Annotated in this window: 82 protein-coding genes and 1 riboswitch; of the genes, 34 read left to right on the top strand and 48 right to left on the bottom strand. The window is 68.7% G+C overall.

Translation table 11 applies throughout. The features are described from left to right. From ACFWP5_RS11350 to ACFWP5_RS11225, 26 genes are all read right to left on the bottom strand, one after another. The coding region (locus tag ACFWP5_RS11350) for a hypothetical protein (protein WP_384153824.1) at positions 1-229 on the bottom strand (229 nt) is incomplete at its 3' end. 68 nt (positions 230-297) lie between these two features. Continuing rightward, positions 298-3,381, bottom strand: coding sequence for a TniQ family protein (locus tag ACFWP5_RS11345; protein WP_384153822.1), 3,084 nt, complete (start codon positions 3,379-3,381; stop codon positions 298-300). Further along, the gene (locus ACFWP5_RS11340) at positions 3,378-4,514 is read right to left on the bottom strand and encodes a TniB family NTP-binding protein (protein WP_384153820.1); all 1,137 of its coding nucleotides are present in this window, start codon (positions 4,512-4,514) and stop codon (positions 3,378-3,380) included. The genes ACFWP5_RS11345 and ACFWP5_RS11340 overlap by 4 nt, the downstream gene beginning before the upstream one ends. Beyond that, positions 4,511-7,579 carry a TnsA-like heteromeric transposase endonuclease subunit gene (locus ACFWP5_RS11335; RefSeq protein ID WP_384153818.1) on the bottom strand — a complete coding sequence of 1,023 codons (3,069 nt, stop codon included), beginning with the start codon at positions 7,577-7,579 and terminating at the stop codon, positions 4,511-4,513. The genes ACFWP5_RS11340 and ACFWP5_RS11335 overlap by 4 nt, the downstream gene beginning before the upstream one ends. Positions 7,580-7,910: 331 nt before the next feature. Then, positions 7,911-8,600 (bottom strand): 2'-5' RNA ligase family protein, encoded by a 690-nt coding sequence (locus ACFWP5_RS11330; protein WP_384153816.1) that lies wholly within the window; start codon positions 8,598-8,600, stop codon positions 7,911-7,913. Continuing rightward, the gene (locus ACFWP5_RS11325; protein WP_384153813.1) at positions 8,597-9,568 is read right to left on the bottom strand and encodes an endonuclease/exonuclease/phosphatase family protein; all 972 of its coding nucleotides are present in this window, start codon (positions 9,566-9,568) and stop codon (positions 8,597-8,599) included. The genes ACFWP5_RS11330 and ACFWP5_RS11325 overlap by 4 nt, the downstream gene beginning before the upstream one ends. A 45-nt stretch (positions 9,569-9,613) precedes the next feature. Then, the gene (locus ACFWP5_RS11320) at positions 9,614-10,171 is read right to left on the bottom strand and encodes an NUDIX domain-containing protein (protein WP_384153810.1); all 558 of its coding nucleotides are present in this window, start codon (positions 10,169-10,171) and stop codon (positions 9,614-9,616) included. A 532-nt stretch (positions 10,172-10,703) separates the two neighbouring features. Then, entirely contained in the window at positions 10,704-11,396 is a 693-nt protein-coding gene (locus ACFWP5_RS11315; RefSeq protein ID WP_384153807.1) for an SAM-dependent methyltransferase, read from the bottom strand. 146 nt (positions 11,397-11,542) lie between these two features. Continuing rightward, positions 11,543-13,834 carry a methyltransferase, FxLD system gene (gene fxlM, locus ACFWP5_RS11310; protein ID WP_384153804.1) on the bottom strand — a complete coding sequence of 764 codons (2,292 nt, stop codon included), beginning with the start codon at positions 13,832-13,834 and terminating at the stop codon, positions 11,543-11,545. A 38-nt stretch (positions 13,835-13,872) separates the two neighbouring features. Then, positions 13,873-15,723, bottom strand: coding sequence for an ATP-binding cassette domain-containing protein (locus tag ACFWP5_RS11305; protein WP_384153830.1), 1,851 nt, complete (start codon positions 15,721-15,723; stop codon positions 13,873-13,875). Positions 15,724-15,794: 71 nt separating this feature from the next. After that, positions 15,795-16,259: an NUDIX domain-containing protein gene (locus tag ACFWP5_RS11300; RefSeq protein ID WP_384153801.1), complete on the bottom strand. Its 465-nt coding sequence runs from the start codon at positions 16,257-16,259 to the stop codon at positions 15,795-15,797. After that, positions 16,256-17,146 carry an aminoglycoside phosphotransferase family protein gene (locus ACFWP5_RS11295; protein ID WP_384153798.1) on the bottom strand — a complete coding sequence of 297 codons (891 nt, stop codon included), beginning with the start codon at positions 17,144-17,146 and terminating at the stop codon, positions 16,256-16,258. The genes ACFWP5_RS11300 and ACFWP5_RS11295 overlap by 4 nt, the downstream gene beginning before the upstream one ends. 617 nt (positions 17,147-17,763) lie before the next feature. Next, a complete protein-coding gene (locus tag ACFWP5_RS11290; RefSeq protein ID WP_384153828.1) occupies positions 17,764-18,216 on the bottom strand; it encodes an NUDIX domain-containing protein in 453 nt (150 codons plus the stop codon). A gap of 235 nt (positions 18,217-18,451) precedes the next feature. Further along, positions 18,452-18,664 (bottom strand): JmjC domain-containing protein, encoded by a 213-nt coding sequence (locus tag ACFWP5_RS11285; RefSeq protein WP_384153795.1) that lies wholly within the window; start codon positions 18,662-18,664, stop codon positions 18,452-18,454. 204 nt (positions 18,665-18,868) lie between these two features. Further along, positions 18,869-21,211, bottom strand: a complete 2,343-nt coding sequence (locus ACFWP5_RS11280; RefSeq protein WP_384153792.1) for a Helicase associated domain protein — start codon at positions 21,209-21,211, stop codon at positions 18,869-18,871. Positions 21,212-21,447: 236 nt separating this feature from the next. Next, the gene (locus ACFWP5_RS11275) at positions 21,448-22,185 is read right to left on the bottom strand and encodes a hypothetical protein (protein ID WP_384153789.1); all 738 of its coding nucleotides are present in this window, start codon (positions 22,183-22,185) and stop codon (positions 21,448-21,450) included. A 152-nt stretch (positions 22,186-22,337) separates the two neighbouring features. Further along, on the bottom strand, positions 22,338-24,683 hold the full coding sequence (locus ACFWP5_RS11270; protein WP_384153786.1) for a Helicase associated domain protein: 2,346 nt from the start codon (positions 24,681-24,683) through the stop codon (positions 22,338-22,340). Between the two features lie 198 nt (positions 24,684-24,881). Then, positions 24,882-25,877, bottom strand: a complete 996-nt coding sequence (locus tag ACFWP5_RS11265; protein ID WP_384153783.1) for a GntR family transcriptional regulator — start codon at positions 25,875-25,877, stop codon at positions 24,882-24,884. Positions 25,878-26,075: 198 nt separating this feature from the next. Continuing rightward, positions 26,076-26,852, bottom strand: a complete 777-nt coding sequence (locus ACFWP5_RS11260) for an SAM-dependent methyltransferase (protein ID WP_384153780.1) — start codon at positions 26,850-26,852, stop codon at positions 26,076-26,078. A 209-nt stretch (positions 26,853-27,061) separates the two neighbouring features. Beyond that, positions 27,062-27,871: a zinc-dependent metalloprotease gene (locus ACFWP5_RS11255; protein WP_384153777.1), complete on the bottom strand. Its 810-nt coding sequence runs from the start codon at positions 27,869-27,871 to the stop codon at positions 27,062-27,064. Positions 27,872-27,899: 28 nt separating this feature from the next. Continuing rightward, on the bottom strand, positions 27,900-29,153 hold the full coding sequence (locus ACFWP5_RS11250) for a cytochrome P450 (RefSeq protein ID WP_384153774.1): 1,254 nt from the start codon (positions 29,151-29,153) through the stop codon (positions 27,900-27,902). A 3-nt stretch (positions 29,154-29,156) separates the two neighbouring features. Next, complete coding sequence (locus ACFWP5_RS11245; RefSeq protein ID WP_384153771.1) at positions 29,157-30,467, bottom strand: cytochrome P450; 1,311 nt, start codon at positions 30,465-30,467, stop codon at positions 29,157-29,159. Beyond that, the gene (locus ACFWP5_RS11240; RefSeq protein WP_384153768.1) at positions 30,464-31,060 is read right to left on the bottom strand and encodes an ATP/GTP-binding protein; all 597 of its coding nucleotides are present in this window, start codon (positions 31,058-31,060) and stop codon (positions 30,464-30,466) included. The genes ACFWP5_RS11245 and ACFWP5_RS11240 overlap by 4 nt, the downstream gene beginning before the upstream one ends. Next, a complete protein-coding gene (locus ACFWP5_RS11235; RefSeq protein ID WP_384153765.1) occupies positions 31,038-31,406 on the bottom strand; it encodes a DUF742 domain-containing protein in 369 nt (122 codons plus the stop codon). Before ACFWP5_RS11235 ends, ACFWP5_RS11240 begins: the two co-directional genes overlap by 23 nt. Continuing rightward, positions 31,403-31,825 (bottom strand): roadblock/LC7 domain-containing protein, encoded by a 423-nt coding sequence (locus ACFWP5_RS11230; RefSeq protein WP_384153762.1) that lies wholly within the window; start codon positions 31,823-31,825, stop codon positions 31,403-31,405. The genes ACFWP5_RS11235 and ACFWP5_RS11230 overlap by 4 nt, the downstream gene beginning before the upstream one ends. Next, positions 31,822-33,102: an ATP-binding protein gene (locus tag ACFWP5_RS11225; RefSeq protein ID WP_384153758.1), complete on the bottom strand. Its 1,281-nt coding sequence runs from the start codon at positions 33,100-33,102 to the stop codon at positions 31,822-31,824. The genes ACFWP5_RS11230 and ACFWP5_RS11225 overlap by 4 nt, the downstream gene beginning before the upstream one ends. A 1,078-nt stretch (positions 33,103-34,180) precedes the next feature. On the opposite strand from ACFWP5_RS11225, the gene ACFWP5_RS11220 reads away from it, so the two are divergent. The 3 genes from ACFWP5_RS11220 to cutA all read left to right on the top strand — a co-directional run bounded on the left by ACFWP5_RS11220 (position 34,181) and on the right by cutA (position 36,799). After that, on the top strand, positions 34,181-35,587 hold the full coding sequence (locus ACFWP5_RS11220) for a helix-turn-helix domain-containing protein (protein WP_384153755.1): 1,407 nt from the start codon (positions 34,181-34,183) through the stop codon (positions 35,585-35,587). After that, entirely contained in the window at positions 35,575-36,306 is a 732-nt protein-coding gene (locus ACFWP5_RS11215) for a 2'-5' RNA ligase family protein (protein WP_384153752.1), read from the top strand. Before ACFWP5_RS11220 ends, ACFWP5_RS11215 begins: the two co-directional genes overlap by 13 nt. Positions 36,307-36,472: 166 nt before the next feature. Next, positions 36,473-36,799 carry a divalent-cation tolerance protein CutA gene (gene cutA / locus ACFWP5_RS11210; RefSeq protein WP_384153749.1) on the top strand — a complete coding sequence of 109 codons (327 nt, stop codon included), beginning with the start codon at positions 36,473-36,475 and terminating at the stop codon, positions 36,797-36,799. A 67-nt stretch (positions 36,800-36,866) separates the two neighbouring features. On the opposite strand, the gene ACFWP5_RS11205 is transcribed toward cutA, so the two are convergent. The 3 genes from ACFWP5_RS11205 to ACFWP5_RS11195 form a co-directional block, all read right to left on the bottom strand. Continuing rightward, positions 36,867-38,108, bottom strand: a complete 1,242-nt coding sequence (locus tag ACFWP5_RS11205; RefSeq protein WP_384153746.1) for a helix-turn-helix transcriptional regulator — start codon at positions 38,106-38,108, stop codon at positions 36,867-36,869. A gap of 192 nt (positions 38,109-38,300) precedes the next feature. Next, positions 38,301-39,449, bottom strand: coding sequence for a helix-turn-helix domain-containing protein (locus ACFWP5_RS11200; protein ID WP_384153743.1), 1,149 nt, complete (start codon positions 39,447-39,449; stop codon positions 38,301-38,303). Positions 39,450-39,470: 21 nt separating this feature from the next. Beyond that, complete coding sequence (locus tag ACFWP5_RS11195; protein WP_384153740.1) at positions 39,471-39,890, bottom strand: NUDIX domain-containing protein; 420 nt, start codon at positions 39,888-39,890, stop codon at positions 39,471-39,473. A gap of 168 nt (positions 39,891-40,058) precedes the next feature. On the opposite strand from ACFWP5_RS11195, the gene ACFWP5_RS11190 reads away from it, so the two are divergent. The 20 genes from ACFWP5_RS11190 to ACFWP5_RS11095 all read left to right on the top strand — a co-directional run bounded on the left by ACFWP5_RS11190 (position 40,059) and on the right by ACFWP5_RS11095 (position 61,457). Beyond that, on the top strand, positions 40,059-40,859 hold the full coding sequence (locus ACFWP5_RS11190) for a TauD/TfdA family dioxygenase (RefSeq protein ID WP_384153737.1): 801 nt from the start codon (positions 40,059-40,061) through the stop codon (positions 40,857-40,859). Continuing rightward, positions 40,856-41,329 carry an ATP-binding protein gene (locus ACFWP5_RS11185; RefSeq protein WP_384153734.1) on the top strand — a complete coding sequence of 158 codons (474 nt, stop codon included), beginning with the start codon at positions 40,856-40,858 and terminating at the stop codon, positions 41,327-41,329. The genes ACFWP5_RS11190 and ACFWP5_RS11185 overlap by 4 nt, the downstream gene beginning before the upstream one ends. Positions 41,330-41,521: 192 nt before the next feature. Next, positions 41,522-42,727, top strand: a complete 1,206-nt coding sequence (fxlM, locus tag ACFWP5_RS11180; RefSeq protein WP_384153731.1) for a methyltransferase, FxLD system — start codon at positions 41,522-41,524, stop codon at positions 42,725-42,727. A 65-nt stretch (positions 42,728-42,792) separates the two neighbouring features. After that, positions 42,793-42,978, top strand: a complete 186-nt coding sequence (locus ACFWP5_RS11175; RefSeq protein WP_384153728.1) for an FxLD family lanthipeptide — start codon at positions 42,793-42,795, stop codon at positions 42,976-42,978. Positions 42,979-43,064: 86 nt separating this feature from the next. After that, complete coding sequence (locus ACFWP5_RS11170; protein ID WP_384153725.1) at positions 43,065-45,968, top strand: lantibiotic dehydratase; 2,904 nt, start codon at positions 43,065-43,067, stop codon at positions 45,966-45,968. Then, entirely contained in the window at positions 45,965-47,209 is a 1,245-nt protein-coding gene (locus ACFWP5_RS11165) for a lanthionine synthetase C family protein (RefSeq protein WP_384153722.1), read from the top strand. Before ACFWP5_RS11170 ends, ACFWP5_RS11165 begins: the two co-directional genes overlap by 4 nt. A gap of 21 nt (positions 47,210-47,230) precedes the next feature. Continuing rightward, positions 47,231-48,037 carry a thiopeptide-type bacteriocin biosynthesis protein gene (locus tag ACFWP5_RS11160; RefSeq protein WP_384153719.1) on the top strand — a complete coding sequence of 269 codons (807 nt, stop codon included), beginning with the start codon at positions 47,231-47,233 and terminating at the stop codon, positions 48,035-48,037. Positions 48,038-48,116: 79 nt separating this feature from the next. Next, positions 48,117-49,166, top strand: a complete 1,050-nt coding sequence (locus ACFWP5_RS11155; protein ID WP_384153716.1) for a hypothetical protein — start codon at positions 48,117-48,119, stop codon at positions 49,164-49,166. Between the two features lie 814 nt (positions 49,167-49,980). Next, the gene (locus tag ACFWP5_RS11150; RefSeq protein WP_384153713.1) at positions 49,981-50,163 is read left to right on the top strand and encodes a helix-turn-helix domain-containing protein; all 183 of its coding nucleotides are present in this window, start codon (positions 49,981-49,983) and stop codon (positions 50,161-50,163) included. Positions 50,164-50,200: 37 nt separating this feature from the next. Next, positions 50,201-51,346 carry a tyrosine-type recombinase/integrase gene (locus ACFWP5_RS11145; protein WP_384153710.1) on the top strand — a complete coding sequence of 382 codons (1,146 nt, stop codon included), beginning with the start codon at positions 50,201-50,203 and terminating at the stop codon, positions 51,344-51,346. A 56-nt stretch (positions 51,347-51,402) separates the two neighbouring features. Next, positions 51,403-52,218, top strand: a complete 816-nt coding sequence (locus ACFWP5_RS11140; RefSeq protein WP_384153707.1) for an SOS response-associated peptidase — start codon at positions 51,403-51,405, stop codon at positions 52,216-52,218. A gap of 13 nt (positions 52,219-52,231) precedes the next feature. Beyond that, positions 52,232-52,858 (top strand): alpha/beta family hydrolase, encoded by a 627-nt coding sequence (locus ACFWP5_RS11135; protein ID WP_384153704.1) that lies wholly within the window; start codon positions 52,232-52,234, stop codon positions 52,856-52,858. Positions 52,859-53,129: 271 nt separating this feature from the next. Further along, positions 53,130-53,822: an RNA polymerase sigma factor SigR gene (sigR, locus tag ACFWP5_RS11130; protein WP_384153701.1), complete on the top strand. Its 693-nt coding sequence runs from the start codon at positions 53,130-53,132 to the stop codon at positions 53,820-53,822. Further along, positions 53,819-54,121, top strand: coding sequence for a mycothiol system anti-sigma-R factor (rsrA, locus tag ACFWP5_RS11125; protein WP_365305148.1), 303 nt, complete (start codon positions 53,819-53,821; stop codon positions 54,119-54,121). Before sigR ends, rsrA begins: the two co-directional genes overlap by 4 nt. Positions 54,122-54,246: 125 nt before the next feature. Further along, positions 54,247-55,554 (top strand): HD-GYP domain-containing protein, encoded by a 1,308-nt coding sequence (locus ACFWP5_RS11120; RefSeq protein ID WP_384153698.1) that lies wholly within the window; start codon positions 54,247-54,249, stop codon positions 55,552-55,554. 6 nt (positions 55,555-55,560) lie between these two features. Next, positions 55,561-56,811 (top strand): HD-GYP domain-containing protein, encoded by a 1,251-nt coding sequence (locus ACFWP5_RS11115; protein WP_384153695.1) that lies wholly within the window; start codon positions 55,561-55,563, stop codon positions 56,809-56,811. Positions 56,812-56,915: 104 nt separating this feature from the next. Further along, complete coding sequence (locus ACFWP5_RS11110) at positions 56,916-57,896, top strand: hypothetical protein (RefSeq protein ID WP_019058305.1); 981 nt, start codon at positions 56,916-56,918, stop codon at positions 57,894-57,896. 148 nt (positions 57,897-58,044) lie between these two features. Then, positions 58,045-58,695 carry a peptide deformylase gene (gene def / locus ACFWP5_RS11105; protein WP_384153692.1) on the top strand — a complete coding sequence of 217 codons (651 nt, stop codon included), beginning with the start codon at positions 58,045-58,047 and terminating at the stop codon, positions 58,693-58,695. Positions 58,696-58,992: 297 nt separating this feature from the next. Beyond that, entirely contained in the window at positions 58,993-60,090 is a 1,098-nt protein-coding gene (gene cyc1, locus ACFWP5_RS11100; RefSeq protein ID WP_384153689.1) for an epi-isozizaene synthase, read from the top strand. Further along, positions 60,087-61,457, top strand: a complete 1,371-nt coding sequence (locus tag ACFWP5_RS11095; protein ID WP_384153686.1) for a cytochrome P450 — start codon at positions 60,087-60,089, stop codon at positions 61,455-61,457. The genes cyc1 and ACFWP5_RS11095 overlap by 4 nt, the downstream gene beginning before the upstream one ends. A gap of 17 nt (positions 61,458-61,474) precedes the next feature. On the opposite strand, the gene ACFWP5_RS11090 is transcribed toward ACFWP5_RS11095, so the two are convergent. After that, entirely contained in the window at positions 61,475-62,437 is a 963-nt protein-coding gene (locus tag ACFWP5_RS11090; RefSeq protein ID WP_384153683.1) for a GlxA family transcriptional regulator, read from the bottom strand. A gap of 87 nt (positions 62,438-62,524) precedes the next feature. On the opposite strand from ACFWP5_RS11090, the gene ACFWP5_RS11085 reads away from it, so the two are divergent. Continuing rightward, positions 62,525-62,689, top strand: a complete 165-nt coding sequence (locus ACFWP5_RS11085) for a hypothetical protein (RefSeq protein ID WP_384153680.1) — start codon at positions 62,525-62,527, stop codon at positions 62,687-62,689. On the opposite strand, the gene ACFWP5_RS11080 is transcribed toward ACFWP5_RS11085, so the two are convergent. From ACFWP5_RS11080 to ACFWP5_RS11035, 10 genes are all read right to left on the bottom strand, one after another. Next, a complete protein-coding gene (locus tag ACFWP5_RS11080) occupies positions 62,664-63,122 on the bottom strand; it encodes a hypothetical protein (RefSeq protein ID WP_384153677.1) in 459 nt (152 codons plus the stop codon). The two genes, ACFWP5_RS11085 and ACFWP5_RS11080, sit on opposite strands and share 26 nt — an antisense overlap. Before the next feature lie 140 nt (positions 63,123-63,262). Continuing rightward, positions 63,263-65,350: a putative Ig domain-containing protein gene (locus ACFWP5_RS11075; RefSeq protein ID WP_384153674.1), complete on the bottom strand. Its 2,088-nt coding sequence runs from the start codon at positions 65,348-65,350 to the stop codon at positions 63,263-63,265. A 321-nt stretch (positions 65,351-65,671) separates the two neighbouring features. Beyond that, positions 65,672-66,685 (bottom strand): ribonucleotide-diphosphate reductase subunit beta, encoded by a 1,014-nt coding sequence (locus tag ACFWP5_RS11070; protein ID WP_384153671.1) that lies wholly within the window; start codon positions 66,683-66,685, stop codon positions 65,672-65,674. Then, on the bottom strand, positions 66,686-69,115 hold the full coding sequence (locus ACFWP5_RS11065; protein WP_384153668.1) for a ribonucleoside-diphosphate reductase subunit alpha: 2,430 nt from the start codon (positions 69,113-69,115) through the stop codon (positions 66,686-66,688). Positions 69,116-69,239: 124 nt separating this feature from the next. Next, a riboswitch (cobalamin riboswitch) is annotated at positions 69,240-69,399 on the bottom strand. 17 nt (positions 69,400-69,416) lie between these two features. Further along, positions 69,417-69,923 (bottom strand): GNAT family N-acetyltransferase, encoded by a 507-nt coding sequence (locus ACFWP5_RS11060; protein WP_384153665.1) that lies wholly within the window; start codon positions 69,921-69,923, stop codon positions 69,417-69,419. 130 nt (positions 69,924-70,053) lie between these two features. Then, positions 70,054-71,655 carry a monocarboxylate uptake permease MctP gene (gene mctP, locus ACFWP5_RS11055; protein ID WP_384153662.1) on the bottom strand — a complete coding sequence of 534 codons (1,602 nt, stop codon included), beginning with the start codon at positions 71,653-71,655 and terminating at the stop codon, positions 70,054-70,056. Next, positions 71,652-71,927 carry a DUF3311 domain-containing protein gene (locus ACFWP5_RS11050; RefSeq protein ID WP_384153659.1) on the bottom strand — a complete coding sequence of 92 codons (276 nt, stop codon included), beginning with the start codon at positions 71,925-71,927 and terminating at the stop codon, positions 71,652-71,654. Before ACFWP5_RS11050 ends, mctP begins: the two co-directional genes overlap by 4 nt. Positions 71,928-72,066: 139 nt before the next feature. Continuing rightward, entirely contained in the window at positions 72,067-72,279 is a 213-nt protein-coding gene (locus tag ACFWP5_RS11045; RefSeq protein WP_384153656.1) for a YbdD/YjiX family protein, read from the bottom strand. Beyond that, on the bottom strand, positions 72,251-74,392 hold the full coding sequence (locus tag ACFWP5_RS11040; protein WP_384153653.1) for a carbon starvation CstA family protein: 2,142 nt from the start codon (positions 74,390-74,392) through the stop codon (positions 72,251-72,253). The genes ACFWP5_RS11045 and ACFWP5_RS11040 overlap by 29 nt, the downstream gene beginning before the upstream one ends. Positions 74,393-74,493: 101 nt before the next feature. Continuing rightward, positions 74,494-75,258, bottom strand: a complete 765-nt coding sequence (locus ACFWP5_RS11035; protein ID WP_033282079.1) for a GntR family transcriptional regulator — start codon at positions 75,256-75,258, stop codon at positions 74,494-74,496. Positions 75,259-75,567: 309 nt separating this feature from the next. Between ACFWP5_RS11035 and ACFWP5_RS11030 the strand changes: the two genes are divergently transcribed. The 4 genes from ACFWP5_RS11030 to ACFWP5_RS11015 all read left to right on the top strand — a co-directional run bounded on the left by ACFWP5_RS11030 (position 75,568) and on the right by ACFWP5_RS11015 (position 80,419). Then, positions 75,568-76,854: an extracellular solute-binding protein gene (locus ACFWP5_RS11030; RefSeq protein WP_384153649.1), complete on the top strand. Its 1,287-nt coding sequence runs from the start codon at positions 75,568-75,570 to the stop codon at positions 76,852-76,854. 125 nt (positions 76,855-76,979) lie between these two features. Next, positions 76,980-77,966 carry a carbohydrate ABC transporter permease gene (locus ACFWP5_RS11025; protein WP_384153647.1) on the top strand — a complete coding sequence of 329 codons (987 nt, stop codon included), beginning with the start codon at positions 76,980-76,982 and terminating at the stop codon, positions 77,964-77,966. Next, on the top strand, positions 77,963-78,826 hold the full coding sequence (locus ACFWP5_RS11020) for a carbohydrate ABC transporter permease (RefSeq protein ID WP_384153644.1): 864 nt from the start codon (positions 77,963-77,965) through the stop codon (positions 78,824-78,826). Before ACFWP5_RS11025 ends, ACFWP5_RS11020 begins: the two co-directional genes overlap by 4 nt. 9 nt (positions 78,827-78,835) lie before the next feature. Next, the gene (locus ACFWP5_RS11015; RefSeq protein WP_384153641.1) at positions 78,836-80,419 is read left to right on the top strand and encodes a glycoside hydrolase family 3 protein; all 1,584 of its coding nucleotides are present in this window, start codon (positions 78,836-78,838) and stop codon (positions 80,417-80,419) included. A gap of 108 nt (positions 80,420-80,527) precedes the next feature. Here ACFWP5_RS11015 and nagB read toward each other — a convergent pair whose 3' ends face one another. Further along, positions 80,528-81,313 carry a glucosamine-6-phosphate deaminase gene (nagB, locus tag ACFWP5_RS11010; RefSeq protein WP_384153638.1) on the bottom strand — a complete coding sequence of 262 codons (786 nt, stop codon included), beginning with the start codon at positions 81,311-81,313 and terminating at the stop codon, positions 80,528-80,530. Between the two features lie 215 nt (positions 81,314-81,528). On the opposite strand from nagB, the gene ACFWP5_RS11005 reads away from it, so the two are divergent. Together ACFWP5_RS11005 and ACFWP5_RS11000 are read left to right on the top strand one after the other, a co-directional pair. Continuing rightward, complete coding sequence (locus tag ACFWP5_RS11005; RefSeq protein ID WP_384153635.1) at positions 81,529-82,599, top strand: SIS domain-containing protein; 1,071 nt, start codon at positions 81,529-81,531, stop codon at positions 82,597-82,599. Positions 82,600-83,027: 428 nt separating this feature from the next. Further along, positions 83,028-84,494 carry a sensor histidine kinase gene (locus ACFWP5_RS11000; protein WP_384153826.1) on the top strand — a complete coding sequence of 489 codons (1,467 nt, stop codon included), beginning with the start codon at positions 83,028-83,030 and terminating at the stop codon, positions 84,492-84,494. Positions 84,495-84,727: 233 nt separating this feature from the next. Here ACFWP5_RS11000 and ACFWP5_RS10995 read toward each other — a convergent pair whose 3' ends face one another. Both ACFWP5_RS10995 and ACFWP5_RS10990 read right to left on the bottom strand, forming a co-directional pair. Beyond that, the gene (locus ACFWP5_RS10995) at positions 84,728-84,985 is read right to left on the bottom strand and encodes a WhiB family transcriptional regulator (protein ID WP_006142322.1); all 258 of its coding nucleotides are present in this window, start codon (positions 84,983-84,985) and stop codon (positions 84,728-84,730) included. A gap of 319 nt (positions 84,986-85,304) precedes the next feature. Next, positions 85,305-86,273 (bottom strand): diacylglycerol/lipid kinase family protein, encoded by a 969-nt coding sequence (locus tag ACFWP5_RS10990; RefSeq protein WP_384153631.1) that lies wholly within the window; start codon positions 86,271-86,273, stop codon positions 85,305-85,307. 116 nt (positions 86,274-86,389) lie between these two features. Here ACFWP5_RS10990 and ACFWP5_RS10985 point away from each other — a divergent pair, with 116 nt between their 5' ends. Further along, positions 86,390-86,848 carry a hypothetical protein gene (locus ACFWP5_RS10985; protein ID WP_384153628.1) on the top strand — a complete coding sequence of 153 codons (459 nt, stop codon included), beginning with the start codon at positions 86,390-86,392 and terminating at the stop codon, positions 86,846-86,848. Positions 86,849-86,862: 14 nt separating this feature from the next. On the opposite strand, the gene ACFWP5_RS10980 is transcribed toward ACFWP5_RS10985, so the two are convergent. The 3 genes from ACFWP5_RS10980 to ACFWP5_RS10970 form a co-directional block, all read right to left on the bottom strand. Next, complete coding sequence (locus tag ACFWP5_RS10980) at positions 86,863-87,975, bottom strand: RNA polymerase sigma factor SigF (protein ID WP_384153625.1); 1,113 nt, start codon at positions 87,973-87,975, stop codon at positions 86,863-86,865. Between the two features lie 17 nt (positions 87,976-87,992). Beyond that, entirely contained in the window at positions 87,993-88,406 is a 414-nt protein-coding gene (locus tag ACFWP5_RS10975; protein ID WP_019058277.1) for an anti-sigma regulatory factor, read from the bottom strand. 266 nt (positions 88,407-88,672) lie between these two features. Continuing rightward, the gene (locus ACFWP5_RS10970; RefSeq protein ID WP_384153622.1) at positions 88,673-88,933 is read right to left on the bottom strand and encodes a UBP-type zinc finger domain-containing protein; all 261 of its coding nucleotides are present in this window, start codon (positions 88,931-88,933) and stop codon (positions 88,673-88,675) included. A gap of 62 nt (positions 88,934-88,995) precedes the next feature. Between ACFWP5_RS10970 and ACFWP5_RS10965 the strand changes: the two genes are divergently transcribed. Continuing rightward, the gene (locus tag ACFWP5_RS10965) at positions 88,996-90,591 is read left to right on the top strand and encodes a Na+/H+ antiporter (RefSeq protein ID WP_384153619.1); all 1,596 of its coding nucleotides are present in this window, start codon (positions 88,996-88,998) and stop codon (positions 90,589-90,591) included. A 56-nt stretch (positions 90,592-90,647) separates the two neighbouring features. Here the strand turns inward: ACFWP5_RS10965 and ACFWP5_RS10960 are convergent, their stop codons facing one another. Beyond that, the gene (locus tag ACFWP5_RS10960; protein ID WP_384153616.1) at positions 90,648-91,553 is read right to left on the bottom strand and encodes a 1-aminocyclopropane-1-carboxylate deaminase/D-cysteine desulfhydrase; all 906 of its coding nucleotides are present in this window, start codon (positions 91,551-91,553) and stop codon (positions 90,648-90,650) included. A gap of 39 nt (positions 91,554-91,592) precedes the next feature. Continuing rightward, entirely contained in the window at positions 91,593-92,183 is a 591-nt protein-coding gene (locus tag ACFWP5_RS10955) for an N-acetylmuramoyl-L-alanine amidase (RefSeq protein WP_384153614.1), read from the bottom strand. Between the two features lie 289 nt (positions 92,184-92,472). On the opposite strand from ACFWP5_RS10955, the gene ACFWP5_RS10950 reads away from it, so the two are divergent. Further along, positions 92,473-93,879: a family 2B encapsulin nanocompartment shell protein gene (locus tag ACFWP5_RS10950; protein ID WP_384153611.1), complete on the top strand. Its 1,407-nt coding sequence runs from the start codon at positions 92,473-92,475 to the stop codon at positions 93,877-93,879. 113 nt (positions 93,880-93,992) lie between these two features. After that, entirely contained in the window at positions 93,993-95,087 is a 1,095-nt protein-coding gene (locus ACFWP5_RS10945; protein ID WP_384153608.1) for a family 2 encapsulin nanocompartment cargo protein polyprenyl transferase, read from the top strand. Positions 95,088-95,270 lie beyond the last annotated feature (183 nt).

The raw sequence follows: 95,270 nt of genomic DNA, 5'->3' as shown, positions 1-95,270 counted from the left end.
GCCCGCCGGCACCGACGGCGGGCTGGGCGGGGACGGGGTCGGCCACGGGCGGCAGCGCCGCGGGCACCGCCGGGGCGGTCTTGCCCAGGCGCGCACGTAGGTGCACGTTCTCGGCCTTGACCTGAGCGAGTTCCTCGCGGAGCTCCGCGTTCTCCTGCAGAGCCACATCAAGACGGATACGCAGTTCGTCAGGGTCATTGCAGACAGCCCAGTCCTCCACGCCTCTCATGATCCAGATTCCTCGCGGCCCGCGCAGGGAGATCGCCCAGATTTACCGCCGGTCACGCCCGCGGGGTATCACAGCTCCGCCGACCTGAGGGCCTTCGGTTTGTGGCGGGGTCCGTGGAGATCACCGAGCTGGTCGGTGTACGGCTGCGCGGCGGCCACGACCTTCTTGCCCAGGCCGGTGAGCTGCATCGCGTGTTTGACTCCGCCGCGGACCAGGAGCTGGCCGTCCAGGTCCCGTTCCAGCGTGCGGATCTGCAGGGTCACCGTGCCCGGATCGAGGTCCGCGTCGCGGGCGAACGCCGTCAGGGTGGGGTAGCGGACGGCTTCCAGGAAGCGGCGCAGTCGCCGCTGTCCGCCTTTGGCTCCTGCCGCCGGCCGCAGCAGAGCGGGCAGGCCAGCCAGCCTCGCTGCCGCGGCGGCGGTTGTCCGGGGCCTTCGCCGGTGATTCGTCCGCACGGGAGGCCGCGCCGCTTGAGCCGTAGTGGCGGGCAGTCCGAGTTGCCGGGCCAGGGGCAGGGCGGCGGCAAGGACCTGGTGTCCGAGGTCGGTGGGCTCCATCGGCCGGTTCTTCGTGGGCCGCACCAGTAGCGGGCCGCCGATCTCCTCCTCCAGACGCAGCAGATGCATGGTGACGCTGTGCGTGGGCAGGCCGCGTGCCGCGCACGCCTCGGAGAGGGTGCGGTATCCGGCGACCTGAAGGAACGTACGGAGCCGGCGCAGCTGGTAGTTGTTGCCGAGCACCGGGCGCAAGAGCGCAGGGATCGTCTCGACGTCGAGGTCGGGGCGGCTGAGGTGCCGGTTGTTCTGCCGGGGGATGTTGTGATGCTTGGCCCAGCGCGACACGGTGGCCGCCGTGACGCCCAGCTCTTTGCCGATGTCCTTGAAGGACCGGTTCTGCTCGACGTACTGCCCGTGAAGCCAGGCGCGGTCGAGCAGTTCCTTGGGGCCGCGGGTGCCGTCGGCCTGGCGGGGAAGGTTGGGGTGGCGGGGCAGGCCGTACTCGTCGACGAGCCGGGCCACCTGCTTGCGGTCGAGCCCGCGTTGCTCGGCGATCTCCAGGAAGGTCCCGTGCCGGTTGACGTAGAGCTTCTCGAGAACGTTCCGGGGCAGCTGCTTCCGGGCGATCTGCAGGGCGGTGGGAAGCCGCCTGCTCGATGATCCTTTGCGTGGCTGGCGTGGTTTTGGGCGGCCGGACCGTGGTTTGGGGGCACGTGGACCGGGCGCCGGGTGCTCGGTGAGGACGAAACGCAGCGTGCGCGGATCGGCGCCGAGATGTCGGGCGATGTGCTGCGGAGCTTGCCCGGCCCGGACCCGGTGGTGCAGGTCAGCGAGGTCAAGGCGTTCAGGATCGGCGCGTGGAAGGTCGAGGCCGTCCAGCAGTTCGGCGGGCGGCTCCCAGACCAGCGGTTCCTCGTCGATTCCCCGGCGGCCGAGGAACGCCCTTCCGGCCTGGTCGAGTTCGGCGAGGAGCTCCGGGGTCAGCAGATAAGGGAATCGGTTGCGGGCACTTCTGAAGGACACGGTCTGAGGCGGGAGTTGAGGCATGCGGCTGCCGGGCAGCCCGCTGACCCGCTCGAACAGCAGGCATCGGGCGACGGGATAGCGCCCGCCGTTCCCCGGCGATTGGACGGCCCGCTCGCACGCCCTCACCCACTCGTCCTGGGACAGCAGGTCTGTGTAGTCGAGGCGGCGGCGCCTCGTGTAGTCGATCGGGACGTCGCGGCTGTCGAGGTACTCGGCCAGGCGGATCAGTGCCGCCTGGATGTCGCGCCACTGCGGGGCCGCCCGCAGGGCCTGCAACGCTTGCGTGGCGATGGGCTGGTCGATCAGACCGCCCAGGTGCCGGGAGATCACGGGGGCGAGCTCGGCCCGGCTGTCCACCAGCATCAACGCGGCCGACAATGCGGTGCCCAGGTGTTTGCGCACCTGGGCGGGTGGATCAAGACGGGCCTCCCAGCGCGGCCACAGCACCGCGGGGGTCTTGGCCGCCCGGCGGGCCACCGTCTCCGCACTGGCCGACGGGCTGCCGGGCCGGGCGGCGGCCGAGCGGTAACGCAGTTGGTCCACCGAACGAAGGGTTGGCCCGACAGCGGCCACGTGCACGGTCTGCAGCCACGGGCTGGAGTACCGCGCCCAGACGCGGGACACCGTGGGGCTGATGAAGTTGCCGCGTTCCACCGCGGCGTCCAGCAGGAGCCGCATCGGCGGCGCCGCCCGCTCAACGTCGGCCTGCCCCAGGATGCTCCATGCCGCGGTGACGGTCGCGGCCGTGGCACCAGCACTGCCGGGGACTGCACGCCCCACGGCGTCGACGCCGGCTGACGTGGACGCGTAAGGCAGGAGATCAGCAGGCAGGAGCTGGGCGAGCCGGTCACCGGACACGACGAACAGCACGCGCCGGCCCAGGCCCTTCACGTCCGCCAGGACATCGAGGGCGGGCGGGGGTGCGTGCCGGTAGACGCCGAACGAGCCGACCCCGGTGGTGACGGTGTCGACGAGGTCCCGTTGTGCGCGCAGAGCCGGATGGTCAGCCTCGAAGCGGAGGGTCTTGGTCGAGTGCAGCGGATACCCGCAGCGAGGCCGAGGTCCGCTCTCCGGCCTGGGGCCGGGACGATCACACAAGCCCGGGGCGGGGATCTCGGTGTCGGGGTGCCGGCGGGGGCGCTGGGGTCCCGCGCACTGCGGGCAGGCGTCGGCCAGCAGCCGGCGGTGCGTCAGGCAGGCGTAGGACCAGCCGAACCTCCAGGACAGCTGCCACCGGCCGCCGCTCTCGGCGAGGCAGTCGGGGCAATACCGTGAGCCGCTTCCGGCACTGCGTCGCCAGTTGCGGGTGCGGTGCACTGCTTGCTTGTCGCGGTCGACGACCAGGGCCCGCTGGTCGTAGTTCTCCAGCGTCATCGCGCGAAGCGTTTCCGGGGCGAGGCCGGTCGTGACGCTCAAGCGGCCAGCTTCGAGCGGAGGCAGCAGGACGAGCCAGGGGGCACGAATGGGCAGCTGGTGCCCCGGCGGCCTGTGCTCCTCGATCAGGCCCACCTCGGTCAGCAGTTCCCCCATGGGCGTGCGTAGTCGCGCGGCGAGGGCCTCGAGCCAGGAATCGAGGGCCTCGCCGGGCACCGGGGCAAGCCGCAGCGGCAGCGACCGGACTCCTCTCACGCAGCCGTCTTCCCCGCCTTCGCTGCACGGGAGCGAGGCTTTGTCGTCATCCGCCCGCGGTCGAACTTCTTCGCGAGCGCCTTACGCGCCCGCTCCGCCGCCGCGTCCAGCTTGACCTGGTCGAGGAGTTCCTCATCCAGGAGCTCGGCGCCGGTGCGGGCGGCACGCTGACAGCCACGGTTGATCAGCGTCATCAGCGAGCCGATGTGCCCGGTGGTGCGGATGTAGAGGTAGTCGGACAGCTCGTCGGCGAGCATGCCGGGAAACTTCCGGCACAGCACGATCCGCTTCTCCAGGGCGAGCAGCATGCCGCGCCATTCACTGCGGTGCTTGTCGTTGGTGACGACGAACGGCGCCATGGTCAGCGGCGTGGTGCGGCGCGCGGTCTGGGCGAGGGTGATGTTGCCGCGGGAGTTGGCCTCGGAGTACAGGCCGCGGTTGCCCAGTTCGACACCGATGAAGATGATCGTGACGGGGAACTCGTTCGCGATGTACTTGAAGTGGTTGCTGACCTCGGTCCCGTTGCGGTCATGCCACTTGAGGAAGTGCAGATCGTCGATTACCAAGATGCGCGTCTCACATTCCAAGACGCAGTCCAGGGCGCGCTGAGCGAAGAGCGCGGCGGTGCCGCTCTTGCGGCCGGGGTGCGCGTAGTACTCCAGCAGTGACCGGTTGAACTCCTTCATGCCGATGTTGCTGGTCAGTCCGACCCGGCAGACCGGCCACCGCTCGTGTCCGGCGGCGGTGAGCGCCCCCTCCCGCTCGATCACCTGCCGGTGGTACTTCAACGCGAAGTCCAGCACCGCGGTGGTCTTGCCGAGTCCGGGGAAGGCGTCCACCGCCACGGCGCCCTTCGCTTTGTCGCCGTCCTGCTGATTGCTCGCGAGGATGTCCCACAAGTCCTCGTGCAGCGCCGTGAGTTGAGGTGTGCCGATCGGCCCCAGGTTGGCGTGCCAGATACTGCGGCCCTGCTCGTACTCCAGCAACGCCGCCTCGCTCAAAAGCGCCTTCTGCTTGAGTGTGAGCTGCTCCGGCGGCTGCCGCTTCGGCGCCTCGGCCAGGGCCCGCAGCCCCTCTTTACGCGAGAGCGTGAGGTTGTCCAGCGGCGGGGTCTCGGGGCGGGGCTGCATCATGCGTCCTCCAGAGCATCGGCGTAGAAGTCCCCGTCGTCCTCGGGACCGTCGAGTTCGTCTTCCTTGTCGTCATCACCGGGCAGCAGGCCCTCATACGGCTCGGCCTCCACCGCCTCCGGCTCCTCTGCGTCGTCCTCCTCGACGTCGGCGTTGGTGGCGAGGATCCGCGCGACGGACGGCAGCATGCGCACGTCGTCCTCGACGGTTCCCGGGAGGTCGAAGGCGGACTCCTCTCGGGCCTGGCGCAGCGCCAGACGGCGCTCGGTCATCGTCAGCCCGAGCCCCAGGTGCCAGCGGTCGAGCAGTTCGGCGACCGCGGTCTCGTCATCGGGGAACGGGTACTTCTCGCCCGCGATCTTCCGGGCGATCTCGATGGCCCCCTGGCTGATCGGGAACTTCTGCGCCGGGGCGTGCTCCCACTCCAGGGTGTGCCAGCGGCGGGTGTCCGGGCGGCGGAAGTAGATGTAGTTGACGTTGTCGGGGTCGACCTGCACGGGCCACAGCCCCTTGGCCTTCGGCCCGGTGTACGGGCTGGTCCCGCCCCGGTAGCCGTCCAGCCCGTCGCCGTTGTAGCGGCACTTGCGGATCTCGACGCCGTAGTGGTGGGTCGGCTTCCACTCGGTCTTGAGGAACTCGAAGCCGAGCGCCGGATCGCGGGGCACCTCGATGTAGCCGGCCCGGGCGATGCCGTGCTCGAACATCGCCGCAGGCGACAGCTTCAGCCCCGGTACGTGCACGTCGATGAGCCCCCTGTGCGGCCTGTGGTGATACGTGCAGGCCACCCATTCGCGGATGATCGCTTCCAACTCGTGGAGGAAGAAGAACGCCTGCTCCTCCGGCCGCTCACCCCGCGAGAACAGGTCCGGGCCCTTGTAGCCGGGCAGCGACTCCAGCAGCCCCTCGCGCACGGTCTTAAAAAATCTTTCAATCGGCCCTTTATCCCGGCCCGTTCGCAGACGGGCCGGCTGAATGGACAGGCCCAGACGCTGACAGACGGAGGTGATGTGCTCCGAGACGAAGGGTTTGCCGTGGTCGACGACGATCGTCTCCGGCACCAGAGCCGGAGAGGCGACACCGCCCTTCTTGGCTTCCTCCGGCTCCTCCTCGTCCGGGTCGAGTGCCTTCCGCTCGACGAACACCGTGCGGGGAATGCCGTGGTCAGGCCACACGGCGTGCGCTGGCCAGTCCTTGCCGGCGGGGCGGGGGCGGAAGGTCTGGAACATCACGGCCGCGACGTCGATGGACGACGTGGACACCGGGGTCACCCTGATCCCGCACACGCACCGGTCGTACCAGTCCATCGCGACCGTCAGTTCGGCCTGGACCCACTTCATCGTGATCGGGTCCATGGCGAAGACGTCCAGGCGCGTGGTGTCCATCAGCAGGTACTCGCCCGGCCGCGTGGGCCGCAGCTTCCCGTACGCGCCCGGCGGCCGGGTGGCGATGTCCCGGTTGCGCTTCGTACTCAGCCGGAAGGTCGGCAGCCGCCGCTCCAGCTCCTCGAGCCACCGGTATGCCGTCGCGCGACCGGGCAGCTTCACCTCTCCTTCGCCGTAGCGGGCCTCCAGGCGCGGGCCGACGGAGCGAATCACCTTCCCACGGGTCGGCTTCGAGTCCTTCCCGTGCTCGGCCATGATCTCCAGGGCCATCTCGACCCATCGCACGTCGGCCCGGCCCAGCCCTCCCATGTCGCCGCTCCCACGATCCGGGCCGCCGCGTACGAGCCCGGCTTCCCGGTCGGTGAGGAAGGCGCGCACCCACCGCTTGATGGTGCGTACGCTCACGCCCAACTCGGTGGCCTTCGCCTCGTACCGCTTCAGCTTGGGCACCGTAATCGCGTACTGCGGCCGGGGCTCGCCCGGCTCCGCGACTTCGTCGCTGCCCGAGCGGAAGCCGGTCAGGACCTCATTGATATGGGCGGCCCGCTCCCGGACCTCGGCAAGTTCCTCCTCGCTGAGCAGAGCGAACAGCACCGAGGCTGTCTCGCGGTCGTCGTCCGATTCCGGCCCCGGCCCGGTCGCGATGACCCGGGCCCGGCCCGAGGCGAGCACCTCGCGCAGCGACAGACGGAACCTGCGACCCGGCCCGTCACGGACCAGCACCTCGTTACCGGCCGCCGAGCCGAACATCTCCTCTACCACGACGACTTCGCCGTCGTACTTCAGCCTCGTGCCCACCCCGACACGTACAGCGGCTCCGGTCACATGTCCTCCTCCATGAGACCCCGACCTCGTGATCCGACAGATCTGCTCGATCTGCTCCGCGTCGAGTGCGGATTCGTCCTCGGGCTCCTCGATGGGGCGGGGCAGGTCGCGTCTGCCAGCGCCAGCCACCGTGGCCGGGCCCTGGCGCAGCATGTGGCGCTCGGACAGCGGCTCCGTCAGGTCCGTCACAAAGTGCTGGCACCACAACAGCCGCAGCACCGCGGCCCTCACCCGCCAGTCCGGGTGACGGGGGAAGGCATGAAACGCCTCGCCCAGCGTCGCCCCGTACAGATCTGTCGCCCGGATCTCCGCGAGCAGGTCCTCGTCGAAGAGCCAGTCGCGGCGATAGCCCGCGAGGAACCGCAGGTTCGCCAGTTCAGCTTCGGGCGGCTCGGACCACACCTGGAAATCCCAGCCGCGCGACAGAACGACCTCGCGGGCCCAGCCGAGCGCGAAGTTCACCTTCGGGCGGGTCAGCCGGTGCCGCGGTTTGACGTCCACAACCAGCGGAACGTCCTTCTCGCGCATCACCAGGAAGTCGGGCACGTGGCGGCGCCGACGGCCGTCGACGGTGGTGGACAGCAAGAACGGCTGGGCGAAGACGCCCGTCACGTCCTGGTCGAAGTCCGCGTAGAGCAGTCGTGTCAGCTCAAGCCGTGACTCGTAGACGACGTGGTCGCGCATGGTTGACGACCAGTACAGGCCGGAGTAGTGCTTCTGGCCCTCTCGCCAGCGGAACGTACGCCAAGGAATCGAGGGCTCGAAGACGTCGATGCCCGTCGTCGACCAGACCAGGTCCTCGTCGATCTTCCCGTCCGTACGGCGGAGACTCATCGAGACTTCGCCGATCACACGCGACATACCCCACCCCCGAGCAGCAAGAGCGGGGCGCGGAGCTCCCGGTCTCGACCAGCTGCGACATCTCCACGATCAAGCAGGAGGGGACGCTGCATAGAACGAGACCGGGAACAGCACTACGACGAGTGAAGGATCAGACAGGAGTGCGTCTCACCGCGTTGTCCCTTGGGTCGGACGAGGGCCATCGTCAATGAGAAAGGGTCACGCGAAATGCGAACCTACACCGCGGTGAGGTCGTAGAACTGTGTGTCTACTGGTTCGGGCCGGATGTAGAGATGGAGTGCTCCGGCTCCGGATGTCCAGTCCTGGCCTCGGAAGGTCGGCGTGAACGCTTTCATGATCCTTGTCCTGGTTCGGTGCGGCCCAGGTGAATCTCCTGCACGCGGTCGAAGGTGTAGGTGTTCGCAACGGGGTCCTGCCGTTCCAGGACCAGCCACAGGGAGGAGACGGTGGCCGCGACGCGGGCGCCGGGGCGAAGGGCACGGCCGAGTTCGGAGGCGAGGCGGTCCGAACGCGCCGCCAGATCGGGCGTGCTGGTGTCTTTGAGGCCGTAGCCTCCGGTCATGTGGCCCCAGAACCAGTCGGCGGGCCTGGGCAGGGCGAGTCCGGCTGATTCGAGCCCGGCCCGTACGCTCCGGTAGAGCTGGTGCAGTTCGTCCTCGGGCCACACATCGGCGAGGGCTGCGGACGCGGACGCGCGGGGCGGTCCGATCTCGATCCTGATCGGTGCCGCAGCGGCGAGTGCCTCCTGGACGGCCGGCGCGGCACGCAACAGGCACTCAGCGTCGATGCGCCGTCCGTCGCCGTCGTGGGGCTCGATCTTCTGGATCGTCATGTGTAGGTCGGGCTCGGCGACCGGCGTGATGAAATCCCGGTAGGGGGCCAACGTTTCACGGAAGCGGGCGAAGTAGGACAGCACGTGTGGTTGATCGTGCGGCAGCCACAGCACGTGCGGCGTGACCCGGTCCTCGTCCGGCGCGTTCGCACCGGCCCACAGCCGCTCCGGAGTCAGGAACTGCCTCACCGGCCACCCGCCTCAACTGCGATCAGAGCGGGATCGACGGTCGCCCAGATGATCCGGTGGTCGGATCCGGCCAGCGCCGCCGCGCTGTCCAGCACGCCGTACGCCGTCAGGGCGGGCGCGACCGGGCGGGATACGAGGATCAAGTCGATCCTGCGCTCGCCCCAGGGATCGGGATCGCCCTGTCCGTCCGCCCAATGACCGACCGTCGCCTGCCACGGAGCGCCCAGATGGGCAGCCGCGTCGACCATATAGCCGTTGCGCAGCAGCATTTCGGTCTGACGCCGGTCCGCGAGCTGCGTGCCGCCGATGGTGCCTTCCTGCACCTGGGATTCGAGATCGTCGTGGCCCTGGGTCGCGTACACCTCGGCGTCGTAGTAGTCCAACGTCCCGTATGGTCCTGGCACTTGGACGGCGGACAAGGCATTGAAATCACCGACCACGACGGCGGGCTTTACCCCTCCGGTGCGGCGCAGCAGGCCCTTGATCCGAAGCGCCTCCTGGAAACGCCAGTCCGGGCGGAAGGGATCACCCTGGTACACGACCAGGGTGAGGGGCTCGGGGGCGCCGATGTCGAAGGCCGCCGTGGTCAGTCCGTGCCAGAAATCCGGAACGCCCAGCGGCCGGTAGCTGTCCGGGACGTAGCAGGCTGTACCTGGCTTCCACAACGCGGCCGTGTACCAGGCTCGGTGGGGGTGGCCGTCGGCGGCCATCGCCATGCCGTGCGGATACCCGGCGGTGGGGGTGATTTTGGCGGTCAGTCCGCAGTCGTCGGCGAACGCTTTCACCGTATCGGCGGCTACGGCGTCCCACTGTTCACGCGGGGTGTTCGGGGCATCGACCACGATCTCCTGGACACCGAGAAGATCTGGGTCCAGCTCGCGCACGGCAGCGACGCGGTCGTTCCAGGCATCGGAGCCGAGGCCGTCGAGGCGGAGCTTGAAGGCGTTGTAGTTGCCTATCTTCAGCAACGCGAAGTTCCTTTCACAGACGGTGAGTTGACCTGGGCTGGCAGGTCAGGAAGCGGATGGCGGCGGTGTGATGGGGCGGCCGTCTTCCAGTACCACCGCGCCGTCGGTGTCGCGGGCGTGGAAGGCGGCCAGGGCGCGGCGGGCGTTCCCGGGCGCCATCAGGGCAGGGAGGTCGGCGGGGTCGACGAAGTCGACGCCTTCGATCTCGCCTTGGCGCGGGCGGATCGCGGCGATCTGTTCGCTGTCCCAGGTACCGCCGTCGAAGACGTAGATGATCTCGCCGGGGAAGCATGCGTCGGGGTCGAAGCCGGGTGTGGTGGACGGGACCCAGTCCACAGCCAGGGCCCGGCTGATCGGCAGGCGGACGCCGAGTTCCTCCAGGACCTCGCGAGCAGCGGCCGAGGCGGGGGCTTCCTCGGTGTCCACTCCGCCGCCGGGCAACAGCCGTGTCGTGCGGTAAGTGACGCGCTGGAGCAGGATGCGGTCGGCCGTGTCGGTGATGAGCACGGACACGCCGGTCCACAGGGTGGCCCGGGAGGCTCCGTACGCGGCGGCCGTCATCGCGGTGCCGGCTGAGTCGGCAGAGTCGCGGGGGGATTCCATCTGTTCTCCGATCGTGAGGGGCGGGGCCGGTTCCGGTGCCTTACTGCACCCCGATGGTCGTCAGACTCCGGGCAGCGGCGAAGGGAGTGAACTCGGCGGGCGTGTGACCGATGGGGAGGCTGGGGCGCCGTGCGGGGAGGCACCGGGCGCCGGGGGGTGAACAGCCCGTCGGGGAACCGGTCGAGTGGATACCGACGCCCGTCCCCGACGCTCTCGTTCTCCTGGTCGGTGGGTTCGCCATCCCACTCGGTGACGACTGCGGCCACCGTGAGTCGGACAACATCACCTACCGCGTCCACCAGGGTCCCGCGAAGGATCACGTCTTCCTCGCATGCCGTGCAGCCCGTCTGCTCCGCGAGTTCGCGGCCGACGGCTCGTTTCAGCGACTCGCCTGAGTCGATGTGCCGCCGGACGTTCGTGAGTGCCACGGTGCTGGAGGCCGAGGAGCAGGCCCTTTGGGCCGTGGAGGATGGCGCCGCCTTCCAAGGCCCCGTTCGGTTCTGGGGGCCGGCTCTGGTGCGAGGCCGACCTGTCACCGGGCACCTTGGCAGACTTGGAAGAGGGAGCAGGCGACAGGATTGTCTTCGTCAGGGGCGGAGAGGATGTCGATTTGGTCCACGACGAGGCCCTGCTCGACGAACAGGTTCTCCCACAGGGCCGGGACCAGCACCCACATGTCGACCCCGAGTTGGCCGCCGCCGGCCAGCGGCAGAATCTCGGGCCGTGGAGCGACGGCCGTCGAGGGGCCGAAACCGTCGGAGTTGGTGTGCAGGACAGAGAAGACCAGGCGCCCTCCGGGTGCCAGGGCTGTGGCGAGGGCGGGCAGCAGCCGTCGGGGGTCGATGTAGGCGAGGCCGTGGATGGAGTAGATGACGTCGTACGGCTTGGTCTGTTGGAGGTGTTCGACGGCGTCGGCGAGGATCAGGTTCAGGCGGGGCTGAGAGCCGTAGCGTGCGGTGGCGCGCTGGTGCTGCGTCGCGGACACGTCGACGGCGTCGACCAGGGCGCCGTGCTCGCGCGCGAGGTATGCGGCGTACTTGCCCAGGCCCGAGCCGAGGTCCAGTACCCGGTGGCCGGTGACATCACCGAGAACCTCGACACCGGGGCCGGTCGGCCAGAATCCCCAGGTGAGGCGGTCGACCTCGGGTACGGCGGTGGATCGTTCGAGGTGGCGCGTCCCGTACGCCGTCCAGGCCGTCACGTTGGCCAGTTCCTCGCAGTTCATCTGCACTCTCCGTTTCCGACGTGGTCGAGGTGGTGCTGTGGTTGCCGGCTGCCTGGGCCGTAGTGGGCGAGTCCTGGTTTGGCCGGCCGGGATGGAGAACGCGGGGCCGACTCCTGGGCCGTGGCTGGGTACGTGATCGGATCCGGTCAGGAACCCTCGTTGTTCCAGGTGAAGACGAGGCGGCTGTGCGGCTTGTCCAGCACGTGCCCGGTGGGCAGGTCCCGGTCGGCGGTGCCTGCGGGGAACACGGTCAGTTCGGGGTAGCCGTGGGGACGCACGTGCTGGTCCCATGAGCGCACCGCGGTGGCGAGTTGTTCGGCGAGCCGGGGACCATTGAGGCCGTAGGCGTGGGCGATGAATTCGGCCCGCCCCTGCTCGGAGGTAGCGGTGTCGGTGACCGGGACGTGGGTGAGGTAGGCCATGGAACCGTCGCCGAGCACGGCGGGTGCGTTGGCCCCACGGGGCACGGCAGCGATGGCGATGTCCCGGTCGCGGTCGAGTGCGAGGCGGCAGAAGCCGGGCACGGTGGTGGCGAGATAGAGCTGCAGAGTTTCGAAGGACTCCTGGGGCGCGACGGTCACGCCGGTGGGCACCTCGTGCCGTGGTCCGCGCAGCGCGTCCTCGATCCCGGACACGTCGGCCGGTTCGCCGTCCTCGAAGCGCAGTTGCAGCTCCCCGCCGCGCACATCGGCGACCGGGGTGGTGCGGGATGCGCTGCCGAGGTCCCGTACGAACCCGCAGAACGTGAAGCCGCGGGCATGCAGCACGTCGCCGTGCTTCTGGAAGGTGATGGCGCGGGTATAACCGTGGATCTCCAACGGCAATACCAAGTACCGGCCTTCGGCGAGCTGCTCGCGCCAGGCGGGGGCGATGTCCCAGCAGTTGTGAGTGATGACGCAGCCGTCGAACCCGGCGCCCGGCACGTGGCCGGGTGCGCCGAGACGTCCGTCGCCGAGCAGCACGTTGACCCGGCCGCTACCGGCCTCGGCGGTGAACCGGCGGGTGCGCGCGATGACGTACGGGTCGATGTCGACGCTCACCACCCGTCCGACCGGTCCGAGGACGTGGGCGAGGAGTTCGGCGTTGTAGCCGCCGGATCCCACCTCGCACACGGTCAGGCCGGGCTCCAGGTGGAGGCTTTCGATCATGTCGGCCTGGAGCCAGGCCGCGGACACCGAGCTGGTGGCCTGCCCTTCGTCGTCGCGGCGTGTGATGACGGCGAGGTCGTCGTCGTACGCCGTGGTCAACGGGCTCTCGGGCGTGAACCGGTGACGGGGCACTGCCCGCAGGGCCTGTCGGACCTCGTTCGAGGGCGCCCACCCGCCGGCGAAGACCTTCGCGGTCATGTCCTGCCTCAGTCGCACGGCCTGGGCCGGTTCGCCGTCCACGCGCGGGTGGATGATCGCGTGCGGGTAGGCGTGCACGGGGGCAAGGCCGGGGAGGACGCCGGGCCAGACGGCATCCAGCGCCTGCGCGGAGGGGGCGAAGATCTGGTCGAGGTGAGCCAGGGTGTGCAGGGGGTGCCACTCCCACCGTGTGAACTTGTCGGGCTCGCGGCAGGCGAGCGTGCCGGAATGGGCGGTGATGCGGACCACGGCGGTCAGGCGGGAGATGCCCTGGTTGTCGTCCCAGAGCATGCTCAGCACATGCCCGTCGGCTACTTCGGCGATCAGGCCGGTCTCCTCGGCCAGTTCACGCACCGCCGCCTGCTCGAACGGTTCGGATCCCTCCGTACGCCCGCCCGGCAGCTCCCACATGGTGCTGGTGGAACGGCCCAGCAGGACCCGGCCGTGGACGTCGGTCACCACCGCGCAGGCGCCCGTCACTGCGTGCGCGGCGGGCTTGTGTTTTTCCGCTACTGCGATCTGGTTGAGGCGCGGGCTGCGCAGGATCACCACGGCGAGCCCGTCCGTATCGAAGCGCTGGACCTGTTCCCATCCGGCACTCAGCAGACTGATCTCGTGCTCGTCCAGGGCGATGTCCCGCTTCTTGGCCGGGGTGTGCGCGGCGAGCGGGGTGATCACGACGATCGCGCCGTCCTCGCGCAGCCGGCGCCCGAGGTCGTGCATGATGCGGGTGCGGTCGCCCAGGAATGTGTACGCGAGCCGGAGGGTGATCAGGTCGTACGTGTTCTCCTCCAGAAGTGCGAGGTCGTCCCGCTCGACGTCGAGCCGCAGCCAGCGCACACCGGCCGGACTGGTGGCCCGCGCGTGGTCGAGGGCGCTGTCGGCCCAGTCCACGGCGTCGACCGTGTAGCCCGCCGATGCCAGGTGGACGGCCAACTCACCCAGACCGCAGCCGACGTCAAGGGCCCGGCCACCGTCGCCGGGGGCTGGTACGTGCTCGGCCAGCAGCGCCCGTTCCGTCTCCCCGAGGGAGCGGAAGCGCCGGTCTTGCGCGTAGTGGGTGTTCCACTCTTCCTGCTCTGCGTATCCCAACGGAGTCGCTCCTTCGCGCCGTTCGGTCGACGGGCGGGTCATCGGTCGGTGGACAGGGCGAGGAGTTCGGCGAACAGTCCGCCGCCGGAGGCGAGTTGGTCGTAGGTGCCGTGCTCGGCGATCCGGCCGCGCGTCATGACAATGATCTTGTCGGCGATCTGGGTGTTGACCAGCTGATGGGTGACCACGATCGTCATACGGCCGCCGGCGATCGACTTGATCTGTTCGAGGATGGCGTGTTCACCGCGGGCGTCCATCTGGCTGGTCGGCTCGTCCAGGATCAGCAGCTCCGGCTGCCGGTACAGGGCCCGCGCGCACGCCAGGCGCTGCCACTGCCCGCCCGACAGTTCCGTGCCGCCCCAGAACTCCCGCGCCAGCAGCGTGTCCAGGCCGTGCGTCAGTTCCTCGATGGCCTCCCGCAGGCCGACCGCCTCCAGCGCCTGCCACACCAAGTCGTCGTCGAACGTGCGGGGTTGGCCGAGGGTGACGTTGTCGCGGACGTTGAGCGGCCACTGCGCGAAGTTCTGCGGTACGAGTCCGGAGCGCTCCCACAGCCTGTCTGGGTCGAGGCTGGTGAGGTCGTGGCCGTTCCAGCTGACGGTGCCCTGGTCGGCGAGGAAGATCCCGGCGAGGAGACGGGTCAGGGTGGACTTTCCGGAGCCGTTCTCGCCGACCACGGCGAGGATCTCCCCGCGCCGCACCGTCAGCGACACCCCGGCCACCGCCGGCGTCTCTTTGCCGGGGTAGCGGTAGACGGCCTCGTCCAGGTGGATCTCCTCCACCGGCCCGACAAGGGCCAACTCGCCGCGTTTCGGGGCGCGTTCGGCGGCGAAGGCGAGGAAGGCTTCCATATCGGCCAGGTAGAGGGCGGTGTGGAACATGGCGGCGCCATTGATGACGAGCTGGCTGAGGGCGGCGAGGGTGGTCTGGACGGCGACGACCGCGGTGGCGGCGATCGCCGGTTCGATGCGTCCGGTGGCGGCCAGGTAGGCGAGCGCGGCCCAGGTGACGGTGAGGAAGACGCCGCCGATCGCGGAACTGGCCAGCACAACCCGCAGCATCGTCGGCGCCATGCCCAGGGTGCGCCGGTCGATGCGTTCGGAGATCGTACGGTGCCAGAACCCCAGGTAGGGGACCATGCCGTTGGCGCGGATCTCGTCGGTGAACTTCGGGCTGGTCACCCAACCCCGCATGTTCTGGCGGACGTTGCGGTCCCCTACATTGGCGTAGTGCGTCTCGTAGTTGATGCGCGCGTGCAGGATCGCGCCCGCGGCGGCGGGCACGACGGCGAGCAGGAGCAGCGGCAGCATCAGCGGGTTCAGCACCAGCAGTACCCCGCTCGCGGTGACCATGCGGGCCACGGCGGCGGCGAAGCGGGTGGCGTCCTGCACCATCACATGGCCACGAACCACGCCCATCTCCGCGGCCTCCTGACGGTCCGCGAAGCCGTCCTCGGCGCGTGCGGCGGCCTCCACCCGGCACACCGCCTCGACCAGCGCACTGTCGGCTTCCGTGGTCAGCCTTGGTGTGATCCGCCCGTCCGCGTACGAGGAGAGCGCGCTCGCGATCCGGCCCGCTGCCGCGGCGATGGCGATGCCCAGCAGTGCGGGCAGCGCCTGGTGCAGGCGCTCGGCCACCGGCCCGGCGGCCAGGATCGGCTGCATGGCGTGGCGGGTGTAGGTCAGCAGTAGGCCGGCAGCCACGGCGGTCAGTACCGTGCAGCCCGCCAGCAGCAGGACCGCGGACCGGTCGGTGGCCCACGCCATCCGCGCGGTCTGTCCCAGCACCCGCGGCAGCCGGGCGCACATCTGCCCGAACGACGCCTCGTCCAGCGGGTTCTTGGCGTACCGGCCCTCATAGCGGATCTCCGCCGGCGCCGGCGGCGGCACGACCGTCCGCGTGCCGCGGTCAGTTGGTCCGGCGTTGGGCGGGGTGTTCTGGGCGGGGACGAGGTCGCGGTTCACGAGCCACCTCCGCTCGCCGGGACGGTGATGGTGCCGAACCGGCGGCCGGCACAAAAATTCTCCAGGACCTGCCGGGTGTAGGGGTGGCAGTCGGAGGGCGGATCTCCGGGATCGATCCACAGGATCTGGTCGTGCTTGTGGGGCTCGGCGTTGTGCGGCTCTCCCTGCCAGCGGTGGGCAACGAACACGGCCCCGATCACCCGCATACCGTCCGCGTCGAGGTAGTGCACCAGCTGGCCGAACTCCAGGTCGTCGGCGGCGACATGGATCCCGGTCTCCTCGGCCAGCTCACGCAGGGCGCCCTCGTCGAGGAACTCGCCGGTCTCCAGCTTTCCGCCGACCACGGTGACCTGGTTCGCGCTGGTCTTCGACGTCGCGTTGTGCCGCACCGCGAGGATGCGCCCGTCGCCGCGCACCACCAGCACCATCACGTTCGCCGGACTCAGATACGGATCGCTCACGCTGCCTGCACCTCCAGCCGGGCCAGCGTCGCCCGCCCGCGCTCGACGATCTCGCGATCGCCATTGGGTACCCCCCAGGAGATGGCGCTCGCCGCATCCAGCGCGGACAGGCAGCGCAGTGCCCGCTCCTCCTCGCCGGTGAGCTCCCGGCCGTAGCCGGTCCAGAACGCCTCCCCCAGAACGGGATGCTCGGCCCAGGGGCCGCAGGCGAGGGGGATGACATCGGCGACCACGGCGTGCGGGCGGGCGCGCTCCAAGTCCACCGCCCCGACGCTGTGCCCGCGATCCGTGTCCAGCAGCCAGTTGCGTGCCTGGAAGTCTCCGTGGATGTATCCGGCGGGCAGCGCACCGATGTGTTCGAGCGCGGCGGCATGCCGCCGAACGGTCTGCCGTTCTGTCGGGCTGATCAGGTCACCGGCCCGTTCCAGGTGCCTGTCGGCGCCGCCAGCGGCACGGGCGATCTCGGCGACAGCGTCCCGGCGGTCCTGGAGGCAGAGATCGTTCTCTCCGCCGTGGAAGCGCCGCAGCCAGCTGCCGGCCTGCCGGTGCAGGGCGTGCTGCTCGGCGGGGGTGAGGGAGAGCGACTTCACCGGGCGGCCCGCGACCGGGGAGAGGAGCAGCGCCCGCTGATGCGGGTCGGTTCCCCGAAGCAGGGGGACGGTGCCCGACTGAAGACCGGGGGCGACTTCGCGCAGGGCGCGGGTCTCCCGGGCGAAGAACGCCGGGCTCGGGGACAGCTTCGCGAAGACCCGCCCGGTGTCGCAGGTCAGTTCCCACACGCGGGAGTTGGGGCGGTCGTGGGAGACATTGCGTTCGGACCGTACCGGGCCGACGATGCCCTGGGCCCATTCCCGCAGGGCGGGCGGGATCGGATGGCCGACGCTCATGCCCCCCACCTCGGTGTCGGACGTGACATATCCGCGAGGGGCGACACGGCAACACCGGCACCGACCGGCACACGGGAACGAACAGCCGTCCAGGCGGCCTCGGGCCGTCCAGGGACAGGATGAGCGAAAACGGGGGTGGGGCGCATGGTTCCTCCTGCGTTCGGCGCTGCGAGCGAACGAGCGTGTACAGGTGCGGGCACGGACGGTGGACACAGGCATTCATCGCCAACAGGGCGGCCGACAGGCCGGGTTGGGGATGACTGATGATGACCGGGACAACGAGCCGGCCGCTGGTTTCGAACACGCGTGTTTGAGTCGCGTCCCCGCCCCGCGGTTACGGGGCACGGGCGTCGCACATCCCTGAATTGAGCGGCGCACGGGGGTCCCGGTCGTGGCCGAATCGCCGAGGACCGGCACCCCCACGCCACGAAATGCGACGGTGCCATCGGGTCTGAGCGACCGCGACGCGAAGCCCGTCCCGTCCGTGGCAGCACAGACGGGCACAGGGGCGGACAGCTTGGGGATGGTGAGCAGTACGCGGTTAACCGGAGCGACTACACCTCTGGGAGACACGCTCCAGGGAGCGAGGCATGGGAGCGTGCCGGCCCTGGCTGGACTCATGGGCGGTGAGGGCCGATGCTCTGGATCGGTACACCGAGGTACAGCTCCGCCACCCCTCCGGTCTCGGCGGCCAGCAGGCTCTGTTCGATCCGCCGCAGCGCGTGGTCGACGGCGAGTTCTCCAATGGCCGTACGCTCGGCCCAGCGAGCTTCAGCGAAGACGCCGCCTTCGGCGATGGCCGGTTCGACGTTCTCGGGGAGCTGGACTTCGAACACCCAGTTGGTTCCCTCAACGTGTTTGCCCGGCCTCGCTGGGACGTGGTCGACCGCGAGCCATCGGCCGGGGGTCACACGCAGGCCCAGCCTCTCGTCGAGGGTGCGGCTGAGGGCTTGTCGCGGTAGTTCGTCCGGTCCGGCTGACCCTCTCGGCAGCCCCCATCGAGAGACTCTGATCTTGTCGAGGCGGTTGACCATCAGAAGCCGGTCGCCTCTCGTGATCACGGCGTGCACCCCCACCCGGCGGGGTGGCGGGTCTGTGAACCAGTTCTTCGTGGTGGCAGGCGACACGGTGTCTCCTTCGGATCTGCGGTTGTGTGCGGCATCTCTTGCGCCGGACGCGGCGGCGGCCGACGCATGAGAAGGTCTTCCGCCCGTCAGGCGGCGCCCTGGCGCAGGGGCCTGGGGTGCCCGCCGAGGGGGCGATCGGTGATGGCCAGCAGGACGTGGATCGAGTGCTGTGGTGTGGTCACGTCGTGGCGGACACCGCGGGGCAGGAGCAGTAGTTCACCGGGGCGGGTGGTGAGCTGGAGCCGGTATGCCGGGTCCGGGCCCCGAGGCGCCAGTTCTTCGCGCCGCGTACCTGCACGATCAGGCCGTCCCACTCGTCGTGGTGCGGGCCCGCCGTACGGTCTTGTGGGCGGGATTCGAACACGGAGCAGGAGACCCGGCGTCGGAGCATTCTGCTCAGGTGCAGGGTGGTGAGCGCGTGCCGGCCGTCGGACCGGGTGTGGAGGCTCTCCCCGACGCGGGTGCGAGGCCGGGAGGCGTATGCGCGTGCGAGGAAGCAGTCGGGCCAGCGCTACCGCAGCGGGTGGGGCCTGGTAAGTACGGGCGTCTCTCGCGCGTCCACTGCGCCTCCTATAGGCAGGGGACTTGGCTCTCCTCATGCTGTCTTCTCCGGGAACTCCATCCCGAGGGCCACGAGTTGCTGGTGCCGCTCCGGCCTGAGTTTCCCCTGCTGGTACATCTGGATGCAGGTGTACATCCAGGTCCGTGGGCGTAGACGGATCGGTTTCTCGATGATGTAAGTGCTCGGGATGTCCAGATGCCCGTGCCGGGACTTGAACTCGGTGACTGCTTTGAGGTTGAGGTCCCAGCGGTGTTGCAGCGCGTCCCAGACGAAACCGATGCGGTCCAGGACGTGGCGCTGCCCGGGCGTCAGACGTTCCGGGTGTAAGCGGAATCCGGCGACCTGCTGGCCGATGTTCCGGCCGCGCAGGGCGTATCTCTGAGGTATGTCGAGGTGGCCGTTCCAGATCATGAACTCGCGGCAATCCGCGACGAATTGGCTCCAGAGGTACTCAGCGCGGTCCCAGATGAACCCCTCCGCGTCGAGTGCCGCGATCTTGCCTTCGGGCACTTGGCCGTTTCTGTAGGACGTGCGCAGGGAGGCGCATATTTGGCCGAGTGTGTATTCGCGGTTCCCTCTCGTGACGGTGTAGCTCTTCGGGACGTCCAGGTTGCCGTGTTGCTTCTTGAACTCTCTCAACTCTTGGATCAGTTCCTGTAGTTTCTGGTCGGGAACCGACCACGTCATTCCGAGGGCCTCCCATTCCTCGATCTGGGAAGGCGAGAGCTTTCCCGTCTGGTGCAGTTTGCGCAAGTATGTGATCCAGCGGCCCAGGCCCAGGCCGGTAGGGGTTCGGTAGTCCTCGTGCACGCGGAGGTCGCCGTGTTCGGCCCGGTAGGTCTCGGCGGCCTGGAGGTATTCAGGCCAGACGGTGGTGGTCGCGCGTACGGTCCGTACGGCGATGGCGTCGGCGAAGTCCGCAGGGACGGGAATGCCGGTGAAGGAGAGCCACTCGGGCAGCTCTCCCTCGGTGCCGGCGCCGAGGTCAACCGTTCCGTCGGCGGCGGGGGCGGCCAGGGAGCGGCGGGCGGTTTCGAGCTGCCGGTGCAGCGATTCGTCGTGCGAGGCCAGGGCCCGGACCGTCTGCCAGACCGGGCCGAAAGGAGTGGAGCTCAGCGCCGTCTCGGGGTCCTGGTCCTCCTGGAGAAAGACCGGCACCATGATGGTCGCCGTTTTGGGTGTACTGCGGTCGCTGAGCCGCATGGCCCGCCCGGTCCCCTGGATGGTGTCGATCGTGCTGCGCGGGCTGAGGAAGCAGACGGCGTCCACGGCGGGAACGTCGACGCCTTCGGAAAGGACGCGGGCGTTGGAGACGACGACCAGGCCGTCCTCCTGCCCTGCGAGCCTGTCCAGCGCCTGTCGCCGCTCGGCGACGTTCTGACTGCCGTGGACGTGCTCGGCGGCCAAAGCAGCGGGACGCTGGTCGGGCGGCAGCAGCGCGTGGGCATGGGGCAGGAACCTGGCGAACCATTTCGCTTCGGCGACGGTGCCGTGATAGGTGATCATGCGACGGATGCCGTGTTCATGGGCGGCCCGCAGTACGGCGAGCTGCTTGGCGAGCATGGAGGCTGCCACAGCGGTCCTGCCGATCCGCAGGAACGCGTCGTCCCGGCCGAGCAGCTGATGGGTCTCATTGCTGGTGACGACGGGGACCACAAGGCGGTAGCGGGCGAGGAGACCGAGGTCGATGGCAGTCGAGAACGGCAGCCGGTAGGCGACCGGGCCGTAGAGGTCTTCGTCATCCATGCTGATGACGCCCTCGCCCTCGCTGTCGAGGATCCGGGGAGTGGCGGTGAGATACAGGCGCCGTCGCGCCGTGATGATGTCGTCGTAGTGGATGGCAGCCCAGGCTTTTCCCGTGGCGCCTGCCGTGCGGTGGGCTTCGTCGATCACGGCGATGTCCGGCGCCGCCATGTGAAATCGCGCCTGGGCCTCGGCCAGGACGTGGAGGCTGGCGTAGGTGCAGGCGACAGTGACCGCCCCGGGGCCGGAGGCGAGTTCCGCCAACTGGGCGGCGTCGTTGGCGACTCGGGTGTCGCTGTCGGCGAGTTCGGCCTGCAGGCCGGTGCGGTTGGCAGTGAGAACCTCGCGGTCCGAGCAGACCGCGATGACGCGCCCCAGCCGTTGCCGGCCGAGCTGGCGTGCCCACTCCGCCATCGTCTGGCGAACCAGTTCCAGGGTGGGGACGACCACCAGGCGGCGTTGGGCACCGGCGTCGGCGACGAGACCCGCGACCTCCGCGCCTACCCGCGTCTTGCCGGTCCCGCACGCCATCACGGCGGTGACCCGGCTGGAGTCGATCAGGCCCTTGGTCAGGGCGTCCGCTGCTTCCTGCTGGTGTGCAAACAGGGGAGGCGGAGTCTGGAGCAGGTCCACTATCGGTCGGTTCCTCGGTCTTGTCGGAGCAAGTTGGGGGGGAGAAGTTCGTGCGGAGGTGAAGCGTCGTCGCCCGCTGCGGGGGCCACGTCCACCGGGTCTGTGTGCGCGGTGCGTGGTCGGTTTGCTGAGCACGACCGGCTACTTCAGGTGTTGCCATCCGATCGAGGAGGTGCCCGGCTGCCTGTTGGAGGTCCCGCGGCCCTCGGATGGCGAGCAGCGGGTGTGCGGTGCTGCTACTCCCGCTGGACGGTGCCTTTGCGGTCCTGCGGTCCGCCGCCGAGCGCTCCCTGCACACGTCCCGCGTCGGCGTCCCCCGCAGGGGTGCCGGGATGCCCGGCCAGAATCCGGGCAAGTGCCCGGTTGAGCTTGCCCTCGACCTCGTCGGTGAGGTCCTTCCCGTCCGTGGTGACCACCCGTACGGAGTTGGTGCTCGCGGTGGTGACGCCTTTCCGGCCGCTGCGGTACCAGGTCTCGAAGGCCACGTGCAGGGTTGCCTTCGGGGACGTGACGGCAAGCACGTACCTCCCCCTGTCGTCTCGGCCGACGCAGACGTCGATGTCGTCCCGGCCGTTCAGGTGGGCCTCACACCGGCGGAGTTCTTTGCGGATTTCCATCGGAAGCGTCTCGGGATCACCGATCCGGTTCAGGGAGGGGAGGGCTGCTGGAGCGTCAGCGTCGGTGCACAGACGCTCGGCCAGCGCGCGGTACTCCGGCCATGAGTGCGGTACAGGACGCCGCTCGCCGTCCTGGAACAGCTGGTAGGCGGAGCGTTTCCATCCTCTGCTGCTGCGCCGCAGCAGGGCCTCGATCCGCAGGCGGCCGTTGTGGTGCGTGATGCGGATAGCGGCCTCGCCCTCGTAGGCGATCACCGGAGCAATGCCCGTTTCGCGGGCTATGGCGTCGGCCTCACGCTGTACCTGCAGAGGTATGAACGGTTGCTGCTCGGCGGGGAGTTGACGGGCATCGGGCACGATCTGGACTGCTCCTTCTGGCCAAGAACGTAAGGAGGGCAGGCCCGGCGGCCTGCCGCCTTTGGCCGTGACGGGTCCGGGGCGGCTTCCGTGATCAACCCGGGGCCGTGCCTCGTCGGATCCGATCGGCACCGTGACGCGACTTTCCGGCATCAATTGCGTCCCGGGAGTTTGCGGATGACGGCCCGTACGCCGAGCCGGGACAATTCCCGGGCCAGATCCGCGCTGATGGTGTTGTCGCGCAGCTTCTTTCTCTGGTAGCGCAGCCAGTACCCGAGTTTCAGCCCGTCGGCTGTGACGTAGTCCCAGGGCACTTCGGTATGGCCCTCCGCTGCGCGGTAGCCCCTGAGTGCCTGCAGATGACGAGGTTCGTGCAACTGGCGTCCGTCGAGGTGGAGTTGGTTGGCCGTAATGCGTTCTGCGCGCTCCGGTGACAGGTTGCCCGCCTTGAGTTTCTGGAGCTGCATGGTGCGCCAGTTGCCGAGGTTCAGTCCGCCGGCGGTGATGTGGTCCTTCGGGACGATCGGGTGGCCGTGTTCCTTCTTGAACTCCAGCCAGGCCGCGAAGCCTTGGTTCCAGTAGTGCTCGATCCGGTCGCGGATGAAGCCGAGTTCGAGGAGTTGGACTTGGCGCTCGACACTCAGGCCGTCCCAGGTGTTACGGCGGGTGGTCACCTGACTTCCCAGGGGCCGGCCGGCCGGTGTCACGTATTTCTGGGGAACGTCCAGGTGTCCGTTCTCCTCGCGGAACGCGACGAGGTCCGCGACAAACTGCTCCCAGATGCGGTCGAGTTTGTTCCAGACGATGCCGAGTGCTTCGAGTTCGGCGATCTCCTCAGAAGTCGCCTGGCCGTCGCGATAGCGGCTCTTGTGGTTTTCGAGCCAGCTGTAAAGGGGGAGTCCCTCCGGAGTCGTCCAGCCACGCGGAGGCTCCAGGTGACCGTGTGCTGCGCGATAGGCGGCGCACGCGGCGGTTCCCTCGGCCCAGGCGCTGCTGGCGGACCGGACGATCCGTACGGATATGGCGCGGGCGAAGTTGGGCGGCACGGGAATCCCGCTGATGCTCAGCCAGTCGGGAAGGTCACCGTGCGGCTCGGAGTCCTCCTGCCTGTCGAGGTGGAGATCGAGGCTGTCGCGGGCGCCCAGGGACTGCCGTGCGTTGTCGAGCCGCTTGCCGAGGGTGTCGTCGGTGGCCCGTAACGCCTGAGCTACCCGTAGCACCGGCCCGAACTTGCTGCCCAGCAGGGCCTGTTCGGGGTCGACGCCGTCTTCGAGGAGGAGCGGGACGATCACGGATGCGACCTTGCCCGTGCGGCCTCCGGTGCGCAGGGCGCGGCCGAGGCCCTGGATGATGTCGACGACCGACTGGCGGGGATCGAGGAAGGCGACCCCGTCGACGGCCGGCACGTCGACGCCCTCAGTGAGCACCTTCACGTTGGAGACCACCGTCAGGCCCTCTTCACGGGTGCTGAGCCGGTCCAGGATCGTGCGCCGTTCCTGGCCCTGCTGAGAGCCGTGGACGTGGGCGGCCCAGAGGAATCCGGCAGGCCGGGTGTCGGGGTCGAGGAGGTCTGCGACGGCCGGGAGCGTCTCTGCGAACCAGCGGGCGTCGGTTATCCGGTGGTGGAAGGTGATCAGGTTTCTGATGTCGTGCTCGCGTGCGGCTCGCAGGACCGCGATCTGCTTGGCCAGCATGGCGGCGGACATGCCGGACCGTCCGACACGGAAGTGGGTCTCCGCCTCGGCGAGCGCCTGCACCTCGCGGCTGGTGGCCACGGCGACGATGAGGCGGTAGTCGGCGAGCTTGCCCATCGCGATGCCGCGGGAGAACGGGATCGTCTTGCAGATGGGCCCGTAGATCTTCGGGTCGTCCATGCTGACGGCCGTCTCGCCGGTGATCAGCGGGGTCGCGGTCAGATAGAGGCGGCGCTCGGCCGGCAGGGCGATGTCGTCGTGGACAAGGCCCCATGCCTTGCCGGCAGCCCCGGCAGTGCGGTGCGCCTCGTCGATGATCATCATGCGCCAGGGCGGGAGGCCGTGGTGGGCATGGGCGGCGGCCAGCGTCGGCAGGCTCTGATACGTGGCGGCCACAGTGACCCGGCCAGGGCCAGCGGTGAAGTCGGTGAGCTGGTGCGGGTTGGTGGTCACCATCGTCTGCTGGTGGACCAGGGGCTGGTCGTCGCTGTCCAGGAGGACACTGTCGTCGGAGCACACGGCGACGACACGGCCGAGGTGGGCGTCGCCCCGGTAGTCCCTCCAGTCGCGCAGGATCTGACCGACCAGGTCGATGGTGGGCGCGACGATCAGCACGCGGTCGTCGGCAGCGACGGTGTGAGCGACTTCGCAGGCGGCCCTCGTCTTGCCGAGACCGCACGCCATGACGCCTGTGGTCCGGGGCTCGGTGCTGAGCGTGCGGACGGCCGCGGAGACCAACTCGTTCTGGTGGGGCCACAGTTGCGGAGCACTGCTGCCGACGTGATCGATGACAGGGGTGGGCACGAATTCCTCTTCGTACGAGATACGGGATGCGGTATGTGACGGGCCGCCTGCGCAGCACGGCTGTGCGAGCGCGTACGGGCCGGACGGGGTGCCGCGCACGGCTGGGAGGAGTTCCTGGGCAATTGCCGGGACCAACACGTCCACGGTGCTTGTCCAGGCCGGTCGCTTCGGTGCACGCCATGGGGGCCATGAGGCGCGTTAACCAGAACGGGGTGCGCCGGTGGCGCGAGGGGATTCGGAGGTAATGGCTGTGAAAAATCCGATCCCTGTACGGTGGTCGACTATCTTTACGTCGCGCAAATCGCGGAGAGCCGCAAGGACACTCTCCTCGGATATTTCCAACCGATTCGATATGTCGGCGGACGGGATGACCGTCCCCGAGGGGTATGTTCCGTCGGAGATGCGAGACAGGATAATCCGCCGCGCGCTCGTATAGGCGCCCTTTACGGTGATCTCTCCAGATGCCCACGGTTTGGGCGGGTGGACCTGGCTGAATGATTTGGGCGTAACTAAGGTTTTCTCAAGGTCCCAACCCTTTTCGTATCTACTGTAGAGCACTTTGAGATCGACCCGGCAACGGCGATGTCGGGACCACTCGGCCAGGGTGTGCAACTCGCCAAACGCTTCTAATTTCGTACTCCCCGGCTTGCGGCGCTCGGAAGGCGTCAGTAGTTCCTCGGCAGAGAACTTTGCTAGATCCGGGGCCACGTAGGTGCGATTCGTTCCGACCAGTACCAGAATATTCTGGCTTTTTAAGGGAGTGGTTGCCTTGCGGACTGTAGCTGGCGATACGCCGAACTCCTCCGCCAGGTGAACGAGCGGTGGGAACTGTTCACCCGGCCCATAGATCCCCTTGCCGTTCAGTCCGTCGTGAAGGCGCTCGCGGAGGACACGTTCGATGTACTCATCGTGAGGCAGATCGGCATACTCGGCGGGCGGGCTCCAGGAATCCCCTTCAATGACGACCCGGCAGCCGATATATGGACGTGGCTCGATCAACCCGTCTAGACGCATTTCCCGAAGGACGGGAGAAAGGACGGCCCCCACATCCCACGAATTCAGAGAGAATTCCTCGAACAGTTGAGCCCAGCTGAAACGATGGCCGGGCGGCCAAATGCCGTTGGCGATCCGGGCGCGTAGGGCCTGGTCAATTCGCTCCGATCTCTCCTTCTTGGTGGTGTAGCGATAGCCCATACTCATTCCTGTATCTCGGGGTATTGCTGCGTCCGACGCTGGATTGCAGGGCTGCACGAGCAGCGGGTTCGAGGACGGGGGCTCGGATTCCGATCCGGGGCACGATGTGGCCCAGCCGGCGATGGCGGAGACGCACCCGGTGGCATTGAAGCGGGATCAGGAGAGCGGTATTCGGCGGCGGTCGGCGAAACGGAGGTGTTACGCCTTGCGGGAGACGCCTCCGTAGATGTCCGTGTACTTCGGGGAGCTGTCCGGATCGGGACGCCACAGCGGGCAGGAGACGATGCCGGGTTCCAGCAGGGTGAAGTCGCCGTGGAAGGAGGCGAGTTGGGAGGGGCTGCGCAGGACGTACGGGGCGGCTCCGGTGTCGTCGTAGCCCTGCTGGGCCTCCCGGAGGGCGTCGTCTTCGTCGACTCCGTCGTAGGTCACGAAGTAGCTGCCGGCGGGGAGGGATTCCCGGAGGTGACCGACGATCGCGCGGGCTTCGTCGTAGTCCTCGATGTGCCCGAGGATGCCCATCAGCATCAGGGCGATCGGCTGAGTGAAGTCCAGGAACTGGCGAGCGGCTTCGAGGATCGCTTCGGGCTCGCGCAGGTCCGCGTCGACGTAGTCGGTGACGCCTTCGGGCGTGCTGTAGAGGAGTGTTCTGGCGTGGGCCAGGACCTGCGGGTCGTTGTCGACGTAGACGATCTTGGCGTCCGGGGCGATGGCCTGGGCTACTTCGTGGGTGTTCTGGGCCGTCGGTAGACCGGTGCCGATGTCCAGGAACTGACGGACACCCAGTTCGCCGGTCAGGAAACGAACGGCACGGACCAGGTAGGCGCGCGACTCGCGGGCCATGTCCGCTACCTGGGGCGCCGTCTTGAGATAGGCGTCGCCGGCCTCCTCGTCGACGGGGAAGTGGTCCTTGCCGCCCAGCCAGTAGTTCCAGATGCGTGCCGAACTGGGGACGCTTGTGTCGAATGGGATGGGCAAGAAGGTCTCCAGGGTGTTGTGTCTGGCCGCGGGTGGAGGGAAGCCGCAGGGCGGGGAGGCCCGGGGCGCGTTGCGGCGCGGCCGGGACCGTGGTGGTGTCCGCCACCGACAGCGGGCATCACCACGGGGGGACTTCGGGTGCCGCCGGATCAGCTCTGTGATGACGAGGACCAAGCCGGGGCGGTGGTCTTCCCCGGGGTGGGAGGGGGTTAGGCAGGTACGCGGCTGGCCCACTGGGCGGGGCGGCGGAGTTCGACGAGGGTGGGGACCAGCCCATCCACTGACCACACCCGGTTGAAGCGCTCCGGACCGACGGCCGACAGGGACTGGCCGACAAAGGTCACGGCGCCTCTGATCCGTCTCTCCTCACAGGCTGAGAGGAGACGGCCCAGCAGCCGCTGCCCCAGATATGCCCCGGGCCGACGGCGCTGGTTGCGGACGACGGCCCTGCCGAGTATCAGGGGAGTGACCTCATTGCTCGTCCAGCGCGCGTGACCGTCGCTGAGCGCTGTGACGGCGTCCTGCGAGGGTTGGACTATGGGATAGAACAGGGGCGGGATGAGGTTTCCCTCGCATGCCGCGACCTGGGCCTGTTTGGCGAGGGCGCGGACCAGCAGGACCAGCAGCTGGTCAGGGGTGTTCAGACCCTGGTGTTCCAGGCTCTCAGGCACCAGCAGCGAGGTGGGGCGGCCCATGCTGTTGGAGATCAGTTCGGACTCATCGGTCATCCAGAAGTGGTGGGCGGCCGTCCGAGTGACCATGGGTAGTAGGTCGACCCTCCTTTGCTGGGCCGCGGTCAGTTTCACGCCCTCGGTCTCACGTTCGGCCTGGCGGCGCGCGAAGGCGCTGAGGGCCGTGCCGAGGCCCTCGCGATCCACCAGCGTGACCGCGACGGTCTCCGGCAGAGGCAGGCCGGTGGACTTCTCCACGTACGGGGCAGCGTTGGTGAGCATGGTGGTGATCTGCCCGGCCAACTCCTCGTTGCTGCCGGTGTCGTCCTGCACGTTGATCGAGTACATCTGGGTCTTTCTGGTCGAGGGCTGCGGGTCAGCGGGTGGCGGGGCCGAGGACGACGGGGAGGCGTTCGTGGCCGTTGGAGATGAAGCTCTCCAGATGCGTCAGGTCTTCGGGTTCGACGGCCAGACGCAGGGCGGGGAAGCGGTCGAAGAGGGCGTCGAAGGCGATGCGGCCCTCGATGCGAGCGAGTTCGGCGCCCACGCACAGGTGGGAGCCGTGGCCGAAGGCGAGGTGGTCGCGTGCGGTGTCCCGGGTGACGTCGAACGCGTCGGCGTTGTCGGGGTGGCGGCCCGGGTCGCGGCCCGCGGCCGCGTAGTTGATGACGAGGGCATCGCCCGGGGCGAATGTGAGACCTGTGGGCCCGTCGATGACCTCGCGCACGGCGAAGCGCAGGGGAATCGACGCGATGGGCGCCTGGTGACGCAGGGTCTCTTCTACGACCTGTTCCCACGGGATCTCGCCGGTGGTCGCGAGGGCGAGTTGGGAGGGGTGGGTGGCGAGGTTGGTGATGCCGTGGTCGAGGAGGTTGACGGTCGTCTCGTGTCCTGCGCCGATCAGGAGCAGGAGGCTGTCGGCGAGTTCCTGTTCCGTCAGCTCGCCTCCGTCATGCTCGGTGATGAGCAGGGAGGTGACGTCGTCCCCCGGGTCCCGGCGCTTGGCGTCGATCAGCCGGGCGATGAGGCTGTAGACGCGGGCGGGGGCGGCCTGCGCTTCCTCGGGGGACAGGTTGGTGGCGAAGAGCAGTCCGATCACGTCGCGGAAGGGGCCGTGCAACTCCTCGGGAACACCGAGTACGAGGTTGGCGCCCCGCAGCGGCAGGAGCCAGGCGAACCGGGCCCGCAGGTCCACGACCTCGTCCGGACCGGCCGTCTCGAGGTCGTCGAGGAGGCTGTGCGTGATGGCCTCGATCTGCGGAATGAGGGCCCTGACCCGCCGAGGGCTGAACGCGGCCTGGAGGGGCCGGCGCAGCCGGTCGTGCTCGGCACCGTAGGCGGTCAGCGCGTTGACGACGTCGACCCACGTACTCAGCGCCCAGGCGTCGGGTATCTCGCCGTTGATGTAGGCGGGCCAGTGGCGGTGGGGGTCTTTGGAGATGTCCGGGTGGACGAGCAGGCGGCGGATCAGGCCGGGGTCGGTGACCGACCAGGCGGGGACCTCTCCGGGGAGCAGGATGCGGGCGGCCGGGCCGAGTGCGCGCAGGGCGGCGGCTTCGCCGTGGATGTCTGAGCCTTTGGGGTCAAGGGGGTAGGGGCATCCGGTGGCGGGGGGCTGGGTGGTGGTCATGCGTCACCTTCCGGGCAGGGCGAGACGAGTGGTGTCGGGCTGGAACGAGACGGGGAGGGCGGCGGGCCCGGCCAGGAACGGCCCGGGCAGGGTGGGCACGTTGGCGGGGGCGACGGTGAGAGCGAGCTTGGGCAGACGGTCGAGGGCGCGTTCGACCGCGATTTCGCCGATGACCCGGGCGATGCCCGGGGCCGGGCAGCCGTGGGTGCCGGCGGAGAAACCGAAATGCGCGCGGTTGCCCGCGAAAGCTCCGGGTGAGGTGCCGACGAAGAGATCCGGGTCGCTGTTGGCGGCGGCGTACGAGCAGAGAATCGGATAGCCGGGATGAACCAGCATGCCCTGGACCCATTGAATGCCTTGCGCGTACAGGGGGTGGTAGTTGGCGACGGGCGGGTTCTTCCACATCACGGCGTTGAGGGTGTCGGCCACGGGGCGGACGCCGGTGTGGACGCTTCCGCCGGACTCGGAGTCGGTGATGATGTCGAGCAGGGCACTGCCGATGTATTCGCTTTCGGGCGGGGCGGCGGCGCCGAAGAGGAGGAGCAGTGTCTGCACCATCTCGCGGTTGCTGAGCCCGCCCTGGATCAGGTAGGTGATGACGTCCGGGCCGGGGTGGGCGCGCTTGAGGCGGGTCAGTTCCAGGCAAGCCCCTTCGAGGTCGGCATTGGCCTGCGCGGCGTCGTCGGGGCCGGCGGAGAAGAGGCGGGTCACCGCGTTGACGATGCGTTCGCCGAGGGAGGACTGGACGATTTGCTCGCTGCGGGAGGAGGACGGGGAGTCGAGGAGATCGATCACCGTCAGCATCGGCAGTGGGCCCGCGTACTGGGCCATGAGGTCCGCGCGCCCGGCCGCGGCGAAGGAGTCGAGCAGCTGGTCAGCGATCCGTGCGACGGAATCGGCGAGTGCGAACGTGTCGACGCGGGCCAGGGCGCTGGTGATGGCGTCGCGCAGCCGGGTGTGCTCGGCGCCGTCCTTCCACAGCGCGTTGTCGCGCGGTCCCATCATCATGAGCGCCGGACTGCCGGAGGGGATCTCGCCCCGCTGGAGAGCCGCCCAGTGGACGGGGTCCTTCGCGAACAGGGTCGGGTTGTTGAGCAGGAGGTATCCGACGGCCCCGTGCGTGACGGCCAGGTATCCGTACACGCCGGGCTGGATCTCGACCGGAACGACCGGACCCTGCGCCCGCAGGCGGGCGTAGGTGGCGTGCGGGTCTGCGCTGAAGGCCGGGCCGAAGATCGGCAGTGGACTGTCAGGCGGCGGGGCCGGCGCGGACACCGGGCACTGCGGGACTCCGGGCTGGGGGTGGGTGGTCATCGGCTGGGCTCCGGCGTCAGGGTGAGGAGATGTTTGACAAGCGCGACCAGCGCGTCACGGCAGCTGCTGCGGACGCGGGCGTCGCAGGCCACGACCGGGGTCGTGGCCTCCAGGCGCATCACCGCGCGCAGCCGGTCCGCGGTCGGCTCGGGAGCGCCGTCGAACCGGTTGACGACCACCGCGTACGGCAGGGCCAGGTCCTCGATGAGTTCGAGGATGGGATAGGTGTCGCCGAGGCGGCGGGTGTCGACCAGGAGGAGCACGCCGAGCGCACCGTGGGCCAGGTCCTTGAGGATGGGGAAGAAGCGGGGCTGCCCCGGTGCCCCGAACAGGTAGAGGACGAGGTTGTCGTTCAGGTGCAGGCGGCCGAAGTCCATGGCCACCGTGGTCTTCGTCTTGCCGGGCAGCTCCGTGCGGTCGACGTCCGCGCCCACGCTCGTCATGGTTTCCTCGGTCGTGACGGGCTTGATCTGGGACACGCTGCCGATCAGTGTGGTCTTCCCGGCGCCCAGGGCCCCGGCGACCAGGATCTTCCTGGTCAGCTCGGTCCCGCGCAGGACAGGCGCGGGTTCAGAGCTTGTACAGCCCTTCAAGGACGGCCTCCAGGATCATTCGGTCGGGGGCTCCGGCGGCTTCGTGGATGCGCCCCGCGGTCGTGATGTGTCCGGTTTCCATGAGGTCCGCGAGCAGGATGCGGACCACGCATATGGGCAGATCCAGCAGGGCGCCGAGTTCGGCGACCGACTGGGCGCTGCGGGCGAGCAGGTCGAGGATCGCGTTCTGCTCGTGGTTGAGCTGGGCGCGGCTGGGCTGAGGGGAATAGGGAGACAGGGCAACGAGGGTGACGAAGTCGAACGTGTTGCGGGAGGCGGCGGCACGGCCGCCGGTGACCACGTACGTCCGCACCAGCGGGTCACTGCCGTGCCCTGTGGACGTCATCCCTGTTCGGCGGACGGTCGTGGATCGACCGCCAGCGCGTCACTCAGGCGTTTGACGTTGGCGGCCATGGTGTACGAGAAGTGGTCGATCTCCACGGCGCTGCCGGCCGAGGCCACCAGATACGAGCCGTTGCCGGCGGCGATGACGAACAGGTAGCCGTCTCGGTACTGGACCATCGTCTGCTGCCAGGGGGTGTCCAGGTCGCTGACGAATTCGGCGCCGTTGCGGCTGAGGGACTGGAGCCCGGTCGTGGTCGCCGCGATCTTTTCGGCGAGTTCCCGGCCGACGCCTTGTGAGGCCGACACCGCGAGCCCGTCGGCGGACAGCAGGACGGCGTGCCGGGCATGGGGGACCTGCACGATTTCATCGAGGATCCAGCTCAGGTCGGGGCGAAGCTTCAACTCCGGGTAGGGGTTCATCGCGTCGGCTCCTCGGGAGCGGTGGGGGTTTCGGTGGTGGTCTTGTGCACGGACTGGGTGCCCTGCGCGAACGCGGCGAACCCGCGGCCGGAACCCGGGGGCGGGGGCTCCGGGGCGACCAGTTCCGGAGCCCTGTGGCGGGGACCTCCGCGCCGCGGGCCACGGGCCGCGAGTCCGTCGGGCGTCACCTGGTATCCGCCGTTCGTGACGGGCTGGCTGTGGCCGACGGTCGGGGAGGCCGCGTGGGTCGGCTGACTCGTGCCGGGCGCAGGGGTCTCGGCCGGCGGCGCGGCGAGCATGGTGCGGGGCACGAAGACGACGGCTCGGGTCCCGCCGTGGACCGAGTGCGCCTGGTCGAGACGCACGCTGAAGCCGTACTGCCGGGCGAGCGCGCCCACGCCCAGGTGCCCGAAGGCAGGAGGTGTGTGCAGCTTCGTGAGCTGGACGGGATGCTGGCCGGACAGGCGCCGGGCTGCCTCTTCGCGTACTTCGGCCGTCATGCCGGATCCGGCGTCGTGGATCTCGATGCTGATGCCTTGGTGGGCATCGACGAACGACACCTCGACCGGCGTCCGCGGCGCGCTGTGCCGGGCGGCGTTGTCCAGCAGCTCCGCCACCGCCAGTACCACCGGTTCCACGAACCGGCTGCCCAGGTAGTAGGGGAACTCCCGGGGAACTTTCACCCGGAGGTAGTCACGAATGCGGGACACGCCTCCCCGCACCGCGTCCAGCATCGGAACATCGTCCCGCTGACGGCCCGGCCACTTCCCGGTGATCACTGCGAGGATCTGAAGGCGCCGGGCCAGCTGGCTCGCGGAGTGGTCAAGTGGCTGGAGCCGAGCGAGTATCTCCTCGTCGTGCTGGGTGGCCAGCAGGTGGGTGATCGCGGTCTGTATGTCGTAGACCAGCGGCTGAAGCGAACTGGTGGTGGCCTGCACAGCGGCGCGGGAGGACGCCTCGGCCCGGGTGTCCGCCGCCTTGAGCGCGGCATCGACCTGGTCCAGGACCGACCGGTAGGCCACGCCGGTCTCGGTCTTGGCCAGCTGTTGGTGCAGTGTGGTTCCGGTGGGCGAGGCGGAGTTACCGGTGCCGTTCTGCGAGGCGTACACCAGCGCCGGAAGCCGGGTGCTGGCCAGGTGCCGGGCCTCCTCGTCCCGCGCCGCTACCTGCCGCAGGGCGCTGGCCCGAGCGCCGCGATAGCGCACCGCGACCGCGCTCGCGGCGACGAATCCGGCGGACGGCGCATAGAGCAGCACGTCCTGTATCAGGGAAGTCATCAGATCCTCACGGGCATCTGGGAGTCGGGGACGGACACTCGGCGACGCGCAGCAGCGGCAGTACGGGATGCAGCATCATCGGCGCTGTGAAGGCCCGGCCGGTACGTCCGGCGCTGCCGAGACGAGCCCAGCGCAGGTGCCCGTCGGCCGGGCCTTCACCGGCGGTACCTGGAGCGTTCCGCTGTCCTTGTGAACCGCCGGCGTCGGCCAGTCCGTCTCGTAACCCGACCCGGGCGGGAGGAACAGCACCCACTCGCCAGGTCGGGAAAGGGCCGCGCCCACGGGATGAAGGCGGTGATGAGCAAGACGAGCGAGGGCCTGCCGAGCCTGTGATTCGGGCAGGACCAAGGTGTCGAACAGGTCGCTGACCGGCACCTCGACAGGTAATGAGGCCAGACAGGCGGCCGGGAGCACGCTGGCCAGCGTGGGGTTCGAAGCCGCTGCCACGGGCATCTTCCGGCTCGGCAGTGAGACACCGTTCGCCCGGCTGACCGTGGCGGCGATCTGCGGGTCTTCGACAGGCCCGAAGTCCTTGATGCGCGCGAGTCATGTTTTCGTTTCGGGGAAGGCCCGGAAGGTCCGGGCGTACGGATGGTGTGGCGCAGGAAGGGTCGGCAGCGCTCGCCGGACCGCTGGAAGGAGAACCGGATCTCCCCCACACGCGGCGGGAGCACGGGCTTGGGCCCGTCCACCCCGCGTCGGTGGGCCTAAGAACCGGGCGGGACGAGGCCGGCAGGGGGACCGGGACCGTCCCTGCGACTGGTTAGCGGGCCAGCCGTGCGGAGTGGACGGACGGCGGTTGGATCAGGAGCCGGAGCATGGAAGCGGTAGTCCTTCCGAGAGGAGTGATTTCACGTGACCGGAGGACGAAGGCGCGGGACTGCCCCGGCGAGCGAAGCCATGTCGATCGGGTCGCTCCGAAGGAAGCCCTGTACGGATCGTGGTCACAGAGTGACCGTCTCGCGAGCCCGGGCGCCCCACCAGGGGAAATCAGAGGGGGAAAAAATCTGTCAAGGGGGAAACAGGGGAGGGAAGTTGCAGCCATGATTGGCACACACACGACGACAAGGTCACGCTCATGGCAACAGACCCGTTCGCGGAACTGCTGATCCAGCTCCGGAAGGACGCAGGCCGGACGCAAGACCAGCAGGCCGACGCGATCAACGCTGCCTCAGGCCGGGAAACCGTGACCCGACGTGAGATCACCCGCTACGAGAAGTCCGAGAACATCCCTACGAACCACACACTCGCCCACATCGCAGTGGCCACCGGCGTCCCCTTCGACGAACTACTGCGGGAGGCCAAGGCCGCCCGCGCCCGCCGGAGGAAGGGGAACGTCCGTGAAGAGGGGGACCAGGACGGCACGAAACGCCACACCCTGCTTGAAGGTGGCGTGGTCGATACGGTCGCCGTCGAGCCGCACTGGGACAGCCCCGTAGACATCACATCGACCCTTGACGTCCTGCTGGCATCCAATACTGCGTCGGTCGCCCTTCAGGCATCGGGCAACGTACTGCTGCGCATCATCGAGGAGTACGAGTCTGACGGCCCCACGGGTCCCTCCCGGCTCGCAGCGGAGACACGCCGGCTCCGCTCCCGTCTGCACAAACTGCTGCAAGGGCACCAGCCACCTTCCCACCGTGCCGAGCTATTCCGGATCGCCTCACGCACCTCGGCGGTCCTGGGTTACATGGCCGTCAACGCTGGACGCCACAACCTGACCACGGCCTACTGCACTGAAGCAGTTGTCATGGCGACGGACATCGGCGATCTGGAAACGGTCATGTGGGCCCACGGCACGCTGTCGTTGTCCGCTTACTACCGAGGTAACCTCACGGACGCGGTTCGCTGGGCCAGCGCGGGGATCGACCTTGCTCCCGACCATCCGCAGGCGATCCGCTTGCAGGTCAACGGACTTGCCCGCGCACTCGCCCGCCAAGGTGACCGTCCTGGCACGCTCAAAGCGATCTTGGCGGCCGAAGACCTCACCGCCCGACACGACGTCAGCTCCGCTCTCACTCCATGTATTTCTCTGGAGCCTTACGGTCTTCCCCGCACTTTGGCAAACGCGATCACCGGCCATGTCTCTCTCGGTGACACCGCAGACGTCCTGCGCTATGAGAACGAGATCAGCGGGCACGTCGCCACCTCTGAATCGGATTGGACCCGCTCCCTGGTGGCACTCGACGTCGCAACCGTCCTCGTTTCCGGCCGTAGTACGGACGTCGAGCACGCCATGCTCTTGGGGCGCCAGGTCCTGGACGACGCACAGCACGGCCCCCTGATCCTTTCAGTCGTCCAGCGTGCTCACGCCCTGCACCGCAGTGCCAAGAGCTGGAAGGAGACTGCGGCCGTACGCGAGTACGGCGAGGCCCTGCGGGCGTGGTCAGACACCCCTCGCGTACGACAGTTGACCGAATCTGTCACGATGTCCGTATCAGGAGATGCCTCAGGAAGGACGTCGTCAACGGGATGGCTTCGCTGATATCGCACCCGGACGCGTTCCCCGCCGCTCCTCCTCCGGACCTGGATGATCCTGGGGTCATCGCTTCCCACGAGTGGCAGGCTTTCGATGAACTAGTCCAGATGCAAGACCACTGGCAGCGCCCTGGATGGACTGCGGAGACCCGGGCCTACTACTGGCTGATCACCATCCCCGACGACCACACGTTCGTCGCTCACGCTCTGCGGAGCCAGGATCTGGTCCGCGATCTCGGAGTGTTCGATCTAGTTGGCGCGGAGGACTTCCACCTCACGCTCGGACGCATCGGTCGCACCGCTGAAGTCAATGACGACCAACTCAGGTATCTCACCAAGGCTGTTCAGGCCCGCGCGCCACACGCGTTCAAACTTTCGGCTCTGCCCCTGACCGGATCCCGCGGAGCCCTCCGCTACAGCGTTGCTCCCTGGACTCCCGTTATCTCCCTCCATCAGCTCCTGGTTGAGACGGCGGCCAGATGCGGGCTGCCCCCCATGAAGAGCACCAGCAGACTCAGACCGCACATCGGGATCGGCTACTGCCACACAGCAGGTCCGGCCGGCCCCGTCCATGCCGCCGTGAAACGCCTCCGGTCGTTGCCGCCCACAGACCTACTGATCGAGCGTATCGATCTTGTCGAAATGCGACGTGAGCGTGCTTCCTATAAGTGGCGGGTCGTCCAGACAGTTCGGCTGCCACGCGCCGATGGCGTGGCACTCGCCTGATCGGCGCGAATCTGCGCACGACTCCATGGTCGCTGAGGCGACGCACTGCCGTCGAACATGCGAGTGGAGTCACCGCAGGCTGCCCGAGGTGAGCCAACTGCTCTGCCGTAGCGAATCAGAGGCTGCTAAGTAGGGTCGTGGTACACGGAGCTGGAGAGGTAGTTGCATGGCCAACGAGATTGTGATTGCGCAGACGACCATCGACGACGAGGACCAGGCAAGGGTGCTGGCACGTGGTGCGATTGAGAGCAAGTTGGCAGCGGGCGTTCACATCGACGCGCCGATCACCGCCGTCTACTGGTGGAAGGACGAGATCGAGACGGCGCAGGAGTGGCGTATCTCGTACATGACGACGGCAGACCGTCTCCCGCAGTTGGAGGCATGGCTCTCCGAGAGGCACCCGTACGACGTTCCTCAGTGGATCACGCTGCCTGTGACCGGCGGGTCTGAGGCGTATCTGTCGTGGGTTGTTGAGGAGACAACACGGGATTGAGGAGCGACGTGCCGTGCGTCGGTGATTGGGTTCCGAGCTTGCCCGTGTACCGATCGAGGGGATCGATTCAGGACGCGAACTGTCGCAAGTGGTGGGCGAGTTCCCGCTCACTGTCGGGGAGCCGCGCGGCGATTTTCGCGGCGCGTTCCTTGCCCATAGTGTTGGGCTTGGCTTGTGACGCGGCCGTGAACTGGCGTGATACATAGACGCCTTGGTCGACGTCGCCTCCGCGCAGCAGGGCCGAGGCGAGATCACCGAGGACGACGACGCCGCCGTCCGGTAGTTCGTCCCCGAGTCGGTCGACGGCGGTGTCGGCCGTGGCGGTGAGTTCGGATCGCCTCAACTGCCCGTACACGGAAAGGGCCAACGAATCCATCCGGTACGGCGTCACGAAGCGGACCCATGCCTGTTCGCTGCTGTGATCCGCGAAGTCATAAGCGAAGCGTGCTCGGTCAAGCACACGCAGCGCCCCTGTCTCGTCGCCGACCGCGGCGGCTTCCTCCGCGTGCCTTCCGAGAACCCAGGCCGCGGCCGTGGCGTTGCCGTGGCCACGCACATCCTGCGATGCCTGAGACAGGAGTTCTAGCTTCCTCTTCGCTGTCGGAGCCCCATAGCTGGCGTAGGTGAGGGCCAACGCTCTGAGGGGAGGATGCCCGGCCTTCGCCGCGCACTCAGTCGTGACGTCGTAATAGGCGTCGGCCTTGTCGTACTCGCCCAAGTCCCAGGCCACCCATCCGGCAAGGGCGGCGGTTTCCCCGGCTGCGATGGTGAGAGCCCGTTCGTGCTCGCCGGCGTGAGGCAGAACTACGGTGATCGCGTCAAGGTGTGACTCAACCGTGCTTTGCAAGCGGCGAGCGCTGAGATTGAGTTCCTGGACGTGCAGGTCAGCAGCTCGGTTGATGAGTGCGATAGCGGCGGGTGCGTCGATGCGGGAGCCCTTGCTGAGAGCGAAGGCGAGCCGTCCCCAAGGCTCGGCAGCCGCGCTTACGCCGATGGCGGCGCTGCCCAGCAGCGTGCGGCGCTTCACGTCGTCCTGGTCCTCCTCTTCACGGACGTTTCCCCTCCTCCGGCGGGCGCGGGCGGCCTTGGCCTCCCGCAGTAGTTCGTCGAAGGGGACGCCGGTGGCCACTGCGATGTGGGCGAGTGTGTGGTTCGTAGGGATGTTCTCGGACTTCTCGTAGCGGGTGATCTCACGTCGGGTCACGGTTTCCCGGCCTGAGGCAGCGTTGATCGCGTCTGCCTGCTGCTCCTGTGTCCGGCCTGCTTCCCTCCGGAGCCGGAGCAACAGTTCGGCGAACGGATCTGTCATGAGTGTGACCTCTGTTGTGGGCGGATTTCAATCATGGCCTCAATTCCCCCCAGGATTTCCCCCCTTGACAGATTTTTCCCCCTCTGGATTCCCCTGGTGGACGGCTTCGCGACGCGGTGCGATGGGCCCATGACCACGTTCCTTAAGTCGAGCGACCGATGCCAGCCGGTGCTGCTCTGGGGCGAGATCAAGTTAGGCGGCCATCTCTTGCCGAATCCGGTCCAGGGCATGGTCTGCGACTTCCCTGATCTCCGGCAGCCGGTAGTCCGCCGCGCGCACGATGCGTTGCAACTGGTGGGGAAGCCGCTGGCGGACTGCTTCGTCGACAGCGGTGTGCAGGGACTGCGCGGCGCTGCCTGGGTCGTCGGCAGCCAGCCGTACTTGGGCCACGGTGATGAGCTCGATCACGCGCCACTGAGGGGCGACGGTAGTCGTCGGTACAGGACTGCCCTGCTCGATCAGCTGTATGGCGATGTCGGTCCTGCCGGTGGCCATCAGCCCTCGCAGACGGATCTCGTGCAGGGCGTAGGGGTTGAACAACGACGTGTGTTCGGTCTCGTCGAGGAGCTGGTTCGTCTCCCGCATCGCCTCGTCGAACAGGGTCTGGTTCCGAAAGGCGCCGGCCGCGCGAGCAAGCAGCGGAAGTACGGCCGCCTTCGCCTCGCGATCGGGTGCGAGGGCAGCCGCGTGCTGGAGTCGGTCAACGGCGGCTCCGTGGAGGCGTGCCTTTCGCAGTTCGTTGCCGTGCATGCGCAGCACATAGGAGGTGAAAGGCGGTTCGCCGAAGTATCGGGCGATGTCGATGCTCTTCGCGGTCCAGTGGGCGGCGGTGCTCAGTCGTTCCTCCGGCAGGACGTTGCCCAGGGCGACGCCGAGGCCGACACGGGCTCGGGCCAGGAGGTGCAGGACGTCGCGTTCCGTGTGCCCCTCCTCCATGCGGGCTTCGAGCCGGGCGACCAGGGGCCACAGCTCGGCGACGGCTTCGGAGGCGTGTCCGGACTGTCGGGCGATCTCGGCGAGGCGGACCGTGGACTCGCCGAACTGGAGCATGGCGCGGTGGTCGGTGTCGGCTGGATCGGTGACGCCGACGACGTGCGGGGGCAGACGCAGCGTCTCGGCGATGTGTCGGCGGGAGCCGATGTCTTCAAGGTTCCGTTTGCCGAGTTCGAGGAGCGAGATGTACGTCTTGTCGTAACCGAGGACCTGTCCGAGTTCGGTCTGGTTCATGCCGTGCACGGTGCGGTGGAAGCGCAGGATGGCGCCGAGGTCGCGCTTGGCGAGGATCGTCTCGGCCTGCGGGGTTGCCCAGTGCCACAAGGTGTGTTGAGGGCGTCGTGCCATCAACCTGCCGTCCATCGTCGGTCACATCCGTGCGTACCAGGCGGAGATGGACTGCTTGTATCCGTCTGGCATGGTCAAGCCGGGCACTTCGTCGGCCGTGAACATGCCCAGTTGTTTGTGCTCGTGGCTCAGCACGGGGGCCATGTCCGGGGTGAGGACGATGCAGCCGTAGGTGACGATCACAACTCGTCGGTCCGGCATGGCCACGGGCAGAGGCTGGTAGATCCACGCGTCCAGGATCGGACCGGCCTTCACCGCCCAGCCAGTCTCCTCCTCGATCTCCCGCTCCACGGTGAACTCTGGTGTGGCATCGGAGAGTTCGAGTCGGCCTCCGGGCAGTTCCCACTCCTCACGTTCGTTCTTCAGCAGCAGTACGCGTCGCTGACCGTCCACGGCGACGCCCTTGACGGAGACGGGCCATGTGGGGGGCGTGTACGCCATCGCTCTCCTCGGATTGAGCGTGCGGCCGGGGGTGTTCGGAACGTAGCACGCGCCCCGTGGCGCGAGAGGGGCATGGGCGAATTGCCCGAGTCGACAATATGTCGCTTTACCGCCGCACCAGCGGCGCCGAACAGTGGAAGCACCGCAGCCCCGCTAAGGAGATCCAGGATGCGCCGAGTCCATCAGCCGTACCCCGATGCCTTCGTGCGCAACCGTATTGACCTTCGGGTGCCGGGCGCGGAAGAAAGGATCGCGGGGCGGCTACGGGAAACGGGCTTGGTCACTGTCGACGGTCTTGCCTCACGCACTGCCGTGCTCGCCTTTGCGACCCGGATCATGAATGTAGTGCCGCACCGCGACAGTGGCCCGGACGGTCTCACCACGATCTGCGACACCCGACGCGACGCGCATCGGGCGGGCTTCGCGGGGTTCAGCAACGGCCCCCTCGATCCGCACACCGAACGCTCCGGTACACCCAATCCGCCCCGTCTGATGCTCCTTGTGTGCGGGCAAGTTGCCGTGACCGGTGGGGAATGCCTACTCACCGATGGGCAGGCCGTGCACTCCGACCTCTTCTCTGGTCATCGGCAGGCCGGCGTTGCCCTGGCGCAACCCCGCACCGCCTTCTTCGGTGCCGGAGATGGCCACCCCACACAGGTATTCACCGTCCACCACGACCTGCGGGTGTCCGTTCGCCTCCGGTTCGACGGGCTGGCGCGCTGGAACCCGATAGTCCAGCCCTACCTCCCGCAACTGCGGGCCGCAGCCATACGCCACCAGGTGCGTCTTCCCCTGGCTCCCGGCCAGGGCTACCTGCTGGATAACGAACGCTGGCTGCACGCACGCAGTGCGTTCACCGGCGATCGGCTCTTCTGGCGGGCCCTTGGGCAGCCCCTGTTTGCCATGCCGCGGGGGTTCATTCCCGCCCACGCCTCCGTCCCCGCACACATGCTCTCGGAGGCAGGATGAGGGCCGAACGAGGCATCACGTTCGCGGTGGGTGCGATGACGTCCAGGGAGTCTGTCACCTTCAGTTCCTCATCCGAGGACCAGGCAGGCGAGTGCAGCTTCAAGGTTGACTTCATCCCGGCTGAGATCCGCGCCGCGCAGATGAGACAAATCACCAGGGACCATCTGAGTCAATGGGACCTGATCACACTGACCGACGACGCCACGCTCGTCGTCTCTGAGTTGGTCACCAACGCCGTCAAACATGGCAAGGGAAGACCGGTCGGACTCAGAGTGCGGCGCTTCGCCGATGAACTTCGCATCGAGGTGACCGACGGCACTCCGACTCCGGCGCGGCTGCGTTCGGCGGGCGTGGCGGACGAAAACGGCCGCGGCCTGTTGCTCGTCGCGGCCGTCGCGCAGGAGTGGGGTGTGAGCCCCGACGGCACGATGACGTGGTGCTCACTGGCGATCCCCGATGAGGCATCGTGATGGTCGCGTTGACGGCTGACGTTGCCGTGCGGTTGCCGAGCTCGCGAGCACCTGATGTTCGTGTCGCATCACTTCGCATCGCGCCTGGCTGCGCGGCGCGTACTCAGCCACGGAAACTGAAGCCCTGACTAGCGTCCTCGGCGTTGCCCAGATCTGAGCCCCACACACCCCTTCGACGAACCAGGTATTCGCATGACCTCAACCGACGCCCCCATCGTTCACGACCCTGACGTACTGCGCGCGAGCATGCTCCGTTCCTTGCGCGAGCAGGATGGAGTCAAGACTGACCGTGTTGCCGCTGCCTTCGCTGCGGTCCCTCGGCACCTGTTCGCGCCTGATGCACCGCTGGAACTCGTGTACGACCTGCACCGGACTGTGCCGGTTAAGAAGGACGAGCACGGCCAGGAGACCAGCGTCATGTCCACGGCCCACCTCCAGGCGGTCATGCTGGAGCAGGCCGAGGTACAGCCCGGCATGAATGTACTGGAGATCGGCTCAGGCGGCGTCAACGCCGCCTATCTACAGGAACTCGTCGGCAGCACGGGCAAGGTCACCAGCGTCGACATCGACCGCGACGTCATCGAACGGGCCCGCCACTGTCTCGATGGCGCGGGCTACAGCCAGGTCCGGACGATGGTGGCCGACGGTGAGAACGGCATGCCCGACGGTGCCCCGTATGACCTGATCATCGTGACCGTAGAAGCATGGGACATTCCCCCAGCGTGGATCAACGGCCTCACCGAGAAGGGCCGGATCGTTGTCCCGCTCTCCATCGTCGGCACAACCCGCTCGATCGCCTTCGATCGTGATGGTGATGACCTGATCAGCCGCTCGTACGGTCTTGCTCACTTCGTGCCTATGCAGGGCGAGGGCGCCGCTGAGGAGCGCAAGGGCTTGCTGCGCCAGGGTATTGCCCTGCAGACCGACGATATGCGGGTCACGTTGGACGTACCGACGTTGAACCGTGCCCTCGACACCCCGAGGGTGGAGCGCTGGTCCGGGGCCGCCTACGACCTCCCCGACGAACTGGAGTTGTTCCTCACGCTGAACCTTCCGAGCCCTGCCCGTCTGTACGCGGCAGAGAGCATCGTCGACAGCGGCCTCATCGAGGCGTCCGCTCTCAAGGGTGTGCCGGCGCTCGTGAGCAGTGACAGTGTCGCTTATCGCACTCGCCGGGAGAACGAGAACACTGGTGGCTTCGAGAGCGGCGTGATCGCTCACGGTCCGCGGGCCGACAGCCTCGCGGACCAGTACGTGACCCTGCTTCGCCGTTGGGCACAGAACCACCGTCGCCGGGGTGCCGCGACCTTTCGCTACCGGCCCGGCCCTGCCCCTGTGGCCCTTCCTCCCGGCACCGTCCTACGACGCCACGGCGTCGTGACGGTGGCCTGGGACTAACAGACTCCCGAGGCCCTGGAGCCTCGGGACCGTGCACCATCACCCACCCCTATGAGGAGGCACCTATGAGTATCCAGATGGAGCGGCCGGTTGCGCCCGCGCAGTCGACCGGAGTGCTGGAAGCGCCCGTCGACGACTTCGAACTCGACGTCGCCATCGTGGAGGGCGGCCCGGCGGCGGACCAACTCATCCGCATGACCAACGACGGATGCAACTCCACGTGTGGCACGGCCTGCACTAGCTGCCCGTAGCAGGAATCCGATCGCGTACATCGCGGTGCCCGGCCGCACCCACTCACGGGTGCGGCCGGGCACCACCCGGCCATAGGAGGGGAATTGTGTACCGCCACGTTGATGCAGCACTGATCCGGGCGGCTACGTGGCAGCCCGACTGGCAGACTGTGTGGCCGGACCTCACCACCAACTCCACGAGTGCTCCATCGCATCAGCGTTGGCTCCAACAGGCTTGGCAGCAGCCCGAGTTCGCCACCGCCGTGGCAGCCGCGAGCCCCGACCTCGCTCGCCAGGTGCAGCAAGTCCTTGCCGGGCAGCCGCTATCGGAAGTAGCCCTGCGCCGCACGGTACTCGCCGTCCTGCGGTACGCGCTGCGCGCTCGAACACGGTCCACCCCGTTCGGGCTGTTCGCCGGGGTTGCATCGGCCCGAATAGGTACGGCGCCCGCGCTCCGCGTGGGGGCCGAGCACCACATCGCCGCCAAGACGGACGCGGCGCACACCAGGGCGCTCGCCGACCGTTTCGAGAAGCACCCCACACTGCGGCCTCACCTGATGCTGCTGACGTCCTCGCTCGCCATTGAGCGAGATGGCCACGTCCTCGTTGAGCACCGCCCCAGCGGTCGGCAGGGTGGTGGCCCCGAGCACGTTCAGGTACGCGTGACCGGACCCGTCCGCGAGGCCCTGGCGGGGGCTCGGATCCCGATCCTGTGGAGCGATCTCGTCGCCAAGCTCGCCACCAGCTACCCCGACGCCCCAGTGACGACGATTGAGAAGATGCTCTCGGGCCTGGTCGAGCTGAGCGTCCTGCTCACGAGCCTCCGCGTGCCGATGACGGTCACCGACCCGCTCGTTGCCATGAACGGCTCCGCACGTCACCTCTCGCCCGCCGAATCGGCCCCGATCCGTGAGGCACCCCGCAGTGTGCTCGACGTGCGGCTGGACTGGGACCTCACCATCCCCGAGAATGTGGCACAAGAAGCAGCTACGGCAGCCCGAGCGCTCCTGCGTCTTGCGCCGCGCTCAGCGCTGACCGGCTGGATTACATGGCATGGCCGGTTCCTGGACAGGTACGGGCCTCGCGCCGTCGTTCCCGTACTGGACGCCATCGACGCCCTCGGCTATCCGCCCGGATTTCTCGGGGCCACCGCCCCGCCGGCTCCCTCTCCGCTGCCCGACCGCGACGCCTACCTCATCAAGCTCGCCCACACCGCCGCCCTGCGACGCCAGTTCGAGGTCGACCTCGACGATGCCGCACTGGAGGCGATCGCCACCAGTGACCCAGCGCACCCTGTCCAGCCGAGCACCGAGCTGACCGTACGCATCGACGCGAGCAGTCTGAGCGCGCTCCAGCAGGGCGAGTTCACGATGCACGTCGTCGGGGTGGCGCGCTCGGCCGGAACGACCGTCGGCCGCTTCCTGGGCATACTGCCCGACCAGGACCAGCGACGGATGCGCGGTGTGTACGCCGCGTTGCCCGGAATTCATCGCGGCGCACTCGTCGCGCAAATCAGCTCCACGCCGCTGTCCCTGCAGGCCGAGAACGTCGCGCGTGCTCCGCAAGTCACCGATCTGGTGGTCACACTCGGCGACTACCAAGCCCCGGACACCGACGTCATTCCGGTGGCGGATCTGGCCGTCACCGCCGACGCCGACCTGCTCCACCTCGTCTCGCTGTCCCGCGACCGGCCGGTGCACACGCTGCTGCTCAACGCCGTGGACCTGGGCCACCACTCCCACCCGCTTGCCCGCTTCCTCACCGAGGCACCCGCCGCACTGGCCGTCCCCTGTACGGGATTCATGTGGGGCACCGCGGCCTCCAACCTCCCGTTCCTGCCCGCCCTGCGCCACGGCCGCACCATCCTGTCCCCGGCTCGATGGCTCCTTACCGGCGACGACCTGCCCGCCGCGCTGGCATCGTGGCCGAAGTGGGACCAGGCGTTGACCCGCTGGCGCCGCGACGTCGCGCTGCCCGAGCACGTGTACCTCAGTGAAGCCGATCAGGCCATGGCCTTGGACCTGGCCGAGCCGTCCCACCGGGCCCTGCTGCGGGCCCACCTGGACCGCGACGGCCGCGTGGTCCTGCGGGCCGCTCCCCGCCCGCAAGACCTGAGTTGGACCGGAGGGCGCGCACACGAGATCGTCATCCCCCTGGCCGCAGACCAAGGCGTCGCGCCGGTCCGCAGGGCCGGGCCGGTGCTGCACCGTGAGCATGGCCACCTGCCCGGAAGCGACGAACACCTCTACGTTCAGCTTCACGGGCACCGTGGCCGGCAGGACCCGATCCTGCTCCGCGACCTGCCGACCCTCATTGACGAACTGGACGACCCTGACTGGTGGTTCATCCGGTACCCGTCCCCGGACGACCACCTTCGCCTGCGGCTGAGCTGTACCCCCGGCAGTGTTGGCGCCGCATTCGAGCGTGTCGGCGCGTGGACCCGACACCTGCGCCGCCGCGGTTTGATCACCCACGCCAGCGTCGAGACGTACCACCCGGAAACCGCCCGGTTCGGCGGCCCTGGAGCGATCGGGGCTGCCGAAGGGTTCTTCGCCGCCGACTCAGCCGCAGCCGTGGCCCAACTCGCAGCCCAGGCTGACAATGGCATGCCCGATGCCCGCGCGGTCACCGCCGCGAGCATGGTCGCCATCCTCACGGGCCTGCTCGGCGACCGCGACGAGGCGATGCGTTGGCTCATCGAGCACACCCGCACCAGTCCGGACGCTCCACCCCGAACCGTGTACCGCCAGGCCATCGAGCTCGTAAACGACCCGGCTGCGGACCTGGGTCAGGAGATCGTCGCGGCCTGGGCAGCGCGGGACGCAGCACTCGCCGACTACCGGCAGGCGCTTGCCGCCTCGGCGCTCAGCCTCAGCGACGTGCTGCCCGACTTGCTGCACCTGCATCACGTGCGGATGCGCGGGCCGGGGCTGACCGAGGAACGTACCCACCTTCACCTGGCCAGAGCTGCCGCGCTGAGCTGGTCGGCACGAGCAAGGAGATCCGCGTGATCACGACAGCCTCCGCCCCTACCGCGCTGTCGACCGCCGACAAACTGGCCGATGCCCTGGCCGACCCTGACAGCGTGTGGCCCAACGGCCGCCCCGACGGTGGTCGGTCTTGGCCCCAGTCGCTCGCGGGGGGCGCCTCGGGTATCGCCCTGCTGCACGTCGAACGCGCCCGCACAGGTCACGGCGACTGGGACACCGCGCACACTTGGCTGACCGCATCACTGCACGGCGAGATCAGCGCCGCCGCGAATGCCAACCTGTTCTTCGGCGCCCCCGCGCTCGCCTTCCTCGTGCACCGCGCTGCGAGTGCATCGAGCCGCTACCTCCGGGTCCTCGACCGCCTGGACGCGGCCACCATCACCGTCACGCGTAAGCGCCTGGCCGAAGCCCACCGCCGGATGGACCGTGCCGGGCGGCCTCCGATGGAGGAATTCGACCTGATCCAAGGGCTGTCCGGGCTCGGCGCTTACCACCTGAGCCGACATCCCCGCCACGAGATCACCCACGACGTGCTCGCCTACCTGGTACGTCTCACCGAGCACCGGCCCGGTGGATCGGGGCTGCCGCCGTGGTGGATGGACGTGGGGCCCACGGGTGCACCCCACCCGAACTACCCAAGTGGACACGGGAACTTCGGACTCGCTCATGGCATCGGATCGGCGCTCGCCGTCCTGTCGCAGGCGGTGCTGCACGGCCTGACCACGCCGGGCCTTTCCCTGGCGGTCGAGCGGATCTGTGCCTGGACGGACCGTTGGCGTCACGGTGACGAAGCCTCGCCCTGGTGGCCGGGGTACATCACCGCCCTGCAGGCGGCCGAGCAGTACGTCCACCCGGACCTGCAGCCCCGCCCGTCCTGGTGCTACGGGGTCAGCGGCACCGCTCGTGCTCAGCAGCTCGCCGGGCTCGCCCTCGGTGACCGAGCTCGCGTACAGGCCGCTGAGGGCGCGATCCTCGCGGCCCTACGTGATCCGCTCCAACAGGCCAAACTTCCCGAGATCGGGCTGTGCCACGGCATGGCCGGGCTGCTGCACGCCGCCTGGCGGATGTACAGGGAGACGGACAATCCCGAGATCGTTCTTGAACTGCCGCAGATGGCCGCGCGGTTGATCAGCGCGCTCGAACAGGACAACCACTCGCCGGAACTTCTAGACGGGACGGCCGGCGCCGCGCTCGCCCTGCACACCCTCGGCACGGGTCGTGCTCCAGCCCCGCACTGGGACACCTTCCTCGCTCTGGCGTGAACACCCCCGAAGGACCACCTCATGAACACACCGGCCTGGTGCCAGATCAACGTCGCATTCCCAGACTGGGAACGTGCCGAGACCACCGCGTTGACCCGTCTCTCGCCACTCCTGCTGGCTGCGGAAGACCACGGTGCCCTCACTGCGTGGTTCGTCATCCGCAAGCACCCCTGCTGGCGTATCCGCTACCTGGCCGCTCCGGGCGGGCAGGAGTACATCGGCAACGGCCTCGACCAGTTGATCGCTGAGGAATACATCAAGGGCTGGACCGAGATCGTCTACGAGCCCGAGGTCCACGCCTTCGGCGGCGACGAGTCCATGGCCTCCGCTCACCGCTTCTTCCACCGCGACAGCCGCGGCCTCGTCAGTTTTCTCCGCACGGACGCCGCCCGGCACCGGCACGAGACCTCGCTCATGCTGTGCAGCCTCATGATGCGCTCCGCCCACCTGGACTGGTACGAGCAAGGCGACGTCTGGTCCCGCGTCGCCGTCCACCGCCGACCTGAGAGCGGCACCGGGCCGCGCGAACCCGGCCAACTCCACGCTGCTGTCCGCCGGTTAGTCACCGTGAACCCGGAGTACGCGTTGCGGCCGAACGGGCCGCTGGTCCACGCAGTCGACTGGTCCCGGGCCTACGCCGAAGCGGGCTCTGAGCTGGCCCGCCTCAACGAGGCTGGGGCCCTCCACCGGGGGCTTCGGGACGTACTGGCTCATCACATGATCTTTGCTTGGAACCGGATCGGTCTGCCTTACGCCACACAGGCCACCCTCGCGACCGCCCTTAAGGCCGTGATCTTCGGGCCGGACACAGCCGCCGAGGGGAGGTAGAGGGATCGTGTGGAATCTCCCTGACGTCACCGCCCAACGTTTCCCGCTCGTCGCCCGCCCGAGGCCCGCCTGTCTGCCCTTGGCCCGACGCGTCAAAACTCTGGTCGACCTGGCCGACGCCGCGCAGCGACGGAGCGACCTGAACGTGGCCTCAACCGTGTGCAACCAGGCGGCCCTGATCGCGTCCGACACCGGCGACGCGGACACGGCTCGCACCATGTGCCGACAGCACGCCATCGCCTACCTGCACGCCGCGCCGCTTTCCGCCCGGGACGCCGTCCGCGCCCTGGAACCCGTGATCAATCTCGTTCGCCTCCAACTCCGCGATGGACAAAGCCACGTTGGGCACCAGCAATTTCAGGCCCTCTTCGACGCCATCACCGCAGGCAGGGCCACCACCATCGAGGGCATCACCGTCCCGTACGACCTCGTGGCCACCGATCAGGCCCGCCGGGACGTCCGCACGTGGCTCTGGACGGTCCTGCTCGCCGACGGAACGCGCGCCTTAACCAGCGCCGGCCGCTGGGGCGAGGCACTGTCCCATATTCAGCGGCACCGCGGTCTCGGACAACGGATGCTCGACGGCCGCCAGGTCGCGATCGTCGCCGCTCTAGCCAGTACGGACACTGCACACGCCAACTACCTCCTGACGCACACCGTGCCTGGCGAGGCGTGGGAAGGCGCGGTCACGGACGCTCTGACCGTCTTGTGTCTTCGCGTTGCAGGGCAGCCGTGTTGGCGTCCTTTGCAGGACCTCACGGCCGCCTACATCGAACTGCCGAGCCCCGATGGGTTGGCCTCGTTCCACACGAGGCTGGGGCTTGTCTTCCTCGACCTGGTCGATTCACCGACGGCCCCAGCCGCGCGGCAGATCGTCGCCTGCTTGTGCCGACGGGCGATTGAAGCAGCAGACGGCTACGCCGCACGCGACGCCCTTGCCCACCCTCTGACCAAGAACCTGGCAAGCGGCGACGACGTGAAGGAGTGCCAGCGTCTCCTCAACTCATGTGCGCTCCGGGCCGGAGCGCTTCCCGACGACGTGGGCGCCCAACTTGGCGAAGTCATGGGCAAGAGCACCCGCGTGATCCTGGAGTCGATCGGCCGACCGATCGCGTTGAGGGCTGACTGATACCGACCATATAGAGGATCCGCTGCCCGAGTTGCGTGGTTAGCCTCGCGCTCTCGCGTGCCCAGCAGACTCGGGGGTCTTCGTGATGTAGCTGATCTTACGGCGTAAGCTCATTGTTGCCTTCCGGTGGAAGTCCGGTCCGGGTAGCTTCCAGAAGGCCCTGTATCAGACTGGCAGCGTCGGCTTGTGGTCTCTGGACATCCCAGAACGCCCCATAGCTGTCCCCAGCAGTGACTCCCTGCCTGATGAGTGCTTGCTTCGGGCCACTCCCGTACGCGCAGGGCAGAGCGAGGGCCAGCCGGGGCCTTCAGCTCACGGCAGACGAGAAAGAGCCCCAAAGGACTGGAACCTTGCCTCAGGTTCATGTCAACGTACAACGTCCCCGAAGCACTAGGTCCGTGAAGTTCCCTGTGTGAGTGCGCAACATAGCCGACGATCGCCGGTTGGCCAAACCGGCGATCGTGACGACCATTGGGGGTATTCGCGGCGGCTGTGCTTGGCGGTGGAGCCGTTGTGGGTCCAGGCGGTAGTGCCGCAATAAGCAAGGAGGTAAGTAGCGGCCCTCGTCTGCGGCTTCCCTGAATTCGGCAGCCCCGCTGAAAGACAGCGATATCCAGGTCGGGTGGCGTGGAATTTTTGGTGTTGCCGATCCCGATCTGTCGCTCTGTGCGCTCCGTCCCAAGGAACTCCATCTGATGTGCCGATCTGCGATACCCCCTACTCACTTTAGTCCCCGGTTGGCAATCCCCTCTGGTTTGCTCGCCGAATCCGTGTTTCTCCGGGATTCCACCGAGGTAAACGAGCGGATGGTGCTATGACCACCGGGGGGAGTAATCGGCTGCTGACCCCGGAGGAAGTGGCTGCATGGCTCAAGGTCAGCGAGATCACCATCAAGAACAAGTACCGCGCGTGGGGGCTCAAGCCTCAGAAAGTCGGGCGCCTCCTGCGCTTCCGAGAGCGCGATGTCGTGACCTACCTGGACCGCAACTACGGGTGAGCTTGTCGCTCAGTGCCCAAAACTGAAAGGAGGCCACTTGGCCACCGTCTTCCAGAAGTGCAAGACCGACGATAGGAATAAGCGCTATCCGTGCGAGAAGACAAGATGCGGCCACCCCTGGACGGTGAGATTCCGCGAGCCGGGCGGTCGCTCCGGACGTCAACGTGAGAAGTCCTTCCCCACTCGCCGAGAGGCTGACTCTCACGGCGTGAACATGGAGGGCGCCAAGCTCGACGGAACGTACATCGACCTGAAGCGTGGCGCCGTCCCGATCCGCGTGTACGCGACCGAGTGGCTCGAACGTCAGCACCTGGCCGCGAACACGTACGGCACGTACGAGCGAGCCTTCCGGCTACATGTCTTCCCGTTTATGGGCGGTCGGCTGCTGACGTCCATCCGGCCCTCCGATATAGAGGCACTCGGCAAGGAGATGACGGACGGCGGCCTGTCGGCATACTCCGTGCAGGCGTACATAACACCCCTCAAGGCGGTATACACCGCAGCGCTGCACAATGGCGATATAGGGCGCCACCCGTTCGTCGGCGCCAAGCTGCCGACGCTTCCGCGGCGAGTGATGGACGAGACGCTCCTCCCCTCGGGAGGTCAAGTGCAGGACATCGCGGACGAGTTCCGAAGCGAGTGGGCGCTCTCTGTGTGGCTCATGGCGGGCTGCGGGCTCCGCACCGGGGAGATGCTCGGGCTGCGCGTCGGTGACGTCCTAGACGACCGCATAAGGCTGCGCAGGCAGGTCACCCGCGTCAAGGGGACCGTGGGTGCCGTGCTTGGCCCGTTGAAACATCGGGAAGAAGGCGAATGGCGGGATACCCCCCTACCCATGAACCTGTCCGACGCCGTGGGCGACCACGTGGCCCGTCACGGCACGGGCCCCTCGGGGTCCCTGTTCCGGAACATCACCGGCACTTTGGTCACGACCTCGGACTATTCGACTCAGTTCCGTAAGGTGGTCAAGACCCTGGGCTACGAGTGGTCGCCCCATGATCTTCGCCACTGGTTCGCGACGACCGCTCTCAGCAAGGGTCTGCCACTGTTGGATGTATCCAGATGGCTTGGTCACGCGAGCATCAAGGAGACGGCGGACACATACGGACACCTCACCCCGGACTCCACTAGCCGGGCCGTTGAGGTGATGAATGAGGCGTTGAACCAGCACCGTGCTGACTAGGTGCTGACTCGGGCCGCGTTATCTGGCGTTTTCACAGGTCGGAGGGGCTGTTTGAGATGTGCGGACGGTATGCAGCGAGTCGTGGGCCCGAGGATCTCGCAGGAGTCTTTGAGATCGAGAAGTGGGAGCCCGAGGAGGCTTTGGCCCCCGACTACAACGTGGCCCCGACCAAAGAGGTGTATGCAGTCCTCGACCGTCCACTTAAGGACGCGGACAGCCCGAAGCCGGTTCGTCAGCTGCGCCGGCTCAAGTGGGGGCTCGTTCCTTCCTGGTCGAAGACGCCCGAGGGCGGTGCGCGGATGATCAACGCCCGCGCGGAGACCGTGCACGAGAAGCCGTCGTACCGTCGCGCCTTCGCGGCCCGGCGCTGCGTCATTCCCGCCGACGGCTACTACGAGTGGGTCACCGCCAAGGACGAGCGGGAGCTGGAGGTCGAGGGCAGGAAGAAGCGGCAGCGCAAGCAGCCGTACTTCGTGCTCCCCGCCGACGGGTCGGTCTTCGCGATGGCCGGGCTGTACGAGTTCTGGCGGGACAAGACCCTGCCCGACGACCATCCGCTGGCCTGGTGGGTCACCTGCTCGGTGATCACGACCGAGGCGGAGACGACCCCGCTGGCGGTCGCGCCGGACGAGGGGCCGCACGCGCTGGCCGACATCCATCCCCGGATGCCCCTGATGCTCACCCCGGACCGCTGGGACTCCTGGCTCGACCCCTCCCGCACCGACCCGGACGACCTGCGCGAGCTGCTCGCCCCGCCGCCCGCCGGGCTGCTGCGCGCCTACCCGGTGTCCACGGCCGTCAGCAACGTCCGCAACAACGGACCGGAGCTGCTGAAGGAACTGGAAGGCCCTGAAGAAGGCACACTTTTCTGATGTGACTTCTGATGTGAGCGAGATCATTGAGACCGACGCGGGTACGGCCCGCATCACCTGGCACACGGCCAAGAAGGCGCGGCTCGTCCTCGCCGTGAGCCATGGCGCCGGTGGTGGTGTCGACGCCCGGGATCTGCAGGCACTCGCGGCCGTCCTTCCCGGGCACGGCGTCACCGTCGCGCTCGTCGAGCAGCCGTGGCGGGTCGCCGGGAAGAAGGTGGCGCCCGCGCCCAAGACGCTCGACGTGGGATGGCGGGGGATCTGGGCGGCCGTCGCGAAGCCGGGTCTGCCGGTGGTCTCCGGGGGCCGTAGCGCCGGAGCCCGCGTGGCCTGTCGTACGGCGACCGAGCTGGGCGCCGCCGCCGTCCTCGCCCTGAGCTTCCCGCTGCACCCGCCGGGCAAGCCGGAGAAGTCCCGGGCCGGCGAACTGCTCGGCGCCGGGGTGCCCACACTCGTCGTGCAGGGCGGGAACGACCCCTTCGGGAAACCGGCGGAGTTCCCCGAGGGAACCTTCGAGCTGGTCGAGGTGCCGTACGGCGATCATGGTTTCGCCGTGCCCAAGCGGGCGGAGATCGGGCAGGAGGAGGCCCTGGAGATCATCACGGGGCGCGTGGTGGAGTGGACTCGAACACTGGGGTAAGGCGTGGGAATGCTGAGCCCCTTACCACTGTTGAGGCGGACAGAAGCGCTGAACAAGAAGACCGGCGCCGACGTCGTGGATTCGTCGAAGAGAGGAAGTCCGCCGCATGGGTTCGACCTTCTGCCCGAGCCGCAACAGCCGCACTGACCTGGACTGGACTGTGCTGCGTGCGGCCAAGGCCACCCCTATTGGGGCGGCGGGCGGACCGGATCGTCGTCTATCCTCCGATTCTGGTGGCATCGGCTTCGGTGCTGCCCGGAATCTTGAGGAGGTGGGTCCGGTTCCCGGTACCGACGCAGGGACCGAACACGGCCAGGCGGAGCAGCCCGAGGGCCAGGGCACGAGCGAGGTCACACCGGAATCGACCTCGGAGCGCAGCGCGCGCTTCGAGCGGGACGCGCTCGAATTCCTCGACCAGATGTACTCGGCCGCGCTGCGCATGACGCGAAACCCGGCCGACGCCGAGGACCTGGTGCAGGAGACGTACGCGAAGGCGTACGCGTCCTTCCACCAGTTCCGCGAGGGCACCAACCTCAAGGCGTGGCTGTACCGGATTCTCACCAACACGTTCATCAACTCGTACCGCAAGAAGCAGCGTGAACCCCAGCGCTCCGCGGCCGAGGAGATCGAGGACTGGCAGCTCGCGCGTGCCGAGTCGCACATGTCGACCGGTCTGCGCTCCGCCGAGTCGCAGGCGCTCGACCACCTGCCCGACTCGGACGTGAAGGAAGCGCTCCAGGCGATCCCCGAGGAATTCCGCATCGCCGTCTATCTCGCGGACGTCGAGGGCTTTGCGTACAAGGAGATCGCGGACATCATGGGGACACCCATCGGTACGGTGATGTCCCGGCTGCACCGGGGCCGCCGTCAACTGCGCGGCATGCTCGAGGACTACGCGCGTGACCGCGGACTGGTCCCGGCCGGTGCCGGAGAGTCGGACGAAGCGAAAGGCTCGGGCTCATGAGCTGCGGAGAGCCGCACGAAACGGACTGCAGTGAGGTCCTCGACCATCTCTACGAGTTCCTCGACAGTGAGATGCCGGACGTGGACCGCGCCAAGTTCAAGCAGCACTTCACGGAGTGCTCGCCGTGCCTGGAGAAGTACGGGCTCGAAGAGGCTGTGAAGAAGCTGGTCAAGCGGTGCTGCGGTCGTGACGACGTGCCGACCGACCTGCGGGCCAAGGTCCTGGGCCGGCTCGATCTGATCCGTTCCGGGCAGGCCGTGCCCGAGCACGACCTGACGGCCGCCCCCCAGGAATCCTGACCGTTTCCTGAACGGGCGATCGTCACTCGAACGTGCTAATCCGCGGGTGATACGCCCGCGACCCTCCCCCGACCGCCCTAGGCTCCTCGGCCTGGACAGGCATGGTCGGGGGAAGGGCGTCAGCCATGGAGGCGACACCGGCACGGGCACGTGCGTACGTCGTCTGTGTCGTCCTCGGCGCCCTGTGCTGTCTGCTTCCGCTGCCGACCGTCCACCCACCCTGGTGGGCGGTCGCGCTGCTGGCCGCGCTCTACGCCGGCTGCGAGCAGGTCGCCCGGCGCCGGTTCGCCGGCACCTTCTACCCCGTGCTGCTCGCCGCGGCCTTCCTCCTGCCGCCGCCCGCCGCCGCGCTCGTACCGCTGCCGGGGGCCCTGTTCTCCCGCGTCGAGCAGGGCTCGCCCTGGCTGCGGCGCAGCTGGCGGGCCGCGCAGCTCGCGCTGGGCGTCTGGGCGGCGGGACGCGTGCACTGGGCGCTGGGCGGGCGCAACGCCGTCGTCGCGTCCGACTTCCCGTACGCGCTGGTGCCCGCCCTGGCCGCCGTCCTCGCCTTCTGTCTGGTCCTCACCGTGCTCGACGGCGGGATTCTCGCGCTGGCCGAGCGGATGCCCGTACGACGGGCCTGGCGAGGGCTGTTTCTACGGTCCCTGGCGCCCATCGGGGTGCACGGGTTCGCCGGGCTGATGATGGCCGTGCTGTGGCGCAGTCCCTACGGCCCCGTCGCCGCGCTGCTCGTGCTGCTGCCGATGGGGGTGTCCTGGTGGGTGTTCGCCCAGTACCACCAGGAACGCGCCGCCCATCAGGCCACCATCCGCGCCCTCGTCCAGGCCGTCGACATCAAGGACGGGTACACCCGCGGGCACAGTGAGCGGGTCGGGCAGGCGTCGATGATGATCGCGCGGGAACTCGGCATGGACGACTCACGCGTCGAGGTGCTCCGCTTCGCCGGGATCCTGCACGACGTGGGGAAGCTGGGCGTCCCCACGCGGTTGCTGCGCAAGGACGGGCCGCTGACTCCCGAGGAGCGGCGGGTGATCGAACTGCATCCCGAGTACGGGCACGAGATGGTGCGGGGCATCGGTTTTCTGGGAGAGGCCCGTGCGGCTGTCCTGCACCACCACGAACGGCTGGACGGGAGCGGGTATCCGTACGGGCTGTTGGGGAGCCAGATCCCGGAGTCCGCGCGGGTAGTCGCCGTGGCCGATGCCTTCGACGCGATGACGTCCACGAGGTCCTACCGGAGGGCTCGGCCGGTGTCTGTCGCCCTTGAGGAACTGTCGCGCTGTGCCGGTACGCAGTTCGACCCGCTGATGGTTCGGGCGTTGGTGCGGGCCCTCGGGCGGTGCGGGTGGCATCCGGCAGTCACTGCTGACGAGGTCCAGTCGTCCATTGTCTTCCCACCCAGCCCGACCGTTTCCAGTGGGATGAGGGGCTGACGACCAATGACCTCACCCCGGCCCCCTCTGATCCTCACCCTCATCCACACCTCCGCCGCCCTCCTCGCCCTGACCTCTCTCACCCTCACCCTCTGGACCGGCCTCCAAGAACCCACCGTCGCCCTCGCCTTCGGCATCCTCGTCGCCGTAGGAGAACTGAGCCGGTGGGACGGGACGACCGGTCTCCGTGAGACCGCCCCCCTCGGTGCCGCCGCCGCCCTCTCCTACGCCCTGCTCGGCGCCGACGCCGGCCGGCCCACCCACCACGGTGTCTTCCAGGTCGTCGCCGTGGTCGTGGCCGCCGCGCTCGTCGGCTGTGTGCCGCACATCGCGCGCGGGCAGAGCCGGACGCCCGACCACATGGCGCGCCGCGTCCTGACCGTCGGCTTCGCGGCCGTCTGTTTCCAACCCCTGTACAACCAGGGGGTGTTCCGGCACTGGGGCGGCCCCGCCTACGCCCTGCTCCTCCTCGCGCTGCTCTCCCTCACCGCGCTCTGCGACGCCGTGCTCGCCGCCGCGCTCGCGCACTCCCGGACCCGGTGGCCGTTCGGGCCGCTGCTGCGGGACGAACTGCGGGGCATGCTCGGCATCGGGTCCGCCGTGTGCGCGACCGGCGCGGTGATGGCGCTCGCGGTCGCCGTCGTGGGGCTGTGGGCGCTGCCCGTGTTCTCGCTGCCGCTGCTGCTGACCCAGCTGTCCTTCCGGCGGTACGCCGCCGTACGGGACACCTACCGGCAGACCATCGCCTCCCTCGCCCGGTCCACCGAGATAGCCGGATACACGCCTGCCGGGCACGCCCGCCGGGTCGCCGCGCTGTGCCAGGCGGTCGGGCGGGACCTGGGGCTGTCCGAGCCCGACCTCACCGTCCTGGAGTACGCCGCCCTGATGCACGACATCGGCCAGCTCAGCCTCGTCGACCCGGTACCGGCCGGCGCCACCGCCGTACTCCCCGCGGCGGAACAGCGGCGGATAGCGCTGCTCGGCGGGGCCGTCGTACGGCAGACCGGGGTGAGTCCTCAGGTGGCGGCCGTCGTGGAGCGGCAGGCCGACCCCTGCCGGGAGCAGCCGCTCTCCGCGCGGATCGTCCGGGCCGTGAACGCGTACGAGGAGAAAACGCGGGCAGGCGGCCCCGGCGGGCCTCTTCAGGCGTTGGAGGAGCTGCGCCTCGGGACCGCCGGGGACTACGCTCCCGAGGTCGTGGAAGCACTGGCCCGGGTACTGTCCCGGGACTGTCTGACCTTGCCTTCGGCTGGGTAACCCATGGGTAATGAGCGCCCTTCCAGTCGTACGTGGTTGGATGCGAAGAAGAGGGTGTCCGGGGGCAGAGCCAGCCCACTGAACGGAACTGGCAGGCGGGAATCGTGAGGATCTTCGGCAAGGGACGGCACCGGCCCTCCGCCTCCTGGCGGCAGGCCACAGACCGCGCGTTCACGCTGATCGGCGACGGTCGGTACGAGGACGCGGGCGCGCTGCTGACGCGGGCCGCCGATCTGGAGCCCTGGCTGTCCGAGTCCTGGTTCAACCTCGCCCTGCTGCACAAGTTCCGGCACGACTGGGAGCAGGCCCGGGCGGCCGGGCTGCGGGCCGTCGCGCTGCTCGACCGGGAGGCCGGCGCACCTGACTGGTGGAACGTGGGCATCGCGGCCACCGGCCTCCAGGACTGGCCGCTGGCCCGGCGGGCCTGGCAGGCGTACGGGCTGCGGGTGCCGGGCGGGGTCACCGGTGCGGGTGAGCCGGCCGGCATGGATCTCGGCAGCGCTGCCGTACGGCTGTCGCCCGAGGGCGAGGCCGAGGTGGTGTGGGGGCGGCGACTGGATCCGGCGCGCATCGAGGTGCTGTCGATCCCGCTTCCCTCGTCCGGGCGACGCTGGGGTGAGGTCGTCCTGCACGACGGGGTGCCGCACGGGGAGCGGACCACGGCGGCCGGGCACTCGTACCCCGTGTTCGACGAGATCGAGTTGTGGGCGCCGTCGCCTGTGCCTACGTGGGTGGTCCTGCTTGAGGCCGCCGCCGAGGCCGACCGGGACGCGCTTGAGCAGTTGGCGGCGGATGCGGGGTTCGCGGCGGAGGACTGGTCGTCTTCCGTGCGGTTGCTGTGCCGGATGTGTTCCGAGTCCCGGATGCCTTCTGATGAGGGCGACGGGGAGCATCTTGATCCGCATGATCACAGTGAGCCGGGGCATCCTGGGCCGCTCGGTCATCGGACCGATGGGCAGTTGTGGGTGCCTGAGCGGGAGTGTGGGTTGGCTGCGCCGGCGTCGCTCGTCAGGGGGCTGCTCGACGGGTGGGTTGCCGACAGCCCTGATTCTCGGGACTGGCGGGATCTGGAAGAGGTCTGTTGAGGCCGGTGGGTCGCCGCGGGTCCGTTGTGGCTGGTCGCGCCCACGCGGCGGAGCCGCACATTGACACAGTCCCGCGCCCCTAAAAGAACTGCACGTACCCTGTATCAGCAACTTCTCCCCCTTGTTTTTCAGGAAGGCGTTCGTCGGCATGGCGCAGCAGGACACCGATCAGCAGCACGTGGGCGTGCTCCCCGTGGACGACGAGGGCTTCGTCATCGACACCGAGGAGACCGAGGAGCGTGAGGCGGTCTGGCGGGAGCGGGGGGTCTCGCGGGCCATCACGGTCGTCGGGAATCCGGTGCTGCACAAGGAGTGCAAGGACGTCACCGAGTTCGGCGCGGAGCTGGAGACGCTGGTGGCGGACATGTTCGCCTCGCAGCGCACCGCCGAGGGCGTCGGTCTCGCCGCCAACCAGGTCGGCGTCGACCTGAAGGTCTTCGTCTACGACTGCATGGACGACGAGGGCAAGCGGCACGTCGGTGTCGTCTGCAATCCCAAGCTCGTCGATCTGCCCGCCGAGAAGCGGCATCTGGACGAGAGCAACGAGGGGTGCTTGTCCGTGCCGACCGCGTATGCGCCGCTCGCCCGGCCCGACTACGCCGAGGTGACCGGGCAGGACGAGAAGGGCAACCCCATCAAGGTCCGCGGGACCGGCTACTTCGCACGGTGTTTGCAGCACGAGACAGATCACCTCTACGGCTACCTCTACATCGACCGGCTCTCCAAGCGCGACCGCAAGGACGCGCTGCGGCAGATGGCCGAGAACGAGCCCCGCTACCCCGTGGTCGCCAACGACTGACCCGGCCGGCCCCAGCGGTCGACACAACTCTCCTACGCACGGCGTCTGTTCAGGTGCACCTCCCTGACCAGGCGCCGTTCGTCTGTCCCTCGCACATTCGATCGTTTCCGCTCGTGCAGTGATCCATAATCGGTCATACGAGGGGAGATTCTCGGCACTTGGGGGTAGTGAAGGGAGCAAATCCGTTCCCAGAACGGTCAGTTGTGGTGCTGAATAGGAAGTGCGGGGATACGCAACGGCGCACGCCCGGCACAGCGGGAGGGGCGTGCGCAACTGGCGGCTGAGAGGGGTTTGTTCGTGCCTGCTTTCTCACACAGCACCACATCGACGACGGCAACGGTAACGACGGCGATCGCGGTTCCACCGTCGCTCTCTCTCCCGGTGATCGAGGCGGCGTTTCCCCGGCAACTGCATCCGTATTGGCCGAGGCTCCAGGAGAAGACCCGTGCCTGGCTGCTGGAAAAACGTCTCATGCCGGCGGACAAGGTACGGGAATATGCCGACGGTCTTTGCTACACGGACCTGATGGCCGGGTACTACTTGGGCGCACCGGACGAGGTGCTCCAGGCGATAGCGGACTACAGCGCGTGGTTCTTCGTCTGGGACGACCGCCACGACCGGGACATCGTGCACCAACGGCCGGACGCCTGGCGGCGGTTGAGGTTCCGGTTGCACGCTGCACTGGATTCACCACGGCACCATCTGCTCCACCCGGATCCCCTGGTCGCGGGGTTCGCCGACAGCATGATGCGGATCTACTCGTTCCTGCCCGACACCTGGAACGCGCGGTTCGCCCGGCACTTCCACGCGGTCATCGAGGCCTACGACCGTGAATTCCGCAACCGCACCGAGGGGACCGTCCCCACGGTCGAGGAATACCTCGCGCTGCGCCGGCTCACCTTCGCGCACTGGATCTGGACGGATCTGCTGGAGGCGAGCGCAGGCTGTGAACTCCCGGACGGCGTGCGGAAACACCCGGCATATCGAAAGGCGGCACTGCTCAGCCAGGAATTCGCCGCCTGGTACAACGACCTCTGTTCCCTGCCCAAGGAACTCGCGGGCGACGAGGTCCACAATCTCGGAATCAGCCTCGTCAAACACGAGGGGCTGACCCTTGAGGAAGCGGTCGCCGAACTGAGGCGCCGTATCGAGGAATGCATAGCCGATTTCCTGGAGGCGGAACGCGAGACGTTACGACTCGCCGACCGGCTCGACGACGGAAGCGTGCGGGGAAAGGAACTGAGCGCGGCCGTCAGGGCCTGCCTCGGAAATATGCGGAACTGGTTCAGTTCCGTCTACTGGTTCCACCACGAGTCCGGCCGGTACATGGTCGACAGCTGGGACGACCGGTCCACACCCCCGTACGTCAACAACGAAGCGGCAGGTGAGAAATGACCGTCGAGTCTGTGAAGCCCGCGGCACCCGAGGTGCCGGAGCTGCTTGAGCCGCCCGTCGCGGGCGGCAGGATCCCGCTTCTCGGCCACGGCTGGAAGCTGGTCCGCGACCCCCTGGCCTTCATGGCCCAACTCCGCGACCACGGCGACGTCGTCCGGCTCCGCCTCGGCCCCAAGACGGTCTACGCCGTCACCGCGCCGGCCCTCACCGGAGCCATGGCGCTGAGCCCCGACTTCATCATCGCGGGCCCGCTGTGGGAGTCCCTGGAGGGACTGCTCGGCAAAGAGGGCGTGGCCACGGCCAACGGACCCACCCACCGGCGCCAACGGCGCATCATCCAGCCCGCGTTCCGGCTCGACGCGATCCCCGCCTACGGGCCGATCATGGAGGAGGAGGCGCACGCGCTCACCGAGCGCTGGCAGCCCGGCGAGACGATCGACTGCACCTCCGAGTCCTTCCGGGTCGCCGTGCGGATCGCGGCCCGCTGTCTGCTGCGCGGCGACTTCATGGACGAGCGCGCCGAGCGGCTGTGCGTCGCGCTCGCCACCGTGTTCCGGGGCATGTACCGGCGGATGGTGGTACCGGCAGGACCGCTCTACCGGCTGCCCCTTCCGGCCAACCGCGAATTCAACCGGGCGCTGGCCGATCTGCATCTCCTCGTCGACGAGATCGTCGCCGAGCGGCGCGAATCTGGTCAAAAGCCGGACGATTTGCTGACGGCATTGCTGGAGGCGACGGACGAGAATGGCGAGCCGATCGGGGAACAGGAGATCCACGACCAGGTCGTCGCGATCCTCACCCCGGGAAGTGAAACTGTGGCGTCCACGATCATGTGGCTGCTCCAGGTCCTCACCGAACACCCGGAACACGCCGACAAGATACGACAAGAGGTCGAATCCGTGACGGGCGGTCGCCCGGTGGCATTCGACGACGTGCGCAAGCTGACCCACACGAACAATGTCGTCGTCGAGGCGATGCGGCTGCGTCCCGCCGTATGGATATTGACGCGGCGGGCGGTCGCCGACACCGAACTGGGCGGCTATCGGATTCCGGCCGGGGCCGACATCATCTACAGCCCGTACGCGATCCAGCGTGACGCGCGTTCGTATGCGCACAACGAGGAGTTCGACCCCGACCGCTGGCTTCCGGAACGGGCCCAGGATGTACCGAAGTTCGCCATGAGCCCGTTCAGCAACGGCAACCGGAAGTGTCCCAGCGACCACTTCTCGATGGCCCAACTGAGCCTGATCACGGCGGCGGTGGCGACGAGGTACCGCTTCGAGCAGGTGTCCGGCTCCAACGACACCACCCGCGTCGGCATCACCCTCCGCCCGAACCGGCTGCTGCTCAGGCCCGTGCTGAGGTGAGACCGACGGGCGTACGTTCAGGCGGCTTCCGGGCCCCTGAACGTGCGCCGGTAGGCGTTCGGGGTGGTGCCCAGCGCCCGGACGAACTGGTGGCGCAGGGCGGGTGCGGTGCCGAAGCCGGCCCGCCAGGCGATCGCGTCCATCGTCTCGTCCGTCCCCTCCAGCAACTGCTGGGCCAGCAGCACCCGTTGACGCAGGATCCAGCGGTACGGCGTGGTCCCGGTCTCCTGCTGGAAGCGGCGGGCGAAGGTGCGTGGTGACATGAGGGCACGGGCGGCGAGCTGTTCGACGGTGACCTCCTGGTCGAGGTGCTCCGCCATCCACACCAGCACCTCGCCCACCGTGTCGCACTGCGAGCGCGGCAGCGGCCGCTCGATGTACTGGGCCTGGCCGCCGTCGCGGTGCGGCGGTACGACCATCCGCCGGGCGATGGCGTTGGCGACCTCCGGCCCCTGCTCCTTGCGCACGATGTGCAGACAGGCGTCGATACCGGCCGCGGTGCCCGCCGAGGTGATCACCGGGTCCGCGTCGACGTACAGCACATCGGGCTCCACGACGACCTTCGGATACCGCCGGGCGAGCAGCTCCGCGTGGTGCCAGTGCACCGCGCACCGCCGCCCGTCCAGCAGCCCGGCGGCGGCCAGCACGAACACGCCCGAACAGACGCTGAGCACCCGGGCACCCCGGTCCACGGCCCGTCGTAGGGCGTCGAGGAGTTCCTCCGGGTACTCCCGGGCCGCGTAGGTCGCGCCGGCCGGTACGGCGATGAGGTCCGCGCTCTCCAGGCGTTCCAGGCCGTGCTCGACGGCCAGGGAGAAGCCCGCGTGGGTGGTGAGCGTCGGCCCCTCGGCCGAGGCGACCGCGAAGTCGTAGACCGGCAGCCCCTCGTCGCTGCGGTCGAGGCCGAACACCTCGCAGACGACGCCGAGTTCGAAGGGGTGCACTCCGTCGAGCAGGACCACGGCCACGTTCTTCAGCATGCTGCCAGTGTGCGCCGCATGTGGCAGTAAATCGAGGGTGTACGGCAGTCCTGCCACTCACGGTAAGGAGTCAACAGGACGAGACTCATGTCCATGAACACAGCCATGGACAACCTCATCGCCCTCCTCACCGTCGTCGGCATCTTCGTGGCCGTGACCTTCCCGTCGCTGCTCGGCATCGCGCACGACCGGCGCATCGACCGTCAGATCCGGACCGCCCACCGGATCATGGCTTCGACACCACGACGGTGACCGACCATTCCTGAATGCCCTTGCACGAGATCTTGTGCGGCGCGGTCGCACACAGCGGCCGGGACGACGTGAGCTTCACGGTCCCGGCCGAGACCGCCTCGTACGCGTTGCTCGCGTCGCCGGGCCGGATCAGGATCCCGCTGTTGGTGGCCTTCAGACCGGTGCCGACGGTCTTCACCGGCGCCCAGGGCCGGGTGGTCGTCCCGTCCAGCAGGATGCGGACGGTGGTGCCGGTCGTCAGACAGAACGTGCCGTTCGTGTCGGTGGCGGCGAGGGTCTCCTTCGCCGTACAGGCCGACCGGCTCTTGCTCGGGGTGGGGGAGGACGACGGCGACACACTGCCGCTGCCGGTGTCGGACTTCGTGCCGCAGCCCGTGAGGGCGAGCGCCAGGGTGGCGACGGCCAGGGACGGACCAAGAATCGATCGACGCATGGGGGCCTCCTTTGCCCCTTTGACGTGTCACGGACGCATCCGGATCCCTCGTGAACGGTGAAATATCCGTGGACATGACAGGACTGGCATGACAGGACCCCGGCCGCTGCGAGACGACCGGGGTCCAGCTCATGCGGGGGTCAGCTGGTCGTCACGGCGGTGTCGTCGAGGACGAAGCTGGTCTGGAGGGAGGAGTCCTCGACGCCGCTGAACTTCAGCGAGACGGTGGTGCCGGCGAAGGAGGACAGGCTGAAGGACTTCGCGACGTATCCGCTGGCCGCGTTGAGGTTGGAGTAGGTGGCCAGGGTGGTGGATCCGGCGGTGACCGTCAGCTTGTCGTAAGCCGTGCTGGTGCTGGTCTCCGCGGTGTCGATGTGCAGGTAGAAGGTGAAGGTCGTGCCCGTGCAGCCGGACGGGACGGTCACCGACTGGGACAGTGTGTCGGTGTGGGTCGAGCCGTAGCCGTCGAGCCACGCGTAGTACGAGCCCGCGTGCGCGGCCTCGCCGGTGTCGTTGGTGATGACCCCGCTGCTCGCGGTCCAGGTCGTGCTGCCGGACTCGAAGCCCGCGTTGCCCAGCAGCTGCGTCGAGGTGCAGGTGCCGCCGCCACCGGAGGTGCTGACCGTCCAGGTGAAGGAGGCCGAGCCGGAGGCGCCGGTGGAGTCGGTCGCGGTCACCGTGACGGCGTAGGTGCCGGCGGTGGACGCGGTGCCGGAGATCAGCCCGGTCGAGCTGCTGATCGACAGACCGGTCGGCAGCCCGCTCGCGCTGTAGGTGAGGGTCGCGCTCGCGCTGTCCGAGGCGGAGATCTGCAGGCTGGCCGTGGAGCCGGTCACCGTGGACTGGCTGCCCGGGTTGGTGACGGTCACCGTGTTGCCCGTGGTGGTGCCGGAGGTGAAGGCGGCGGTGCCGTCCGGGGTGCCCCAGCCGGTCGGGCCGTCGTAGCCGGTGCCCGCGGTGCAGAAGTAACTCGTGGAGCACGTGCCGTTGTTGCCGCTGGTGATGTCGTACAGGTTCGAGGTGTGGGAGTAGGGGTACTTCGCCGGGTAGTCGCTGGAGCCGGGGGCGCCGGCCAGCGCGTAGACGCCCGCGATGATCGGGGACGAGGCGCTGGTGCCGCCGTAGACCGCCCAGCCGGAGCCGCCGTAGGTGTCGTAGACGGCCACGCCGGTGGCGGGGTCGGCGACGGCGGAGACGTCGGCCTCCATGCGCTTGGTGCAGCCCGTGTCGGTCTGCCAGGTCGGCTTCGCGTCGTAGGCGGAGCAGCCGGAGCCGGTGCCCTCGGTGCTGCTGGTCTTCCACACGGACTCGGTCCAGCCACGCGTGCTGGAGGACGTGGAGAGGGCGGTGCCGCCGACTGCCGTGACGTACTGGGACGTTGCCGGGTACTCGGCGCCGTAGGCGCTGTCACCGGAGGAGACGGTGATCGCGACGCCCGGGTGCTTGAAGTACGCGGTGTCCTCGGAGGTCTGCGAGGAGGCCTCGGAGCCGCCCCAGCTGTTGGAGACGAACTTCGCACCCAGGGTGACGGCCTCGTTCTCGGCGGTGCCGAGGTCGGAGTCGGTGGCCGAAGTGGCCTCCACCAGGATGATGTTGCAGTTCGGGCAGACCGCGCTGACCATGTCGATGTCGAGCGCTTCCTCGCCCGCCCAGCCGGTGTCGTTCGTCGGCAGGGAGGTGGTCGAGCCGGTCTGGCTGACCTGCTTGAAGCAGCCGCTGGCCACGGTGCAGGCCGACAGGCCGAAGTTGGAACGGTACGTGGCCAGGTCCGAGGCCGCGTTGGGGTCGTTGTACGCGTCGACCACCGCGACCGTCAGGCCGGAGCCGCCGGTCGAGGGAAGCGCGTACGCGCTGTGCAGGTTGGCCGGGCTCAGGCCGGAGACGGCCGCGGCCGCGTCCGAGTGCACGGCGGCGGCCAGTTGCTGCTTGATGTCGGTGCGCCGCTGGGCGAAGCAGGACGCCGAACCGGGGGCCGCGGTCGCGCAGAGGCGCTCGGTCGGCACCTTCTGGCCGGCCTTGCCGGTCGAGTGGACGGCCTGGGCCGCGGGGGCGGTCAGGGCCTTGGAGTTCTGGGTGACCTTGGAGACCTGGGCGGACTGGACGGCTGCCTGGGGGGCGGGCTGCGCGTCGGCGGGGGAGGCCGCCACGAGCCCGAAGACGCTGAGGGTGAGGGCGGGTATGGCGGCGGTCAGCAGTCTTCGCAGACTCCGTCTGGGCTTCTCACGCATGGGGTACTGCCTCCATCGTTGGAGTGGGGTTCCTCGGCGTGGTGGCAGGCCTGTGACGCGCGTAGCGGCGGCGGTAGACGTCGTCATGGGCATGACACTTTGAACGTCCTGTGGGGTCATTGGTAAATGACATGAACAGGACGGGCAGAACGTAGCCGGGGCGACGAGACCGCGAACAGACGCACCCCATGAACTTTGCCGCTCCATAGAAACTCCATGGACGGCCCATGGAAGCTCCATGGGCCGTCCGCGAAGTAAGACACAGATAAGGAGGGCTGGGGGTCCTCGTCCAAGACGGCTACGCGTCCTCGACCAAGAGGACTAGAAGTCCTCGTCCAGGTCGACCGTGCCCTCCACCGCGACCTGGTACGCCGAGGGGCGGCGCTCGAAGAAGTTGGTCAGCTCCTGGACGCCCTGCAACTCCATGAAGGAGAAGGGGTTCTCGGAGCCGTAGACCGGGGCGAAGCCCAGCCGCTGGAGGCGCTGGTCCGCGACGCACTCCAGGTACTGGCGCATCGAGTCGGTGTTCATGCCCGGCAGACCCTCACCACACAGGTCGCGCCCGAACTGCAGCTCCGCCTCGACCGCTTCCTTCAGCATGTCCGTGACCTGCTGCCGGAGTTGGTCGTCGAAGAGCTCCGGCTCCTCCTTGCGGACGGTGTCGACCACCTCGAAGGCGAAGCTCATGTGCATGGTCTCGTCCCGGAAAACCCAATTCGTCCCCGTCGCCAGGCCGTGCAGCAACCCCCGGCTGCGGAACCAGTAGACGTACGCGAACGCCCCGTAGAAGAACAGCCCTTCGATGCACGCGGCGAAGCAGATCAGGTTGAGGAGGAAGCGGCGGCGGTCGGCCTGGGTCTGGAGGCTGTCCAGCTTCTCGACCTCGTTGATCCACCGGAAGCAGAACTCGGCCTTCTCGCGGATGGAGGGGATGTTCTCCACCGCGTCGAAGGCGGCCGCCCTGTCCTCCGGGTTCGGGAGGTAGGTGTCCAGCAGGGTCAGGTAGAACTGGACGTGCACCGCTTCCTCGAAGAGCTGGCGGCTCAAGTACAGCCGCGCCTCGGGGGAGTTGATGTGCTTGTACAGCGTCAGCACGAGGTTGTTCGCCACGATCGAGTCGCCCGTCGCGAAGAACGCGACCAGCCGGCCGATCATGTGCTGCTCACCCGGCGTCAGCTTCGCGAGGTCGGCGACGTCCGAGTGGAGGTCGACCTCCTCGACGGTCCAGGTGTTCTTGATCGCGTCCCGGTAGCGCTCGTAGAAGTCCGGGTAGCGCATGGGGCGGAGGGTCAGCTCGAAGCCCGGGTCGAGGAGGTTCTTTTCGGTGGAGCTCATCTACTGGCACGCCTCGCAGGACTCGGGGTTCTCAAGGGAGCAGGCAACCGCGTCCTCGTCGGGGGTCAACTGCTGTACGGGGGCGGTGGGTTGGGCTTGGGCCTGGGCCGCGCGGGCGATGCGGGTCGCCGGGCGGGAGCGCAGGTAGTACGTCGTCTTCAGGCCCTGCTTCCAGGCGTACGCGTACATCGAGGAGAGCTTGCCGATCGTCGGCGTCTCCAGGAACAGGTTCAGGGACTGGGACTGGTCCAGGAACGGGGTGCGGGCGGCGGCCATGTCGATCAGGCCGCGCTGCGGGATCTCCCACGCCGTGCGGTACAGGTCGCGGACGTCCTGCGGCACCCAAGTGAAGCCCTGCACCGAGCCGTTGGCCTCGCGCAGCGCCTCCCGGGTCTGCGCGTCCCACACGCCGAGCTGCTTCAACTCGTTCACCAGGTAGGAGTTGACCTGGAGGAACTCGCCGGACAGCGTCTCGCGCTTGAACAGGTTGGAGACCTGCGGCTCGATGCACTCGTACACGCCCGCGATGGACGCGATGGTGGCGGTGGGCGCGATGGCCAGCAACAGGCTGTTGCGCATGCCGACTTGGGCGATACGTTCCCGCAGCGCGGCCCAGCGCTCGGGCCAGGTGAGCTCCACGCCGTAGTGGTCGGGGTGCAGGACACCGCGGGCCGTACGGGTCTTCTCCCAGGCCGGGAGCGGGCCGTTGCGCTCGGCGAGTTCGGCGGACGCCTCGTACGCGGCGAGCATCATGCGCTCGGCGATACGGGTGGACAGCGCCTGGGCCCGCGGTGAGTCGAAGGGGACGCGCAGCTTGAAGAAGACGTCCTGGAGGCCCATCGCGCCCAGGCCCACCGGACGCCAGCGGGCGTTGGAACGGCCCGCCTGCTCGGTCGGGTAGAAGTTGATGTCCACGACACGGTCGAGGAAGGTGACGGCCGTGCGGACCGTCTCGTCCAGCCGCTCCCAGTCGATGTCACCGTCGACCACGAACGCGCCCAGGTTCACCGACCCCAGGTTGCAGACCGCCGTCTCGCCGTCGTCCGTGACCTCCAGGATCTCCGTGCAGAGGTTGGAGGAGTGGACCGTGTGGCCCGGCTCGGCCGTCTGGTTGGCGGTGCGGTTGGCCGCGTCCTTGAAGGTCATCCAGCCGTTGCCGGTCTGCGCGAGGGTGCGCATCATGCGGCCGTAGAGGTCGCGGGCCGGGATGGTCTTCTTGGCCAGCCCCTGCGCCTCGGCCTTGCGGTACGCGGCGTCGAACTCGTCGCCCCACAGGTCGACCAGCTCGGGCACGTCGGCGGGGGAGAAGAGCGACCAGTCGCCGTTCTCGTTCACCCGGCGCATGAACTCGTCCGGGATCCAGTGCGCCAGGTTCAGGTTGTGCGTACGACGGGCGTCCTCACCCGTGTTGTCCCGCAGCTCCAGGAACTCCTCGATGTCGGAGTGCCAGGTCTCCAGGTACACCGCGGCGGCACCCTTGCGCCGGCCGCCCTGGTTCACCGCGGCGACCGAGGCGTCCAGCGTCTTCAGGAACGGGACGATGCCGTTGGAGTGCCCGTTCGTCCCGCGGATCAGCGAACCGCGGCTGCGGATGCGGGAGTACGACAGTCCGATGCCGCCGGCGTGCTTCGAGAGTCGGGCGACCTGGTGGTAGCGGTCGTAGATGGAGTCCAGCTCGTCCAGCGGGGAGTCGAGGAGGTAGCAGGACGACATCTGGGGGTGCCGGGTGCCGGAGTTGAAGAGCGTGGGGGAGGACGGGAGGTAGTCCAGGCGGCTCATCAGGCGGTAGAGCGCGGCGACTTCGTCCAGGGCGCGGTTGCCGTCGTTCTCCGCGAGGCCGGACGCCACGCGCAGCATGAAGTGCTGGGGGGTCTCGATGACCTTGCGGGTGATCGGGTGCCGCAGGAGGTAACGGCTGTACAGGGTGCGCAGGCCGAAGTAGCCGAAGCGGTCGTCGGCCTCGGTGTCGATCAGCGCGTCGAGGCGGGCCGCGTGCAGCTGGGCGAACTCGGCGGTGCGGTCGGCGATGAGGCCCTCGCGGTGGCCCACGGCGACGGACTCGGTGAACGTCGTGACGCCCTGGGAGGCGGCCTCGGCGGCGATGCTGATCGTCAGCAGCCGGGCGGCGAGGCGGGAGTAGACGGGGTCCTCGGAGATGAGGCCGGCGGCCGCCTCCGTGGCCAGCTCGCGCAGTTCCGCCACGTCCGCGTGCGCGGACCGGCCGCGCAACGTGGCGGCGGCGACCCGGCCGGGGTCGGCGTCGGGGAGGTCGGCGGTCAGCTCGGTCAGGGTCCGCAGGATCGCGGCACCGGGGCCGTCGGCTCCGGGAACGGTCGCTCCGGGAACGGCCGTTCCAAGAACGGTGGTTCCGGTTCCGGCCGCCTCGTTCGCCTGGGTCGCTGATGCCGGCTCTGCTGGCGCGATGGTCACGGTGGGGCTCTCCCTCGCTCGGCACGGGGCCTCGCTGAGGGCAGGCGGCAGCACACGAGCGCACGGGGCGTCGCGTCCACCGGCCCACTCCACGAGGCCCGGACGTCATGCGCCCTGGCCGGGTGGCCGGACGCGCGCCGTCGGCAGGTCCTCGGACTGACCAGGCGTGCATATGCACGCAAGTACACCGTTGCGGGACAGTTCCGGATTCGCACCGGATTCCCCTGCGGCGACAGCGAGCATGAGCATACATCTTGTGCTCACCCGTCACGCCACCACCAGATGTTGTGTCGCGGTGGTTTCAGAGTGTCAGCTGATAGGTGAGCAGAGTGAGATCGTCCAGGTGCGGCACGGGGTTCCAGTCGCGGTCGGGGGTGCGGACGAAACCCAGGCGTTCGTAGATGCGGTGGGCCGCGTGCATGGCCGACTGGGTCGAGAGAACTACGGCTGTGCAGCCCTCGGTGGCCCGTGCGCGGTCGACGCAGGCGCGGACGAGGGCCTCGCCGGCGCCTCGGCCGCGGGCCGTGCGGTGGATTGCGAGGGCGCGGATTTCCGTCTCTCCGGGGCGCGCTATGTCTGCGACGGGGCCGGGGCCGGGGACGAAGGTGACGCCGCCGAGGAGGTGGTCGCCGTCCACCGCGACGAGGATCTCGGCGGCTGCGGCTCGGCTTGCCACGTCCTTCAGCACGGGGAGGTAGGGGTCGGTCTCGCCGTAGTCGAGTAGGCCGTCTTCTAGGTAGGCCTGGGCTGTGAGGGTGCCGAGGGGTTCGTATTCGGTGGGGTTCGCTCGGCGGATTTGGATGTCCATGTGGATCAGTGTGTACGAACAGCGGGCCGCCGAGGGGGTGCTCTCGGTGGCCCGCTGCGGGTTCGTTGTGGCTGGGCGTGCCCACGCGGCGGAGCCGCATATCGATACAGCCCCGTGCCCCTTGGGAACCTCAGTGACCGGCGATCACAGGGAGCTCCTCCTTCACTCCCGGGTCGCCCGCGTCCGCTGTGTAGTCGGCCGGGCTTGTCTCGTCGATACCGTCCGGCGCCTTGAGGGCCTTCAGAGCGAACGTGAGGACCACCGTCACCACGACGTTCAGCACGAACGCCGTCAGGCCGATGTAGCCGATCTCGCCGATGCCGGGGATCTCCTTGGACGAGCCGCCGAAGTGGTCCTGGGTCGGGGAGGCGACGCCGTAGGCGGCGAGGGTGCCGTAGATCATGCCGACCGCCCAGCCGGCGAGGAGGGCCCAGCGGTGGAACCAGCGGGTGAAGAGGCCGCCCACCAGGGCCGGGAAGGTCTGGAGGATCCAGATGCCGCCCAGGAGCTGGAAGTTGATGGCGACCGTCTTGTCCATGGTGAGGACGAAGGCCAGGGCGCCGACCTTCACCAGGAGTGAGACGATCTTGGAGACCTTGGTCTCCTGGGCCGGGGTCGCGTCCGGTTTGATGAAGTCCTTGTAGATGTTGCGGGTGAAGAGGTTCGCCGCCGCGATGGACATGATCGCCGCGGGCACGAGCGCTCCGATGCCGATCGCCGCGAAGGCCACGCCCGCGAACCAGTCCGGGAACATGTTCTCGAACAGCTGCGGGATCGCCAACTGCCCGTTGGTGACCTTGACTCCGGCCGCGATCGCCATGAAGCCGAGCAGCGCGAGCAGGCCCAGCATCAGTGAATACAGCGGCAGGATCGTGGTGTTGCGGCGGATCACGTTGCGGCTCTTCGAGGAGAGCGTGGCCGTGATCGAGTGCGGGTACATGAACAGGGCCAGCGCCGAGCCCAACGCCAGTGTGGCGTACGTCCATTGGCCCGCCGGTGCGGGTACCAGGCCGCCCGCTCCCGCCGCCTTGAACTTGGCGCCCGCCTTGCTGAAGATGTCGTCGAAGCCGCCGAGCTTGATCGGGATGTAGATGATCGCCACCGTGATCACGATGTAGATCAGCCCGTCCTTCACGAACGCGATCAGCGCGGGCGCCCGCAGGCCGGACGAGTAGGTGTACGCGGCCAGCACGGCGAACGCGATCAGCAGCGGCAGGTCCTTCACGAACCAGTTGGAGTTCGCGCTGCCGCCCACCCCCATGACGTCCAACACGGCCTGGATGCCGACCAGTTGGAGCGCGATGTACGGCATCGTCGCGAGGATTCCGGTGACCGCGACCGCCAGCGACAGCCCCTTCGAGCCGAAGCGCCCGCGCACGAAGTCGGACGTCGTCACGTATCCGTGCTTGTGCGACACCGACCAGAGGCGGGGCAGGAACGTGAAGATCAGCGGGTACACGAGGATCGTGTAGGGCACGGCGAAGAAGCCGGCCGCGCCCGCCGCGTAGACCGCCGCCGGGACCGCCACGAACGTATACGCCGTGTAGAGGTCGCCGCCGAGCAGGAACCAGGTGACCCAGGTGCCGAACGACCGTCCGCCCAGGCCCCATTCGTCGAGGCTCTGCTCGTTGTCGGCCCGGCGCCAGCGCGCGGCGAGGAAGCCCAGGGCCGTGACGGCCAGGAAGAAGAAGATGAAGACGCCGAGGGCGACGCCGTTCACGCCGTCGTTCACCGGTTACCTCCATGGCGGGTCCGCTGGTCGCGCTGCCACAGCTTGTAGGCGGTCATCGTCAGCGCCGTCGAGATCAGCACCCACAGCATCTGGTACCAGTAGAAGAACGGGATGCCGATGAACGTGGGGTCGATCTTGGTGTAGGAGCCGACCCAGAGCAGCGCCACGAAGGGCGCGATGAGGCAGACGGCGATGACGGCGCGGGCCGGTGTTACGACCGGTGCCACGACGGGCGGTGCCACTTCGGGCGGTACTTCCGGCACATCTGACATATCGCGGCTCCGTCACCTCAATGATCGCCTGTGTAATGCGCAGGCAATGTAGGTCACGGCGTCGCGCATGCGGAAGACCCCGTCCGCATATCGGCATGTCGATTTCGTGAAGACGTGACATCGGTGTCAACGGCGGGGGTCAACAGCAGCGGAAACCCTGTCGCGGGTCGGCCTCCTGGCGGGCCGTCCGCATCCGTTCGAAGTCCCGCCGGTTCGGGACCTCCGCGTCGGGGTGGTCCCGGCGGACGTGCGCGACATAGCGGTCGTACGCCGACTCGTCCATCAACTCCCGGACGTACCACCGCACTCCACGGACCGTCCGGCTAGCCGCCCGTCCGAGCGCCGACCGCATCGCGTGCCGCCTCCTCCTTCTCCTCCCGGGTCGGGATCAGCCCGGCCGGTGCCACGATGTTCGACTCGACGTACGGCGTCTCGCTCAGCGTGGAGAGCGCGGGGCGGCGGATGTGCCGGACGCAGACCCGGAGCGCGTCCGCGATCACGACGACGACCAGCACCGCGAGAATGGCCGAAAGCACTCCGTCCACCGTGGAGTTGGTGACGACGGTGTGCATGTCGTCCATGTTCTTGGCGGGCGGCAGGACCTTGCCCGCGTCGATCGCGTCCTGGAACACGGACCGTTGCTTGAAGAAGCCGACCTTCGGGTCGCCGGAGAACACCTTCTGCCAGCTCGCGGTCAGGGTGACCGTCGCGTCCCAGGCGAGCGGAATCCCGGTGATCCAGGCCCACTTGAGGCGTCCGGACTTCACCAGGAGGGTGGTGCAGACGGCCAGGGCGACGGCGGCGAGCAACTGGTTGGAGATGCCGAAGATCGGGAAGAGCTGGTTGATCCCGCCGAGCGGTTCGTGGACGCCGACCCAGAGGAAGTAGCCCCAGAGCGCGCACACGATCGCACTCGTCAGGGCCAGGCCCGGCTTCCAACTCACGTTCTTGAAGGGCCGGTAGACGTTCCCCAGCATGTCCTGGAGCATGAACCGGCCCACGCGCGTGCCCGCGTCCAGCGCGGTCAGGATGAACAGCGCCTCGAACATGATCGCGAAGTGGTACCAGAAGGCGCGCAGACTCCCGCCGGTCACCTTGGAGAAGATCTCCGAGACGCCGACCGCGAGGGTGGGCGCACCGCCGGTGCGGGACAGCAGGCTGGCCTCGTCGACGTTCTTCGCGGCCTGCGCGAGGTCGGCGGGGGAGATGTGATAGCCCCAACTGCTCACCACCTGCGAGGCGTTCTGCACCGTCGTGCCGATCGCGCCCGACGGGGCGTTCATCGCGAAGTAGAGACCCGGGTCGATGATGCTCGCGGCGACCAGGGCCATGACGGCGACGGACGACTCCATCAGCATGGCGCCGTAGCCGATCATGCGAATCTGTGTTTCCTTCTGGATCATCTTCGGGGTCGTACCGCTCGATATGAGCGAGTGGAAGCCGGACAGGGCCCCGCAGGCGATCGTGATGAAGACGAAGGGGAAGAGCGAGCCGGCGAAGACCGGGCCGTTGCCGTGTTTCGCGAAGTCGGTGACGGCGGGCATCTTCAGGGCGGGCAGGGCGACCACGACCCCGATCGCCAGCAGGCCGATGGTGCCGATCTTCATGAAGGTGGAGAGGTAGTCGCGCGGGGCGAGCAGGGTCCACACCGGCAGGATCGAGGCGACGAAGCCGTACGCCACCAGCCAGACGACCAGGGTCGAGGGCGCGAGGGTGAAGGTGCCGGCCCAGGACGACTCGGCGACCCAGCGGCCCGCGACCAGGGCGAGCAGCAGCAGGGCCACGCCGATCAGGGAGACCTCGGAGACCCGGCCGGGGCGAAGTACCCGTAGGTAGAAGCCCATCAGGAGGGCGATCGGGATGGTCATGCCGATGGAGAAGGTGCCCCAGGGGGAGGAGGCCAGCGCGTTCACGACGACCAGGGCCAGCACGCCGAGCAGGATGATCATGATGGCGAAGGTGCCGAGGAGCGCGGCGGCGCCGCCGAAGGGGCCGATCTCCTCGCGGGCCATCTGGCCAAGGGACCTGCCGTCGCGCCGAGTCGAGAAGAACAGCACGACCATGTCCTGGACCGCGCCCGCGAAGATGACGCCGACGATGATCCAGACCGTGCCGGGGAGGTAGCCCATCTGCGCGGCCAGTACGGGTCCGACGAGCGGTCCTGCGCCGGCGATCGCGGCGAAGTGGTGGCCCAGCAGGACGCGGCGGTCGGTGGGGTGGTAGTCGATGCCGTTGTCGAGGCGTTCGGCCGGGGTGGCCCGGGTGCCGTCGACCTTCAGGACCTTGTACACGATGAACTTGGCGTAGAAGCGGTAGGCGATGGCGTACGAGCCGAGCGCGGCGGCGACCATCCAGGCGGCCGACACGTTCTCGCCCCGCGCCAGCGCGAGCACGGTCCAGCCCGCCGCGCCGACCAACGCGACGAGGGTCCAGACGACGATGGTTCGGACGTTCGCGGTAGGCACCGGGGAGTCCTCCCGTCCATGCGGCGACGGGAGGAACGTAGAGCAACCCGGGTAACTCCGTAAGTCCCCTAGTCCTGCCGGCGCTTCAGTCGCGCCACGAACTAGTCCTGCGGGCGCTTGAGTCGCGCCACGAACTTGTAGCGGTCCCCGCGGTACACCGACCGCACCCACTCCACCGGCTTGCCCTCCTTGTCGAGGGAGTGGCGGGAGAGCATCAGCATGGGCAGGCCGACGTCGGTGCTGAGGAGGCCGGCCTCGCGCGGGGTGGCCAGCGAGGTCTCGATGGTCTCCTCGGCCTCGGCGAGATGGACGTCGTAGACCTCGGCGAGCGCGGTGTACAGGGACGTGTACTTGACGAGTGACCTGCGCAGGGCGGGGAAGCGCTTCGCGCTGAGGTGGGTCGTCTCGATGGCCATCGGCTCGGCGTTGGCCATGCGCAGGCGCTCGATGCGCAGCACCCGGCCGCCGGCGGTGATGTCGAGCAGGTCGGCGAGGGTGTCGTCGGCGGTGATGTAGCCGATGTCCAGGAGCTGCGAGGTCGGTTCGAGGCCCTGGGCGCGCATGTCCTCGGTGTACGAGGTGAGTTGGAGGGCCTGGGAGACCTTCGGCTTGGCGACGAACGTGCCCTTGCCCTGGATGCGCTCCAGGCGGCCCTCGACGACCAGTTCCTGAAGGGCCTGTCGCACGGTGGTGCGCGAGGTGTCGAACTCCGCGGCCAGGGTGCGCTCGGGCGGGACGGGGGTGCCGGGTGGCAGCGTCTCCGTCATGTCGAGGAGGTGCTTCTTCAGGCGGTAGTACTTCGGCACACGCGCGGTGCGGACGGTGGCCCCACCCTCGTTCTCCGCACTGCTGACGTCGGTGCTCATGCTCCGCCTTCCCGGCTCCGGACAAGGGTCACTTGGTGATCCCCTCTGTATACCGTCGCCGTCTCTTTTGGTCTAGTCCACAGCGCCAAGTGGTCTAGCGGAAGACAGTACTCCGGCACGGTTGTTTTCGCTGCCTTCTTACTTAAAGGTTCCTGCATATGTAGGTCGCATAACGGCTGGTCAGGGCCGTTTCGAGCACCCTTGACAGGCCCTCTGGTCTGGTCCAAGCTCCCGGTACTGGTCTACACCATTGGTTCAGGTCCCGGCTCTTGGGCGGGAGGTGTGGCAGGCATCCCTGAGGAGGGTGGCGTGAAGCGCAAGCTGATAGCCGCGATCGGTATCGCGGGCATGATGGTCTCCATCGCGGCGTGCGGGGGCAACGACGACAAGGGCTCTTCGAACAGCGGCGCCGACGCCAAGGAGCTGACCGTCTGGCTCACCGTCGACGCGCAGAACAACTGGCCCCAGCTGGTGAAGGCGGCCGACGCGGCCGTGCAGAAGGCGCACCCGGGCGTCAAGATCAAGCACGAGTACTACGGCTGGCCGGACAAGAACACCAAGCTCGACGCGGTTCTCGCCACCGACAAGGTGCCCGACGTGGTCGAGATGGGCAACACCGAGATGCTGGGCTACATGGTCAAGGGCGCCTTCGCACCCGTGGACCCCTCGAAGTTCACCAACTCCTCCGCCTGGCTCGACGGCCTCAAGGCCTCGGTGACCTACGACGGCAAGACCTACGGCGTCCCCTACTACGCCGGTGGCCGCGTCGCCAACTGGCGCAAGGACATCGCCGCTTCGGTCGGCATCAAGGCCCCGCCGACGACGTACACCGAGCTGACCGCCGACCTGGACAAGATCCAGAAGAAGGAAGGCAGCAAGTTCAGCGCCTGGTACCAGCCCACCCGCGACTGGTACGCGGCCATGTCCTTCGTCTACGACGCCGGCGGCGCCATCGCCACCCAGTCCGGCAGTGACTGGAAGGCCAGCCTCTCCTCGCCCGAGTCCATCAAGGGACTCAACGAGTGGAAGTCGGTCATCGACAAGTACATGCACGGCGACAAGACCAAGGACGAGTCCGACCGTTACATCGTCTACGGCCAGGGCAAGGCGTCCATGATCTTCGCCGCCGCGTGGGAGGGCGCGACCGCCGCCGACCCGAAGAACGACAAGACCGGCGGCAAACTGAAGACCGACCTCGTCAACTTCGTGATGCCCGGCCCGTCCGGCAAGAACATGCCCGTGTTCCTGGGTGGTTCGGACCTCGCCGTCCCGGTGAAGTCCAAGGCGCAGGCGCTCGCCGCCGAGTGGATCAACGCCTTCACCGGTCCGTCCGGCCAGAAGGGCCTGATCGCCAAGGGCAACCTGCCGAACAACAAGACCGACCTCGCGACGCTGAAGAGCGACCCCGCGACGGCGGTCCCGGCCACCGCGGCCGAGTCCAACTGGTTCGTCCCGATGGCACCGGGCTGGGGCCAGGTCGAGAAGGCCCAGGTCCTGCAGACCATGCTGCAGAACATCGGCACCGGCAAGAAGTCGGTGGCGGACGCCGCGAAGGAAGCGGACGCCGCGATCGACAAGGTCATCAACACCAAGTGACCTGAGAGCGGGGCCCTGTTGGACGGCCTGTCCGTCTTCGGGGCAGGGCCCCGCCCCTCGTACGACATCCGGTGCGAAGCAGGGCCGGGTAAGGCCGCACGACCAGAGGGACCGCCGAGGAGCGCGTGATGAGTGCCGACACGACCACCCCCGCCAAGGTGCCGCCGCCGCGGCAGGCGCCGCCACCGCGCGTCCCCGACGTACCCCGCAGACAGCGGACGTCGAGAGGAGCCGGGGTCCCCTGGCTGCTGCTCGCCCCCTGTCTGCTCATCCTGGCCCTGGTCATGGGCTATCCGCTGGTCCGCCTGGTCACCCTGTCCTTCCAGTCCTTCGGGCAGTCCCAGCTGTGGGGCTTCAAGCCCGCGGAGTGGATCGGCTTCGACAACTTCTCCGGGATCCTCGGCGACGGCGAGTTCTGGGGCGTCGTCGTCCGCACGATCGTCTTCGCGGCCGGCTCGGTCATCTTCACGATGGTCGCCGGCATGGCACTCGCCCTGCTCCAGCAGAAGGTCTCCGGCTGGGTGAAGACCCTCATCAACGTTGTCCTGGTGGCCAGTTGGGGCATGCCGGTCATCGTCGCGACCACCGTCTTCAAGTGGCTCTTCGACTCGGACTACGGCGTCTTCAACGCCCTGCTCAGCAAGTTGCCCGGCATCGACATGATCGGCCACAACTGGTTCGCCAGCGGACCGCAGGGCCTCCTCGTGATCATGCTGCTGGTGGTCTGGGGCGCGGTGCCCTTCGTGGTGATCACCCTCAGCGCCGGACTCACCCAGGTCCCCCAGGAGTTGGAGGAGGCCGCCCGCCTCGACGGCGCCGGCGCGTGGGGCGTCTTCCGGTACGTCACCCTGCCCATCCTCAAGCCGATCATCGTGATGCTCACGACCCTCTCGGTGATCTGGGACATGGGCGTCTTCCCCCAGGTGTTCGTGATGCGCGGCGGCCACCCCGAGGCCGACTTCCAACTGCTCAGCACCTACTCGTACGACAGGGCGTTCGTCGTCAACGACTACGGACAGGGTTCCGCGATAGCCCTCGTCACGGTGGTGCTGCTGCTCGGAGTCGTCGCCGTCTACATGCGTCAGATGCTTCAGATCGGAGAGGTCGAATGAGCGCGCTCACGACCGATGCGCCCAAGACATCGGGTGGTGGCCGCCGGAAGTCGAAGCTGGGCTGGAACCTCGTAGGCCTGCTCGTCTTCGTCGTCGTCGGCTTCCCCCTCTACTGGATGCTCGACACGGCGTTCAAACCGGCGAAGGACGCCATCGACCCGGACCCGAGCCTGCTGCCCACCGGCATCACCCTCGACAACTTCCGCCGGGCGCTGGACATCGCCGACTTCTGGGGACCGGTCGGCCGCAGCCTCATCGTTTCCCTGACGGTGGTCGTGATCGGCGTCGTCGTCGGCCTGCTGGCCGCGCTCGCCATCTCCCGCTTCGCCTTCCGCGGCCGCAAGATCGTGATCGTCGGCATCCTCGCGGTCCAGATGGTCCCGCTGGTCTCGATGATCATCCCGGTCTTCCTGCTCCTGAACGACCTCAACCAGTACGACAAGCTCTCCGGCCTGGTCATCACCTACCTCACCTTCATCCTCCCGTTCACGGTGTGGACCCTGCGCGGCTTCATCGTCAACATCCCGAAGGAACTGGAGGAGGCGGCCATGGTCGACGGCTGCTCCCGCACCGGCGCCTTCATCCGCGTGGTCTTCCCGCTCCTCGCCCCGGGCATGGTCGCCACCTCGGTCTACGGCTTCATCCAGGCCTGGAACGAGTACCTGTACGCCCTCATGCTGCTCAGCCAGGAGCACCAGACGGCGACCGTCTGGCTCGGTAACTTCACCACCAAGCACGGCACCGAGTACGCCCCGATGATGGCCGGCGCCACGATGATGGCCGTGCCGATCGTCGTCCTGTTCCTCATCGTCCAGCGCAAGATGGCCGCGGGGCTGACCGCGGGCGCTGTGAAGGGATAACGCCAACCGATGACGACACTCGCCAGCGGTACCACAGCGTCTGATTCTGTAAAAGACGGCCTGACGCGCGACGCCCTCACCGTCCTGCAACCGGGCTTCCCCGGCACCACGGCACCCGACTGGCTGCTGAGGCGCCTCGGTGAAGGCCTGGCCTCGGTGGGCCTGTTCGGCCGCAACATCGCGTCACCCGATCAACTGTCTTCGCTGACCGCCCAGTTGCGGTCCGAACGGGACGACGTGCTGGTCGCGATCGACGAGGAGGGCGGAGACGTCACCCGCCTGGAGTCCCGCACGGGCTCCTCCTTCCCGGGCAACCACGCGCTGGGCGCGGTGGACGACGTGGACCTGACGAGGGCGGTCGCGCACGAACTGGGCCGCCGCCTCGCGGAATGCGGCGTGAACCTCAACTGGGCCCCGTCCGCGGACGTCAACTCCAACCCCTCCAACCCGGTCATCGGCGTCCGCTCCTTCGGCGCCGACCCGGAGCTGGTCGCCCGGCACACGGCGGCCTACGTCACCGGCCTCCAGTCGGCGGGCGTCGCCGCCTGCACGAAACACTTCCCGGGCCACGGCGACACCGCGGTCGACTCCCACCACGCGCTCCCGCGCATCGACGCGGACCTGTCGGTCCTGGAGCAGCGGGAGTTGCTCCCGTTCCGCGCGGCCATCGCCGCCGGCACCCGCGCGGTGATGAGCGCCCACATCCTGGTCCCGCCCCTGGACCCGGACCACCCGGCCACCCTCTCCCTCCGCATCCTGACCGACCTCCTCCGCGGCCGGCTCGGCTACGACGGCCTCATCGTCACCGACGCCATGGAGATGCAGGCCATCGCCGCCACCTACGGCATCGAACGCGGCAGTGTCCTGGCGATCGCCGCCGGAGCCGACGCGATCTGCGTGGGCGGCGGCCTCGCGGACGACGAGACGGTACGACGCCTGCGGGACGCGCTGGTGGGAGCGGTGCGGTCGGGCGAGCTGCCGGAGGAGCGGCTGGCCGAAGCGGCGGAACGGGTACGGGGGTTGGCCCGGTGGGCGGCTTCCGACGCGGCCGCTGCTTCGGGAGCGGGGGGTGCTTCCGAGGCAGGTGCGGCGCCGGAAGCGGAGGCCGACGCGCAGACGGGGTCCGCGTCAGCGGGAGGCGTGACGCGCGTGGATGTCGGTCTCGTCGCCGCCCGCCGTGCCCTCACGGTCACCGGCGCCGACGACTTCACCCCGCTCACCGAACCGCCCTACGTCGCCCTCCTCACCCCCGTCGCCAACATCGCCGTCGGCGACGAGACCCCCTGGGGCGTGGCCGCGGAACTGGCCCGGCTCCTGCCCGGCACGGAGACGTCCGGCTTCGCCGGGGAGGACGCCGGACATGACGTCCTGAACGCGGCCGGGACGCGGCGCGTCGTCGTCGTGGTCCGCGACGAACACCGGCACCCCTGGATGGCGGCCACCCTCGACACCGTGCTGGCCGCCCGCCCCGACAGCGTCGTGGTCGAGATGGGCGTCCCGCAGGCCCCGCCCCGAGGCGCCCTCCACATCGCGACGCACGGCGCGGCCCGCGTCTGCGGCCACGCGGCGGCGGAGGTCATCGCGGGGGCGTGACCATGAGCCGGGGGAGCGACCCCGACCCGGGGGAACACCTCCGAATACACCGGTGCCGGGCCCTCCACGAGGGGGCCCGGCACCGGCACGTACGGATATGAAACCTCGTCAGATCCCTTGCCAGTCCGGCTTGTTGACGAACGTGTGCCGGAAATAGTCCGCGAGCTTCAGCTTGGACGCGGCACCCTCGTCGACGACGACCGTCGCATGCCGGTGCAACTGCAGCGCCGACGCCGGGCACACCGCGGCCACCGGCCCCTCCACGGTCGCGGCCACCGCGTCCGCCTTGCCCTCGCCGGTCGCGAGCAGCACCAGGTGCCGGGCCTCCAGGATCGTGCCGATGCCCTGGGTGATGACGTGGTGCGGCACCTGGTCGATGTCGCCCTCGAAGAACCGCGCGTTGTCCACCCGCGTCTGCTCGGTCAGCGTCTTGATCCGGGTCCGCGAGGCCAGCGACGAGCACGGTTCGTTGAACCCGATGTGCCCGTCGGTCCCGATCCCCAGCACCTGGAGATCCACCCCGCCGGCCTCACCCAGCGCCCGGTCGTACGCCTCGCACGCCCCCTGCACGTCCTCGGCGGTCCCGTCCGGCCCGATGAACGCGTCGATCCCGACCCCGAGTGGCTCCAGCACCTCGCGCCGCAGGACCGAGCGGTACGACTCCGGGTGCTCGGCGGGCAGCCCCACGTACTCGTCGAGCTGGGCGATCCGCGCCCGCGAGGTGTCCACGGCCCCGGCGCGGACCTTGGCGGCCAGCGCCTCGTAGATGGGCAGCGGCGTCGACCCGGTGGCCACGCCGAGAAGGGCGTCGGGCTTGCGCCGGAGCAGCTGTGCCATGGCCTCGGCGATCAGCTCGCCGCCCGACTTGGCGTCCGGAACGATGACAACTTCCACGCTGGCCTGCCGTTCTGCAGAGGGGACTTCGAGGAGCCCGGAAGAGCTGTGTGGTTTAGACCAATCCGCGCACCAATCTAACAGAGGAGGCTCTTGCCTCCCAGAGTTCGCCGCCTGTCCGAAAACCGGTAACCGCCCGACAGAGGCGCACCTCCCGCAGACGGGGTGAAATGGACACCGCACCACAGCACCGACCAACCTCCGGAGGACTCCGCATGACCGCCACGACCCCGGCCCCCCAGAACGAACTCCCCGGCCGGATCATGGCCCGCGAGATGGCCGAACAGCCCGCCGTCCTGCGCCGCATCCTGGACGAGGGCGCCCCGCGCATCCGCCAGGTCGCCCAGGAGGTGGCCGCCCGCAGGCCCCGCTTCGTGCTGCTCACCGCCCGCGGCACCTCCGACAACGCCGCCCTCTACGCCAAGTACCTCCTGGAGATCCGCCTCGGCCTGCCCTGCGGACTCACCTCGATGTCGACGACCACGGCCTACGGCGCCCGCCCCGATCTGACCGACGTCCTCGTCGTCACCGTCAGTCAGTCCGGCGGCTCCCCGGACCTGGTGGCGTCGACCCGGGCCGCCCGCGAGGCCGGGGCGATCACGGTCGCCGTGACCAACAACCCGGACTCACCGCTGGCCGCCGTCTCCGAGTACCACATCGACATCATGGCCGGCCCGGAGAAGGCCCTCCCCGCGACCAAGACGTACACCGCCTCCCTGCTCGCCCTCTATCTCTTCGTCGAGGGTCTCCGCGGCGGCGACGGCGCGGCGGCCAAGGCGCTGCCCGACCTCGCCGAACAGCTGCTCGCCCGCCAGGACGAGGTCCGCGCCCTCGCCTCCCGCTACCGCTTCGCCGAACGCATGGTGATCACCTCCCGCGGCTACGGCTATCCCACCGCCAAGGAAGCCGCCCTCAAGCTGATGGAGACCAGCTACATCCCCGCCCTCGCCTACTCCGGCGCCGACCTCCTGCACGGCCCCCTCGCCATGGTCGACAACGTCTCCCCGGTCATCGCGGTCGTGACGGCGGGCAAGGGCGGCTCCGCCCTCCAGCCCGTGCTCGACCGGCTGCGCGGCCGGGGCGCCGACCTGGTCGTCATCGGCCCGGCCGGCCAGGTCGACCAGGCCTCGGCCGGCTTCGTCCTGCCCGTCGAGGGCGTCCCCGAGGAACTCCAGCCGATCCTGGAGATCCTCCCGCTCCAGCTCCTCGCCTACGAGGTCACCATCGCCCGCGGCCAGGACCCGGACGCGCCCCGCGCCCTGGCCAAGGTGACGGAGACCCGCTGAACGGACGGACCGGGGGCGCCCGCCGAAATTCCCATGACCATCCGCCCCCGCACATGACCCAACACGGTTAGGCTTCGCACTGGATGCTGGGACGTCCTACGAGTGGCGGACCGAGCGGATCCAAGCGGGAAAGCGCCATCATCAAACATCCTTCAACGCATGGACACGGTTAGTGGTCTAGTCCAGAATGTGTTAAGGCGTAAGCCTCCGTCTTCCCCGCACAGGAAGACGGACCGAGGAACCGAGGCTCTCTGCCCTGACTGCCCCGGCTCCTCATCCATCGGCCGATCGGGACCGCACACCCCGTGGCCGTTGCTGCTCCGGGCTGCGGTGCCGAGAGGGCTGAGGGTCCCTCTCAGGCGCCGCGGCCCGCGGGTGTTTTTTAGGACAGGTACAGACCGGCGGGTACGCTCGCAGACGTGCCCTCCATGAACGAACTCGTACGCCAGCACACCGCACTCGACGACTCCGACCTCGAGTGGCTCCATCTGCTGGTCTCGGAGTGGCAGCTGCTCTCCGACCTCTCCTTCGCCGACCTGGTCCTGTGGGTCCCCACGCGCGACGGCACCCGCTATGTCTCCGTCGCCCAGATGCGGCCGAACACGGGCCCCACCTCGTACCAGGACGACATGGTCGGCCACCTCGTCCCGCGCGGCCGCCGCCCCATGCTGGACGCCGCCCTGGACGAGGGCCGCATCGTCCGCGAGGGCGACCCGGAGTGGCGCGAAGAGGTCCCGGTCCGGGTCGAGTCGATTCCGGTACGACGGGACGGGCGCGTCCTGGGTGTCATCGCGCGCAACACCAACCTGCTCACCGTGCGCACCCCGAGCCGCCTCGAACTGACGTATCTGCAGAGCGCGTCGGACCTCGCGCAGATGATCGCGGCCGGTTCCTTCCCGTTCCCGAACCAGCAGGTCGACATGGACGCCTCGCCGCGCGTCGGCGACGGACTGATCCGGCTCGACGGCGACGGCATCGTGCAGTACGCCTCGCCCAACGCCCTGTCCGCGTACCACCGCATGGGCCTCGCCACCGACCTCGTCGGCCAGCCGCTGGGCGTGACCACCGCCGAACTCGCCCCGACCCGGGGCCCGGTGGACGAGGCGCTCGCCAAGCTGGCCAGCGGCTGGGCGCCGCGCGAGTTCGAGATCGAGGCGCGCGACGGGGTCATCCAGTTCCGGGCGATCCCGCTCAAACCCAAGGGCACCCGCATCGGTTCACTGGTACTGCTCCGGGACGTCACCGAACTGCGGCGCCGCGAGCGGGAGTTGATCACCAAGGACGCGACCATCCGGGAGATCCACCACCGGGTGAAGAACAACCTCCAGACGGTCGCCGCCCTGCTCCGCCTCCAGGCCCGCCGGATCGACTCCGAGAGCGGCCGGGAGGCCCTGGAGGAGGCCGTACGACGGGTCGGTTCGATCGCGATCGTGCACGAGACGCTGTCCCAGAACCTGGACGAGCGCGTGGAGTTCGACGAGATCGCCGACCGGGTGCTCGCGATGGTCGCCGAGATCTCCCCGGGCAAGGTCACCGGCCGGCGCAGCGGTCGCTTCGGAATACTGGACGCCGAGGTCGCGACCCCGCTCTCCATGGTCCTCACCGAGATCCTGCAGAACGCCCTGGAACACGGCTTCCGTGAGGGCGAGACCGGGACGGTCGAGGTCTCGGCGGTCCGCGGCGGCACCGCGAAGGAGGCCCGCCTCCTCGTCACCGTGCAGGACGACGGCGTAGGCCTCCCCGAAGGATTCGACCCGCACCGCTCCGGCAACCTGGGCCTGCAGATCGTACGGACGCTGGTGGAGGGCGAGTTGGGCGGCACGTTCGACATGGTGGCGGCGCCGGAGCGGGGGACCCGGGTGATCCTGGACGTGCCGGTGGAGGCGCACAAGTGACGTACGTGCACACGACCTCCACACGCACGTGCGTCAACGGCCGTACGCGCACCCGTACTTGAACGGCCGTACGCACGCGGACCTGAACAGCAAAGAGCCCCGGACCATGTGATGGTCCGGGGCCAGTCGCTCGTTGCTATGCGCATCGGGGGTACTGCGCGCTGCGGCTCGGGGGCGGGAGATGCGTACTCGCTGTACGCGCCGCCAAGCTCAGGCTGTTAGCAGGGTGGGCGTCAGGCGGAGGCCTGACGGGCACGGTTGCGAGCGGCACGGCGCTTCATGGCGCGGCGCTCGTCCTCGCTGAGACCACCCCAGACGCCGGAGTCCTGGCCGGACTCGAGCGCCCACTGCAGACACTGGTCCATAACGGGACAGCGACGGCAGACGGCCTTGGCTTCCTCGATCTGCAGCAGCGCAGGACCGGTGTTGCCGATGGGGAAGAAGAGCTCGGGGTCTTCCTCGCGGCAAACGGCGTTGTGACGCCAGTCCATGGCTGCTACCTCTCCTTGGTATTACGTGCGGGTTGCTTGTGAATGTGAACGCTTTCACGAATCCCTCAACAAGTGAAGGGCCGAACGCCAGGTTCGCTGGCGGGGTCCTGTGGATTGAAGAGGGGTTCCGGTGATCCGTGGAGGCCGGTGTTGCGGGCCGTCTCGATCGCCACGTAGAGACTCGCAAACCTCAGCGGCGGATACAACCCCTTCCGGAAAGTTTTTTTTGATTCCTCGGTGTCGACTAGGTCACAGCCGTACTTCCATGGGGTGGACCCTGGTCTAAACGTTCGAGTGAAAGGACTTCAGCCCTTTCTGCTCACACAATCACACGCAGTGCACGGCGTACGCCTGTGAACGTCACGCTCGTACGCAGTCCGAGGTGGTCGCCGTCCATCTGGAGGGGCAGGGGGACCTTCGAATGCAAGGTGAACTCACTCAGGTCGTGCAGAGCCGCAGCGTGCTTGCCATGAGGCCCGCGCTCGGGGGACGAAGTGAGCAACTGGGTGCCATACCGGGCAACCGCGGCGCTGGACAGCCGACTGAGACCGAGTACGTCGAGGCCTTTATCGAACGACGCCTTAGGTGACGTGTACATCGGGCGATTGCCCAGGTAAGTCCACGGGGACGTGTTCGAGACTATGGCCACCACGAGATCGGTGACCGGGTCCGCGCCGGGCCGCTCCAGCGTGATCGTCCCGTGCCGGCGGTGCTGCTCGCCGAGGAACTGCCGGACCACCTGACGCACGTACAGCGCATGCGTGGACTTCTTGCCCTGCTCACGCTGCTGTTCGACCCGCCCGACCACCCCGGCGTCGAACCCGAGCCCGGCGTTGAAGGTGAACCAGCGCGAGGGCACGGCCTCGTCCTCGGTGCCGGGTGTCCCGGAGGTCAGCCCGAGGCCGACCGTGCGCTCGCTGCCGTCGCGCAGGGCGTCCAGGATGGCGCCGGTCGCTTCCACGGCGTCGTTGGGCAGTCCCAGGGCGCGGGCGAAGACGTTGGTGGAGCCGCCGGGGACCACGGCGAGGCCGGGCAGACGCTCCGGATCGGGGCCGGTGTGCAGCAGGCCGTTGACGACTTCGTTGACCGTGCCGTCGCCGCCGAGGGCCACGACCAGGTCGACGTTCCCGCTCTCCGCGGCCTGCCGGCCGAGGTCGCGCGCGTGGCCCCGGTACTCGGTGGTGACCGCTTCCAGCTTCATCTCGCTCGCGAGCGCGTGAAGCAGGACGTCGCGCGTACGTGCGCTTGTGGTGGTTGCCGCCGGATTGACCACGAGAAGTGCACGCATGAGTTGCAGCGTACCTACTGGGGGGTACTCGGCCCATACCGAGGTAGGCGTTGGGTAAGAGGAGACGGCGTGAGCCTGAACACCTGGGGCCGGATCCCGAGGGCTACCCTTCTGGGGTGAGTGCTGAGCAGACCCCCGCCCCGGAGACCGACGGCCCCGACCGACCCCGTCCGCGCCGCCTGACCTACGCGGCGGTCCTCGTCGCCGTCGAGGGTCTCACGCTCGCCGTCGCCGGTGTGTGGATGCTCGTCCTGGGTCTCACCGGCGAACCGGACGACCGGCAGCAGGCCGTGACCGGGGGCGTGACCCTGGTGGTGCTCGCGCTGCTGCCGCTGCTGGCCGCGCGCGGACTGCTCGGGCAGCGCGGCTGGAGCCGGGGTCCGGCCGTCATCACCCAGGTCATGGCGCTGCCCGTGGCCTACAACCTGCTCCAGGCCGACAGTGTGGCCATCCCGGCCGGTATCGCGCTCGCGCTGGTCGCGGTCGGCGCGCTGGTGCTGCTGGTGAACCCGGCGACGACACAGGCCCTCGGAATCCGAGGGCCTGGACGTGGAACCGAAGAGCCGAAGAGCTGACCTTTTCGCCTGTCCTACTCCTCGACGAGGAGCTTCTCGCGCAGCTGGGCCAGTGTCCGGGCCAGCAGCCGGGAGACGTGCATCTGGGAGATGCCGACCTCCTGCGCGATCTGCGACTGCGTCATGTTGCCGAAGAACCGGAGCAGCAGAATTCGCTTCTCCCGGGGCGGCAGGTCCTCCAGCAGCGGCTTGAGCGACTCGCGGTACTCGACGCCCTCCAGTGCCTCGTCGTACGCGCCCAGCGTGTCCGCGACCGCCGGGGACTCGTCGTCCGTGTCGGGGACGTCCAGGGACAGCGTGGAGTAGGCGTTGGCCGACTCCAGGCCCTCCAGGACCTCCTCCTCCGAGATGCCCAGCTTCTCGGCCAGTTCGTGGACCGTGGGGGAGCGGCCGTGCCGCTGCGAGAGCTCCGCCGTCGCCGTGGTCAGCGACAGACGCAGCTCCTGGAGCCTGCGCGGGACGCGCACCGCCCAGCCCTTGTCACGGAAGTGCCGCTTGATCTCGCCGACGACCGTCGGGGTCGCGTACGTCGAGAACTCGACGCCGCGCTCCGGGTCGAAGCGGTCGACCGACTTGATCAGGCCGATGGTGGCGACCTGGGTCAGGTCGTCCAGCGGCTCCCCGCGGTTGCGGAAGCGGCGCGCGAGGTGCTCGACGAGCGGCAGGTGCATACGGACCAGCCGGTTGCGCAGCTCCGCGTACTCGACGCTGCCGTCCGGAAGTGTGCGCAGCTCGATGAAGAGTGCGCGCGCTCCGCTGCGGTCCTGGGGGTCGTGCCGTGTGACCTGCACGCTCTGCGTGCCCGCCACGTCGTCCCGCTCGTGCTCGCTCATCGTCTCGCCCGTCGCCCCTTCCCGAGCTTTCGCCTCCTCCCCCACGCTCGACTGAGTCGGAGCGGGGGAACCCCCGGCAACGGGGGAGACCCCACCAATACGCACGGCACCGTCCTGCTCACGTTGACCGTCGTCCATCACACCGGCCTCCGAGGGTTCTTCCTCCGGGTGCGGCCGGGCCTGTTCGGGGATTCCGCCGCGTGGCACGAGGGCGCTGTCGTCCGCCGTGCGGCGGGATCCGCCTGGGCCGCCCTCGGCGGGCGGCTCCCGTGTGCCGCGCTCTTCGTCCCGCACCGGCCCGTCCCCGTTCCTCACGCCGGCCCGGGTCCCGCGCCGCGCTGTTTGTAGAGGCTGATCGAAACGGTCTTGTCCTCGTCGACTGCCGATGAGACCTTGCCCGCGAGGGCCGAGAGCACGGTCCAGGCGAAGGTGTCGCGCGCCGGGGCGTGACCGTCCGTCGTCGGGGCGGAGACGGTGACTTCGAGCGAGTCGTCCACGAGGCGGAAGACACAGCTGAGCACCGAGCCCGGCACGGCCTGCTGGAGCAGGATCGCGCAGGCCTCGTCCACCGCGATGCGAAGGTCCTCGATCTCGTCGAGGGTGAAGTCCAAACGGGCCGCGAGGCCGGCCGTGGCCGTACGCAGCACCGACAGGTAGGCACCCGCAGCCGGCAGCCGGACTTCCACGAAGTCCTGGGTCGCGGGCTCGCCTGCGATCTGGGACACCCTCACCTCCAAGGTGGTACAAGCTCTTTCGGGGGCCCAGGGGTCGCCCCCCGGGGTAACGCGATACTTGGTTCAGCGGTGACGCTACCGCGCTCCGAACTTTTCTGTCCCCGGGACCCCAACCCCATGCTGTCACTCATAGTAAACCTACGGATACGCTCCGTGGCTAGGGGTCCTGCGGGCCCAATTGGGAAGAGCGCGCGCCGGGTTGACGTACCCAGACGTCAGACGGTCGAACCGTCGAAACCGGCGGCCGGATTACGACGTCACAGGAGTACGTGGTCGACGAAGCACCAGCGCCAGCTCTCCCCGGCCTCGAAGGTCCGCATCACCGGATGCCCGGAGTCCTTGTGATGTGCTGTCGCGTGACGGGCGGGCGAGGAGTCGCAGCAGGCGACATGGCCGCAGAAGAGGCACAGTCTCAGCTGCACCGGGTGGGTGCCGGCCGCCAGACACTCCAGACAGGTCTCGCTCTGGGGCCCCGGTTCCGGGAGCGGCAGCGCGTCGGCGTGCGTGCACTGTTTCATGATTGCCAGATTACGACGGCTGTGCGGTTGGCCGCGCGGAAAAACGAGGGCGGGCGAGGACGATGGACGTGATGCCACTGCTGTTGCTGGTGGCGGGGAGCGCCGTGGTGGCCGCCGCGGCCCGGCGCACCCCGGTGCCGGCGCCGCTGCTGCTGGTCGCGGTCGGGCTGGTCGTCTCGTACGTCCCGGGGGTGCCCGACTACACCCTCGACCCGGAGGTCGTGCTGCCGCTGCTGCTGCCCCCGCTGCTGTACACGTCGGCCACCGACAGCTCGTACCTCGACCTGCGGGCCCAAGTGCGGCCCGTGGCACTGCTGTCGGTCGGCTACGTGCTCTTCGCCACGTTCGTCGTCGGCTGGGCCGCGTACGTGATCGTGCCGGGGCTGCCGCTGACCGCGGCGCTGGTGCTGGGCGCGGTGGTGGCGCCGCCGGACGCGGTCGCCGCGACGGCGGTGGCCCGCAGGGTCGGACTGCCCTCGCGGATCACGACGATCCTCCAGGGCGAGTCCCTGCTGAACGACGCCACCGCGATCACCGCCTACAAGGTGGCCCTCGCGGCCGCGATCGGCGAGGGCGCCACCTGGGCCGGCGGCATCTGGGAGTTCCTGCTCGCGGCCGTCGGCGGTGTCGGGGTCGGGCTCCTCATGATGGTGCCGATCCACTGGCTGCGCACGCACCTCAAGGAGGCGCTGCTGCAGAACACGCTCTCCCTGCTGATCCCGTTCGTCGCCTACGGGGTCGCCGAGCAGGTGCACGCCTCCGGGGTGCTCGCCGTCGTGGTCGTGGCGCTCTATCTGGGCCACCGCGCGTGGGAGGTCGATTTCGCGACCCGCCTCCAGGAGGAGGCGGTGTGGAAGATGGTCGCCTTCGTCCTGGAGTCGGCGGTGTTCGCCCTGATCGGGCTGCAACTGCCGGTGGTTCTCAAGGGCCTTGGGGAGTACCGCGGCCTCGACGCCGCCTGGTACGCGATCGCCGTCTTCCTGGTCGTCGTCGCGACCCGGTTCGTGTGGGTGTACCCGGCGGCCTTCATTCCCCGCCTGTTGTCCGCGCGGATCAGGGAGCGCGAGGACAGTCCCACCTGGAAGGGGGCGATGACCACCGCGTGGGCCGGCATGAGAGGCGTGGTCTCGCTGGCCATCGCCTTCTCGATCCCGCTCACGGTGCACGGCGGCGACGCCTTCCCGCAGCGCAACCTCATCCTGTTCCTGACCTTCACGACGGTCATCGGGACCCTGGTGGTGCAGGGCTTGAGCCTGCCGCCGATCATCCGGCTGCTGAAATTCCCCGGGCGCGACCAGCAGGCCGAGACGCTCGCCGAGGCCAACGCCCAGGCGCAGGCCTCCCGGGTCGCCGAAAAGCGCCTGGAGGCCCTTCTGGAGGACGAACGCAACACTCTGCCGCCTCCGCTCGCCGACCGCCTCCGCGAGGTCCTGGAGCGCCGCCGCAACGCCGTCTGGGAGCGCCTCGGCGCCACCAACCCCGTCACCGGCGAGACCGTCGACGACACCTACCGCCGCCTGTCCCGCGAGATGATCAGCGCCGAGCGCGCGATGTTCGTCCGCCTGCGCGACGGCCGCTACATCGACGACGAGATGCTCCGCACCCTCCTCCGCCGCCTCGACCTGGAGGAGGCGGCGGCTTACCGGGAGGCGGCCTAGCGGTTTCTACGGCGTCTGGAGGCGGCCCAGCGGTCTCTACGGCACCTGAAGTGGGCTTATGGGAACGGGCGCCCGGTGACCACCGCGGCGACCGTGCTCCCGCGCGGGAAGGCGCCTTCGTCGGCGAGGGCGACAAGTCCGTACAGCAACTTGGCGACATAGAGACGCTCGACGGGCAGTCCGTGCCGGTGCTCGAAGTCCTCGGCGAAGGCGTCGAGTTCGGCCGGCACGCGCGCGTAGCCCCCGAAATGGAAGCGGTCGTCGAGCGACCAGTCGCCCCGCCGGCCACCGAAAGCGCGCTCCTGCAGATCCTCTATGTCGGCGCTCAGGAAGCCGCCTTTGAGGACCGGTATCCCCAAGGCGCGCTGGTCGGGGGCGAGTCCGGCGGTCAGCCCGGCCAGCGTGCCGCCGGTCCCGCAGGCCAGGGCGACGACATCGACGTCGGCACGCGCGCGCAGTTCCTCACCCAGCGCCCGGCAGCCGCGCACGGCAAGGGAGTTGCTGCCACCCTCGGGGACGACGTACGCGTCCTCCGCGCCCGCCGCGCGCAGGATCGCGGCCAGCGTCTCCGGCTCGGTCTTGCGCCGATATGTCGACCTGTCGACGAAGTGGAGGCGCATCCCGTCGGCCGCGCACCGGGCCAGGGACGGGTTGAGCGGGCGGTCGGACAGCTCCTGGCCGCGGACCACGCCGACCGTGGGCAGACCCAGGAGGCGGCCCGCGGCGGCGGTGGCGCGCAGGTGGTTGGAGTAGGCGCCGCCGAACGTGACGACCGTACGTCCGGCCGCGGCCGTGAGATTGGGCGCGAGCTTGCGCCACTTGTTGCCGATCAGGTCCGGGTGGATCAGGTCGTCCCGCTTGAGCAGCAGCCGGATGCCGTGCCGGCCGAAGCGCCCGTCCGCGATCTCCTCCACCGGCGACGGGAGCCGGGGCCGTAGGGCGGCGAGGTCGGGGCTGGTCACGGCACCATTGTCACCCGGGTCTGCCCTGTCGTCCGGGGGTCACTTCAGCCGGTCGTGGACCCGGTCGCGCAGCCAGTTCATCGTGAACCCGCGCGGGTCCACCTTTCCGGGCTGCCACTCCAGGTGCCCGATCACCGACCGCTGCGACCAGCCGTGATGGCGGCAGATCGCCGCGCAGACCTTCTCGATCGTCTCCAACTGGGCCTTAGGCCAGGGATCCTCGCCGTCGCCGAGGTTCTCGCACTCGAAGCCGTAGAAGTGCCGGTTGCCGTCGGTGTTGGCCTCGTTGTCGTGCGGCAGCGCCTTCTCGGCGATCACCGCGCGCAGGACGTCGTCGTCGCCGAGCCCCGCGTGGTTGGCGCGGCCGTAGCCGACCAGGTGGAGGGTGCCGTCCTTGGTGATGACGCCGTGGCAGAGCGGGCCGGGGAGGTCCGGGCGGCCCTCGCGGCACAACTCCACCGTGCGCGCGCTGCCCTTGGTGACCGTGTGGTGGATCATCACGCCGTGGACGGGCCCCCACGGGCCCTTGTGGTTGCGGTTGTGGTGCTCCCAGTCGCCGACCTCGACGACCGTGACGCCCTCCGCCCGCAGACCGGCCAGAAAACCGCCCGCGGACATGGGTGAGGCCATGAACGCCTCCTTCGTGCTGTGCGACGGCCGCCGTGCAGGACCGTCTGTTATCGCTGCTTGTACCGAAAAAACGCGGTACGGACGAGTTGTTCGTACGGCGTGCGAGCCGATCCGGACATCAGCCGCCACTCGAACAACATTCGACGTAAACAGCCCCAGTGCCCAGCAGTTGAAGATCCAGTCCCGCTCTTTTGGGTAATACCATCAGCACGCTCCGTGAGGAAGGCTGGTGCGCGAGAACGATGCCGGGCGCACAGGTGCCGGGCATGAATGGGGAGGGCATTTCTCTATGTCGGTAGGCGAAGAGGTCCGCGCGGAGCAGAACAAGCCGCAGCAGAGTCTTGGTACGGCGGCTGCGCGGAACCTGGCCACGACCACGAAGTCCGCGCCGCAGATGCAGGAGATCAGCTCGCGCTGGCTGCTGCGCACACTGCCGTGGGTGAACGTGCAGGGTGGCACATACCGGGTGAACCGACGGCTGAGTTACTCCGTGGGCGACGGCCGGGTGACATTCGTGAAGACCGGCGACCGCGTCGAGGTCATCCCCGCGGAGCTCGGCGAACTGCCCGCGCTGCGGGACTACGAGGACGAGGAGGTGCTCTCGGAGCTGGCCACCCGCTGCCGGCAGCGTGAGTACGCCCCGGGGGAGTCGATCGCGTCGTTCGGCGGCCAGACCGACGAGGTGTACCTGCTGGCGCACGGCAGGGTGGAGAAGATCGGCACGGGCCCCTACGGCGACGACACGGTCCTTGGAGTACTCGCCGACGGCGCCTACTTCGGCGACCAGGCACTGCTCGACCCGGACGCCATCTGGGAGTACACGGCCCGCGCGGACACCGCCTGCACGGTGCTGATCCTGGCCCGCGGAGACGTCGAACAGGTCGCGGAGCGCTCCGAGACCCTGCGCGAACACCTCGCGCAGCTGCGCGCGATCCCCGAGCAGCGCACCAACAAGTACGGCGAGAAGTCCATCGACCTCGCCTCGGGCCACTCCGGCGAGCCGGACATCCCGCACACGTTCGTCGACTACGACGCCCGGCCGCGCGAGTACGAACTGAGCGTCGCCCAGACCGTCCTGCGCATCCACTCGCGCGTGGCCGACCTCTACAACCAGCCGATGAACCAGACCGAGCAGCAACTCAGGCTCACCGTCGAGGCGTTGAAGGAGCGCCAGGAGCACGAGCTGATCAACAACCGCGAGTTCGGCCTGCTCAACAACTGCGAGTACGACCAGCGGCTCCAGCCCCACGACGGTGTGCCCGGCCCGGACGACCTGGACGAGCTGCTCAGCAGGCGGCGCGGCACCAAGATGCTCCTCGCGCACCCGCGCGCGATCTCCGCGTTCGGCCGCGAGCTCAACAAGCGCGGACTGGTCCCGGAGTCCCTCGACGTCGGCGGCAACCGCATCCCGACCTGGCGCGGCGTGCCGATCTACCCGTGCAACAAGATCCCGGTCAGTGATCGGCGGACCACCTCGATCATCGCCCTGCGTACCGGCGAGGCCGACCAGGGCGTCATCGGCCTCCAGCAGGCCGGCATCCCGGACGAGATCGAGCCGAGCCTCTCGGTGCGCTTCATGGGCATCAACGAACAGGCGGTCATCAACTACCTCGTGACGGCCTACTACTCTGCGGCGGTCCTCGTGCCCGACGCCCTCGGCGTCCTGGAGAACGTCGAGATCGGCCGCTGGAGGTGACGTTTCAGCAGCTGGACGCGGTGTCCCCGCCCGGAAGGGCGGGTACACCCCGGTCGAATGCGGCCGGCCGCAGCGGCAGCGTCACCGTCCGCGGACTCTCCGAGGGGGACCCCATGGCCGAGTTCGGGACGGAGACGAAACAGCTCGCCGGCGGGACATCGACGCCTGACGGGACGCCGCCGCCCGACGGGCACGAGGCAGCGGTGATCCTGGAGGGGGCCCGGGCGTCCGTCGACCCCGAGCTGCGCTCGGCGATCGACTCGCTGCCCGGCTCGATGCGCCGCATCGCGCTCTACCACTTCGGGTGGGAGCACGCGGACGGCACACCGACGGCGGGCAACGCCGGCAAGGTGATCCGCCCCGCCCTCGTCCTGGCCGCCGCCACCGCGCTCGGCGGCGAGCGGGCGCGGGCGAGCGCGCTGCGGGCCGCCGCGGCGGTGGAGCTGGTCCACAACTTCACGTTGCTGCACGACGACGTGATGGACCGGGACACCACCCGCCGACACCGGCCCACCGCGTGGACCGTGTTCGGCGACGCCGACGCGATCCTCGCCGGGGACGCACTCCAGGCGCTGGCCCTCCGGCTGCTCGCCGAGGACCCGCACCCGGCGTCCTCGGCAGCCGCCGCCCGGCTCGCGGACTGCGTCATCGAACTGTGCGAGGGCCAGCACGCGGACACCGCCATGGAGAAGCGCGCTCCCGGCGAGGTCACCCTCGACGAGGTGCTCGCCATGGCCGAGGCCAAGACCGGCGCGCTGCTCGGCTGCGCCTGCGCGGTGGGCGCGCTGTACGCGGGAGCGTCCGCCGAGGACGTCGAGGCGCTGGACGCGTTCGGCCGCCAGGCCGGGCTCGCCTTCCAGCTGATCGACGACGTCATCGGAATATGGGGCGACCCCAGCCGCACCGGCAAACCGGCCGGCGCCGACCTCGCCGTCCGCAAGAAGTCCCTGCCCGTGGTCGCCGCCCTCACCTCGGGCACACCGGCGGCCGCCGAACTCGCGGAGCTGTACGGACTGCCGTACGAGGAAGGGGAGTTGGAGCGCACCGTGCTCGCCGTCGAGCGGGCGGGCGGCCGGGACTGGGCGCAGGCCCAGGCGGCCGACCGGATGGCCAGAGCCGTGCAGGAGCTGGCCCGGGCGATTCCGGACCCGCAGGACGCGGGCGGTCTGCTCGCGCTGGCCGAGTTCGTGACCCGGCGCAGCAGTTGATGACTCCGGAGCCTTCCAAAACCGTGCGGTCCTGACCCCGCACGGCCACCGAGGGCCCCGGACCGTCGGGTCCCGCGCATCCCCACGGTGCGCGGGGCCCGCGCACGCCTTTTTTGGAGGCTCGGTTCGCCTCCGGGGCGCGCCTGTGTCGAGAGCCCGATCGTGCTCGGCCCTGCGGGCCTC

This window comes from Streptomyces sp. NPDC058469, from assembly GCF_042721125.1.
Taxonomy (GTDB): Bacteria; Actinomycetota; Actinomycetes; order Streptomycetales; family Streptomycetaceae; genus Streptomyces.
Note: the sequence above shows the minus strand (reverse complement) of the source record. Positions and strands in the feature narration are given on the sequence as shown.

Coding starts and splice junctions, on each gene's coding strand:
- ACFWP5_RS11225 (WP_384153758.1), bottom strand. CDS start 33,102: ATGACTTCCCTGATACAGGACGTGCTGCTCTATGCGCCGTCCGCCGGA.
- ACFWP5_RS11120 (WP_384153698.1), top strand. CDS start 54,247: ATGGAGGCGACACCGGCACGGGCACGTGCGTACGTCGTCTGTGTCGTC.
- ACFWP5_RS11060 (WP_384153665.1), bottom strand. CDS start 69,923: ATGGACATCCAAATCCGCCGAGCGAACCCCACCGAATACGAACCCCTC.
- cutA (WP_384153749.1), top strand. CDS start 36,473: ATGGCCAACGAGATTGTGATTGCGCAGACGACCATCGACGACGAGGAC.
- ACFWP5_RS11315 (WP_384153807.1), bottom strand. CDS start 11,396: ATGAACTGCGAGGAACTGGCCAACGTGACGGCCTGGACGGCGTACGGG.
- ACFWP5_RS11160 (WP_384153719.1), top strand. CDS start 47,231: ATGAACACACCGGCCTGGTGCCAGATCAACGTCGCATTCCCAGACTGG.
- ACFWP5_RS11175 (WP_384153728.1), top strand. CDS start 42,793: ATGAGTATCCAGATGGAGCGGCCGGTTGCGCCCGCGCAGTCGACCGGA.
- ACFWP5_RS10965 (WP_384153619.1), top strand. CDS start 88,996: ATGGACGTGATGCCACTGCTGTTGCTGGTGGCGGGGAGCGCCGTGGTG.
- ACFWP5_RS11020 (WP_384153644.1), top strand. CDS start 77,963: ATGAGCGCGCTCACGACCGATGCGCCCAAGACATCGGGTGGTGGCCGC.
- ACFWP5_RS11215 (WP_384153752.1), top strand. CDS start 35,575: ATGGCTTCGCTGATATCGCACCCGGACGCGTTCCCCGCCGCTCCTCCT.
- ACFWP5_RS10945 (WP_384153608.1), top strand. CDS start 93,993: ATGGCCGAGTTCGGGACGGAGACGAAACAGCTCGCCGGCGGGACATCG.
- ACFWP5_RS11220 (WP_384153755.1), top strand. CDS start 34,181: ATGGCAACAGACCCGTTCGCGGAACTGCTGATCCAGCTCCGGAAGGAC.
- ACFWP5_RS11000 (WP_384153826.1), top strand. CDS start 83,028: ATGAACGAACTCGTACGCCAGCACACCGCACTCGACGACTCCGACCTC.
- ACFWP5_RS11235 (WP_384153765.1), bottom strand. CDS start 31,406: ATGACGTCCACAGGGCACGGCAGTGACCCGCTGGTGCGGACGTACGTG.
- ACFWP5_RS10950 (WP_384153611.1), top strand. CDS start 92,473: ATGTCGGTAGGCGAAGAGGTCCGCGCGGAGCAGAACAAGCCGCAGCAG.
- ACFWP5_RS11185 (WP_384153734.1), top strand. CDS start 40,856: ATGAGGGCCGAACGAGGCATCACGTTCGCGGTGGGTGCGATGACGTCC.
- ACFWP5_RS11295 (WP_384153798.1), bottom strand. CDS start 17,146: ATGAGCGTCGGCCATCCGATCCCGCCCGCCCTGCGGGAATGGGCCCAG.
- def (WP_384153692.1), top strand. CDS start 58,045: ATGGCGCAGCAGGACACCGATCAGCAGCACGTGGGCGTGCTCCCCGTG.
- ACFWP5_RS11070 (WP_384153671.1), bottom strand. CDS start 66,685: ATGAGCTCCACCGAAAAGAACCTCCTCGACCCGGGCTTCGAGCTGACC.
- ACFWP5_RS10970 (WP_384153622.1), bottom strand. CDS start 88,933: ATGAAACAGTGCACGCACGCCGACGCGCTGCCGCTCCCGGAACCGGGG.
- ACFWP5_RS10955 (WP_384153614.1), bottom strand. CDS start 92,183: ATGGCCTCACCCATGTCCGCGGGCGGTTTTCTGGCCGGTCTGCGGGCG.
- ACFWP5_RS10990 (WP_384153631.1), bottom strand. CDS start 86,273: ATGCGTGCACTTCTCGTGGTCAATCCGGCGGCAACCACCACAAGCGCA.
- ACFWP5_RS11090 (WP_384153683.1), bottom strand. CDS start 62,437: ATGCTGAAGAACGTGGCCGTGGTCCTGCTCGACGGAGTGCACCCCTTC.
- ACFWP5_RS11320 (WP_384153810.1), bottom strand. CDS start 10,171: ATGGAATCCCCCCGCGACTCTGCCGACTCAGCCGGCACCGCGATGACG.
- rsrA (WP_365305148.1), top strand. CDS start 53,819: ATGAGCTGCGGAGAGCCGCACGAAACGGACTGCAGTGAGGTCCTCGAC.
- ACFWP5_RS11015 (WP_384153641.1), top strand. CDS start 78,836: ATGACGACACTCGCCAGCGGTACCACAGCGTCTGATTCTGTAAAAGAC.
- ACFWP5_RS11005 (WP_384153635.1), top strand. CDS start 81,529: ATGACCGCCACGACCCCGGCCCCCCAGAACGAACTCCCCGGCCGGATC.
- ACFWP5_RS11140 (WP_384153707.1), top strand. CDS start 51,403: ATGTGCGGACGGTATGCAGCGAGTCGTGGGCCCGAGGATCTCGCAGGA.
- ACFWP5_RS11050 (WP_384153659.1), bottom strand. CDS start 71,927: ATGTCAGATGTGCCGGAAGTACCGCCCGAAGTGGCACCGCCCGTCGTG.
- fxlM (WP_384153731.1), top strand. CDS start 41,522: ATGACCTCAACCGACGCCCCCATCGTTCACGACCCTGACGTACTGCGC.
- ACFWP5_RS11265 (WP_384153783.1), bottom strand. CDS start 25,877: ATGGGCTATCGCTACACCACCAAGAAGGAGAGATCGGAGCGAATTGAC.
- ACFWP5_RS11340 (WP_384153820.1), bottom strand. CDS start 4,514: ATGATGCAGCCCCGCCCCGAGACCCCGCCGCTGGACAACCTCACGCTC.
- ACFWP5_RS10995 (WP_006142322.1), bottom strand. CDS start 84,985: ATGGACTGGCGTCACAACGCCGTTTGCCGCGAGGAAGACCCCGAGCTC.
- ACFWP5_RS11085 (WP_384153680.1), top strand. CDS start 62,525: ATGTCCATGAACACAGCCATGGACAACCTCATCGCCCTCCTCACCGTC.
- ACFWP5_RS11250 (WP_384153774.1), bottom strand. CDS start 29,153: ATGACCACCACCCAGCCCCCCGCCACCGGATGCCCCTACCCCCTTGAC.
- ACFWP5_RS11115 (WP_384153695.1), top strand. CDS start 55,561: ATGACCTCACCCCGGCCCCCTCTGATCCTCACCCTCATCCACACCTCC.
- ACFWP5_RS11230 (WP_384153762.1), bottom strand. CDS start 31,825: ATGAACCCCTACCCGGAGTTGAAGCTTCGCCCCGACCTGAGCTGGATC.
- ACFWP5_RS11335 (WP_384153818.1), bottom strand. CDS start 7,579: ATGTCGCGTGTGATCGGCGAAGTCTCGATGAGTCTCCGCCGTACGGAC.
- ACFWP5_RS11200 (WP_384153743.1), bottom strand. CDS start 39,449: ATGGCACGACGCCCTCAACACACCTTGTGGCACTGGGCAACCCCGCAG.
- ACFWP5_RS11080 (WP_384153677.1), bottom strand. CDS start 63,122: ATGCGTCGATCGATTCTTGGTCCGTCCCTGGCCGTCGCCACCCTGGCG.
- ACFWP5_RS11095 (WP_384153686.1), top strand. CDS start 60,087: ATGACCGTCGAGTCTGTGAAGCCCGCGGCACCCGAGGTGCCGGAGCTG.
- ACFWP5_RS11285 (WP_384153795.1), bottom strand. CDS start 18,664: ATGCTCCGACGCCGGGTCTCCTGCTCCGTGTTCGAATCCCGCCCACAA.
- ACFWP5_RS11255 (WP_384153777.1), bottom strand. CDS start 27,871: ATGTACTCGATCAACGTGCAGGACGACACCGGCAGCAACGAGGAGTTG.
- ACFWP5_RS11150 (WP_384153713.1), top strand. CDS start 49,981: ATGACCACCGGGGGGAGTAATCGGCTGCTGACCCCGGAGGAAGTGGCT.
- ACFWP5_RS11045 (WP_384153656.1), bottom strand. CDS start 72,279: ATGCGGTCGGCGCTCGGACGGGCGGCTAGCCGGACGGTCCGTGGAGTG.
- ACFWP5_RS11195 (WP_384153740.1), bottom strand. CDS start 39,890: ATGGCGTACACGCCCCCCACATGGCCCGTCTCCGTCAAGGGCGTCGCC.
- ACFWP5_RS11075 (WP_384153674.1), bottom strand. CDS start 65,350: ATGCGTGAGAAGCCCAGACGGAGTCTGCGAAGACTGCTGACCGCCGCC.
- ACFWP5_RS11190 (WP_384153737.1), top strand. CDS start 40,059: ATGCGCCGAGTCCATCAGCCGTACCCCGATGCCTTCGTGCGCAACCGT.
- ACFWP5_RS11035 (WP_033282079.1), bottom strand. CDS start 75,258: ATGAGCACCGACGTCAGCAGTGCGGAGAACGAGGGTGGGGCCACCGTC.
- ACFWP5_RS11205 (WP_384153746.1), bottom strand. CDS start 38,108: ATGACAGATCCGTTCGCCGAACTGTTGCTCCGGCTCCGGAGGGAAGCA.
- ACFWP5_RS11245 (WP_384153771.1), bottom strand. CDS start 30,467: ATGACCACCCACCCCCAGCCCGGAGTCCCGCAGTGCCCGGTGTCCGCG.